The 111922-nt window shown below is 63.8% G+C and carries 111 protein-coding genes (2 of these 111 cut by a window edge); 62 read left to right on the plus strand and 49 right to left on the minus strand.

Going from position 1 to position 111922, the window contains the following annotated elements; genetic code table 11:
* From S58_RS11375 to S58_RS11385, 3 genes are all read left to right on the plus strand, one after another.
* On the plus strand, positions 1 to 645 hold the 3' portion of the coding sequence (locus S58_RS11375) for an FAD-dependent monooxygenase (RefSeq protein WP_015665447.1). Its footprint begins 663 nt before the window's first position; 645 of the gene's 1308 nt are visible here — the last part of the coding sequence; the start codon falls outside the window, past its left edge; it ends in the stop codon at positions 643 to 645.
* A 42-nt stretch (positions 646 to 687) separates the two neighbouring features.
* Positions 688 to 984 (plus strand): ferredoxin family protein, encoded by a 297-nt coding sequence (locus S58_RS11380; protein WP_015665448.1) that lies wholly within the window; start codon positions 688 to 690, stop codon positions 982 to 984.
* Between the two features lie 162 nt (positions 985 to 1146).
* Positions 1147 to 1353 (plus strand): TOBE domain-containing protein, encoded by a 207-nt coding sequence (locus S58_RS11385; RefSeq protein WP_015665449.1) that lies wholly within the window; start codon positions 1147 to 1149, stop codon positions 1351 to 1353.
* A 29-nt stretch (positions 1354 to 1382) separates the two neighbouring features.
* Here S58_RS11385 and S58_RS11390 read toward each other — a convergent pair whose 3' ends face one another.
* Positions 1383 to 1964, minus strand: a complete 582-nt coding sequence (locus S58_RS11390) for a DUF2478 domain-containing protein (protein WP_015665450.1) — start codon at positions 1962 to 1964, stop codon at positions 1383 to 1385.
* A gap of 101 nt (positions 1965 to 2065) precedes the next feature.
* Between S58_RS11390 and modD the strand changes: the two genes are divergently transcribed.
* Positions 2066 to 2932 carry a ModD protein gene (gene modD, locus S58_RS11395; protein ID WP_015665451.1) on the plus strand — a complete coding sequence of 289 codons (867 nt, stop codon included), beginning with the start codon at positions 2066 to 2068 and terminating at the stop codon, positions 2930 to 2932.
* Positions 2933 to 2946: 14 nt separating this feature from the next.
* Here the strand turns inward: modD and S58_RS11400 are convergent, their stop codons facing one another.
* From S58_RS11400 to S58_RS11415, 4 genes are all read right to left on the minus strand, one after another.
* Positions 2947 to 5295 (minus strand): ABC transporter substrate-binding protein, encoded by a 2349-nt coding sequence (locus S58_RS11400; RefSeq protein ID WP_052351207.1) that lies wholly within the window; start codon positions 5293 to 5295, stop codon positions 2947 to 2949.
* Positions 5296 to 5399: 104 nt separating this feature from the next.
* A complete protein-coding gene (locus S58_RS11405; RefSeq protein WP_015665453.1) occupies positions 5400 to 6323 on the minus strand; it encodes an SEL1-like repeat protein in 924 nt (307 codons plus the stop codon).
* Between the two features lie 502 nt (positions 6324 to 6825).
* The gene (locus S58_RS11410) at positions 6826 to 7371 is read right to left on the minus strand and encodes a carboxymuconolactone decarboxylase family protein (protein ID WP_015665454.1); all 546 of its coding nucleotides are present in this window, start codon (positions 7369 to 7371) and stop codon (positions 6826 to 6828) included.
* 2 nt (positions 7372 to 7373) lie between these two features.
* The gene (locus tag S58_RS11415) at positions 7374 to 7928 is read right to left on the minus strand and encodes a peroxiredoxin (RefSeq protein ID WP_015665455.1); all 555 of its coding nucleotides are present in this window, start codon (positions 7926 to 7928) and stop codon (positions 7374 to 7376) included.
* Between the two features lie 639 nt (positions 7929 to 8567).
* Between S58_RS11415 and S58_RS11420 the strand changes: the two genes are divergently transcribed.
* Entirely contained in the window at positions 8568 to 9323 is a 756-nt protein-coding gene (locus S58_RS11420) for an SDR family NAD(P)-dependent oxidoreductase (protein WP_015665456.1), read from the plus strand.
* Between the two features lie 32 nt (positions 9324 to 9355).
* Here the strand turns inward: S58_RS11420 and S58_RS11425 are convergent, their stop codons facing one another.
* From S58_RS11425 to S58_RS11435, 3 genes are read right to left on the minus strand one after another with little or no spacing between them, the layout of a single operon-like run.
* Positions 9356 to 10057, minus strand: a complete 702-nt coding sequence (locus S58_RS11425) for a DUF1045 domain-containing protein (RefSeq protein ID WP_015665457.1) — start codon at positions 10055 to 10057, stop codon at positions 9356 to 9358.
* 7 nt (positions 10058 to 10064) lie between these two features.
* On the minus strand, positions 10065 to 11249 hold the full coding sequence (locus S58_RS11430) for an alpha-D-ribose 1-methylphosphonate 5-triphosphate diphosphatase (protein WP_015665458.1): 1185 nt from the start codon (positions 11247 to 11249) through the stop codon (positions 10065 to 10067).
* Positions 11246 to 11908 (minus strand): LbetaH domain-containing protein, encoded by a 663-nt coding sequence (locus S58_RS11435; protein WP_042339236.1) that lies wholly within the window; start codon positions 11906 to 11908, stop codon positions 11246 to 11248. Before S58_RS11435 ends, S58_RS11430 begins: the two co-directional genes overlap by 4 nt.
* A gap of 173 nt (positions 11909 to 12081) precedes the next feature.
* On the opposite strand from S58_RS11435, the gene phnC reads away from it, so the two are divergent.
* The 9 genes from phnC to S58_RS11480 all read left to right on the plus strand — a co-directional run bounded on the left by phnC (position 12082) and on the right by S58_RS11480 (position 20452).
* On the plus strand, positions 12082 to 12891 hold the full coding sequence (gene phnC, locus S58_RS11440; protein ID WP_015665460.1) for a phosphonate ABC transporter ATP-binding protein: 810 nt from the start codon (positions 12082 to 12084) through the stop codon (positions 12889 to 12891).
* A 78-nt stretch (positions 12892 to 12969) separates the two neighbouring features.
* Positions 12970 to 13902: a phosphonate ABC transporter substrate-binding protein gene (gene phnD, locus S58_RS11445; protein WP_015665461.1), complete on the plus strand. Its 933-nt coding sequence runs from the start codon at positions 12970 to 12972 to the stop codon at positions 13900 to 13902.
* A gap of 91 nt (positions 13903 to 13993) precedes the next feature.
* A complete protein-coding gene (gene phnE, locus S58_RS11450; RefSeq protein WP_015665462.1) occupies positions 13994 to 14878 on the plus strand; it encodes a phosphonate ABC transporter, permease protein PhnE in 885 nt (294 codons plus the stop codon).
* Entirely contained in the window at positions 14875 to 15723 is an 849-nt protein-coding gene (gene phnE / locus S58_RS11455) for a phosphonate ABC transporter, permease protein PhnE (RefSeq protein WP_015665463.1), read from the plus strand. The genes phnE (S58_RS11450) and phnE (S58_RS11455) overlap by 4 nt, the downstream gene beginning before the upstream one ends.
* 158 nt (positions 15724 to 15881) lie before the next feature.
* The gene (locus S58_RS11460; protein ID WP_015665464.1) at positions 15882 to 16889 is read left to right on the plus strand and encodes an ABC transporter substrate-binding protein; all 1008 of its coding nucleotides are present in this window, start codon (positions 15882 to 15884) and stop codon (positions 16887 to 16889) included.
* A 49-nt stretch (positions 16890 to 16938) separates the two neighbouring features.
* Complete coding sequence (locus S58_RS11465) at positions 16939 to 17754, plus strand: ABC transporter permease (protein WP_015665465.1); 816 nt, start codon at positions 16939 to 16941, stop codon at positions 17752 to 17754.
* A 4-nt stretch (positions 17755 to 17758) separates the two neighbouring features.
* Complete coding sequence (locus S58_RS11470) at positions 17759 to 18544, plus strand: ABC transporter permease (RefSeq protein ID WP_015665466.1); 786 nt, start codon at positions 17759 to 17761, stop codon at positions 18542 to 18544.
* Between the two features lie 2 nt (positions 18545 to 18546).
* Positions 18547 to 19602 (plus strand): ABC transporter ATP-binding protein, encoded by a 1056-nt coding sequence (locus tag S58_RS11475; RefSeq protein WP_042340700.1) that lies wholly within the window; start codon positions 18547 to 18549, stop codon positions 19600 to 19602.
* A 7-nt stretch (positions 19603 to 19609) separates the two neighbouring features.
* Positions 19610 to 20452, plus strand: a complete 843-nt coding sequence (locus S58_RS11480; protein WP_015665468.1) for a phosphodiesterase — start codon at positions 19610 to 19612, stop codon at positions 20450 to 20452.
* A 41-nt stretch (positions 20453 to 20493) separates the two neighbouring features.
* On the opposite strand, the gene phnF is transcribed toward S58_RS11480, so the two are convergent.
* Entirely contained in the window at positions 20494 to 21219 is a 726-nt protein-coding gene (phnF, locus tag S58_RS11485; RefSeq protein WP_015665469.1) for a phosphonate metabolism transcriptional regulator PhnF, read from the minus strand.
* 120 nt (positions 21220 to 21339) lie between these two features.
* Between phnF and phnG the strand changes: the two genes are divergently transcribed.
* Genes phnG through S58_RS11530 form a run of 9 tightly spaced genes read left to right on the plus strand, consistent with a single transcriptional unit; the run spans position 21340 to position 28288 of the window.
* Entirely contained in the window at positions 21340 to 21795 is a 456-nt protein-coding gene (phnG, locus tag S58_RS11490; RefSeq protein WP_042340701.1) for a phosphonate C-P lyase system protein PhnG, read from the plus strand.
* On the plus strand, positions 21795 to 22406 hold the full coding sequence (gene phnH, locus S58_RS11495; RefSeq protein ID WP_015665471.1) for a phosphonate C-P lyase system protein PhnH: 612 nt from the start codon (positions 21795 to 21797) through the stop codon (positions 22404 to 22406). Before phnG ends, phnH begins: the two co-directional genes overlap by 1 nt.
* Before the next feature lie 3 nt (positions 22407 to 22409).
* Positions 22410 to 23513, plus strand: coding sequence for a carbon-phosphorus lyase complex subunit PhnI (locus tag S58_RS11500; RefSeq protein WP_015665472.1), 1104 nt, complete (start codon positions 22410 to 22412; stop codon positions 23511 to 23513).
* The gene (locus tag S58_RS11505) at positions 23510 to 24394 is read left to right on the plus strand and encodes an alpha-D-ribose 1-methylphosphonate 5-phosphate C-P-lyase PhnJ (RefSeq protein WP_015665473.1); all 885 of its coding nucleotides are present in this window, start codon (positions 23510 to 23512) and stop codon (positions 24392 to 24394) included. The genes S58_RS11500 and S58_RS11505 overlap by 4 nt, the downstream gene beginning before the upstream one ends.
* Positions 24387 to 25181 carry a phosphonate C-P lyase system protein PhnK gene (gene phnK / locus S58_RS11510; RefSeq protein WP_015665474.1) on the plus strand — a complete coding sequence of 265 codons (795 nt, stop codon included), beginning with the start codon at positions 24387 to 24389 and terminating at the stop codon, positions 25179 to 25181. Before S58_RS11505 ends, phnK begins: the two co-directional genes overlap by 8 nt.
* A gap of 10 nt (positions 25182 to 25191) precedes the next feature.
* Positions 25192 to 25890 carry a phosphonate C-P lyase system protein PhnL gene (phnL, locus tag S58_RS11515; protein ID WP_015665475.1) on the plus strand — a complete coding sequence of 233 codons (699 nt, stop codon included), beginning with the start codon at positions 25192 to 25194 and terminating at the stop codon, positions 25888 to 25890.
* Between the two features lie 16 nt (positions 25891 to 25906).
* A complete protein-coding gene (locus S58_RS11520; protein ID WP_042339243.1) occupies positions 25907 to 27064 on the plus strand; it encodes an alpha-D-ribose 1-methylphosphonate 5-triphosphate diphosphatase in 1158 nt (385 codons plus the stop codon).
* A complete protein-coding gene (gene phnN / locus S58_RS11525; RefSeq protein ID WP_015665477.1) occupies positions 27061 to 27699 on the plus strand; it encodes a phosphonate metabolism protein/1,5-bisphosphokinase (PRPP-forming) PhnN in 639 nt (212 codons plus the stop codon). The genes S58_RS11520 and phnN overlap by 4 nt, the downstream gene beginning before the upstream one ends.
* Entirely contained in the window at positions 27677 to 28288 is a 612-nt protein-coding gene (locus tag S58_RS11530) for a pyridoxamine 5'-phosphate oxidase family protein (RefSeq protein ID WP_015665478.1), read from the plus strand. The genes phnN and S58_RS11530 overlap by 23 nt, the downstream gene beginning before the upstream one ends.
* 43 nt (positions 28289 to 28331) lie before the next feature.
* On the opposite strand, the gene S58_RS11535 is transcribed toward S58_RS11530, so the two are convergent.
* The 3 genes from S58_RS11535 to S58_RS11550 all read right to left on the minus strand — a co-directional run bounded on the left by S58_RS11535 (position 28332) and on the right by S58_RS11550 (position 30666).
* Positions 28332 to 28553, minus strand: a complete 222-nt coding sequence (locus S58_RS11535) for a hypothetical protein (protein ID WP_042339245.1) — start codon at positions 28551 to 28553, stop codon at positions 28332 to 28334.
* A 1293-nt stretch (positions 28554 to 29846) separates the two neighbouring features.
* Positions 29847 to 30170 carry a DMT family transporter gene (locus tag S58_RS36350; RefSeq protein WP_173424455.1) on the minus strand — a complete coding sequence of 108 codons (324 nt, stop codon included), beginning with the start codon at positions 30168 to 30170 and terminating at the stop codon, positions 29847 to 29849.
* A 235-nt stretch (positions 30171 to 30405) separates the two neighbouring features.
* Positions 30406 to 30666 (minus strand): hypothetical protein, encoded by a 261-nt coding sequence (locus S58_RS11550; protein ID WP_015665482.1) that lies wholly within the window; start codon positions 30664 to 30666, stop codon positions 30406 to 30408.
* Between the two features lie 225 nt (positions 30667 to 30891).
* On the opposite strand from S58_RS11550, the gene S58_RS11555 reads away from it, so the two are divergent.
* Positions 30892 to 31866 (plus strand): quinone oxidoreductase family protein, encoded by a 975-nt coding sequence (locus S58_RS11555; RefSeq protein ID WP_015665483.1) that lies wholly within the window; start codon positions 30892 to 30894, stop codon positions 31864 to 31866.
* Positions 31867 to 31953: 87 nt separating this feature from the next.
* Here S58_RS11555 and S58_RS11560 read toward each other — a convergent pair whose 3' ends face one another.
* Complete coding sequence (locus tag S58_RS11560) at positions 31954 to 32229, minus strand: hypothetical protein (protein WP_015665484.1); 276 nt, start codon at positions 32227 to 32229, stop codon at positions 31954 to 31956.
* A 140-nt stretch (positions 32230 to 32369) separates the two neighbouring features.
* Positions 32370 to 32984: a LexA family transcriptional regulator gene (locus S58_RS11565; protein ID WP_015665485.1), complete on the minus strand. Its 615-nt coding sequence runs from the start codon at positions 32982 to 32984 to the stop codon at positions 32370 to 32372.
* Positions 32985 to 33135: 151 nt separating this feature from the next.
* Between S58_RS11565 and S58_RS11570 the strand changes: the two genes are divergently transcribed.
* Positions 33136 to 33672 (plus strand): GcrA family cell cycle regulator, encoded by a 537-nt coding sequence (locus S58_RS11570; protein ID WP_015665486.1) that lies wholly within the window; start codon positions 33136 to 33138, stop codon positions 33670 to 33672.
* 53 nt (positions 33673 to 33725) lie between these two features.
* Positions 33726 to 34325 (plus strand): DUF6456 domain-containing protein, encoded by a 600-nt coding sequence (locus tag S58_RS11575; protein ID WP_015665487.1) that lies wholly within the window; start codon positions 33726 to 33728, stop codon positions 34323 to 34325.
* A 65-nt stretch (positions 34326 to 34390) separates the two neighbouring features.
* Here the strand turns inward: S58_RS11575 and S58_RS11580 are convergent, their stop codons facing one another.
* Positions 34391 to 34747 carry a hypothetical protein gene (locus S58_RS11580; RefSeq protein ID WP_042339248.1) on the minus strand — a complete coding sequence of 119 codons (357 nt, stop codon included), beginning with the start codon at positions 34745 to 34747 and terminating at the stop codon, positions 34391 to 34393.
* Positions 34748 to 35013: 266 nt separating this feature from the next.
* Between S58_RS11580 and S58_RS11585 the strand changes: the two genes are divergently transcribed.
* A complete protein-coding gene (locus tag S58_RS11585; RefSeq protein ID WP_042339251.1) occupies positions 35014 to 35442 on the plus strand; it encodes a hypothetical protein in 429 nt (142 codons plus the stop codon).
* A 57-nt stretch (positions 35443 to 35499) separates the two neighbouring features.
* On the opposite strand, the gene bamA is transcribed toward S58_RS11585, so the two are convergent.
* Complete coding sequence (gene bamA / locus S58_RS11590; RefSeq protein ID WP_015665490.1) at positions 35500 to 37818, minus strand: outer membrane protein assembly factor BamA; 2319 nt, start codon at positions 37816 to 37818, stop codon at positions 35500 to 35502.
* Positions 37819 to 38054: 236 nt separating this feature from the next.
* On the opposite strand from bamA, the gene S58_RS11595 reads away from it, so the two are divergent.
* On the plus strand, positions 38055 to 39110 hold the full coding sequence (locus S58_RS11595) for a hypothetical protein (RefSeq protein ID WP_015665491.1): 1056 nt from the start codon (positions 38055 to 38057) through the stop codon (positions 39108 to 39110).
* Positions 39111 to 39434: 324 nt separating this feature from the next.
* On the opposite strand, the gene S58_RS11600 is transcribed toward S58_RS11595, so the two are convergent.
* On the minus strand, positions 39435 to 39668 hold the full coding sequence (locus S58_RS11600; protein ID WP_015665492.1) for a DUF6894 family protein: 234 nt from the start codon (positions 39666 to 39668) through the stop codon (positions 39435 to 39437).
* A 437-nt stretch (positions 39669 to 40105) separates the two neighbouring features.
* On the opposite strand from S58_RS11600, the gene S58_RS11605 reads away from it, so the two are divergent.
* Positions 40106 to 40294: a hypothetical protein gene (locus S58_RS11605; RefSeq protein WP_015665494.1), complete on the plus strand. Its 189-nt coding sequence runs from the start codon at positions 40106 to 40108 to the stop codon at positions 40292 to 40294.
* A 2-nt stretch (positions 40295 to 40296) separates the two neighbouring features.
* On the opposite strand, the gene S58_RS11610 is transcribed toward S58_RS11605, so the two are convergent.
* The 4 genes from S58_RS11610 to S58_RS11625 all read right to left on the minus strand — a co-directional run bounded on the left by S58_RS11610 (position 40297) and on the right by S58_RS11625 (position 43408).
* Entirely contained in the window at positions 40297 to 40623 is a 327-nt protein-coding gene (locus S58_RS11610; protein ID WP_015665495.1) for a cupin domain-containing protein, read from the minus strand.
* The gene (locus tag S58_RS11615; protein ID WP_244440744.1) at positions 40620 to 41282 is read right to left on the minus strand and encodes a YqcI/YcgG family protein; all 663 of its coding nucleotides are present in this window, start codon (positions 41280 to 41282) and stop codon (positions 40620 to 40622) included. Before S58_RS11615 ends, S58_RS11610 begins: the two co-directional genes overlap by 4 nt.
* A 117-nt stretch (positions 41283 to 41399) precedes the next feature.
* Positions 41400 to 42698, minus strand: a complete 1299-nt coding sequence (locus S58_RS11620; protein ID WP_015665497.1) for an MFS transporter — start codon at positions 42696 to 42698, stop codon at positions 41400 to 41402.
* Positions 42698 to 43408: a hypothetical protein gene (locus tag S58_RS11625; protein WP_015665498.1), complete on the minus strand. Its 711-nt coding sequence runs from the start codon at positions 43406 to 43408 to the stop codon at positions 42698 to 42700. Before S58_RS11625 ends, S58_RS11620 begins: the two co-directional genes overlap by 1 nt.
* Positions 43409 to 43473: 65 nt before the next feature.
* Between S58_RS11625 and S58_RS11630 the strand changes: the two genes are divergently transcribed.
* The 3 genes from S58_RS11630 to S58_RS11640 all read left to right on the plus strand — a co-directional run bounded on the left by S58_RS11630 (position 43474) and on the right by S58_RS11640 (position 45434).
* Positions 43474 to 44493, plus strand: a complete 1020-nt coding sequence (locus tag S58_RS11630) for a GlxA family transcriptional regulator (protein ID WP_083938568.1) — start codon at positions 43474 to 43476, stop codon at positions 44491 to 44493.
* 201 nt (positions 44494 to 44694) lie between these two features.
* On the plus strand, positions 44695 to 44991 hold the full coding sequence (locus tag S58_RS11635) for a hypothetical protein (protein WP_015665500.1): 297 nt from the start codon (positions 44695 to 44697) through the stop codon (positions 44989 to 44991).
* 89 nt (positions 44992 to 45080) lie between these two features.
* Positions 45081 to 45434, plus strand: coding sequence for a phasin (locus tag S58_RS11640; protein ID WP_015665501.1), 354 nt, complete (start codon positions 45081 to 45083; stop codon positions 45432 to 45434).
* A 58-nt stretch (positions 45435 to 45492) separates the two neighbouring features.
* Here the strand turns inward: S58_RS11640 and S58_RS11645 are convergent, their stop codons facing one another.
* On the minus strand, positions 45493 to 45807 hold the full coding sequence (locus S58_RS11645; protein ID WP_015665502.1) for a c-type cytochrome: 315 nt from the start codon (positions 45805 to 45807) through the stop codon (positions 45493 to 45495).
* A 582-nt stretch (positions 45808 to 46389) separates the two neighbouring features.
* A complete protein-coding gene (locus S58_RS11655) occupies positions 46390 to 46638 on the minus strand; it encodes a hypothetical protein (RefSeq protein WP_015665504.1) in 249 nt (82 codons plus the stop codon).
* A gap of 334 nt (positions 46639 to 46972) precedes the next feature.
* Between S58_RS11655 and S58_RS11660 the strand changes: the two genes are divergently transcribed.
* Entirely contained in the window at positions 46973 to 48130 is a 1158-nt protein-coding gene (locus S58_RS11660; RefSeq protein ID WP_015665505.1) for an OpgC domain-containing protein, read from the plus strand.
* A gap of 8 nt (positions 48131 to 48138) precedes the next feature.
* Here S58_RS11660 and S58_RS11665 read toward each other — a convergent pair whose 3' ends face one another.
* Positions 48139 to 48399 carry a hypothetical protein gene (locus S58_RS11665; RefSeq protein WP_015665506.1) on the minus strand — a complete coding sequence of 87 codons (261 nt, stop codon included), beginning with the start codon at positions 48397 to 48399 and terminating at the stop codon, positions 48139 to 48141.
* 209 nt (positions 48400 to 48608) lie between these two features.
* Here S58_RS11665 and rocF point away from each other — a divergent pair, with 209 nt between their 5' ends.
* Positions 48609 to 49583, plus strand: a complete 975-nt coding sequence (rocF, locus tag S58_RS11670) for an arginase (protein ID WP_015665507.1) — start codon at positions 48609 to 48611, stop codon at positions 49581 to 49583.
* A 70-nt stretch (positions 49584 to 49653) separates the two neighbouring features.
* Here rocF and S58_RS11675 read toward each other — a convergent pair whose 3' ends face one another.
* The 3 genes from S58_RS11675 to S58_RS38965 form a co-directional block, all read right to left on the minus strand.
* Positions 49654 to 51285, minus strand: coding sequence for an NAD-dependent malic enzyme (locus S58_RS11675; protein ID WP_042339256.1), 1632 nt, complete (start codon positions 51283 to 51285; stop codon positions 49654 to 49656).
* Between the two features lie 194 nt (positions 51286 to 51479).
* Positions 51480 to 52784 carry an NRAMP family divalent metal transporter gene (locus S58_RS11680; RefSeq protein WP_015665509.1) on the minus strand — a complete coding sequence of 435 codons (1305 nt, stop codon included), beginning with the start codon at positions 52782 to 52784 and terminating at the stop codon, positions 51480 to 51482.
* Positions 52785 to 52947: 163 nt separating this feature from the next.
* Entirely contained in the window at positions 52948 to 53094 is a 147-nt protein-coding gene (locus S58_RS38965; protein ID WP_244440745.1) for a hypothetical protein, read from the minus strand.
* On the opposite strand from S58_RS38965, the gene S58_RS11685 reads away from it, so the two are divergent.
* A complete protein-coding gene (locus S58_RS11685) occupies positions 53093 to 56818 on the plus strand; it encodes an ATP-binding protein (RefSeq protein ID WP_244440802.1) in 3726 nt (1241 codons plus the stop codon). The two genes, S58_RS38965 and S58_RS11685, sit on opposite strands and share 2 nt — an antisense overlap.
* Before the next feature lie 101 nt (positions 56819 to 56919).
* Positions 56920 to 57855 carry a hypothetical protein gene (locus S58_RS11690; RefSeq protein WP_015665511.1) on the plus strand — a complete coding sequence of 312 codons (936 nt, stop codon included), beginning with the start codon at positions 56920 to 56922 and terminating at the stop codon, positions 57853 to 57855.
* A gap of 26 nt (positions 57856 to 57881) precedes the next feature.
* Here S58_RS11690 and S58_RS11695 read toward each other — a convergent pair whose 3' ends face one another.
* Positions 57882 to 58067, minus strand: a complete 186-nt coding sequence (locus S58_RS11695; RefSeq protein WP_015665512.1) for a hypothetical protein — start codon at positions 58065 to 58067, stop codon at positions 57882 to 57884.
* 712 nt (positions 58068 to 58779) lie between these two features.
* Here S58_RS11695 and S58_RS11700 point away from each other — a divergent pair.
* The 6 genes from S58_RS11700 to S58_RS11725 all read left to right on the plus strand — a co-directional run bounded on the left by S58_RS11700 (position 58780) and on the right by S58_RS11725 (position 61958).
* Entirely contained in the window at positions 58780 to 59043 is a 264-nt protein-coding gene (locus S58_RS11700) for a hypothetical protein (protein ID WP_042339259.1), read from the plus strand.
* On the plus strand, positions 59036 to 59428 hold the full coding sequence (locus S58_RS11705) for a hypothetical protein (protein ID WP_015665515.1): 393 nt from the start codon (positions 59036 to 59038) through the stop codon (positions 59426 to 59428). Before S58_RS11700 ends, S58_RS11705 begins: the two co-directional genes overlap by 8 nt.
* A gap of 76 nt (positions 59429 to 59504) precedes the next feature.
* The gene (locus S58_RS11710; protein WP_015665516.1) at positions 59505 to 59741 is read left to right on the plus strand and encodes a hypothetical protein; all 237 of its coding nucleotides are present in this window, start codon (positions 59505 to 59507) and stop codon (positions 59739 to 59741) included.
* Entirely contained in the window at positions 59738 to 60037 is a 300-nt protein-coding gene (locus S58_RS11715; RefSeq protein ID WP_015665517.1) for a hypothetical protein, read from the plus strand. The genes S58_RS11710 and S58_RS11715 overlap by 4 nt, the downstream gene beginning before the upstream one ends.
* 4 nt (positions 60038 to 60041) lie before the next feature.
* Positions 60042 to 60503, plus strand: coding sequence for a GNAT family N-acetyltransferase (locus tag S58_RS11720; protein ID WP_015665518.1), 462 nt, complete (start codon positions 60042 to 60044; stop codon positions 60501 to 60503).
* A gap of 186 nt (positions 60504 to 60689) precedes the next feature.
* Positions 60690 to 61958 (plus strand): CaiB/BaiF CoA transferase family protein, encoded by a 1269-nt coding sequence (locus tag S58_RS11725; protein ID WP_015665519.1) that lies wholly within the window; start codon positions 60690 to 60692, stop codon positions 61956 to 61958.
* A gap of 31 nt (positions 61959 to 61989) precedes the next feature.
* Here S58_RS11725 and S58_RS11730 read toward each other — a convergent pair whose 3' ends face one another.
* Positions 61990 to 62718 (minus strand): CBS domain-containing protein, encoded by a 729-nt coding sequence (locus S58_RS11730; RefSeq protein WP_015665520.1) that lies wholly within the window; start codon positions 62716 to 62718, stop codon positions 61990 to 61992.
* 160 nt (positions 62719 to 62878) lie between these two features.
* On the opposite strand from S58_RS11730, the gene S58_RS11735 reads away from it, so the two are divergent.
* A complete protein-coding gene (locus S58_RS11735) occupies positions 62879 to 63241 on the plus strand; it encodes a hypothetical protein (protein ID WP_015665521.1) in 363 nt (120 codons plus the stop codon).
* A gap of 212 nt (positions 63242 to 63453) precedes the next feature.
* Positions 63454 to 65127, plus strand: coding sequence for a PHA/PHB synthase family protein (locus tag S58_RS11740; protein ID WP_015665522.1), 1674 nt, complete (start codon positions 63454 to 63456; stop codon positions 65125 to 65127).
* A gap of 45 nt (positions 65128 to 65172) precedes the next feature.
* On the opposite strand, the gene S58_RS11745 is transcribed toward S58_RS11740, so the two are convergent.
* Together S58_RS11745 and S58_RS11750 are read right to left on the minus strand one after the other, a co-directional pair.
* Complete coding sequence (locus S58_RS11745) at positions 65173 to 66717, minus strand: bifunctional aminoglycoside phosphotransferase/ATP-binding protein (protein WP_015665523.1); 1545 nt, start codon at positions 66715 to 66717, stop codon at positions 65173 to 65175.
* A 22-nt stretch (positions 66718 to 66739) separates the two neighbouring features.
* Complete coding sequence (locus tag S58_RS11750; protein WP_015665524.1) at positions 66740 to 67729, minus strand: zinc-dependent alcohol dehydrogenase family protein; 990 nt, start codon at positions 67727 to 67729, stop codon at positions 66740 to 66742.
* Between the two features lie 259 nt (positions 67730 to 67988).
* Here S58_RS11750 and S58_RS11755 point away from each other — a divergent pair, with 259 nt between their 5' ends.
* Complete coding sequence (locus tag S58_RS11755) at positions 67989 to 70682, plus strand: bifunctional acetate--CoA ligase family protein/GNAT family N-acetyltransferase (protein ID WP_015665525.1); 2694 nt, start codon at positions 67989 to 67991, stop codon at positions 70680 to 70682.
* Between the two features lie 32 nt (positions 70683 to 70714).
* On the opposite strand, the gene S58_RS11760 is transcribed toward S58_RS11755, so the two are convergent.
* Together S58_RS11760 and S58_RS11765 are read right to left on the minus strand one after the other, a co-directional pair.
* Positions 70715 to 71218, minus strand: a complete 504-nt coding sequence (locus S58_RS11760) for a phage holin family protein (protein ID WP_015665526.1) — start codon at positions 71216 to 71218, stop codon at positions 70715 to 70717.
* Complete coding sequence (locus S58_RS11765) at positions 71219 to 71488, minus strand: hypothetical protein (RefSeq protein ID WP_015665527.1); 270 nt, start codon at positions 71486 to 71488, stop codon at positions 71219 to 71221.
* A gap of 162 nt (positions 71489 to 71650) precedes the next feature.
* Here S58_RS11765 and S58_RS11770 point away from each other — a divergent pair, with 162 nt between their 5' ends.
* From S58_RS11770 to S58_RS11780, 3 genes are read left to right on the plus strand one after another with little or no spacing between them, the layout of a single operon-like run.
* Entirely contained in the window at positions 71651 to 72787 is a 1137-nt protein-coding gene (locus S58_RS11770; RefSeq protein WP_015665528.1) for an ABC transporter permease, read from the plus strand.
* 2 nt (positions 72788 to 72789) lie between these two features.
* Complete coding sequence (locus tag S58_RS11775; RefSeq protein WP_015665529.1) at positions 72790 to 73569, plus strand: ABC transporter ATP-binding protein; 780 nt, start codon at positions 72790 to 72792, stop codon at positions 73567 to 73569.
* Positions 73570 to 73571: 2 nt separating this feature from the next.
* The gene (locus tag S58_RS11780) at positions 73572 to 74675 is read left to right on the plus strand and encodes an ABC-type transport auxiliary lipoprotein family protein (RefSeq protein ID WP_015665530.1); all 1104 of its coding nucleotides are present in this window, start codon (positions 73572 to 73574) and stop codon (positions 74673 to 74675) included.
* A gap of 20 nt (positions 74676 to 74695) precedes the next feature.
* On the opposite strand, the gene S58_RS11785 is transcribed toward S58_RS11780, so the two are convergent.
* On the minus strand, positions 74696 to 75013 hold the full coding sequence (locus tag S58_RS11785) for a c-type cytochrome (protein ID WP_042339264.1): 318 nt from the start codon (positions 75011 to 75013) through the stop codon (positions 74696 to 74698).
* A 138-nt stretch (positions 75014 to 75151) separates the two neighbouring features.
* Here S58_RS11785 and S58_RS11790 point away from each other — a divergent pair, with 138 nt between their 5' ends.
* Positions 75152 to 75865, plus strand: coding sequence for a helix-turn-helix domain-containing protein (locus S58_RS11790; RefSeq protein WP_015665531.1), 714 nt, complete (start codon positions 75152 to 75154; stop codon positions 75863 to 75865).
* Between the two features lie 564 nt (positions 75866 to 76429).
* A complete protein-coding gene (locus tag S58_RS11795; RefSeq protein WP_015665532.1) occupies positions 76430 to 77161 on the plus strand; it encodes a Crp/Fnr family transcriptional regulator in 732 nt (243 codons plus the stop codon).
* A 76-nt stretch (positions 77162 to 77237) separates the two neighbouring features.
* On the opposite strand, the gene S58_RS11800 is transcribed toward S58_RS11795, so the two are convergent.
* The 4 genes from S58_RS11800 to S58_RS11815 all read right to left on the minus strand — a co-directional run bounded on the left by S58_RS11800 (position 77238) and on the right by S58_RS11815 (position 80849).
* Complete coding sequence (locus S58_RS11800; protein WP_015665533.1) at positions 77238 to 78527, minus strand: TRAP transporter large permease; 1290 nt, start codon at positions 78525 to 78527, stop codon at positions 77238 to 77240.
* A 22-nt stretch (positions 78528 to 78549) separates the two neighbouring features.
* Positions 78550 to 79062: a TRAP transporter small permease gene (locus tag S58_RS11805; protein ID WP_015665534.1), complete on the minus strand. Its 513-nt coding sequence runs from the start codon at positions 79060 to 79062 to the stop codon at positions 78550 to 78552.
* Positions 79063 to 79103: 41 nt separating this feature from the next.
* Positions 79104 to 80099, minus strand: coding sequence for a TRAP transporter substrate-binding protein (gene dctP, locus S58_RS11810; RefSeq protein ID WP_015665535.1), 996 nt, complete (start codon positions 80097 to 80099; stop codon positions 79104 to 79106).
* A 63-nt stretch (positions 80100 to 80162) separates the two neighbouring features.
* Positions 80163 to 80849, minus strand: coding sequence for a GntR family transcriptional regulator (locus S58_RS11815; protein ID WP_042340704.1), 687 nt, complete (start codon positions 80847 to 80849; stop codon positions 80163 to 80165).
* Between the two features lie 460 nt (positions 80850 to 81309).
* On the opposite strand from S58_RS11815, the gene S58_RS11820 reads away from it, so the two are divergent.
* From S58_RS11820 to S58_RS11835, 5 genes are all read left to right on the plus strand, one after another.
* Positions 81310 to 83397: a molybdopterin oxidoreductase family protein gene (locus tag S58_RS11820; protein ID WP_042340705.1), complete on the plus strand. Its 2088-nt coding sequence runs from the start codon at positions 81310 to 81312 to the stop codon at positions 83395 to 83397.
* A 187-nt stretch (positions 83398 to 83584) separates the two neighbouring features.
* Positions 83585 to 83851: a hypothetical protein gene (locus S58_RS37470; protein ID WP_144058297.1), complete on the plus strand. Its 267-nt coding sequence runs from the start codon at positions 83585 to 83587 to the stop codon at positions 83849 to 83851.
* A gap of 370 nt (positions 83852 to 84221) precedes the next feature.
* Positions 84222 to 87647, plus strand: coding sequence for an acyl-[ACP]--phospholipid O-acyltransferase (locus S58_RS11825; RefSeq protein WP_015665538.1), 3426 nt, complete (start codon positions 84222 to 84224; stop codon positions 87645 to 87647).
* Positions 87647 to 88384: an alpha/beta fold hydrolase gene (locus tag S58_RS11830; RefSeq protein WP_015665539.1), complete on the plus strand. Its 738-nt coding sequence runs from the start codon at positions 87647 to 87649 to the stop codon at positions 88382 to 88384. The genes S58_RS11825 and S58_RS11830 overlap by 1 nt, the downstream gene beginning before the upstream one ends.
* Positions 88385 to 88456: 72 nt before the next feature.
* Entirely contained in the window at positions 88457 to 89236 is a 780-nt protein-coding gene (locus S58_RS11835) for an enoyl-CoA hydratase/isomerase family protein (protein WP_015665540.1), read from the plus strand.
* An 88-nt stretch (positions 89237 to 89324) separates the two neighbouring features.
* Here S58_RS11835 and S58_RS11840 read toward each other — a convergent pair whose 3' ends face one another.
* Positions 89325 to 90425: a DUF418 domain-containing protein gene (locus S58_RS11840; RefSeq protein ID WP_244440746.1), complete on the minus strand. Its 1101-nt coding sequence runs from the start codon at positions 90423 to 90425 to the stop codon at positions 89325 to 89327.
* 253 nt (positions 90426 to 90678) lie between these two features.
* Between S58_RS11840 and S58_RS11845 the strand changes: the two genes are divergently transcribed.
* Entirely contained in the window at positions 90679 to 91551 is an 873-nt protein-coding gene (locus S58_RS11845; protein ID WP_015665542.1) for a GNAT family N-acetyltransferase, read from the plus strand.
* Here the strand turns inward: S58_RS11845 and S58_RS11850 are convergent.
* The 6 genes from S58_RS11850 to S58_RS11870 form a co-directional block, all read right to left on the minus strand.
* Positions 91548 to 91910 (minus strand): VOC family protein, encoded by a 363-nt coding sequence (locus tag S58_RS11850; protein ID WP_042340706.1) that lies wholly within the window; start codon positions 91908 to 91910, stop codon positions 91548 to 91550. The two genes, S58_RS11845 and S58_RS11850, sit on opposite strands and share 4 nt — an antisense overlap.
* A gap of 85 nt (positions 91911 to 91995) precedes the next feature.
* Positions 91996 to 93000 (minus strand): SDR family oxidoreductase, encoded by a 1005-nt coding sequence (locus S58_RS11855; RefSeq protein WP_015665544.1) that lies wholly within the window; start codon positions 92998 to 93000, stop codon positions 91996 to 91998.
* A 44-nt stretch (positions 93001 to 93044) separates the two neighbouring features.
* Positions 93045 to 93233: a hypothetical protein gene (locus S58_RS38970; protein WP_015665545.1), complete on the minus strand. Its 189-nt coding sequence runs from the start codon at positions 93231 to 93233 to the stop codon at positions 93045 to 93047.
* Positions 93234 to 93301: 68 nt separating this feature from the next.
* Positions 93302 to 93730 (minus strand): GlcG/HbpS family heme-binding protein, encoded by a 429-nt coding sequence (locus S58_RS11860; RefSeq protein WP_015665546.1) that lies wholly within the window; start codon positions 93728 to 93730, stop codon positions 93302 to 93304.
* Positions 93731 to 93890: 160 nt separating this feature from the next.
* Positions 93891 to 96845, minus strand: a complete 2955-nt coding sequence (locus tag S58_RS11865; RefSeq protein ID WP_015665547.1) for an FAD-binding and (Fe-S)-binding domain-containing protein — start codon at positions 96843 to 96845, stop codon at positions 93891 to 93893.
* Positions 96846 to 96961: 116 nt separating this feature from the next.
* Complete coding sequence (locus tag S58_RS11870) at positions 96962 to 97729, minus strand: GntR family transcriptional regulator (RefSeq protein ID WP_015665548.1); 768 nt, start codon at positions 97727 to 97729, stop codon at positions 96962 to 96964.
* A 127-nt stretch (positions 97730 to 97856) separates the two neighbouring features.
* Between S58_RS11870 and S58_RS11875 the strand changes: the two genes are divergently transcribed.
* The 6 genes from S58_RS11875 to S58_RS11900 all read left to right on the plus strand — a co-directional run bounded on the left by S58_RS11875 (position 97857) and on the right by S58_RS11900 (position 104598).
* Positions 97857 to 99062: a pyridoxal-phosphate-dependent aminotransferase family protein gene (locus S58_RS11875; protein WP_015665549.1), complete on the plus strand. Its 1206-nt coding sequence runs from the start codon at positions 97857 to 97859 to the stop codon at positions 99060 to 99062.
* Between the two features lie 208 nt (positions 99063 to 99270).
* Positions 99271 to 100464 (plus strand): pyridoxal-phosphate-dependent aminotransferase family protein, encoded by a 1194-nt coding sequence (locus S58_RS11880; protein WP_015665550.1) that lies wholly within the window; start codon positions 99271 to 99273, stop codon positions 100462 to 100464.
* Entirely contained in the window at positions 100464 to 101261 is a 798-nt protein-coding gene (locus tag S58_RS11885; protein ID WP_015665551.1) for an enoyl-CoA hydratase/isomerase family protein, read from the plus strand. The genes S58_RS11880 and S58_RS11885 overlap by 1 nt, the downstream gene beginning before the upstream one ends.
* Before the next feature lie 132 nt (positions 101262 to 101393).
* Complete coding sequence (locus tag S58_RS11890) at positions 101394 to 102380, plus strand: Bug family tripartite tricarboxylate transporter substrate binding protein (RefSeq protein WP_015665552.1); 987 nt, start codon at positions 101394 to 101396, stop codon at positions 102378 to 102380.
* Positions 102381 to 102415: 35 nt separating this feature from the next.
* Positions 102416 to 102958, plus strand: a complete 543-nt coding sequence (locus S58_RS11895) for a tripartite tricarboxylate transporter TctB family protein (RefSeq protein ID WP_015665553.1) — start codon at positions 102416 to 102418, stop codon at positions 102956 to 102958.
* 119 nt (positions 102959 to 103077) lie between these two features.
* Positions 103078 to 104598 (plus strand): tripartite tricarboxylate transporter permease, encoded by a 1521-nt coding sequence (locus S58_RS11900; protein ID WP_015665554.1) that lies wholly within the window; start codon positions 103078 to 103080, stop codon positions 104596 to 104598.
* 240 nt (positions 104599 to 104838) lie between these two features.
* Here the strand turns inward: S58_RS11900 and S58_RS11905 are convergent, their stop codons facing one another.
* From S58_RS11905 to S58_RS11915, 4 genes are all read right to left on the minus strand, one after another.
* Entirely contained in the window at positions 104839 to 108786 is a 3948-nt protein-coding gene (locus tag S58_RS11905; RefSeq protein WP_244440747.1) for an autotransporter domain-containing protein, read from the minus strand.
* 552 nt (positions 108787 to 109338) lie between these two features.
* The gene (locus S58_RS38395; protein ID WP_015665556.1) at positions 109339 to 109500 is read right to left on the minus strand and encodes a hypothetical protein; all 162 of its coding nucleotides are present in this window, start codon (positions 109498 to 109500) and stop codon (positions 109339 to 109341) included.
* A 168-nt stretch (positions 109501 to 109668) separates the two neighbouring features.
* A complete protein-coding gene (locus tag S58_RS11910) occupies positions 109669 to 110859 on the minus strand; it encodes a CaiB/BaiF CoA transferase family protein (RefSeq protein WP_015665557.1) in 1191 nt (396 codons plus the stop codon).
* Positions 110860 to 111006: 147 nt separating this feature from the next.
* Positions 111007 to 111922, minus strand: the 3' portion of a protein-coding gene (locus tag S58_RS11915; RefSeq protein ID WP_015665558.1) for a phenylacetate--CoA ligase family protein. 305 nt of this gene lie beyond the right edge of the window; only the last 916 of its 1221 coding nucleotides appear in the window; the start codon falls outside the window, past its right edge; the stop codon is at positions 111007 to 111009.

Genomic DNA, 111922 nt, shown 5'->3' on the forward strand with positions numbered 1-111922 from the left:
GGCATGACGGGGATGGGCTTCATCTACTCCAACAAGGAGTGCATCTCCCTCGGCATCGGCTGTCTCGTGTCCGACTTCCAGAAGACCGGCGAGACGCCGTACGGCCTGTTGGAGCGCTTCAAGCAGCATCCCTCGGTGGCGCCGCTGATCGAGGGCTCGGAGGTCAAGGAGTACTCGGCGCATCTCATTCCCGAGGGCGGCTACAACGCGATCCCGGAGCTCTGCGGTGACGGCTGGGTCGTGGTCGGCGACGCCGCCCAGCTCAACAATGCCGTTCACCGCGAAGGCTCCAATCTGGCGATGACCTCCGGCCGCATCGCGGCCGAGGCGATCTTCCAGGTGAAGTCGCGCCGCGACCCGATGACCAAAGCCAACCTCGCGCTCTACAAAAAGATGCTGGAGGATTCCTTCGTCATCAAGGACCTGAAGAAATACAAGGACATGCCGGCGCTGCTGCACAACCAGTCGCAGAACTTCTTCCTGACCTATCCGCAGCTCGTCTCGAAAGCGATGCAGAACTTCGTCCGTGTCGACGGCACGCCGAAGAAGGAGAAGGAAAGCAGCACGCTGCGCTCGTTCGTGAGCGCGAGGTCGTGGACGGGTCTGTTCGGCGATGCGTTCCGCTTTGCACGGGCGTGGCGCTGATCTGTCGACTGAACGAAACAACTGGGCCAAGGGAGATCAGACATGAGCACGGATGTCGCGGTACGCGTCGAGGACAAGCTGTTCTACAATCGCTATCAAGTCGATCCGGGCCGGGCCCACATCAAGGTCCGTCCGCACACGACGCCGACGCCGCAGCTCAAGGCGCTGCTGAATGCGTGCCCGGCGCGCTGCTACGAGCTCAACGACAAGGGGCAGGTCGAGATCACGGTCGACGGCTGCATCGAGTGCGGCACCTGCCGCGTCATCGGCGAGGCCAGCGGCGACATCGAGTGGAGCTATCCGCGCGGTGGTTACGGCGTGTTGTTCAAGTTCGGCTGAGGCGTGGGTTGAAAGGGCCGGGCAGGCGACGTGCCATCGTGTGTGTGCGCGCCGCCGCCGCGTGATGCTATATCAAAATTGATATAGGTCATTGAGTTCAGGCGATCTCTCTGCTTACATCGCTCCTGCAGCAACAAAGCTGCAGCAGATGAGGAGCAGCAGGTGAAGCTGAGCGCACGAAATGTTTTGCCGGGGAAAGTCATCTCTGTCGCCAAAGGCACGACCACGGCTCACGTCAAGGTCGAGCTCGCGCCAGGACTGACGGTGTTCTCGGCCATCACCAATGAGGCCGTCGATGAACTCGCGCTTCAGGTCGGAGACAGCGTGTCGGCGGTGATCAAGTCGTCAGACGTCATGATTGGCAAGTAGTGGTGACGCCAGGGGGGCCTTGACGGGGCTCAGCGGCCGCTTTCCGCGTGTGAGTTCAGCGTGAGCCACCAGGCATCCATCGCGGAACGCGACGGCTGCAGCAGGGTGCCGAGGTCGCCGGTAAACGTCCGCCAGTCCTCGATGCATTTCTGCGGGACGGCGGTCAGCACGGGGATGCCGGACGTGATCGCGTCGGCCAGCTCGCCGCGCAGTCCGCTTCCCGACGCCTCCTGCTTGGAGAATTTGTTGATCACGATGAGGTCGGCATGGGCAGCGATGGCGCGATGAACGGCCATGCCGGCTTCGGCGAGGCCGGCAGAATCGAGCTTGCAGGCCGTGGATCCGCTGCCGAGGTCCTGGCAGATCGAGATCGTATCGCCATTCGTGAGGTCGATGACGTCCATCCCGCTCTTCCTGCCGACCTCGTCTCTCGTATTGCGCTGAACGATGCCGCCGACGCGCACGCCGCCCTGCTGGAGCCCCTGGACAAAATCGTCCAGCAGGACATCGGCATCGTCGCCGGGTCCATACAGGATGGCGGCGAGGCGGAGCGGATTGAGCTCGGCAGGGTCGTGCAGCATCGTCGGTTGGGCCTCGGCTGGGGCCGTCATTCCGTTCGGCCGTCCAGGCTTGCTGGTCTGGCGATCGAAGGCCGGCGCCGGCGGCGACTATAGCGATGATGCGGCCTTGAGACAAAGAGGAGATGTCGCCCGTGCGGACCACTGCCACCCACCAGGAGCTCGAGTCCCTGCTTCGGGACGACGTTCCCCATGGCGATCTGACCACCGAGACGCTCGGGATCGGCGCCGTGCCTGGGGCGATGCAGTTCGCTGCACGCGACCGGATGGTGCTGGCGCTGGCTGAGGACGCGGCGGCGTTGATCGAGCTGGCCGGGTGCCAGGTCGAGCTGCTCGCGGCAAGCGGAACGGTGCTGGAGCAGGGTGCTCCAATCCTGCGGGCGCAGGGATCCGCCGCGGGTCTGTTGCGCGGCTGGAAGGTGGCGCAGACGCTGATCGAAATCTGGTCCGGCGTGGCGACGGAAGCCGAGGCGATCGTCCGCGCAGCGCGCGCGGTGAGGCCGGGCATTGCGATCGCCTGCACGCGCAAGAACGTCCCGGGCACGAAGCAGTTCGCGGTCGCCGCGGTGAAGGCAGGCGGTGCGGTGATGCACCGGCTCGGCCTGTCCGAGACGATCCTGGTCTTTCCCGAGCACCGGGCGTTTCTCGGTGACACGCCGCTTGCCGACGCCGCCGAGCGGCTGCGGCGCGCCGCGCCGGAGAAGCGGCTCGTCATCGAGGTCACGGGAATCGAGCAGGCTGTCGCGGCTGCCGTTGCCGGCTTCGACGTCATCCAGGCCGAGAAGTTTCCGCCTGGAGACATCGAGGCACTCGTGAGGCGGATCGACGCGATGGCGGCATTGCGGACACGGCCGATCATTGCCGCTGCGGGCGGCGTCAATGCGCACAACGCGGCCGCCTATGCGGCCGCCGGCGCCGACCTGCTGGTCACCTCGGCGCCATACCTTGCGCGTCCCTGCGACGTGCAGGTACGGATCGTCAGGGCGCCGGCCGCGGTTTGACGACGCCCTTCGGACTATTGCGGCTGGCGCACAGGCGCGCGCTTCTGGCGGTTGACCCGCCACTCCAGGAATTCGCGAAACAGACGGGCGTCGGTCGTCGGTGCACCGCTCGGCGGCAGCTCGCCGGCCTGCGCATTGGCGCCCAGGACTTGCGTGGCCGGCATGTTGCGGTCGAGCCATTCCTGCGCCGTCTTGAACCTCGTCCAGCCCGCGATCGGAGCGAGCGGCGCCACTTCCATCCATTTGGGATGAAACGGCGGCCGCTGCAGCGTCGGCAGGTTGTTGAACAATGCCTCGACCAGCAGGGAGAGGCGGCGGTGGCGATCGGTGCCGGGTTGCCAGTTGAACGACGCCAGCAAAGCCTCTGCGGCAATCGTATTCACCGGAGCCCCGGCACTGACGAGGTTGGGATAGTCTTCGGCAGACAGTTGCGCCGGCAGATAATCGTCATGCAGCGCCTTGTCGTACTCGACGGGCACGAGATGCAGATTGGGGTCGTTGACCTGATTCAGCCACTGCAACGGCTTGCCTTCGACCGCGATGATCGCATCGATGTCGCCCCGCCGCAGCATGTCCAGCGCCAGCCGCGGCTCGATGTAAAGAAGGTGAGGCCTGATCCCCAGGCGTTCGAACACGTTGATCGAGGTAACGAAGGTGCCGCCATCGGGCAGGTCGACCGCGATGGTCTTGCCGTCGAGTTCGCTGAGGCTGGTGATCGATTTCGGCGCCACGACGTGCATCTCTTCATTGAACAGCTTGGCGACATAGACCAGCTGCTCGTGCACATTGCTGGCGAAATCCTTGCGCTCGAGAAAGGCCAACGTGTCCTTGCGAATGATACCGGCATCGACGCCGCGCAGCAGCAGGATGTCGGCCACCGACTGGACCGAGCCGCGGCCGATCACGGGTAGCACGCGCAACTCGGTGCCTTTGTCGAGCACCGATGCGAGATCCGCGCCCATGTTCGCGTAGGTGCTGCCGAGCGATCCCGTCATCAGCGTCACGGTGTTGGCATTCAGCTGGTTCGCCAGGTCGCGCTTCGCGGTGCCGTAGCGGAAGATGGTCTTGAAGGAGTCGCTGACGCTGCCGGGATCGATGCCGCTGCGCACCGGCCCGAAGCGCTGCCACTTGCCGCCCGTGAACTGCATCATCTGCATCTGCTCGAGCGGCGCGTGGTCGTGTGAGCTGGTGTTGATGGTGATTCCCGGCGTCAGCATCGGCAATTTGAGGCCCTTCAAGGACGCCGCGTGCTTCATGATGTTGTCGCGCGACAGGTCGTCGCCGCAATTCCTCAACACCGCCACCATCGCATTTGCCGCGAGGTAGCCGAACGTCGCAAGGCCATTGCTGCGGGGAATGTCGGGCAGATAGCGGTCCATGAACGCAGACCATTCCCGGTAGGACGAATCGCCCGCAGCCGCGGCCTCGTCACCCTCGTAGTAGTAGCCCGCGGAAAGGATGCCTTCGGCATTCTGCAGACCCGCCGGCTGCATCACCGCCGAGACCGACTCCGACACCGTCGAAATGATGTGATCCGGATGCCAGCCGAGCTCGGCGGCGCGGCGGATCGCCATGACGGCAAATTTTGGCGTGGTCACATCGAAGAAGATGTCGGCGCCGGAGGCCTTCAACGTAGCGACCTGCTGATTGACGTTGGCGTCGGTCACCTTGTAGGTCGCCTCCGCCACGATCGGAAGCTTGCCGCCCAGGCCGTCCTTCAGTCCCTTGACGTAGTCCTTACCGAAATCATCGTCCTGGTAGAGAATGGCGATCTTGCCGCGGCTGTGGGTTTCCAGCAGGTACTGGGCATAGACGTGCGCCTCGGCCTGGTAGCTCGGCTGAAAGCCCATGGTCCACGGAAAGTCGTGCGGCTGGTCCCACTGCGATGAGCCGGAGGCGACGAACAATTGCGGGACTTTGTTGGCGTTGAGATACGGGCGGACCGCCAGGTTGGGAGCCGTGCCCAAGCTCGCGAACGTCAACAGCACCTTGTCCTCTTCGACGAGCCTGCGCGTCAGCTCCATGGTCTTCTGCGGAGCGTAGCCGTCGTCGTATGAGATGAAGTTGATGCGCCGGCCGTTGATGCCGCCCTCGGCATTGATCTTGTTGAAATAGGCGGCGATGGCCTTGCCGATGACGCCATAGGCGAGGGCAGGGCCGCTATAGGGCATCGTGTTGCCGATGCGGATTTCGCTGTCGGCCGCAACCGCCGCCTGATGGCCGGTCAGCGCGATCGGAGCGGACAGAGCCAAGGCGAGACATGCGGCTGCCCCGGCCCGGCTGTTGTTCGGCCGTCGTTCGAGGCGTCGGCTCCCTGTACTGGCTGAGCAGGCGCGAACTGCAGCGTCGATGCCCTGCATCATCAATCCTCCCATCGATATGTCGTTTTTCGGCGCACACAATCGCGGCCGCCCGTCTTGCCGAAAGCGGTGACGGATCGCGCGCGAGCGCTCCGGTTCTGAGCTTGTTAGCGTGCGGCCGAGATGCGGCGGTTGGCTTCCGGCGATCCTTGCTCTGCCGCCCTGAGATACCAGATGCGCGCCTTGGCGGCGTCGGGAACGGCCCCAAGGATCCGAGATTTCGTCAGCTCGGTGGGATCGTAGGTCCGCGCGAGCAGAAGCGAGGCCTCGGCGATCCCTGCGTCAGAGAGCCGTGTCAGGATCAGGCGCGCGCTTGCGACGTCGCCGGCAGCGAGCAGGTCGCGTCCGCGCTTCATGAGCATATCGACCTCGTCTCTCGGCAGAGGAACGGTTGGACGGGATGCGATCGGCGGGAGCGGGGGAGACGGGTTCGAGACCGCCGGTGCAGCCATGGCCGGCGGAGGCGAGGATGGAGATGAGGGCCAGCTCCGCGTCATCACGTCGGTATTGCTGGGGGCCATCAGCGAGGCGACCGTTTGCGGCGGATCCTCCTGGGCGACCTTGGCTTCTGCCGGGTCGATCTGCGCCAGGCTTTCCAGGACGGTCGATGGCATGATCTGGCTCTTGCCGCTCGGTGCCGTTCCGCCATTGCCATTGTCGAAGGAGACCATGTTCACGACGATCATCGCAACGGATGCGGCGATGCCGATGGCGGCGCCAATCTTGACGAGGCCGCCGAGACGGAACGACTTGTCCGGATCATCCGGCGGCAACGGCATCACGACGGGATCGAGCTTCGAATTCCAGGCGCGATGTTGTTCCTCGTCATCGAGGTCGACGGCGGCCGGCCGTGCCGGCAGCGAGTTGGGCCGTGCGATCAGATGATGCGGCAGGGGGACGTTATCTACCGGCGACTCATGCATCGTCGGACCGACGTCCGCCTGGCGACGGCGCGGCGCATATTTGCGAAGCTCCTCACTCGCCCAAGGCGGGGCCGGCTTCGCCGGATCGTTCTGAACTGGAGCACTCATCACTAGCCTCCTGTCTCCGACGACCGGGTCGTGGGAGAGAGCTTCAGGGCGTCAGGCACGCGCGGTCCAACCGAGGATCGCATGATGCGAGCTCGGAGGAAATGCACCAACGCTTCCGTCGAGACTGACAGGTCCGGTTTCCTTCCGACATGCGCGCCACTGTTTTCGCGCGTCCTGGTCACAATCGATGTTGCTTGGCCCTAAGCTGATCAATGTTCTTGGCGGGAAGCGTGAGTAGGTAAGGCTATTTGATGGAAATTTCCCGGCTTGCCGCATCCGTCGATACGCGCAATGCGCGAGCCGGGACGTAAGTCCAACCGGCCGCCGGAATAAGACTGGAGTATCTGAATGCCGCGGCTATTGCGACTTTGCCGTGAAGTCAGATGCTTAGCTGCCGGCCCGGTTGCGGGCGTTGCGCAATATTCTACAACCCAGACGTGAATGTCTGAAAAGCAAATGCGGCCGGACAATGCCGGCCGCATTCACATATCGGGTCGATTTTCTACTCGGCCGCGAGGGCGACGGCCACACCAGCGGCTTCGATCGCGACGGCGACCGACTGGATGATGGCAGCGAAGCGGACGGCCGTCTGGACCGTGGCGGCGTTCACACCCGCATCCTGCAGAACCTTTTCGTGCGCGTCGATGCAGGTGCCGCAGCCGTTGATGGCGGACACCGCCAGCGACCACAGCTCGAAATCGGCCTTGTCGACACCGGGATTGGCGATGACGTTCATCCGCAGCCGTGCCGGCATCGTTGCGTACTCCTTGTTCGAGGCAAGGTGCACGAATCGATAGTAGACGTTGTTCATGGCCATGATCGCGGCGGCTGATTTCGCCGCCGCCAAGGCGGCCGGCGACAGCTGCGCGGCTGCGACCGATTCGAGTGCCGTCGTCACCGTCGGATTGCGGGTCGCAATCGCGCAGGCGACGAACAGCCCATATTTGGCCTGCGGCGGTAGCGTCTCATCCGAAGCCATGGACGACAGATTGAGCCTGACGTCCTTGGCGAAGTCCGGGATCTGGGCCTTCAGCTGCTCGATCGACATGATCAAGCAACCTTCAGAGTCTCGCCGCCGACCTCGCGGTTGCAGGGGCAGAGTTCGTCGGTCTGCAGCGCGTCCAGCACGCGCAGCGTGTCCTTCGGTGCGCGACCGACGTTGAGGTTGGTCGCATAGACGTGCTGGATCGTGTTGTCGGGATCGACGATGAACGTATAGCGGTAGGCGACGCCGTCCGGCGAGCGGACGCCGAGACCGTCCACCAGCGCACCCTTGGTGTCGGCGAATTGCCAGATCGGCAGCTTGTGCAGATCCTTGTGGTCGCGACGCCAGGCCAGCTTGACGAATTCATTGTCGGTCGAGCCGCCGAGCACGACCGCGTCGCGGTCGGCGAAGTCGTTTGCGAGCCGAGCGAACTCGGCGATTTCCGTCGGGCAGACGAAAGTGAAGTCCTTCGGATAGAAGAAGATGATCTTCCATTTTCCGGGGAAGCTCGTCTCGGTCAAGGTCTCGAAGGCGCTCTCGCCCTTCTCCTCCTGAAAATGAAAACCGGGCTTCACGCCGACGATTTCGAACGAAGGCAGCTTACTTCCAATTCCGAGCATGTCGCACTCCAAGAAAATATTGCGCTGCAATAGCGAGGCCCGTTGTGCATTGCAAGCGATATGCCATTAGCTATCAACATCAATGCTTTGTCGTAAAGGCGACAGCGGGTTTGATGTTGCTGCGATTGCGAATGAGAGTGATGTTCGGGATCTGCCCAAGACACTGCCACGAGCTTGGGAGCGGAATACGCAGCGTCCGATTCGTGACATTCGGTCGAACGCGCGCGATGCATTCTGAGCGTGCGGCTCATGCCAGGCACAAAGACGAGTTGACGGCGCGGCATCGACCGATCGCCTCACGCCTGGACAATGGTCCTTCTCAGCTGCGGCGGCCCTGCAATTTCTTTGTGCGGTCGCAGTGGCAAAATCGACATCGTGACCGCGACTGCGATGCGGGTTTGACCAAAGCGACCCTGTAAGCGGCAGCAAGGTGACATTCGATCGGCAGCGCAATGCCATCGCCTCTGCTCCCACGTGTCGGGCTGCACGAGGTTGTCAGCTTTTCAGCAGATCGCGTCTGTTATTTCGCCTTGCTGCTGTACCGCGCGACCATAGTCTCCTCGCGGACTTGCAAAGGCCTGGGACGATTTCCCCAGCGTGAGCAGGCTGACGCCCACACAAAGACCAACGGAGACGATCATGGACCTGGGATTGGCCGGCAAGAGCGTGCTGGTGACAGGTGGCAGCAAAGGTATCGGACTTGCGATCGCGGAGTTGTTTGCCGCTGAGGGCGCAAACGTGGCGATCTGCGCGCGCGATGCGGAAGCGGTCGGCAAGGCGGTGACGAAGCTCACGGCAAAGGGTGTCAAGGCGTGGGGGCAGGTGATCGACGTTGCCGATGCCGCTGCGCTGAAGGGCTGGGTCGACGGCGCGGCGCAGGAGTTCGGCGGCGTCGATTGCGTGGTCTGCAATGTCAGCGCGCTCGCCGTCGGCGATTCGCCGGAGACATGGGAAAAATCCTTCCGGATCGACATGATGCATACGGTCAACTCGGTGGCGGCGGCCGTACCCTATCTCGAGCAGTCGACATCGGCTTCGATCAACATCATCTCCAGCGTGTCTGGATTTGAAGTCGACTTTGCCGCGGGATCCTATGGGGCGATCAAGGGCGCGCTGATCCATTACGCGAAGGGGCTCGCGCACCAGCTCGTGGCCAAGGGCATTCGCGTCAACGCCGTCTCGCCGGGCAACACGTATTTCGAAGGCGGCATCTGGCAGAACATCGAGAACGGCTCGCCTGACCTGTTCAAGACCGCGATGGGCTTGAATCCAACTGGCCGGATGGGAACCGCAGCGGAGGTGGCATACGGCGTGGTGATGCTGGCCAGTCCATTGGCCAGCCGGATCTCCGGAACCAACCTCGTCATTGACGGCGCTCTGACGAAGGCGGTGTAGGCCGGCTTCCCAACTTCGCTTGAACCACTCGGTTACTTGCCGGTGATTGGCCAGCTTCCGATGATGCTGAAGCGGCTGCTTGCGCCGAGCTGCCGGAACAGCGCAATGCGCTCGATCGCCAGCGTGGCGATCTCGAGGGCTGCGAAGCGGCGCTGGAGCATGGCCAGTATCGGCCGACGTCGTTCGTCGGACAACCGGCATGTCAGCGTCATGTGGAAGCGGAAGTCCTCCATCACGTATTGGTAGCCCCAGCGATCGAGGTGCTCGCGCTGGCGCGGCGTCATCAGTTCTGGCTTGCGCCTGGCGCGGTCATTGGGAGTCATCGGCGCACGAAACGGCTCGAACGCAAGGACACAGGCGGCCGCAAACTCCTGCAGCGCCGGCGACGCCTCACCAGGGATCACTGCGATGAAGCCGCTGATCGCCTCCACGACAGGCCGGATGAGCGGAATGGTCCGAGGTGTCGCGGCGAAGTCGGCGCAGGCCTCACATAGCTCGGCCTCGGTGCGCGCGTCGGCCAGCGCAAATGGCGCCTTCAGCGTGGCATGGAAGCCGTATTTGCGGGCGTCAGCGGTCAGCTCGGACCAATCTGGAACCGCGTCGGTGATCTCGCGCGGGAAGTCCAGCCCGCAGCCGACCCAGGCATCGTAACCAAGCAGACTGGCGCCGAATCTGGCGAGCGGCGCATCTGCCGCCGGTGCGTAGTAGATTGCGTAACGCGGGAAATCGGTCATGAGAACGTTACTCTGCCGCGGCCGCGCGCGGCGCCACGGCGGTGCTGAGGCGATTGGTCTCGGTGAGGTAGACCAAGCGGCCGGCTGCGATCACGGCAACGACGCGCGGGCGCATCGGCGCGCTGTCATCCACGAGGATGATATCCGCACGTTGCCCCGCGGCGAGAGCGCCGCGATCCGACAAGCCCGCGGCATGCGCCGGGCCAGCCGAGATCAGGCTCCACGCGCGAGGCAAAGAGAGAATGCGGTCGGCGACGAGGCGGTAGGCGGCCAGCAGCGGAGCTGGATAATAATAGTCGGACGCCAGCACCGAGCACAGGCCCTTGCTGATCATCTCGCTGGCCTTGGTCCAGCCGGTATGGCTGCCGCCGCGGACGACGTTGGGGGCGCCAAATACGATTGCATCGCCACCCGCAGCGGCCTCGCGCGCGGTCTCCTCGTTGACTGGAAACTCCGCGATGCCCACGCCTTGTCCGCGAAAGGCTCGGCGCATCTCGGGACTCTCGTCATCATGCGACAGCATCCGGATGCCGGCCTGGCGTGCGGCTTCGGCAAGGCGTGCGATGGATGCCGGCACGGCGTCGGCGCGCGCGGCAATGCGTTGGACGAGGCGATCGAAATCGTCGCCGGACAGGCCGGCGCGATCCACCATGCGCTGACGCTTGTGAGGCTTGTCCAGGCTCGCGACGGTGGAGTCCATGTGGTCGTTGAAGGCGAACAGGTCGATCCGCTGTGCGGCGAGCAGCCCGCGGATTTCGTTCTCGTCGTCGAGATTGTAGGTCTCGTGACGCAGGTGGAAGCGGGTGTCGGCGGCGAGCCGCGGCCGCAGCGCTTCGATCGATTCCAGCAGGTGACGCGCATTGGCGGCACTGCGCAGCCCGGGCTCCCATGACCAGGTGGCCGCATGGAAGACCGTGGTGATGCCATTGCTGACCGCCTGGCGATCGCTGTCGATCAGCGCGACGTCGATCGGAAAATCGACGCCTGCGCGGGGCATCATCTGCCGCTCGAAGGCGTCACCATGGATATCGACGATGCCGGGCAGCACCGCAAGTCCACCTGCGTCGAGGTCGAGACCGGCGTGGCCGGAGGCGTCGAGCCTGGAGATCAGGCCCTCGGAAATCGTCAATGATGTGTGGGTGAGATCAGGGCCGATCAGGCAGCGGCCACCGGAGATGAAAATATCAGTCATGGGGCGGCACTCTGCCGCACCCTGTGCGCTGCGTCGAGTGCTCCTTCATGCTTGTCCAGAAACTCGGTGATCCCGAGCCTGCGGAAATCCGGCAGCGCGGCGCGCAGTGCCTCGTGCTCCCAATCCCACCAGGCGAGATTGACGAGGCGCTGCTCGATCTCGAGCGGAAAGCGGCGCTTGATCGGTCGTGCGGGATTGCCGGCCACGATCGTGTAGGGCGGCACGCTCTTGGTCACGATGGCGCCAGCCGCCACGACCGCGCCGGTGCCGATGTTGCGGCCAGGCAATATGATCGCGCCATGGCCGATCCAGACATCGTGCCCAATGTCGACGTGATGTTCTCTGCGCCAGGCGAAGAACTCCGCATCGTCTGCTTCGCCAGGGAAATAGGAACTGGCGCGGTAGGTGAAGTGCGCCTGGGTCGCGCGGTGCATCGGGTGGTTGCCCGGATTGATCCGGGTCATCGCCGCGATCGAGCAGAACTTTCCGATCGTCGTGTAGGTGATCTGGGCGTCGTTGACCACGTAGGAGTAGTCGCCCATTGTCACCTCCTGAAGGATGGTGCGGGCGCCGACCTCGCAATAGATGCCGAGCCCTACATCCTGAAGTTTCGCCGAGGGATCAACGGTAGGAGTTATCGAAAGCGATTTGCCGGCCATCTCAAGTCCTGTCTTCACTCCGGGGAGTGTGTATGTCGTCCACTATGACGGATGCATGACGTCCGCATGACCGTGGCGGCATGTGCACGACTGTGGCGCTGCAGTGCCATTGTCACATAACTGTAGAATCCAGACGCTAGCGATACGGCAAAGCGAGGCGTCTGGAGAATTCAATGCTGGTGGTGGATGGCCTGACGTGCCGGTTCGGCACGAGAGCCGCGGTCGACAATGCATCGTTCTCTGTTGCACCCGGCAGCTTCGTCGGCGTGATCGGGCGTTCGGGCGCCGGCAAGTCGACCCTGCTGCGCTCCATCAATCGCCTGAGCCCGGTGACCGGCGGACGCATTCTCTTCAAGGATCTCGATGTGACCGCGCTGCGCGGCCGCGACCTGCGGCAATGGCGTGCGCGCTCGGCGATGATCTTCCAGCAGTTCAACCTGGTCGGCCGTCTCGACGTGCTGACGAACGTGCTGATGGGACGGCTGGCCGAGATTCCGTCGTGGCGCTCGCTGGCGCAGCTCTGGCCGGCTGAGGACGTCGCCGTGGCGATGTCGGCACTGGAGCAGTTCGACATGGCCTCGCTCGCCGCGCAACGCGCCGATCAGCTCTCGGGCGGCCAGCAGCAGCGCGTCGCGATCGCGCGCGCGCTGGTCCAGAACCCGGATATCATTCTCGCGGACGAGCCGATCGCCTCGCTCGATCCCCGCAACACCAAGATCGTGATGGACGCGCTGCTTCGCATCAACAAGCATTTCGGCATCACGGTGGTCTGCAACTTGCATTCGCTCGATCTCGCGCGCGGCTATTGCGATCGCCTGATCGGCATGGCGACCGGGCGGGTCGTGTTCGACGACGTGCCGGCGGCGCTGACGGCGCAGATTGCGCGCGAGCTCTACGATCTCGAAGCCGATGAGGTCATGGACAAGGTCCATCCCGCACCGGCGGCAACCGTTCCGGCCCTCGGCGAAGCCGCCGTGGCCTGACAAGCGGATTTCTGCAACCTCCGCTCCCGCATCGCGCTGGGGTGAGGCCTGTTACTTACTGCAACAAGAGGGCATGTTATGATCAATCGTCGCATCGTTCTGGCGGGCGTCGCCGCGCTGGCTTTCACCGCCTCGGCTGCGGCCGAGGACTGGAAGGCGAAATATCCCGAGCTGACCTTCGCGGTGGTCCCGGCGGAGAACGCCTCGGGTGTCACCGAGCGCTGGACGCCGTTCGTGAACTACCTGTCGAAGGAGCTCGGCGTGAAGGTGACGCTGCGCATCGCCAACGACTATGCTGCCGTCATCGAGGGCCAGCGCGCCGGCAACATCCACATCGCGAGCTATGGCTCGGCCTCGTTCGCCCGCGCCCGTCTGACCGGTGTCAAGACCGATGCCTTCGCCAACGACATCAATTCCGACGGCAGCACCGGTTATTACTCGGTGTTCTTCGTCAAGGCGAGCAGCCCGTATCAGAAGGTCGAAGATCTCAAGGGCAAGAATCTCGGCCTGGTCGATCCGAACTCGACGTCGGGCAACAACGTGCCGCGCTTCGAGCTCAACAAGATGGGCGTCACCGATGCCGAGACCTATTTCGGCAAGGTGGTGTTCACCGGCAGCCACGAAAACGCCGTGCTGGCCCTGTCCCAGGGGACCGTCGATATCGCGGCCAACCAGTGGACGAGCGACAATGACTCGACTCTGGCGCAGATGCTGACCAAGGGCATGCTGAAGAACGCCGACGGCTCGCCGATGAAGAAGGAGGACTTCCGCATCATCCACAAATCGGCCCCGATCATCAACGGCCCCTATGCCTATAATTCGGATCTGCCAGCTGAGCTGAAGTCGGCGATCGCGAAGGCCTTCTCCGAGGCGCCGACGAAGGACAAGGCGGCGTTCGACCGTCTCTCCGACGGCCAGAAGAAGGGCTTCCATCCCGCCACGACCAAGGATTGGGATGGCACGATCGACCTGATCAAGTTCGTTGACAGCCTGCGCAAGAAGGCGTCCTGACCGACAGCCCACCGAGACGAGTCGGGTCCCCGTGGCCCGGCTCGTCTCCTGCAAAGATCCGAAGCGCCTGAATCGAGAGCAGCACGACCCGATGGCGATTGCCGTTTCGATCCTTCCAAGCCAGCAGCTTGCGGCTCTAAACGAGGCCTATCGCCGGGCGATGTCGCAACGTCGGTTGCGTTTCGCGGTCTCGGCGGCGGTGTTCGTGGCCGTTCTCGCCGCCGCAGCCATTGGTGCGGAAGTCAATCTGCGCACGCTCTATACGTATTTCGGCAACTTCGTCAGCTATTTCGATCGCATCTTCACGCTTGACGACGGCCATCGCGTCTGGACCAACCTGCCGGAGTGGTTCTGGGGTTTCAAGAAGTGGATCAAGCTGCTCGGCGAGACGCTGCTGATCAGCTATGTCGGCACGATGGCAGGAATGCTCGTCGCTTTCTGCCTCAACTTCCTCGCAGCGGAGAATACCTCGCCGGGGCCATGGGTACGATTCATAGTCCGCCGGCTGCTCGAATTCGCCCGCACGGTCCCCGGCATCGTCTTCGCGCTGATCTTCGTCATCGCCTTTGGACTCGGCCCGGTTCCCGGCGTGCTCGCCATCGCCCTGCATTCGAGCGGAGCGCTGGGCAAGCTGTTCTCCGAAGTCGTGGAGAACGCCGATATGAAGCCGGTCGAGGGCGTCCGCGCCACCGGCGCCAGCTGGCTGTCCTGCATGCGCTTTGGCGTGTTGCCGCAGGTCATCGGAGGCTTCTCGAGCTATACGCTGCTGCGTTTTGAGATCAACGTGCGTGAGGCCTCGGTGATGGGCTTCGTCGGTGCGGGCGGCATCGGCCAGGAACTCGTGGTCGCAGTCCGCAAATTCTACTATTCCGACGTCAGCGCCATCCTGCTCATGATCGTGGCGACCGTGTTCCTGATCGATATCGGCACCGGCTGGTTACGCGGGCGGCTGTTCGGCGCGGAGGCGCGGACATGAACAGCGTCGAGACCCCGGATATCGAGCAGCTCAGGGCGCGCCATCCGCACATCTTCGACCGGCCGGTTTCGGCGCGCCTCGCCACCCCGGCCGTGCTGCTATTAGCGCTTGCGGTGTTCGTGTTCGGCGTCGTCGATCTGGATTTCTCGCCGTCGCGGATGCTGTCGGGCCTCAGCCAGCTTGGCTGGATCGCCCGCCTGATGTTGCCGCCCGATCCGGGCTCGTCGCTGCCGATCTATCTCAAGGCTCTCGGAGAGACCTTGTCGATCGCGGTGCTCGGCACCACCCTCGCTGCCTGTTTTGCATTTCCCGTCAGCCTGCTCGCGGCGCGCAATGTCATTCCGTCGGCAATCTTCCGGTTTCCGGTGCGCCGGCTGTTCGACACCATCCGCGGCGTCGACACGCTGATCTGGGCGCTGGTCTGGATCAATGTCGTCGGCCTCGGACCATTCGCCGGCGTGCTCGCGATCGCGGTCTCCGACTTCGGTGCGCTCGGCAAGCTGTTTTCCGAGGCGATGGAAGGCGCCGACCGCAAGCAGGTGGAAGGCGTGCGCGCCGCGGGAGGCAATGCGCTGCATGAGATTCGTTTCGGCCTGCTGCCGCAGGTCCTTCCGGTGATCGCCGGGCAGGTGCTCTACTTCATCGAATCCAACACGCGCTCGGCCACGATCATCGGCATCGTCGGCGCCGGCGGCATCGGACTGCAGCTGGCGGAGCAGATCCGCGTGCTGGAATGGCAGAAGGTGTCGTTCCTGATCCTGATGATCCTGGTGGCGGTGGCTGCGATCGACTGGATCTCGGGCAAGCTGCGTTTTGCCATCATCGGGCGCCGCGCCGTCGCGTGAACGGATCGGCATCTGCAGGTTGCGATCGTTCGTAGACAAACGATCAGGATGCCGTTCGTGCTGTGTGCACTGCACTCGCTGTCGCAAATCCTTCATGTGCCGGCTTTAGGGGAAGCTTCGGAACTGGCCGTTGTGCCAAGAATACGGAGTTAGTCTTCATGAAGGTCACCCGCCTCGTTCTCGCTTTGCTCGCGCTCTGTGTTGTAGCGCCGTGGCAGCCGGCCAAGGCTGCTGATGTTATCTGCTACAATTGTCCGCCGGAGTGGGCCGACTGGGCCTCGATGCTCAAGGCGATCAAGACCGATCTTGGCTACGACATTCCGCACGACAACAAGAACTCCGGCCAGGCGCTGGCACAGATCCTGGCCGAGAAGAGCAATCCTGTCGGCGACATCGGCTATTTCGGCGTGACTTTCGGCATGAAGGCGAAAGCGCAGGACGCGCTGGACGCCTACAAGCCGGCCAACTGGGATCAGGTCCCGGCCGGTCTGAAGGACGCGGACGGCTATTGGACGACGATCCATTCGGGCACGCTCGGCCTGTTCGTGAACAAGGATGCGCTCGGCGGCAAGCCTGTTCCGGCCTGCTGGAAGGATCTGCTCAAGCCCGACTACAAGGGGATGGTCGGCTATCTCGACCCGAGCTCGGCGGCGGTCGGCTATGTCGGCGCCGTTGCCGTCAATCTGGCGCTAGGCGGGTCGCAGAGCAATTTCGATCCGGCTCTCGCCTTCTTCAAGGACCTGCGCAAGAACGAACCGATCGTGCCGAAGCAGACGTCCTATGCGCGCGTGGTCTCGGGCGAGATTCCGATCCTGTTCGACTACGATTTCAACGCCTACCGCGCGAAGTACGCCGAGAAGGGCAATTTCGAGTTCGTCATTCCGTGTGAGGGCTCGGTGATCTTCCCCTACGTCGTCGGCCTCGTGAAGAACGCCCCCGACAAGGACAAGGCGAAGAAGGTCATCGACTATCTGCTGTCCGACAAGGGGCAGGCGATCTGGACCAATGCCTATCTGCGGCCGGCCCGTCCGATCGAGCTTCCTGACGCCGTGAAGAACAAGTTCCTGCCCGACAGCGACTACGCGCGCGCCAAGAGCGTGAACTGGGGCGACATGGAAACGGCCCAGAAGGCGTTCGTCGATCGCTATCTGTCCGAAGTTCGTTGAGAGCGCGACGCCCCGCCGGATGTGATCCGGCGGGGCGTGCCCTGATCCCATGTCGCACAAATCCTTCCTCTGGCTCTGCCTGCTGCCGCTGGCGGCGGTAACGTCAGCCTTCTTTCTCCTGCCGATGTCGCGGCTGCTCGTCACCGGCGCCGAGGGGCCGCGCGGGCTGGCGGAATATCTGGCGATCCTGCTCGAGTCCCGTTACCGCGCCACGCTCCTCAACACGGTCGTGCTGGCCGCGGCGACGACGATCGCGACGCTCGTCATTGCGACGATCGCCGGGCTATTCCTTCAGCGCCATCGGTTTCCGGGCCGGGCGCTTCTGGTCGCAATCCTGACCTTCCCGCTCGCTTTTCCCGGTGTCGTGATCGGCTTCATGATCATCCTGCTTGCGGGACGACAGGGGCTGATCGGCGAGGTCTCCTCGCGCCTCACCGGCGACAAGCTCGTTTTCGCCTATTCGATCTACGGGCTGTTCCTCGGCTATCTCTATTTCTCGATCCCGCGCGTGATCCTCACCATCATGGCGGCGGCGCAGAAGCTCGATCCTGGGCTGGAGGAGGCGGCGCGCTCGCTCGGCGCAGGGCCCTGGGCCGTGCTGCGCGACGTGATCCTGCCGGCGCTCGCGCCGGCCCTGGTCGCCTCTGGGGCCATCGCGTTCGCAACGGCGATGGGCGCATTCGGCACGGCGTTCACGCTGGCCACCAATATCGACGTGCTGCCGATGCTGATCTACACGGAGTTCACCTTGGCGGGCAATCTTGCGACCTCGGCGGCGCTGTCGGTCGGGCTCGGCGTGATGACGTGGCTGATCCTGGCCTTGTCGCGGTCCTTCACCGGCAACGCCGTCGCTGCGGCAGGGTAGGCACGTGCGAGATCGGGTCACATTCAGCCTGCAGTTCCTGTTCACGCTGCTCGTCGCGGCCTTTCTTGCTGTGCCTGCAGGTCTCTCGATCGCGGCCGGCGTCACGGTCAATTATTTCCGCGGCATTCAGTCCGGCGTCACCCTGCAATGGGTCGTCCAGGTCTGGGAGCTCTATGCCGACACGATCGTGGCTTCGATCCTGATTGCACTGGGCACGCTGGCGGTCACGCTGGTGGTCGGCGTTCCCGCCGCCTACGCGCTGTTCGTGCGCGGCGGGCGCCTGGCCCGTCTGGCCGAGGAGATCATCACGTTGCCGCTTGCAATCCCCGGGCTCGCGATCGCGCTGGCGCTGTTGCTGACCTATGGCGGCTTCGGCAGCTTTCGCCGCTCGTGGCTGTTCATTCTCGCGGGCCATGTGATCTTCACGATGCCGTTCATGGTCCGCTCGGTAATGGCCGTGTTCGCCACCATCGACGTCAGGTCGCTCGATGAGGGCGCCGCATCGGTCGGGGCCTCGCCGTGGCGCCGCTTCGTCGATGTCATCATTCCCAATGCGGCGCCGGGAATCCTGGCCGGCAGCCTGATGGTCGTCACGCTCTCACTCGGCGAATTCAATCTGACTTGGATGTTGCACACGCCATTGACCAAGACGTTGCCGGTCGGCCTTGCCGACAGCTATGCGTCGATGCGGCTCGAAGTGGCCTCGGCCTACACGCTGATCTTCTTCGTCATGATCATTCCGCTGCTGATGGCCATGCAATGGATCGGCGAGAAGGGGAGTTCGAGGTGACCATGATGACCCGGCACGGCGCCGCGCTGACGGTGGAGAATTGCGGCAAGACGTTTGCCGACGGGACCTGCGCGCTCGCCCGCGCCACGCTCGACATTGCCCAGAGCGAGACGCTCGTGCTGCTTGGCCCGTCCGGCTGCGGCAAGACCACGCTGCTGCGGATCGTGGCCGGTCTCGAGACACCGGATGCCGGCGGACGTGTCCTGTTCGATGGCGCCGATCTGACGCGCAAGCCGATCGAGAAGCGCAATGTCGGCATGGTGTTCCAATCCTATGCGCTGTTTCCGAACATGAGCGTGGCCGACAACATCGGCTATGGGCTGAAGATTCGCGGGGTCGCCAAGGCTGACCGCGCGGCCCGGGTGGCTGAGCTCGTCGCGCTGACCAATCTGGGCGGGCTGGAAGACCGGCGCATCGATCAGCTCTCCGGCGGCCAGCGCCAACGCGTCGCGCTCGCGCGCGCCGTCGCGATCCGGCCGAGTGTGCTGCTGCTCGACGAGCCGCTGACCGCGCTCGACGCTGCCTTGCGCGAACGGTTGCGCGGCGAGCTCAATGGGCTGCTGCGCAAGCTCGGCATCACCGCCATCTATGTGACCCATGATCAGGCCGAAGCGATGGAGCTCGGCGACCGCATCGTGGTGATGCGCAAGGGGGCGATCGCCCAGGTCGGAACGCCGCGGGAGATCTATTTCACTCCCGCCAATCGCTTCGTCGCTGAATTCGTCGGTGCCGCAAACATCCTCGAAGCTGCCATCGAAGGCGGCCATCTCATTCTTCCCGGCGGCCGGCAGTTGGTCGCCGCGCCGGATCAGCGCACCAAAGCTGTAGCGATGGTTCGTCCCGAAACGATCGCCATCGTGGATGCAGCGCAGGCTCAACTGACCGGCGTGGTCGACAGCGTTCGCTTTGCCGGTGATCGCCAGCGCATCATCGTCCGCGACGCTGCGGCCAGTCCGCTGACTGTGGATGCACCGAACACGATCAGGGTCAATGCCGACGATCGCGTCGGCCTCTCGATCGCGCCGGATGCCGTCCGGCTGCTCCCGCAAGAAGGCTGACGATCCCATGACGACGAGCCCGATCACCATCGCTCAGATATCGGACCTGCACATCAAGGTGCCCGGGCGTCTCGCCTATCGCCGGGTCGATACGGCGCAAGCCCTTGCCCGCTGCATCGCGGAGCTCAACAGCTTCTCGCCGACGATCGATCTCGTGGTGATCTCGGGCGACCTCGCCGACACGCCCACGGCCGCCGAATATGAGCATCTCAAGGCCGTGCTGGCCGAGCTCAGGCTTCCGTTCGTCGCCGTTCCCGGCAATCACGATTCACGCGAGCTGATGCGGACCGCATTCCCGGACCATCCTTATGCCGCGCCATCCGGTCCGCTGAACCGTCACGTGCAACTCGCCGGTCTCGATCTGCTGCTGCTGGATTCCAGCGTGCCCGGCCATCCCCATGGCGAGCTCGATGCGCAGAGCCTCGACTGGCTCGACGCCACGCTGTCCACTGCTGCGGATCGGCCAGCGCTGCTGTTCCTGCATCATCCGCCATTCGCCGCCGGCATCTGGCACATGGACCGGCAGAACCTGCGCAATGCCGATGATCTCGCGACCATCGTCGCGCGTCATCCGCGGGTCCAACTGATCGGATGCAGCCACGTGCACCGCGCCGCGCTGACCCGATTTGCCGGGGTACCGTGCACGATCTGTCCGGCGCCGAATCACGCCGTCGATCTCGATCTGGCGATGCTTCGGCCGCCATCCTTCAAGATCGAGCCGCCGGCCTTCCATCTCCATGCGTGGTTTCCAGGTTCCGGATTCGGAACGGTCGTCACCCATCAGGTGCCGATCGGCGCGTTCGAGGGACCGCATCCCTTCTTCAATCCCGACGGCACGCTCATCGACTGATCCTTCGTCCCGGTGAGCTGATTCCGGCAGCCGGACGCCGATCAACCCTCCACCTCGAAGGTGACGCGCTCTGCGGCGAAGCGCGAGCGCTTCGTGATCAGCGGCATGCCCTCGGCATCGATGTCGGTGCTGTCGACCACCAGCACCGGGCGGCCGAGCGAAAGCTCGAGCCGGGCGGCGTCGCTTGCATCGGCGATGGCCGCCGTGATCCGCGTCCCGCCGCGGCGATAGTCGCGAATGCCGTAATGCGCGAGCAGCGCCGTCATTGATCGGGCCGCGGCGAAGATGCGCCCTGCATCTGGAAACCGCTCGGCTGACAGCCAGGATGTGCTGACGCAGATCGGGGTCTTGTCGGCGAAGCGCAGCGCCTCGATTCGCGCCAGCGGCGCGCCCGTCTTCAATCCGAGCGCGCGCGCAAGCTCGCGCGTCGCGGGCTCCTCGGATGCGGCGATTAGCTGCCCACGAGGCTCGCGGCCGCCGGCGCCCACGATCTCGGAGAATCTCGTCCGCGATCGCAGCGGATAGGAAAGCCGCGGCGCTTCGACATAGGTGCCGCTGCCGCGCTCGGCACGCACGAGGCCGCGTTCGGCCAGCGTCGCCAGAGCGCGCCGCACGGTGTGGCGGTTGACCCGGTAGGTCTCCGCGATCTCGGTTTCGCCGGGCAGCCGCGTTCCGGCGGCGAAGCGGCCGTCGGCGATGTCGCGCTCGATGCCGTCGGCCACCCGCCGCCACAGCGCCACGCCCGAGCCGGCGTCCTGCATGCTCATCGCGGCACTCCGCGTCCGATTGTGAACATCACGTCCATGTCATCAAACAGTCATGGCGCTCTCTTATCAAGTTGTCTAGTATCATAGACAACTTGAGCCGGGCAAGATCGAGAGATGGCGATGAGCGGCGGAACGGGGTTGCAGGAGAAGCGGCGGGGCGCGATGCGGGTGTTGTCGCATGTTCCGGCCGCCGAGATTGGGGTGCTGATGGCCGAACTGTCGCTGCCGCCTCACCAGGATCTGCGTGCGCCCGAGAGCGGTCTCGTGATGGTGCGTGGCCGGATCGGTGGTGACGGTGCGCCGTTCAATCTCGGTGAGGCGACCGTGTCCCGCGCCGCGGTTCGTCTGCAGGGCGGTCAGGTCGGATTTGGCTATGTTCTCGGGCGGGACGGCGACAAGGCGCGCCTGGTCGCGCTGTGCGACGCCTTGCTGCAGTCGCCCGATCATGCCGCTGTCATCGAGACCAAGGTCGTTGCGCCGCTGCGGGCCCAGATGCAGGCCGACCATGATCGGAGCGCGGCGGAAGCTGCAGCCACGCGGGTCGATTTCTACACGATGGTGCGGGGAGAAGGCTGATGACGGTGGCAACGACCGAGCTGCAGCCTGGATTTGCCGACAAGGTCCTGTCGGCGCAGTCGACCTTCCGCACTGTGATGGAAGCGATGGCGCGGCCGGGGCAGGTGATGCCGGCCAATGATGAAGTTGGCCGGCCGCCGTCGATGATGGCGGGCGTCGCGGCGATCGCGCTGACCTTGTTGGACCAGGATACGCCGGTCTGGCTCGATCCGGCCTTTGTGGGTGTCCCTGAGGTCAGCGCGTGGCTGAAGTTTCACACCGGCGCGCCGGTCGTCATGCGGCCCGAGCTCGCGAGTTTTGCCCTGGTGGCTGCGCCGGCCATGCTGCCGGATCTGGCGTCGTTCGCGCTGGGGACGCCTGAATACCCCGACCGGTCGACGACGCTGATCCTGCAGGTGCCGAGCCTGTCCGAGGGGCAAACGTTTCGTCTGCGTGGTCCCGGGATCGATGGGACGACGTCGCTGACGGCCACGCTCGAGCCCAACGACCTGTTCGCGCGGCTGTCTATCAATGAAGCTCTGTTTCCGCGCGGCATCGATGTGATTCTGGTCGACGATCGTTCGCTGGTGGCGATCCCGCGCACGACGCGACTGGCATCCGCAGGAGTTTGACGCATGTACGTTGCCGTGAAGGGTGGCGAACGCGCCATCGAGAATGCACACCGGCTGCTTGCGCATGAGCGCCGCGGTGATCGGAAGGTTCCGGAGCTGTCGCTTTCACAGATCTCCGAGCAGCTCGGGCTCGCGGTCGATCGCGTCATGAGCGAGGGCTCGTTGTATGACCGCGAGCTTGCCGCGCTGGCGATCAAGCAGGCGCGCGGCGATCTCATCGAAGCGATCTTTCTGGTACGGGCCTTCCGTGCAACGCTGCCGCGCTTTGGAACAACCGAGCCGGTCGACACCGGTGAGATGCGCGTGCAGCGGCGCGTTTCGTCGACCTTCAAGGATATTCCGGGCGGACAGGTGCTGGGGCCGACCTTCGACTACACGCACCGGCTGCTCGATCCAGCGCTGGCGGAAGCAGCGGATCCCGCCGCTCCCGTGCTCGCGTCAGCGTCCGAAGTGCCGATGCCGCGCGTCACCGACATTCTCGGGCAGGATGGGCTGATCGAGCCATCTCCAGACGCCGCGGTCGGGGCGCCGGTCGGCGACCTCACGCGCGATCCGCTGAGCTTTCCTGCCGACCGTGATCTGCGGCTGCAGAATCTCGCGCGTGGTGATGAGGGCTTTCTGCTGGCGTTGGGTTATTCGACCCAGCGCGGCTACGGGCGAAACCACCCGTTCGCCGGCGAGATTCGCTTCGGTGAGGTCGAGGTCGAATTCTTCGCCGAAGAGATCGGGTTCGCTGTGCCGCTCGGATCGGTCGAGCTGACCGAGTGCCAGATGGTCAATCAGTTCAAGGGCTCGGCGACCGAGCCGCCATGCTTCACCCGCGGCTATGGTCTCGCCTTCGGACAGAGCGAGCGCAAGACGATGTCGATGGCGCTGGTCGATCGCGCCTTGCGCGCCCGCGAGCTCGGGGAGGACGTGATTGCGCCGGCGCAGGACGAGGAGTTCGTGATGTCGCACTCCGACAATGTGCAGGCGACCGGCTTCGTCGAGCATCTGAAGCTGCCTCACTATGTCGACTTCCAGTCCGAGCTCGGCCTGCTGCGCAAGCTGCGCCAGGAGTTCGCGGACGCAAATGCTGCTCCGGTGTTGAAGGAGGCCGCGGAATGAACGCGCCGACTTATAACTTCGCCTATCTCGACGAGCAGACCAAGCGGATGATCCGCCGCGCGATTCTCAAGGCGATCGCCATTCCCGGCTATCAGGTGCCGTTTGCGAGCCGCGAGATGCCGATGCCTTATGGCTGGGGCACCGGTGGTGTGCAGGTCACGGCGGCAATTCTCGGCCCGGACGACGTGCTCAAGGTGATCGACCAGGGCTCCGACGACACCACCAACGCGATCTCGATCCGCAAGTTTTTCGCCAAGACGGCCGGCGTCGCAACCACGACATCGACGGACGCGGCGAGCGTGATCCAGACCCGCCACCGCATTCCCGAGGCGGCGTTGCATGACGGGCAGGTGCTGGTCTATCAGGTGCCGATCCCGGAGCCGCTGCGATTTCTCGAGCCGCGCGAGACCGAGACGCGTCGCATGCATGCGCTGGCCGAATACGGGCTGATGCACGTCAAGCTATATGAGGACATCGCGCGCTTCGGTCATATCGCGACGTCCTACGCGTACCCCGTCAAGGTCAATGCGCGCTATGTGATGGATCCGTCGCCGACGCCGAAATTCGACAATCCGAAGATGGACAATTGTCCGGCGCTGCAGCTGTTCGGAGCAGGACGCGAGAAGCGGATCTATGCTATTCCGCCTTACACATCGGTGGTGTCGCTGGATTTCGAGGACCATCCGTTCACGCGCTACAAGTTCGATGCGCCCTGCGCGCTGTGTGGTGCGGAGCAGTCCTATCTCGACGAGATCGTGACCGACAACAAGGGCAGCCGCATGTTCGTCTGCTCGGATACGGATTACTGCGAGGGCCGCCAGGCGGCCGGGCATCGCGGCATAGAGAACGCCGCCCCGCACAAGGAGGGCGCTCATGGCTGAGGTCATCGGAGCATCCGATCAGCCGCTACTGGTCGCGGAGGGTCTCGCCAAGAGCTACGGCCAGCTCGCAGCCTGCCGCGACGTTTCCTTCGTGCTCTATCCGGGCGAGGTGCTCGCCATCGTCGGCGAATCGGGCTCTGGAAAATCCACGCTGCTGCAAATGCTCTCGGCGCAGCTTCCGCCGAGCGCGGGCCGCGTGTCCTACCGGATGCGTGACGGCGTGCTGCGCGATCTCGCTGCACTCGGCGAGGCCGAGCGGCGTTTCCTGTTCCGGACCGACTGGGGCTACGTGCATCAGGACCCGGCGCAAGGCCTGCGCATGGCGGTCTCCGCCGGTGCCAATGTCGGCGAGCGGCTGATGGCCGTCGGCTGGAATAATTACGGCCGCATCCGGCAGACTGCGTCGTCATGGCTCGAGCGGGTCGAGATCGACGTTGCCCGCATCGACGACGCGCCGCGCACTTATTCGGGCGGCATGCGGCAGCGGCTGCAGATCGCGCGCAATCTGGTGACGGAGCCGCGGCTGGTGTTCATGGACGAGCCGACCGGCGGCCTCGACGTCTCGGTGCAGGCGCGCCTGCTCGACCTGATGCGCAGCCTCGTCAACGAGCTCGGTCTCGCAGCGATCGTGGTCACGCACGATCTTGCGGTGGCGCGCCTGTTGTCTCATCGTGTGATGGTCATGAAGGAGGGGCGGGTGATCGAGACCGGCCTCACCGATCAGGTGCTCGACGATCCGCGCGAGCCCTACACACAGCTCCTCGTGTCCTCGATCCTGCCGCCATGAGCCCGATGCAATGACCGTGATGATCGATATCGAGAATGCAGAAAAAACCTTCACCATGCATCTGCAGGGCGGCATCTCGCTGCCGGTGGTGCGCGGCGTGTCGTTCCAGGTCAAGGCCGGCGAATGCGTCGTGCTGTCGGGGCCGTCTGGCGCAGGCAAGTCGTCGATCCTGAAAATGATCTTCGGAAACTATCGTTGTGACGGCGGCCGCATCAACGTCCGCCATCACGGCGAGATGATCAACCTCGCCGGCGCCGAGCCGCGTGCGGTCCTCACGGCGCGGCGGGAGACCATCGGTTATGTCAGCCAGTTCCTGCGTGCCGTGCCGCGCGTGGCTGCGCTCGATGTCGTTGCCGAGCCGCTGCTTGCAGCGGGCGTATCGCGCGAGGACGCCCGCGCGCGGGCCGGCGCGTTGCTCGGCCGCCTGAACATTCCGGAGCGGCTGTGGTCGCTGCCGCCATCGACCTTCTCCGGCGGCGAGCAGCAGCGGGTCAACATCGCGCGCGGCTTCATCTCGGACGTTCCGATCCTGCTGCTGGACGAGCCGACGGCCTCGCTGGACGCGGCGAACCGTGCCGTCGTGGTCGGGCTGATCGCAGCGAAGAAGAGGGACGGCGCAGCAATGCTGGCGATCGTACATGATGACGAGATCCGCGCGGAAATCGCCGATCGTACGGTCGACGTGACGACATTCGCAGCGGCGGCATAGAAGGCGAGAATTGCAGATGAGCGCGAACATGTCCGATACCGTGATAGGCAATGCCAGGCTCGTCCTCGCCGACCGCGTCATCGAGCAGGGCTGGGTGGCGATCGCGGGTGGCCGGATCATCGAACTGGGCGAGGGGGCAGCGCCGGCCGGCGGCCTGGACGCTGGCGGCGACCTGCTGATGCCTGGGCTCGTCGAGTTGCACACGGATCACCTCGAAGCCCATTTCGTGCCGCGTCCGAAGGTCTACTGGGATCCCGTCGCCGCCGTCATTTCCTATGACGGGCAGCTCGCGACCGCCGGCATCACCACCGTGCTGGATTCGCTGCGCGTGTGGAGCGAGGAGGGCGCCGAGGGCGTCGACGGCCAGGCCAATTTGCTCGCAGACGCGATCGCGACGGCACGCGACGGAGGGCTGCTGCGGTCCGATCACTTCCTGCATCTGCGATGCGAGGTGCCGATGCCGACGGTGGTCGAAGAGGCGCGGCAGCTGGCCGGCCGGCCGGATGTTCGGCTGATGTCGCTCATGGACCATACGCCGGGGCAGCGTCAGTTTCGCGACGAGGGCAAGCTCCGGGACTATTATCGCGGCAAGAGCGGCGGCAAGACCGATGCCGAGCTCGACGTCATGTTCGCGCGGCGCTTCGCTTATCAGCAGGCTCATGCGGCGCCGAACATGCGTGACATCGTTGCGCTGGCAAAGACCCATGACGTGCCGTTGGCCAGCCATGACGACACCACCGAGGAGAACGTCGCGGACGCGGTCAAGGACGGCATCGCGGTGGCGGAGTTTCCGACCACGATGGAAGCTGCGCGCGGCCTGCATCAGGCGGGCATCAGCATCCTGATGGGCGCTCCCAATGTCGTGCGCGGCGGCTCTCACTCCGGCAACATCGCCGCAGTGGACCTCGCGCGCGAGGGCCTGCTCGACATTCTATCGTCGGACTACGTGCCGTCGAGCCTGCTGATGGGCGCGTTGCAACTGCCGCAGCGGGTGCCTTCCATCGATCTTGCCGCGGCGGTGCGCACGGTCACGAAGGCCCCCGCCGACGCGGTCGGGCTCCATGATCGCGGCGAAATCGCCGTCGGCAAGCGCGCCGACCTGATACGCGTGCATGTCGTAGGCCAGCTGTCGGTTGTCCGCAGCGTCTGGCGGGAAGGATTGCGGGTGGCATGAGCGAGACGTCGGCAGCATCGGTGAGCGGCTCCGTGAAGCTCGGCCCGGGCCGTCTGGTCCTGGTGGTCGGGCCGAGCGGCGCCGGCAAGGACACCTTGCTCAATGTGGCGCGCCGTGATTGCGCCGACGATGATCGCGTCGTTTTCCCGCGGCGGGTCGTCACCCGCGAAGCTTCGGCCTTCGAAGACAATCTCGAGATGAGCACCGTCGGATTTCGAGAGGCGCTTGAGGCCGGTCAGTTCGCCCTGTATTGGGATGCTCACGGGCACGGCTACGGCGTGCCGCGGGCGATCAAGGATGACATCCTGGCCGGCCGCACCGTGGTCGTGAACGTCTCGCGCACGGTCATTCCAGCGGCGCGACGTGACTACGCCCACGTCATCGTCGTCGCCATCACCGCACCGGCGGACGTTCTCGCCGAGCGGCTCGGCAAACGGCACCGGCCGAGCGACGGCGACATCGGCGAGCGGCTGCATCGTGCAGTGAGCGAGGACGCTGTGGCGGCGGATGTCACGATCGTCAATGTCGGCGATCCCGAGCCGCACGGTCACAGGCTCGCGGATGTGATCAAGGGACCGGCCGACGCGGTACCGATCGAAACCGGAGGAAGCCATGTCGATCATCACCACGATTGAGCAGCTCGAATCGATCTATGGCCAGACGGGGATCACCTCGACGGCGAAAGTCGCGGATCGCGTGACGCCGCACTACCGGATCATGATCGAGAAGTCGCCCTTCGTGGCGCTTGCGACCTGTGGTCCCGAAGGTCTCGACTGCTCGCCGCGCGGCGATCTTCCGGGTTTTGTCCGAATTCATGACGAGAAGACACTGATGATGCCGGATCGCCGCGGCAACAATCGCGTCGATTCATTGCGCAACATTGTGCGCGATCCACGGATCGGTCTCCTGTTCCTGATTCCGGGATCAGGCAATACGTTGCGCGTGAACGGAATTGGTCATCTCTCCACGGCGCCCGATCTGCTGGAATCGTTCCGGATGGAAGGCAAGCTGCCGCGCTCGGTCCTGGTGATGACGGTACAGGAGATCTATTTCCAATGCGCGCGGGCCATCGTCCGTGCCGATCTCTGGAACGCCGACAAGCAGGTCGATCCGCGGCAGTTGCCGACGCCGGGACAGATCCTCGCGGCCATGACGGCCAACGACATCGATGGTGCAGAGTACGACCGCGAGTGGCCCGAGCGCGCGCGGAAATCGATGTGGTGAGGCCGGCCCTCGACTCGAGGTCGAGGACGTTCTTCCCTGATGATCAGGCCGCGACGTCGAGCAGGCGTGAGGATCCTCTGACCAGAACCTTGCGTCCCGCCGCGGTGATCTCTGCAGCTTCGTTGTTGATGACGGCGAGTCCAAGTGAAGCGAGCTGATCGACGATCACACCGTTCAGCCGGCGGCGTTCACGCGCGGGAATGCGGAGCGCCTTCAGCGTCTCCCATTGGTCCGGCGTGAGCTCGTGTTCGAATTCCGCGTTCATGCTGCCTCGAATGTTGACGTCCCGCATTCGTCTTAGGAAGTCCGCGTGACGAAGATGCGACCTTCATGCATCCGTAGTGATACGGCTCACTTTGATTACGCCCGAACCGGCCGGGGCTTAATTCAAATTTGAATGATCTCGTGTGCGCGCTGCAGCAATGCAGCCAGCTATGTGGGTTGCGGTGAACGGCCGTGTAACGTTAAGAAAATATTAAGGCAGACGGTCTGCGCAGGAACGGTAACGTCCCTGTCACATCGGTGTGTCACAGCGCGCCATCGTCCTGCTCGAATCGGCCGGGTGCGCATCACTGACTTGAAAACGCGTTGAATGGCTGACCTGAACGACGATCCGCCGCAGCAGTCGAACCGCAGAACCTGGCTGCGCGGCTTGGGCGGGTTGGCCTTGAGCATTTCGATTGCAGCTGTGGCGACGTATGTCCTCACCCGTGCGATCAAGAAGCTGGATTTTGGTCACGTCCTCGCGATCGTGCAATCCACCGACGCGCACTTGATCGTCGTCGCGATGGCGCTGGTCGCGCTCTCTTATGCGAGCCTGACGCTCTATGACCTCTTCGCACTACGGACGATGGGCCGTCTCGACATTCCCTATCGGGCGGCGGCGCTCGGCAGCTTCACGAGCTATCCCATCGCGCACGGCATCGGTGCCGTCGCGCTGATCTCACCGCTGGTCCGTTATCGAATGTATGCGCCTTACAGGCTGGGCGCGATGGATATTGCCAACATCAGCTTTCTCACCGGCCTGACGTTCTGGCTCGGCAATCTGACCGCGCTCGGCCTGAGCCTGATCATCGACCCCGATGCTTTCGGTTCGCTGGAATACTGGCCGCCGACGCTCAACCGCCTGATCGCCGCGACGCTGCTGTGCGGCGTGGTCGCCTTCGTCTTTTGGAGCTGGCCGGGGCGTCGCAGCCGGCGGTGGCCCGTTCGGCTGCCCTCCGGTCCGGCCGTGCTGCTGCAGATCGTGATCGGACTGTTCGAGCTCAGCGCGGCGGCGCTCGCGATGTATGTTCTGATCCCGGCAGAACTCGACATCGACCTCACGCGACTGATGGCGGTCTTCATTGCCGCGACGCTGCTCGGATTTGCCAGTCATGCTCCGGCTGGCATCGGACTGTTCGATGCGACGATCCTGCTCGGGCTCGGCGGCGATGATCAGGAGCCGCTGCTCGCGGCGCTGCTGATCTTCCGCGCCCTCTATCACCTGCTGCCTTTCGTGCTGGCGTTCGTGGTCTTCGGGACTGTCGAGCTGTCGCGGTCCAGGTCGTCGGTGACGTCACACCGGCGAGTTCAGCTTGAGCCCGATCATGCCGGCGACGATCAAGGTGAGGCAGAGCAACCGCATCGGGTCGGCCGGCTCGCTGTAGAGGATCATGCCGGCGACGATGCTCCCGGCGGCGCCGATCCCGGTCCATACCGCGTAGGCGGTGCCAAACGGCAATGAGCGCAACGCAAGCGACATCATCGCGAAGCTGAGCAGGATCGCAATCGCGGTTGCAACGCTGGGCCAGAAGCGCGTCAATCCATCAGAGTGCTTCAGACCCAGCGCCCAGATGATCTCGAGCAGACCGGCGGCCAACAAAGCGAGCCAGCCATTCATGATGGCGGCGTGCTCCGACGCGTGACACGGCACGGTCGCAAGTCCGCCTTCCGAAGCTGCGGGGCGGTCGTACGAAGCAGTCCGGCCATTCTGTCATCTCCGCGCCGGTCGAACCTGCCGTCCATCTGCATCTTTTGCGCGACGCGCATATGACAGGGACGGCGGTCCTCGGCAGCCGCTCTTGCGGAGCGCCTGACGTATCCGGCGGCGCGCGGAGCGCAACAGCCTACCTGAACTATCTCTCCTCCATCATCGTGAAGACAAAGCCGGTGAGCGTCGAGCCGACTGCAAAGGACAACGTCAACGTACCCACGAAGATCATGAATGTTATGTGGGGATCCGGGCTGTGGGCGATCAGGCGCGAGATACCGAACGCATCCAATTGTGTGAGAGCTAAGGCGAAGCCCAGCCCCAGGGCGGTGCCCATGCAGGTGTGACAGGCAAGCTCGATCAGGATCGCCGGCTTGATCAGCGCACTGCGTTTCTTGGGCGGCATGGGTTTGATCTCCGGTATCGCCCGAAAACGCTGGAACGGTGGCGTGGTTCCTGACGGCGGGTCCAAGCCTGGCATGCGGTGTCGAAGGCGATTGCCAAGCGGCGGCGAGAGCGGCTACCAAAAGATCCGGGTCTCAGTCGCCCCATGACAAAGCTGCGATGCAGGCAGAAATCCCAAGGCAGGGCGGTGCCGCCTTGGGCGTCCAACAGGGAGGACATACAAGCCATGACGAACGCCATTCGCTTTCACAAAACCGGCGGGCCCGACGTCCTCGTCTGGGAGGAGATCAATGTGGGCAAGCCCGGGCCGGGCGAGGCGCGCATCCGCCAAACGGCCGTTGGGCTCAACTTCCTCGACATCTACAATCGATCGGGCCTCTATCCGGTCCAGCTCCCAAGCGGATTGGGCAGCGAGGGCGCCGGCGTGATCGAGGAACTGGGCGAAGGGGTAACGGACCTGAAGGTCGGTGACCGCGTCGCCTACGGCTCGTCACCGCTCGGCGCCTATTCCGAGGCGCGGCTTATTCCCGCAGCGCAGCTGCTCAAGCTGCCGGATGAGATCGACGACAAGACGGCCGCGGCGATGATGCTCAAGGGCCTCACGGCGCAATACCTGATCCGGCAGACCTATCGCGTGAAAGCCGGCGAGACGATTCTGCTGCATGCAGCTGCCGGCGGTGTCGGCCTCATCCTCAGCCAGTGGGCCAAGCATCTCGGCGTCACCGTCATCGGCACGGTGTCCAGCGACGACAAGGCGCAACTGGCCAAGGCACATGGCTGCGCGCACAGTATTGTCTATACGCGTGAGGATTTCGTGGCTCGCGTCAGCGAGATCACCGGCGGCAAGAAGGTGCCTGTGGTCTATGATTCCGTCGGCAAGGACACGTTCCTCAAATCGCTCGATTGCCTGGCGCCGCTCGGCTACGCCGTGCTGTTCGGCCAGTCGTCCGGGAGCGTCGATCCGCTCAATCTCGGGCTGCTCGCGCAGAAAGGCTCGTTGTTCGTGACCCGCCCGACGCTGTTCACCTACGCGGCCAAACGCGAGAGTCTGGTCGCGATGGCCAATGAGCTGTTCGACGTCGTCAAGTCCGGCGCGGTGAAGATCGAGGTGAACCAGACCTATCCTCTCAAGGAGGCAGCCAGGGCTCACGCCGATCTCGCGGCGCGCAAGACGACGGGGTCCACCGTTCTTCTGGTCTGATCCGGTTTGGTCGCATCATGGCAGATTGGCCCGCAGTGCGTGCTGGCCGACCTGCGGCTCGTCGACGGCGGTTCGCGCTAGGTCCTGTCAAGCCGGCTCGTGCTTGCGCAGGTCGCGCAGGTGGTCGAACCCTGCGACCTGCAGGTCTGCATTCTGTCCGTCGATCTCGGGCAAGCTCGCCTCGGACATGATGGCAGCCGTGACGTCGGCGACGGACTGGTCGACGATCTCGTGAACGAAGCTGATGTTGGCATACTCGCCCGACGCGATGCGTGCGACGACATCGCGCCGGGTCATTTCGGGATCGACCACGGCCTCACGTCCGCGGCGGCCGTAGTCGATCATCACGACGAAGTATTGCATGCAGTGCCAGTTCGCCTCCGGCCGAATGTCATCGCCGGACAGTGTTCTGAAAAACAGAATTTGTCAAGGCGAAAGACATCGGCGCGCGGCGATCGGCGAGAAAGGGCACCGCGGCGCCCCCCGCTTCCTGCCAAAGCGTGTCACTTGGACGAGCGGGATCGCGACTTGGCCGCCGCCTTGGCCCGGATCCGCTGGATCTGCCCGCGCGGCAGCGTAACGAAGATCTCCCCGATCCATTCCAGCTTGACCCCGACGATCGGCTTGGCGTTGAAGCTCTTGAGATTGACCACGGACGGCGATTTGCCGCGCTCGATCGTCTTGAGGTAGCGCTCGCCGGTCTTGAGGCGCACGATGGCTTCCTCGCCGTAGAAGCTGGACAGCGGGTGGCGCTGCTCGCGGTAGACGACGATCACGTCGCCGTTCTCATATTTGGGCAGCATCGAATCACCGGAGACCTCGAAGGCGATCGTCTCCTCGGAGATCGGGAAGGGCAGGGCGACCTCGCCGAGGCCCTCGACCGGCACCTGCTCGTAATCCGGCTCGATCACCGAGCCGGCGCCGACCCGTCCCATCACGGGAACGGAATTCAGGTCCAGATACTCCGTAATGAGCGGAATCTCGGCGGCCTTGATCAGGCGCTGGCCTCCGAGGATCTCGGAGACGGCGCCGGGGCGCACGCCCATGGCGCGGGCGAGCCCCCCTTTTGTCTTTCCAGGCTTCTCGAGTGCACGCTCGATCATGGCGACGTCCAACATGGCTTTGACCTCTTTTGCGAATCTCGGAAGTCATTATATGTTTCGAATAATCAGAACTCAAGCTTGACTTTTCGTTCGGAATATCAGAAATTATGGACGTCGGACGGAACCGGCGCTTCCGGCGCCCTCCGACCAGCACGAAGAGGCGAGAATGCAATCCACCGATTGGCCCGAACACCATTCACAGATCCTGCGTGAGCTCCATGCTAAGGGGCTGTCCTATGCCGAGATCGCGCGCGCCCTCAATGCGCAATTCGGCACGGCCTATACCCGAAATGCGACGCTCGGCCGCGGCAAGCGGCTTGGGCTGGCGGCGTCCGCCGCGCCGAAAGCCGCCCGGTTCGAACCCCGGCCGATGTCTGCCGTGGCCGGAACGGGCCGGCGGCGCCGAGAGTCCGGCGCCGGGCAGGCTGCCATGCCGCCTCCGCCGAAGCCGGCGGCCCCGGTCAGGCTGCGGTCCGTCGGCATCAGCCCGCGGTTGCTGCCGCTCGACCGGCTCGAAGCCAATGATTGCCGCTACCCCTATGGCGGCGACCGTGACGACGATCCCATCACCTTTTGCGGCCATCCGCGCCAGCCCGGGTCCTGCTACTGCACGCCGCATTTTCACCTGACGCGGAATCCGCCCGAGGCGGCCGCCGATCGGCCGGCCGGGCCGCTGACCCTGCGACTCGTCGCCGCCGCCTGACGCGCAGCGCAGACGACCCAATCTGATCCCCATCCATTTTCCGGAGACGAGACATGGCGCGCCCCAGACGCAGCAAGCCCCATCGCATGCCCAAGAGCCACGACCGCCGCGCTCACGATCTGCCGAGGAACGCGGACGTCGTCCCGGTCGAGATCGACGATCCGCTGGCGCTCGAGCCGGGCGAGAAGATCATTGCGTTGCGATCCGTTCGCAGCGATCCGTTGGGACGGCTGCACGCGCACAAGCAGCTCGACGACGCGCAGTACCGGGCCGGACGCGCGTTCCAGAACGATTGGGAGCGGGCCGAGCGTGGCCCGCAGGCGATCGACCCCTCGCGCGAATACGTCGACGGCGCAAGAGGGCGGGAGCCGGTCACGGAAGGACAACGACAGGCGGTGCTGCGGCTCAACCGGGCTGAGCGTGAGCTCGGCGCCGACGGGGCGGCGATCACGCATGACGTGCTGGTGCACGGCCTGACGATGGAGCAGGTCGGTCACAAGCGCGGGCTGGCCAGCCAGCGCTGGAACGACTATTTCGCGCGACGTTTCAAGGAATGCCTGGATCGGCTGGCGGTGGTCTACGGCTTTTCCACCGATCGAACCGCAGGACAGTATCATTCTATTGTGCGATCGAGCGGGTCGGTCGAGACCTAGCGAGGGGCTGACCAGCGCTCGTGCCATCGTCGATGGGCGCGAGCGCCGGCCGGCCAACAGCCCGATCAGGGGTGTGGTGTGACGGTGTAGGTCGTGCCGTAGGGCTCGACCCGCAGCGAAGCGTGCGACAGCAGTCCGATCTTGGCCGTCGGCGCCATCTGCAGCTCGCCATTCGGTCCGCGGTGGACATTGTACTGCCAAACCGTGAGATCTCCCTTCTGCGCCAAAGCGTGCGCAACCGCGCTGGCATCGCTGCCGCCGATCGAGGCCAGCTCCGCACTGCTCAGGCCGATGACGATCTCGTCCTTGACGGTGATGACCTTGAACAGCGATGTCCTGCCGTCCTCGGCCGACGACATCGACGGCGACATCGCCAGCAATGCGAGCGTTGCGCAGATGGAGCGTGTTGGTCCTGAAGCCATGAAAGATCCTGTCCGACGTGGGCTATGATGGTGAGTGTGCTCGGGCGTGCAGGCATTGGTTTCCCGTAACGGTCAGCCGGTTCGGAAATAAAGTCGGCGCAATGCGGGTTGAACCCTGCTGCACGGGCCGACGTCTAAGAGGCCAGCGGGATGATGCGAGCTTCGGCAATGCCGCACTCGTCCGGCCGGACTGTATCGTTGACGCAGGTCAAGCGGGGTCGGCGCGGCCTGTTCTATTCAGGACGAAAGCAGCGATGGGGGATGGCATGTTCAGCGTTCAATATCTGTTCCGTTCAGCCGGCGGAAAAATCGCACTTGCTGCAGCCGCAGCAATGCTGGCCTCGGCAAGCGAGCCAGCGCCGGCTTTCGCACGGGCGGCAAGCCCGGCGAGCAAGCACGCGGTCGTGAAGGCGTCCAGCGATGTCAGCGATCTCAGCGCTCGCCGGCGCTATCGCCGCGTCTACAGGGGCAATCCGGCTGCCGGCCTTGCCATCATGGGCGCGATGATCGGGACGTTCGGTGCGATCGCCGCGCATCAGCATGACGACGACTACTATTATGGGCCCGGCTACTACCCCGGACCCGGCTATTACGGACCGCCGCGGGTCTATTATGCACCTCGGCCGTATTACGCTCATCCGTACTACGGGCACCCGTATTACGGACCCCGCGTCCACTACTACTATCCGTACTGAGACGGCGTGAGAGGGCGACGGTGACAGCCGCCGCCCTTATCGCGCTGGAGTGCGGGATTAGAAGCCGCCGGCGCTGAAGCGCAGCGGCTGCACGACGTCATAGGCCGCCTTGCTGATCGGCACCGCGTAGTCCACCGTGAGCGGCCCGAACGGCGAGGCCCAGGTCATGCCGACGCCGACCGAGGAGCGCAGGACGTTCTTGTTCGCGACCTGGACGTTCTGGGTCGGCCCCCGATAACCAAACACCGTGCCGGCGTCGACGAAGGCCGAAGCGCGCAAGCCGTATTCCTGCGGCAATCCTGGAATGTTGCTCTGCAACTCCGCGGTGGTGGCCCAATAGAAACTGCCGCCGACATTGTCCATCGTCGACCCCGGCGTGAGATCGCGCGGTCCAAAGCCGCCGGGTGCGAAGCCACGGACCATCGTCGGGCCGCCGAAAAAGCTGTTGAGCAGCGGCGCCTGCTGTCCGCCCCAGCCGGTGATGTAGCCGCCTTGGCCGCGGACCATGCCGGTGAGATCGCTGTTGATGGATCGGTAGTAGCGGACATCGGCAGTGGTTCGCAGGAAGCGGACGTCGCCGCCGAGGCCGGCGAGATCCTGGCTCAGCTGAGAGCGGATGCCGCTGGTCGGCATCTTGGTATTGTCGAGGGTGCTGTAAGTGACGGTATTGCCGATCTGGGACACCGTCTGCCGTCCTGCTGCAACCGCCTGCCGGACCGGGACGGACACCGCGGCCGGCGAGATCCCGGGCGCGAGCACGACCTTCTGGTCGTAGAGCGAATAGCGCCACAGCATGGCCGTCTGCTCGCTCACCGGCATGCCCAGGGTGAGCGCGCCGCCATAGGTGTTGCTGCCGAACGATTGGAACGTGCTGACCATGCTTTGCCGCGCGAACAGCTCGACTCCCGGCGTCGTCCTGCCGAGCGCGTAAGGCGAGGTGAAAGACAGCGTGGCGCCGCGCGCGAACTGGCCGGAGGTGAACGCGGCCTGCGCCGTGTTGCCGGTCCCGAGCACGTTGCGGTCGCCGATCTTGACCTCGGCGAGCAGGCCGTCCGTTGATGAATAGCCCCCCGAGACGTTGAAGTCGCCCGTGGCCTGATCGATAGCCTCGACGTCCAGCACCACGCGATCCCCGGCCGAGCCTGGACGTGTCGAGATCTTGACCGTCTTGAAGTAGTTGAGGTTGCGCAGCCGCCGTTCGGCGCGGTCGATCAGCGTCTTGTTGTAGGCATCGCCTTCGCCGACATCGAACTCCCGACGGATCACGTCGTCGCGCGTCCGCGTGTTGCCGTGGATCTCGATGCGCTCGACATAGCTGCGCCGTCCCTGCTCGATCTGGAAGGTGATTTCGGCCAGACGGGCCTGGGCGTTGCGATTGATCCGCGGCTCGACCTGCGCGAACGGAAAGCCGAGCTTGCCCAGCTCGGCCGTCAGCGCCTCCGAGGTCTTGCCGAGCTTGCTCTCGTCGAATGTGTCGCCCTGCTGCGCCAGCAGCAGCGTGCGCAGGCGATCGCAGGCGAGGCCCTGCACGTTGCAGGAGATGTCGATGGCGCCGAACCGGTAAAGCGCTCCTTCCTCGATCGTGAAGCTCACATTGAAGCCGTTGGTCGCGCGGTCGAAATCGACGCTGACATTGGTCACTTCGGCGTCGGCATAGCCGTGGTTGCGATAATACTGCCGCAGCTGCTCGCGGTCCTCATTGACCCGGTCGGCGTCATAGGCGTCGCCGCCCGTTACGAAGCTCAGCACGTTCGAAGCCGAGGTCTTGATCACGGCCCGCAATTGCCGCGCACCATAGGCGTTGTTGCCGACGAAGCTGATCGCTCTCACCGGCGTCTTCTTGCCTTCGGTGATGGTAAAGACCAGGTCGACGCGGTCGTTGCCGCGGTCGATAATTTCGGGGATGACGCGAACGTCGTCGCGTCCGACACGATGATAGGCCTGAAGGATGCGAGCCACGTCGCCTTGCACGGTGGCACGCTGCAGGCCCGCTCGCGGCTTGGACAGCACCGCGCTCGTGAGGTCGGCATCCTTCACCTTCTTGTTACCTTCGAATGCGACGCGGTCGAGCACCTTTGCTTCCGAAAGCCGCACCACGATCCGTCCGTCGCCGCGACTGATTTTCACGTCCTCGAAAAGTCCGGTCGCCACCAGGGCCTTCAGCCCGGTGTCGAGTGCGGCGGTGTCGTAACGGCCGTTGGCATCGGCGTGGAAATAGGACCGGACGGTCTCGGCATCGATCCGCCGATTGCCCTGTATTGCAAGGCTTTCCGTGGATGCCGCCATGGCCGGAGACGCCAGAACGCACAGCATCGCCACGTGCGTCGCAACCTGCGATCCGGAGAAGCAACGGTGACGCCAATTCCAGGCCGTCATGATGTGCGCTCCTGCCTGCTCGTCATCGCCGCGATGCAAGAGCGGGCGCGTGGCCAAATCATGTCGTGGCTGTGGAGACAGGCGGGCCCGCGATCACGCCTGCGAAGGCCGGCGCACCCGGGAACCGATGATGGCCGCAGAATCGACGCAGAGTCGATTCAGACGCTTGGTGGCGACCGTGTCATCCGACGCGCCAGCGGATGCTGACACGGCGAACGTTTTGTCGGGAGCAGATCATGCGCGCGATCGCCTTGGCCCTCATTGCCTGCACCTTCGTTCAATCAGCGCTTGCCGCCGCGGTCGGTCCCGAGATCGACCCGGGTGCGTCGCTCGGCGTCGTCCAGAATTGGATCTACAACTACCGCACCAAGCCCGACTACGCCCATGTGCCTGCCGCGGTGCGGGTGCTGTTCCACTCACAGACGTTCAAGGAGCCGGAGAATTCCGGCATCTATCTCGGTTTCATTGCGGGCGCGATCAGCTCCAATCCGGCCAAGGCGGAGCAGCTCGTCAACAGCTTCTTTCCCGTGCCTCCCGAGGAGGAGTGGGTGATCGTGCGGGCCATCGCCTATTCGGGCCTGCCGGACTGGCGCAACCTGATGCGCAAGGTGGCGCCGAAGATGCCGGGCCGCCGCGTGATGATCGATGGCTATCTCAGCGGTGCCCAGCCGACCTTGATGGACATTCCGCTCGAGGAAGCCAAGCCAGGCATGATGGACAAGCTGCGCGGCACGTTGACTCAGAACCCGTTCAAGAAGGAGGAGCGCAAGCTGGACACGCGGATCAGCTACGCGACCCATCAGGACCTGCTCGACATTCTCTGGGGCTATTACTTCGCGACCGGCTCGCGCGTGCCGATCCAGCGCATCGTGCAGATGCTCCCGTGGTCGAAGAGCCGCGACACGGTGGACAAGCTGACGATCGGCAGCATGGCGCGCTACACCCTCGCCAGCTACTCGGTGCGGGATGCCAGCCTGCGTGACTATCTGCGCGACGAACTGGCGCGGCAGTCGGGGCCGGTGAAGGAGCCGCTGAGGGAGGTGGTCGAGGCGGCCGACACGGTGCAGCTCGGCGCCGTGCGCAAGGATGCCGTCGCCGCGGTCGAGGAGTTGAAGACGAGAGGCTCCGATGCCCGGCGCAACATGGACTTCTGGGGCCAGCTCGGTGTGGGCGCCCTGGCCCTCGGTTGCGTCTCGGCCGCGGCGCTGGGTCAGGTCGCGGTTGGCATCCCCTGTGTGATTGGGGGCTCGGCGTCGCAGGGACTGCTCTCGTTCTGGGAAAAGCAGCAATAGTGCTGGTCGCCCGTGCTCGACGCGCGTGTCGTAGCGGAGGAGGCCGTCGTGTCAGGAGCTCACGGCTGTCGTGAGACGTCGGCTCGAGCCATCGCTTTCGCCGGGTCAACGAGACTGCAATTTACGATGCGACGGCCTGAGGCCTGGTTGTTTGACGTACGCGACTAGGCGCTGCGACCTTGGAGGCGAAGGTCGAGACCCGCCTCAAATTGTCCCGGAGGGGGGAATGTGGCACATGCAGAAATTGCGATGCTTTTCGTTTCTTCTACGAAAAGTAGAAAAGATGGTCAGCAGCCAGTCCTTGCCGGCGCGCCTATGAAAAAATCAGGACAGGCTAGCCTTCACCGCAACCGGGTAAACTGGTTCGCGGTGAATCTCCGCGCCGGATTCGTCGACAACGACGATGGAGAGCCTTCGGTCGGTAATGCGGGGATCATGCCTGAGCCGCCGGGCCAGATCCCGGCTGTGCTCGATCGCCCCTGCACACGTCGCAAACTCCAGTCCGGTTCGGTCCCTGGTCGGAATGCCATCCTTCATATCGAAATAATAAGTGCGCATGGTCTTCCTGCAACCGCTGTGTCGCGGGAGTGGGACACGGAGCCGAAACGGCATCCGCAACCCCCGTAGTCCTCCCGCTGAAACTATAGAAGACCTCTAATATGGAGGACAAGCTTACCTCTGCCGTAATTCCCCTGTCTCGTTCGGTAAACGACCATTTTCACTGGTATCGTCAGCCAGAAACTGCCAGAAAGCTCAAATTATGCCGGCGAAATCGACCGATTGGTCAGTTTGGCTTGCTGCAGGAGTTGTTCGCTGGCATACTTTCAACCTCATCGGGTTCCGCGCGGTCGATTTCCAGGCGGGCCATCCTGAGGATCAGGGTCGCAGTCGTCAGACCAAGACTTTCAGCCTCAATTGCTGCAGTATCTACCTTGCGTGCAAGGCCTTCACGTTTGCTAAGGACTGGCATTACTGTTTCCTGCCAAAGGTGCGAGATGAAGAATCCCACATTCATCGCGGAGCTGCACACGAAGCTCGGAGCCCCATCGAGCGAAGCCGTGGAAAGCCTTCGGCTACTGAAGGCGTTCCTGCAGCTGGCCCCGGGCCAGCGCATCGAAGTGATCGAGATGGTTGAACGGTTGACCTCGGAGTCCCATCCGGAAACCGATCGCCCCCTGTCCTGACGTCATTCCCCCTGATTGCATGCAATGGTTGCGGGCGGTCGCGTCGCGATCGCGTAAATTGCATCGTCCAGTGCTTCCGACTCGTGCAGCGTCCCAGCCGGCAACAGGATCTTGTCGCCTGCGGTGCAGACGCGCTCGCCGCCTTCCCATCGGAACGTCAGCCGCCCCCTGATCACGACGAGGATTTCGTCGACCGGGTGCGTGTGGAAGTGGTGAACCTTGCCGGCGGCATCGTGCTGCAATTCGATGCAGCCCTGGGTCGGCAGCAGCGCGAGGATATCGGGATCGATCGCAAAGTCGGTCTTCGTTCCAGCGATGATCTGGGTCATGCGGCTTGCTCCTTATCTCCGATGGACGATGGCTTGGCCTGGGCGAGCTGGTGGAACGGGCAGGCCGGCGGCGGCTGGTTGTCGTCGTAGAGGAAGTACTGCTTGAACTCCCGACCCTCCGGATTGCCGTAGCGTCCGAGCATGGGGGAGGGCTCCGTTGTGTCGAACGGGAGCAGCCGCTTGCGCACCTCGCCGAAAGCCTTCGCGGCCGCCTCGTCGGTGCCGAGCATCCGTTCGAATACCCAGCGCGGCTGGAAGGTGAGCATGAACGCGCTCGAGCGCCGGCTCTGCCGCATCACATGGGCAGGCGTACTGCAGACGACGAAGATCGGTTCGCCGGCAAATGAGAACTCCCACATCGGATGATCGACGGTCTCCGGAATTTCGGCAGGCCATGGCTGCTTGTCGATGCGCGCCAGCTGATCGAGGATCCGCCAGAACTTCTTGTAGTAGGCGTCGAGCGTCTGAACCGGCCGCGGGCGCGTGAACAGGACGAGCGAGGTGTTGGGTCCGTGCGAGCGGCTCTCCGAGACGAACAAAGCAAGCTGCTTGCCCAGGACGTCGATGTCGATGGGATCGAGAAACAAGTAACGGAGTTGATCGTGGCGATAGCCTGAAACGCCGAACACGCACGGAAAGGGTCTTGCTTCGCTGCTCATCTGAGCTTCGAATTCCGAAAACAGGACGCTCTGCCAGCTTCCGACCTGATGACCGGATCGGACTTCGTCCTTTCTCAAATACAAACGCGACATACTGACCCTCTCTGTTTCTTATGTTTAAGTACGAAGTATCAATTTGCGCCTCATCATCAGCGGCCCAAGCAGTCCAGGAAGCGACATCAGGAGAAGAATTTCGATCAGGGCTGCGTAGCCGGAGTCGTTCGCAACGATGTGCAGGTTCGATCCCGCATCGGTGCCGAGGCCGCTTGCGGCCATCATGGCAAAGGCAATCACCGGCTGGGACAGTCCGGCAAATACGCCGGCCGACGTCGTGTTGATCGACGCGCCCACGCCGATGCGCTCGGCCGTGTAGAGATGCTTGGTGCATTTCAGGACCAGAGGCACGGTGCCGCCGGCCACCAGACCGAGCACGGCAAACACGGCGCCGACATAGAACAGTCCGAAAGTGTGCGCGAGCGCCGGCCACAGCATCGCAACGAGCAGCATGCGCAGCAGCGTGATGCGGATCAGGGCCGTATCCAGCGACCGGGTCCGATCGGCTATATGGCCGAGGAAGATCGATCCGATCGCGTTTCCGACCATGAAGGCGAGCAATGGCCCACCGGCGGCCGACGGCGAGATGCCGAAATAATGCGCGACCATCGGAATGCCCCACACGCCCGCGAGCGTGGTCACGACGGCGAAATGCGCGGCGAAGCTCATCGCGCAACCCCAGTTTGCAGCCGATGCGAGCGCGTGCCAGCACGCCAGCAGCACGCTCTTGAGCGTCTTGCCCGCGTAGTTCGCAGGCGCCGGCTTCAAGGCAACGGATGCGCAGGCAAGGTTGGCGATGCCGACACAGGCGATGACAAGGAAACAGGCGCGCCAGCCGAAGCCGCTCACGGCCGCCGCAAGCGGCGTCGTGGCAATGACGCCGCCGGCATAGCCCGACACCTGGGAGATACCCGACATGAGGCCGAAACGTTCGTCGGAAAAGTTCTGAGCCACGAGCTTCAACAGCGCCGTGAAGACCAGCGCGTCGCCGCAGGCCACGATCACGCGCGCGATGAAGACGTCGAGCAGGCTCGGCGACAGCGCGAAGGCGGCGCTGCCGAGCACCGAGGCCGTCATGCTGCCGAGCACGACACGCTTGACGCCGTAGCGGTCGACCAGCACGCCCGCCGGGATCTGCATCAGGGTGTAGCCCCAGAAGTAGCTGGAGGCGAGCATCGCGACACCCGAGGCGTCGGTGCCGAAGTCATGGGCGAAGCTGAGGCCGACGGTCTGCGGCGACATCCGCTGCAGAAAGGCGATGGCGTAGGCGAACGCGACCGTTCCCCACGCGACATAGGCGCGGTCGGCGAACCTCAGTACAGAGGAAGAGGAAGCGACGGCTTGTTGTCCGAGCACGGCCATCACACCCTCGCATAGCCGACGGAGAACAGCGCGTCGGCCGAGTCCGGGATGATCTGCGACATCGCCGTCTCCACCAAGGAGGCGGCGCCGTGATAGTCCTGCCGGATGTGCTCGATGTGTCCGTAGGCGCCGCGCATGATCATGCGGGGCACCTCCAGCGGCTTGTCGGGATAGATCGTCGCGCACATCTCGACGCAGGCGGCCTGCAGTTCGGCATCCGCGGTCTCACCAAGCAGCGACGGCGCGACCCGCTCGCAGATCTTGGCGTTGGCAGCCCATACGATCGGATTGCGCGTTCGCCATCCGTACAGAACTCCCTCGCTGCGTGTAGTTGTGGAGGAATGCTTGAGGATCTGCGACGTGAAGAACCCATACAGGCCACGCCCCTGATGCGCGGGCAGCACTTCGGTGCCGCTGCGGTAGATCGCGAGCCGCTGCGCAATGGTCATCACGCGATAGACGGAGAAGGCTGCCAGTCCGATGTGATCGTAGACCAGAATGAGGCTGTATTTGCTGTCGAACGGCGACGCCGCCGCAGTCCAGTGCGGTTCGATTGCCTTCCAGTTAATGGCAATGATCGAATTCATCGCATCCATGACCGGCTGCCGGTCTGGCGCTGCAATCTGCGATGCGTCGGGAAAGCTGTAGACGGTGTAGTCGTCCCAGGGCGACACGATGGTCTTGTATCGGCCGTCCAGGTTGCGCGACATCGCATGAACTCCAGCACTTCGAGGTCGAGCTATACAGGCCGCCATCCGATGGCTTAAAGGACAATATGCCCTCGAATTCTGCCAACTCCCCCCGGCGCTCTGCAGTGCACCGAGACAGTGCCGAAAGGCGGCTGGCGATCTTCGCCTTCCCGGGGGTGACGCTGCTCGACGTGTCCGGACCTGCCCAGGTGTTTGCCGAGCTCGGCGAGATCGAGCTGCCGGGGCCGGGCTACGCGCTGAGCTACGTGTCCAGGGAGGGCGGGCTGGTGCCGACCGATGTCGGGCTGATGATCGACACCGCGCCGCTCTCGGCCATGAACCCGCAGGACGTCGATACGCTGCTGATCCCCGGGGGGCCGGGCATCTGGAAGCTGCGTCAGGATGACGCGGCGATGCAGTGGATCGGTGAGGTGCTGCCCGGCGCGCGGCGCATCGCATCCGTTTGCCTCGGCGCATTTGCATTGGCCTGGGTCGGTGCGCTCGAGGGCAAGCGGGCGGCGACCCATTGGCGCTACTGCCCGCGTCTGCAGGACAGCTTCCCGAACGTGAAGGTCGAGCCGGATGCCATCTTCGTGCAGGACGGACGGGTCTGGTCGTCCGCGGGCGTCAGCGCGGGCATCGACCTGGCGCTGGCGATGATCGAAGAGGATTTCGGCCACACCATCGCGCTCGACGTCGCGCGCCGGCTGGTCGTCTTCCTCAAGCGTCCCGGCGGCCAAAGTCAGTTTTCAACCGTGCTGGCGGCGCAGGCCTCCGACGTCGAGGGCCGGTTCAGCGCGCTGCATGCCTGGATCATCGAGAACATCGCAAGCGATCTCAGGGTGGAGACGCTGGCCGAGCGGGCCGGCATGACGCCGCGGACTTTCGCGCGCAGCTATGTCAACCGCACCGGAATGACGCCCGCGCAAGGCGTCGAGGCGCTCAGGGTCGAGACGGCGCGTCTGCTGCTCGAAAGCCGCCAGGTCGACAGCGTGGTCGAAGTCGCCAAGCGGGCCGGCTTCGGCGATGACGAGCGCATGCGGCGCGCGTTCCTGCGCCATCTCGGTGTGTCGCCGTCGGAATATCGTCGCCGCTTTTCGGGCTGAAGCGGCCGGCTTGCATCGCGCCAAGCCTCGCTGCCGGATTTCGGCGGCGCCCGTTTGCTTTCAGGTTAATTCTGCTGCTCACGTTGGGGCCGCACTCGGCCATGCCGTCGGGAACCGGTCTAAGGCTTCAGTAAAATGCCGCGTGTATAGAGGCGAAAACTTGATTCAGATCCGCCTCTGCGAAAGCAGCGGGAGAAGCCAATGTCCAACATCATTCCGTTCCGCTCGCGGACGGTCCCGGCTCAAGCCGCGTTCACAACGGCGCACGCGGAAACCGCGGTTGCCGGCGTCGGTCGACTCGGCGCCGCTCGACCGGAAGCGCCGGCCGTCCGGGAGGATGTCAGGAAGACCGTCCTGCTGCTCGATCTTGCCCTGCAGCATGCCCGAGAGCTTTCAGATTTCGTCGCAGATGCGCGAGCGCGACGAACCTATGATCGTCATCTCGCCTCGATCGAATATTCGCTTCAGATCGCGCGTGACCGCATGGCCGCACTCTGAGATGCCGCCCTCCGCGGCGGGGGCATGCATTTGCCCGGGGACGCAGCGAGCCGGATGTGGTAGTTGGGTCTGTCGTGGAGGACGCAACAATGACCCAAACCAAACTGGAAGTGCCCGCCGAACTGCGCGACCTCGCGGAAAAGACCATTGCGCAGGCGGAAAGGGCCTTCGAGATGTTCTTCGACGCGGCTGGCAAATCGATCTCTACGGTTCCCGGGCCTGCCGCCGACATGTCCAAGCAGGCGCTCACCCTCACCGAACAGAACATCAAGACGGCCTTCGAGCATGCTCGAAAGCTCGTCCATGCCACCGAGCTGGAAGAGGCGATGCGGATCCAGTCGGAATTCCTGCGCAGTCAGTTCACGAACGCCGGCGAGCATATGAAGACGATCACGTCCGTCATCATGTCCGCCGCCACCAAGGCGACTGAAAACAAGTCCTGAGACGCTGCGGCACGCATGAAGCGAGACCGGCGGCCGATCGGCCGCCGCAAGGCCATCGCTACTTGCGCAGCGAGCCGATATAGGCGGCGATATCGGCCGCCTCCAGCCGGTTCAGAGGGAAACTCGGCATCTTCGGGTGCGGGTCGAGCAGGAAGAACGCGACCTTCTCAGGAGTGAAATCCGCCTTCTGGGCGATCTGCGAAAAGGACGGAACATCCGCGCTGGCCTGCTTCTGCGTTCCTTCCACCAGATGACACGACGCGCACCAACGCCGGGCGAGGTCGGCGCCATGGTCGGCATCGGCGGCCCACACCGATGTCGATGCCGCAGTGGCAGCCGCAACCGCCAGAACTCTGATTACCAAGCCACGCATCCAGGAACTCCCGATCTTATGTCCGTTGAATTCGAGCGTGACGTCCGCCGTTGAAGCAAATGACGGCAGCTCGCGAGGGGGTCTTCGTCGCAGGAACGATCGTGTCGCTCCTTCCGGCGTGCAGGTGCGTCGCTCGACGCAACCGGATCCGAGTGGTCAATTACAGCATGACCTGGGGAAATGGGACAGGTCGATCCGGCTGATGATCGACTTCAAGAGGTTGCTGAGGCGGCGCAGCAATGTGGGGCTTGGTGAAGACGCGTCCGTCAGCTCTTCTGCAACGTAGGACATCTCGGGCCCTCCCTGTCGCTCAGCATCTTTCCGGTGCGCTTGTTGACGAGGTGCATGCGCCCGCATGCCAGACACGCGACCGCTTCGTAGGCGTCGGCGGGCTCGGCGAAAGCCGGCACGGCCAAGCCGATCTGCACGTTCGATCCCGTCTGGGAGCAGCGAAAAACGAGAGTTTCCATTACCTGATCATGACGAATCCCGGCACGAATGCCTTGATCTGTCTCAACAGGCGGCGCTCGGACAGAGCCCTGTCCGACGCGTCAACCGACGGCCATGCGAAGACGACGAGCGTCAGGTCAGCCCGTGCGACGTGGCCTTCGCCAAGTCGATCCGCTCAACGACATTGGCGGCGGACACCGAGCCGGTCTGGGCTGTGCGAAGGGCGGCATCGATCTTCGACTTCACGCGCCGTGCGGCGAGGGCGGCCAGCCTGGTCTGGGTTCGTCCGGTCTTGACCTGATCACCGAACTCGTATCGCCATTCCCAAATGTCCGGTTCGGCAGTCGCCACGACGGTATATTGGACACCTCGGTGGATCACGGAACCCCCCTTTAACACTTCCACTGCAAGTCAACGTCTAAACAACCTACAATCAATCCGGGCAAATACGGGACTGGAACAATTGCCAGATGTGTGACGGTAAGGTGGTTAACACCACCATGCCGGTAATGTTCCTTTGCGCGCGCGGTTCCCGTGCACACTTTTTACGTGCGCCCCTCCAACGTGGCCGAGACAGACAGGACGGGTGGAATCTGCAACAACGCGGGAGCATCCCATGGACGACATCGAGTCCGAGCCGCTTGGTAGCGCGCCGTTTCAGACCCGGCGCCGTCCCGAGCGACTACCAGTCGCGCCACCTACGACGAGGCTCATCTTGATTGCCGACAATCGAGAGCTGGCGAACCACGATGTCGCCGCGGCCGGAACCAGCAATGGGCGTCGGGACCTCAGGCTCGATGCATGCCGCGGTCTGGCGCTGTGGTTCATCTTCGTCGATCACGTCCCGGATAATTCGCTGTCCTGGCTGACGTTGCGGAACTACGGCTTCAGCGACACCTCTGAAGTGTTCGTGTTCATCTCGGGCTACACCTGCATGCTGGCTTATGGCGGTTCGCTGGGAAAGCACGGCTGGACGACCACGGTGGTCCGCGCACTGCGGCGGGCATGGGAGATCTATGCCGCCTTTCTGGTGCTGTTGCTGGCCTATGCGGCGCTGGTATGGGCGGTCGGCGGCGGCACGCGCTTTGTCGACGAGACCAACACCGGGTTTTTCTTTCGCGAGCCCGGTCCGACGCTGTTGCATGTGGCGCTGTTGCAGTTCGCCCCCGTCAACACCGACATCCTGCTGACATTCGCGGTGCTGCACATCTGCTTCCCCGTCATCCTGTGGCTGATGATGACGAGCGCGACGTTGACGCTGGGGCTCTCGTTCCTCGTCTACATGATGGTTCAGCTGTTCAGCTGGCACGTGCCGGCGTGGCCGAGTGGCGAGCTCTATTTCAATCCGTTCGCCTGGCAGTTCCTGTTCGTGATCGGCGGCTGGTACGCCTATGTCGGCACCGCAAGCCTGCGTCCGATCCTGAATTCGCGCACGCTGCTGATCATGGCGCTCGCTTATCTCGCCTTCAGCCTGCTCATGGCCCTGAGCTGGGAGTTCAAGAGCCTGGAAGGCCTGATCCCACCCGCCATCTCCGGCCTGATCTATCCGATCTACAAGAGCCATCTCGCCCCGGTCCGGCTGCTGCACTTCCTGTCGCTCGCCTTCGTGGTGTCGCGGTTGGCACCGCCGCAATGGCACGGCCCGATACGTCCGCTGATGACGGCGATGATCAGGTGCGGCGAGAATTCGCTCTCGATCTACTGTATCGGCGTGCTGCTGGCGTTCATCGGCCAGGTCATGCTGACCGACATATCGAGCGGCTTTGCGATGCAGCTCCTGATCAGCGTCGGCGGCATTGCCTTGATGATCATCGCGGCCACGCTGCTGACATGGGATCAGCAGCTCGACCGGCGCGGACCCCGGCTGTTCTGATCGCGCCTTCAGCGCCGACGTGCGACGGCCACGCCAAACAGGAACGCCACGGAGAGGCTGGCGAGCGGAGCCTCGCGCGTGATTGCGCTCAGGGTCGACAGCGCCGTTCCCGGCCGCCGCGCATCCTTCGCGGCTTCGTTCAGGCGGTCGACGGCGGCGCTCAGAGTCCCGGCCATCTCGCCCAGGGACCGGGACATGTCCGTCGCGGCATCGAGCGCGCGTTCGGCGACGCCCGGCTGTGGAGGTGTTTCGAACGTTTCGCTGCTCACTATCGTTGCCTTCTCGACGTTCATCGGCCGGATCGGGACTTCAGGTTCGGCTCGACCGAGGATCATGTGACGCTCCGGAAAATGCGGTCTGACGCGATTGGTTCCCGCTGGCCCGGAGAGGCCTGCGAAACCGGTGGATCGGCCCGCACCAGCGCTCCATTCAAATCCCCTGGGCCGCTATGGTCGGCCGCCTGTGAAAGGACCTCATCGTGGCTTCATCGGACCCGACACCGCCGCACCGCATCGCCGTCCTCGGCGCGCCGATCGACCTCGGCGCCTCCGTGCGCGGCACGCTGATGGGTCCCGCGGCGCTGCGCACCGCGGGACTGATCACCGTGCTCGAAAGCCTCGGGCTTGACGTGACCGACTATGGCGATGTCGGCTTTGCCGATATCGCCGAGCTCGGCGATGAGCCTCCCGCCAATGCCAAGCACTATCGCCAGATCCAGCGCTGGTCCCGGGTGCTCGCGCGTCGCAGCCATGAACTGGCGCAGACCGGAGCGATCCCGGTGTTCCTGGGCGGCGACCATTCGCTGTCGATGGGATCGGTAAATGGGATTGCGCGCCATTGCCGTGAGATCGGACGGGACTTGTTCGTGCTCTGGCTTGATGCGCATGCCGACTACAACACGCCGGAGACGACGATCACCGCCAACATGCACGGCATGTCGGCTGCCTTCCTGTGCGGCGAGCCGGGCCTCGATGGCCTGCTTGGCGACGAACGGCGCGCCTCCATCCCGCCGGTGCAATTGGAGCTGTTCGGGATCCGGTCGATCGACAAGGCCGAGAAGGAGCTGTTGCGCCGGCGAAGCGTCAGCATTGCCGACATGCGTGCGATCGACGAGTTCGGCGTCGGCGTCTTGATGCGCCGGGTTCTCGACAAGGTCCGCGCGCGAAATGGCGTGCTGCATGTCAGCTTCGACGTCGACTTCCTCGATCCCGAGGTGGCGCCGGGCGTCGGCACCACCGTTCCAGGCGGCGCGACCTATCGCGAGGCACATCTCATCATGGAGATGCTGCACGATTCCGGTCTGGTGCGGTCGGTCGATATCGTGGAGCTCAATCCCTTCCTCGACGAGCGCGGCAAGACGGCGCGCGTCGCGGTCGAACTCATCGCCAGCCTGTTCGGCCAGCAGATCACCGATCGGCCGACGCCGACCAATGCGATCGTCCCGGATCAATAGCAGGGGATCGGCTGCTCGGGACCCTCGTCGGAAAAACGGATGCCCCGGTCCGGGGCACCCGCATTGTCGATCAATAGCGTGCGTCGTACATCTTGGATTCGACGAAGCCGAGCAGATCGTTCGGCGCCGGTCCAGCGGCGAGCCCGTTCTGATAGGCAACGCCGGCGACAGCAGCGCCGATAAGGGCCGAGACCTCGCGGATGCGCGGCAGGGCCGGGTACAGACTGCCCTGTTCGAGATCGGCACCGGTGACGCAGTTCGCGAGCGTGTGTGCGGCGGCCATGAACATCTCGTCCGTCACCAAGCGTGCGCCGGTCGCGATTGCGCCGAGACCGACGCCGGGGAAGATATAGGAGTTGTTGCCCTGGCGTGGCACGAAGGTCTTGCCATCGAGCCTGACCGGATCGTAGGGGCTGCCGCAGGCGAACAGCGCGCGTCCCTTCGTGTAGCGATAGGCGGCCTCCGCCGAGCACTCAGCCTTCGAGGTCGGGTTCGACAGCGCAAAGACGATCGGACGCTCGTTCAGCTCGGCCATGGTCTGCAGCACTTCCGGAGTGAAGGCGCCACCGACCGCGGCGACGCCGATGATCGCGGTCGGCTTCAGCGTCTTGATGGCGGTCAGGAAGTCTCCAATCGGCGCCTGCTCATGCGCGTAGCGCAGCTTGTGGCCGTGCAGGTTCTCGCGCCCCTTGATGACGAGGCCTCGCGAGTCCGTCAGCCAATTGCGCCGCAACGCCTCGGCTTCCGACAGGCCTTCGGCCATCATTGCCGAGACGACGAGATCGGCGATGCCGGTCGCGGCTTCGCCGGCGCCGAGGAACAGCACGGTCTGATCGCGCAGCTTGCCGCCGTTGATTCGCAGCGCGGAGAACAGGCCGGCCAGCGCGACGGCGGCGGTGCCCTGGATGTCGTCGTTGAAGACGCAGGCGTCGTCGCGATATTTGTGCAGCAGCTTGAACGCCGCATGGTTCGCGAAATCCTCGAACTGGATCAGCACGCCAGGGAAGGCCGCGCGAGCCGCCGTCATGAACTCGTCGACGAATGCGTCATAGGCGGCGCCGGTGATGCGCTTCTGCCGCAGGCCGATGTAATAGGCGTCGTTCAACAATTCTTCATTGTTGGTGCCGACGTCGAGCATCACCGGCAGGCACTCTTCGGGATGAATGCCGGCGCAGGCGGAGTACAGTGAGAGCTTGCCGACGGGAATGCCCATGCCGTTGGCGCCGAGATCGCCGAGGCCGAGGATGCGCTCGCCGTCGGTGACGACGATGAGCTTGGCGCGATAGGGCCAGTTGGCGAGGATCTCAGCGATCCGGCCCCGATCATTGGCGGAGATGAACAGTCCGCGCGGCCGCTGGAAGATCAGCCCGTATTTCTGGCAGGCGAGACCGACGGTCGGCGTGTAGATCAGCGGCTGGATCTCATCGATGTTGTCGCAGACCACCCGGAAGAACAGCGCTTCGTTGCGGTCGTGCAGCGCATTGAGCGCGACGTACTTCTCAAGGTCGCTCGGCAGGCTGCGCAGGTTGACGAGGATTCGCTCGGCTTGCGCCTGCATCGACATCACGCCGGCGGGCAGGAAGCCGCGCAGCCCGAGCGCATCGCGCTCCTGCTCGGTGAAGCCGGTCCCCTTATTCAGCAGCGGATCACGGAGCAGCGCAAGCCCGCGCGGCGAATAGGTGGGTAGCGTTGGTGCGCTCATACGTTGCGGTTGGGTCAAGGCAATCTCCGAGGTCCTTTGTTCGAGCCTCGCCGTACCGGAGCGCGCCTGCGTTGATCGGCATCAATCCCGGCACGATGGCGGGATCGGTCTGTTATCACACTTTCCGTGCCGCGTTGCACCAATGACGTTGTGCGGCTGCGTTGACCGCCACGCAGAGGAGACGGTCGTCCGGTCTAGGCGTGTCCCGTGACGAATGACCACAGCAGCGCCAGAACGGCGATCGCCATGATTGCCGTTCCGACCCAGCCCAGGGCGATCAGCCAGGACCGGGCGCGGAAGTGTCCCATCACGGTCGTATTGGAGACGATCACCATCATCATCGCCATGATCGGCACGGCAGCGATGCCGTTGAGCACGGCGCTCCACACCAGCATGTGGATCGAATCGATGCCGGTGAAGCCGAGGCCGAATCCGATGATGGTCGCGGCGGCGATGATGCTGTAGAACCCCGCGGCCTCGTCCGGCTTGGCTTCGAGGGTCGCGTGCCAGCCGAAGACCTCGGCGACACCGTAAGCGGCCGATCCCGCCAGCACCGGGATCGCCAGCATGCCGGTGCCGATGATCCCCAGGGCGAACAGAAGGAAGGTGAAGTCGCCGGCAAGGGGACGCAGAGCCTCGGCCGCCTGGGTCGCCGATTCGATCTTGGTGACCCCATGGGCGTGCAGCACCGTCGCGGTCGTCAGGATGATGAAGAAGGCAATGGCGTTCGAGAAGATCATGCCGATCGTGGTGTCGATCCTCATTCGTCGCAGTTCGGGATGATCCTTCTTCTTGAGCTCGCGCAAGGGACGATCGACCTTGCCCTGGTTCATCTCCTCGACCTCCTGTGAGGCCTGCCAGAAGAACAGATAGGGGCTGATCGTGGTGCCGAGCACGGCGACGACGGTCAGCAGGTAGTCGGCATCCGTCGACAGGCTCGGCCACACCGCCGCGAGCAGGGCGGTGCTCCAGGGCACTTTCACCATCAGCGCCGTGGCCACGTAGGCGAAGAGACTGAGGGTCAGCACCTTGATCACCGGCGCGTAGCGACGGTAGGGCAGAAACACCTGCAGCAAGGTCGATGCTGCGGCAAAGATCAATGCATGCTCGTGGTTGAGGCCGCCGATCACCAGTGACAACGCTTCCGCCATCGCGGCAATGTCGGCAGCGATGTTGAAGGTGTTGGCGCCGACCAGCAGCGCGACGAGTCCGAACACGATCGACCGGGGCGCGAGCGCGGTGATGTTGGCCGCGAGGCCTTTGCCGGTCACGCGGCCGATACGCGCGCTGACCAGTTGGATCGCGATCATGAACGGCGTGGTGAGGAAGACGGTCCACAGCAGCCCATAGCCGAATTGGGCGCCCGCTTGGGAATAGGTGGCAATTCCCGAGGGATCATCGTCTGCCGCGCCCGTGACGAGGCCTGGACCCAGCAGTCGGAATACGCTCCAGCCCGACCTCCTCGGCTTGTTCGGCTCGGATGCGACGATCATGGCCACGGCAGCGATCCCCCTTAGATGCGCGACGGCGTATGTCTCTCGAAGTCGTTCGGCCCCTTTTTGTTCCGGTCGCTGGAACCGCAGAGAGATGCCAGCGTTGCTGATCGAGGCGAACTACGGATCAGGGGGAACGTTTGCCGGACCGGCGGCAACCAGAGCATGATCAGGCACTCGGCGTCGCCGAGCGCGTGCGGCTTTTCGCCGGGGGCAGCGAGCTCGCGGGGCTGATGTTGCAGTTCGATTGGGAGAGAACGCCGATCGGACCGCCCGAGCACTGGCCGCAGAGCTTGAAGACGGCCGTGAGGATCATGCTCACCTCCCAGCAGCCGATATGGATCGGCTGGGGAAGGGAGCTGATCTATCTCTACAACGATGCCTACAAGTCCATCATTGGCGGCAAGCATCCATGGGCGCTCGGCCGTCCGACGTCCGTCGTGTGGCACGAGATATGGGAAGACATCGGGCCGCTGCTGGCGAAGGCGAGTGGTGGCGACCAGGGCACCTATGTCGAGGCGCAGCTCCTGATCATGGAGCGCAACGGCTTTGCCGAAGAGACCTACTACACGTTCTCCTACAGCCCCATTCCCGATGACGACGGCTCGCCCGGCGGAATCTTCTGTGCCAACACCGACGATACCCAGCGGGTGATCAGCGAGCGCCAGTTGTCGCTGCTGCGCGAGCTCGCGAACGCTGGAGCGGAGGCTCGTAGCATCGATCAGGCCTGTGCGAGCTGCGCGCGCGCCCTGGCGCAGGAGCCGCGCGATCTTCCCTTCGTCATGATCTATATGACCGAACCGGACGGCACATCAGCCCGGCTCGAGGCCTTGACCGGCATCGACCACGATCATCGCGCGGTTCAGGCAATGATGCCGATGCAACCGGAGGGAATGTGGCCTCTGGCCGAAGCACAAAGACTGCAGGCGGCAGTTCTGGTCGACGATCTTCGCTCGCGGTTCGGCGTTGCCTTTCCAAGCGGCGGATGGCGCCAGCCGCCGAAGCAGGCCGTGGTGATTCCGCTTCCCCCGTCCGGAGAAGCGGGCCGGGGCGGCTTCGTCATCGCAGGGCTCAATCCGTTTCGTCTCTATGACGAAAGCTACGCCCGTTTTCTGAACCTCGTCGCGGGCCAGATTGCCGCCGCCGTCGGTAACGGCGGTGCCTACGAGGCCGAACGGCGCCGCGCCGAAGCGCTGGCCGAGGTCGACCGCGCCAAGACGACGTTCTTCTCCAATATCAGCCATGAGTTTCGCACCCCGCTGACGCTGATGCTCAGTCCGCTCGAGGACATGCTCGGCGGTGACGGCGCCGAGCTCGGTTCTGAAGAACGGTCCGTCCTCAACCTGATTCACCGCAACGGCATTCGTCTCCTGAAGCTGGTGAACACGCTGCTGGATTTCTCGCGAATCGAAGCCGGCCGCATGACGGCGAGCTTCGAGCCGGTGGATCTCGTCGCCTTCACCTCCGAGCTCGTCTCCAACTTCCGCTCGGCGACGGATCGGGCGGGTCTGCGTCTCGTCATCGATGGCGCTGCTCTTTCGGAGCCGGTCTTCGTCGACCGCGACATGTGGGAGAAGATCGTCCTCAACCTGCTCTCCAATGCGTTCAAGTTCACGTTCGAGGGCGAGATCGCGGTGTCGATCGGCCTGTCTGCCGATCGCCGTCACGCCGAACTGAGAGTTCGCGACACCGGCACCGGGATTGCGCCGGAAGAGCTGCCGCATCTGTTCGAGCGGTTTCGTCGCATCGAGGGCGCGCGCGGCCGGTCCTTCGAGGGCAGCGGCATCGGTCTCGCTCTGGTGCAGGAGCTGGTGAAGCTTCACGGCGGCGACATCGCGGCGGAGAGCGAGCTCGGCCGTGGATCCGCTTTTGTCGTGCGCATTCCGCTCGGCGCGCTGCATCTGCCGGCCGACCAGCTCGGAACGTCGCGGTCGCAGGCCGTCACCAACAGGCGTGCGCAGGCCTATATCGACGAGGCGCTGGGCTGGCTGAACGGCAGTGGATCGATCGATCTTCCCCCTGCCTCCTCACCCGACGATCTCGGTGTGCGCACCGCGGCCGCGTCCGGGCGGGACCGCGTGGTGCTCGCCGACGACAATCCCGACATGCGCGACTATGTGCGCCGCCTGCTCGGCGAGGACTACGAGATCGAGGCCGTCAGCGACGGCGACGCCGCGCTCGAAGCGGTTCGCCGGCGCCGGCCCGATCTGGTCTTGACCGATGTCATGATGCCCGGGCTCGACGGCTTCGGACTCCTGAAGGCTCTGCGCGGCGACGCGCGACTGCGCGACATTCCCGTGGTCATCCTGTCGGCGCGCGCCGGAGAGGAGGCGAAGGTCGAGGGACTCGATGCCGGCGCCAGCGACTATCTCAGCAAGCCCTTCAGCGCGCGCGAGCTGCTGGCCCGGGTGCGCGCCAATATCGATCTCGCACGTGTCAGGCGCGAAGCCGAGACCACGCTGCGCGAGCTGAACGACAGGCTGGAGGCGCAGGTCTCGGAGCGGACCGCCGAGCTGCAGGCCAAGGAGGCGCGGCTCCGCACGATCTTCGAGGCGAGCTACACCTTCCAGGCTCTGCTCTCGGGCGACGGCACGCTGCTGGACGCCAACGCCACCCTGCTCGAGGCGATCGCCGCGCCGTTGAAGGAGGTCGCCGGGCAGCCGTTCTGGGAGACACCGTGGTTTGCGAGCACCCCAGGCATGCCCGAGGTGATCAAATCGCTGGTCGACGCCGTCGCCCGCGGCGACGAGGCCCGACAGGAGCTGCAGCTCGATCTCCCGGTCGGCGGCTGGCGCTGGTTCGACTTTCAGATGCGGCCGGTTCGCGACGAATCCGGACAGGTCGTCGCCATCGTGCCCGAGGCCGTGGAGCTGACCGAGCGGCGCAAGGCGGAGGAGGCGTTTCGCCAGGCGCAGAAGATGGAGGCCATCGGCCAACTCACCGGCGGCGTCGCGCACGACTTCAACAACCTTCTGACCGTGATCAGATCATCGGCCGACCTGCTGCGCCGCCGTCAGTTGTCGCCGGAGCGGATGCGCCGCTACGTCGATGCGATCTCGGATACGGCGGACCGTGCGGCCAAGCTCACCGGACAGCTGCTCGCCTTTGCGCGCCGTACCCCGATGGAGCGCCACGTTTTCGATGCCGCGGGGCACATCGAACGGATCGAGGACATGCTGCAGACGGTGCTCGGTGCACCGGCTGAGATCGAGCTCGACCTGCGATCGCGGCCGCTTCCGGTCGACGTCGATGTCAATCAGTTCGAGACGGCGCTCGTGAACCTCGTCGCCAATGCACGCGACGCGATGAACGGCCGGGGCGTCCTCACCATCCGCTGCGACCGTGCTCAGATTGACGGAACCGGCGGACAGCAGCAGTTCGTGTCGATCGCCATCAGCGACACCGGATGCGGCATTGCTGCCGATCAGATTGATCGCATCTTCGAGCCGTTCTTCACGACCAAGGGTGTCGGGCGCGGCACGGGTCTCGGCCTCTCCCAGGTCTACGGATTCGTTCATCAGTCCGGAGGCCGGGTGTTGGCCGACAGCGAGCTCGGCAAGGGCACGACGCTGACCCTCCTGCTTCCGCTCACGCAAAAGCCGCTCGGACCGCGCGAGCGGAGTGAGTCCAGCCCCGAGGTGCTCGCTGCGCGCTGGAACGTGCTGGTGGTCGAGGACAACCCGGAGATCGGCGAATTCTCGACGCAGCTGCTCGAGGATCTCGGCTACAGAACGATTTTGGCGCGCAGCGGCACCGATGCGCTGCGGATGATCGACGACAATCCCGGCGGCTTCGATCTCGTGCTCAGCGACGTCGTGATGCCGGGAATGGACGGAGTCACCCTTGGCCAGGAAATCCGGCGACGGCTCCCGATGATTCCCATCGTGCTCAACAGTGGATACAGCGACGTCCTGGCTGATGGCGACCGCCACGGCTTCAGCCTGATCCACAAGCCCTATTCAGTCGACGAGCTGTCGCGCGTGCTGCGCCAGGTGATGGCCGCGCGCGGGAGCGCCGCCAAGGCGATGCCCTCCGAGTGAAGCCGCCGGGTCACTATCCCCCGCCGTTCGATGGCGCCTCGTCAGCCCGCGCTTGAAGCGGGACTTTCTCCCGGGGTAGTTTCGGCCCTGGGGAGCGTCATATGGCAGGACATGGTTGGTCGTCGGACGGCCGCAGGGGGCTGCTGCTGTTGGGTCTGGTGCTGGGCGCGGCGCTGGCGGGCAGCGGCAACGCCGTGGCAAAGGACGACGAGGAGCAATCATCCTCATCGGACAGCGTCAACGTCTACATCGATTTTCGCACGAACTATGCCTATGTGCCCGGCGGAGCGTTGTCGACCGGCCTTGGTGAGACATCGCTGTTCGGGACCTTGTCGCAGATCGCGACCTTGCGAAAGCTTCTCGACCGCCCGGCTTTGCCCGGACGGCCGCAACTGTCGGCACCGACCAGCCAAGGCATTGGCGTGGATGTACCGCTGACGTTCGATCTTGGCGAAGCGCTCTCGCTTTATGGCGGTTTCACCGGTAGCACGTCCTATAACGGCCTGTCCGGCTGGTCAGACGTCGCGGTGACCAGCTGGTTCCTGGGCTTCCAGGCTGACATTTATCGGCAGAACGGCGGCGCATTTCCGACATTGACGCTGCAGTCGACGCTGACGCGATCGGTGCCGGACGCGCCATTGGCCACCACCTCGTTCAATACCGTGGTCGAGGCCAAATACGCGCTCGACCCGGAGGAGATGCGAGGCTGGCTCGCCGGCGTCCAGTACACCCACGTCGAGGTCGACTCGTCACTCGCGCGGATCGGCGACACGACGGCCGGCTATGTCGGCGGCTTCTATCAGTGGGACAGCAACTGGAAGGTCTCCGCGCGCGTCGGCATTCAATCGTTCGGCGGTGCGCAGCTGCTCGCCGTCATGCCGATCGCGTCGTACACGCAGCCGCTGCTCAGGCTCGATCTCGACCGCATGGACGATGACGACAACCGCCTGTTCGGAATCACGGCGCAGATCGCGTGGGCGCCGAAGCCGGTCTATCAGCTGACGGTGAGAACGCCGCTCTACGCGATCAAGAACTGACGAGCTGATGGAAGGCCGTCGCTTTGTCAGCGCATGCTGACGAATTTTCCCCAGAGGCCGGCGAGTAACGCGCCTGTCATCATGTAGTGCGGCTTGTCGCAGAACAGACTGCCATATTGGCAGACATCGGCACCGACCGATCCGAGCTGATGCTGGCCGGCGACATAGAACAACGCGGATGCGACGGCCATCACGAGCGCAACGACGTACATCAGAAAACCTCCCTCTCCAGCTCAGCCTGACGGGCTCTCGAGACGCGCTGACGATCACCTCAGGTCATCGCTGGTGTTCGTGCTTGACACGTCGGGCAAATCAGGCGCATTTTGCCATCGTCGAAGAAATCATAGAGCCCGCGCCGAGAACTCGGCAGCGGGCGTTTTGTTTGGCCGAAGGGGATTTCGCCGGGCGGTTATCAAAGTCGCATAGCTTGATCGCCACTTTTGATTCAAGTTTGACATGTCGGGCAAATCACCGGCATCATGCCATCGTCGGTTTTTCAGAAATTTTGGATTAGAGGGGCCGGCGGCGCATCGGCTGCGGGCTTTTGTCTGGTGACGTGGCCGGCGCCGAACGGTCGCGCCGGATCGCGCACCATGTGACGCCATCGAACGGGCGCCTGCGTGAAAGGCAGGCGTTCACCTTCCTGTTTGTCCGGATATTGGCTGTTCCCGCGCGAACGGGGCGGCCTGCGGACGTAGCGACCGTCGCTGCGTCTGCTGCGGTTCCTCGAACGAGGGATAGGGTTCGCGCCCGAAGCGATCGCGTTGGCCGCGATCCGCCGCGACTTTCTTGATCAATCAGGAGAAGCCGATGACCGCCTATCTGATCTCGCTGGCCCTGTTGGGTCTCGTCGTGATCGCAGCCGCCGATGCGCCGTCCTGACGGTGCCACCTGAATTCACATTCCATCAATCCGGAAGCGACGATGTCAAAGACAATCACCGAAATTCGCTCGATGGCGCGGAGCCACACGAAGACGGCGATCAATACGCTGGTCGGCGTGATGCGCTCGACGAAGGCGACACATGCGGCGCGGGTGTCGGCTGCCAACGCCATCCTCGACCGCGGCTGGGGCAAGCCGCCACAGGCGCTCGAGAACGGCGAAGACGGCGCGCTGGAACTGATCCATCGCATCGAACGCGTGATCGTGCATCCAGATGGAGCGGATGAAGAGAAAGACGATGAGTGATGTCGGTCGTCGCGAGTTCGGTCGCAGACCTCATACTGAGCAGCCGCGCCGGGGCGACCCTGCATCGTTTCAGGCCTGCGCGGCATTGGCGGAGATCAATCGCATCCGATCCGAAGGCAACAACTACAACGTCTTCAACAAGAATGTCTGCACTGCGCTCGTAAATCGAATCTTGGAAGCGGCTCATGTCGGATCCGATGTGCTCTATACGGTTCCGGCACGCAGCGAGCAGTATCTCTCGGAAATCGGAAGTCCGGACGTGCAGCCTGCCCCAGGCGGGTTGGTCTCCCCGCATCAGCAGATGTGGCCGCAACCCGAAGATGGGGACGCGTCGCCGGCTGATTTCAGCGACTGGTATACCCGATGGGTCAAACCGCTCCGTTAGCCCCAGATGATGGCGGCTCGACCGAGAATTGCGTCGTGGATGCGCGAAGTGAACGGCCGGCAGGAGCAGGTGATCCTTGTCCACCCTCAAGATCCCCACCGCAAAAGTGTTCGAGCCGCTGCTCGCGCCCGCGCGCTACAAGGGTGCGTTCGGCGGCCGCGGCTCGGGCAAGCTGCTGGTGTGGGACAAGGTCCTGGGGCTCGGCTCCACCGATCCATTGGCCGGGTTCGCGTCGACGACGGCGAATCTCGTCATCTCCTTCTACTTCGCCAAGCGGGGCTTCGAAAACGTCGCGAGGATCATTCGGCGATGAACATCACCCATGACGAGATCAAGGCCGTGGTCGCCGAGACGCTAGCGAAGCAGAGCCAGCTTCAGCGCGACGAGATCGACGCGGTCGTGATGCGAGCGATCGTGACCATTCTCACGTCGTTCGGCATCGAGGAGGAGGACCGCAGGGAGCTGAAGGCTGACTTTCAGCACTTGCGGCGGTGGCGCAAGAGCGTGGAGCAGGCTCAGAGCTATACATTCAAGGCGGTCATCACCGTTATCGCGACCGGCCTCGTCGGCGCGATCTGGCTCGGTATCAAAGTGGCCCTCGGAAGGTGATGTCGTGCCAAGCCAGATTCGGCGTCGAGAGCGCAGCTTTCGCATCGGCGAGGTCGACGCGTGCGAGCCAGACGTCCTCGATACTTTGAAGGATCTTCACGCGCGCACCTTCCTCGATCAGGCACCTCTGCCCGACTTCGAGATCGGCCATTGGTGGATCACGACCGAGGGGGAGCAACCCGTCGCCTTCGCCGGAATGATTCCGTCTGCCATGGGCATCGGGATCGGCTATCTCTCGAGGGTCGGTGTTGTCCGAGAGCTCTGTGGACACGGCCTCCAACGGCGAATGATGCGTGCGATCGAGCAGCGCGCGCGGCGCTCGGGTCTGTATTGCATCGTGTCGGACACGACGAGCAACATCGTCTCTGCGAACAATTTCATTCGCTGCGGATATGTGTTGTTTCAACCGTCGCGGCCGTGGGCGTGGGGGAACTCGCTTTATTGGCGCAAGATGATCGGGGGCTGAGTTGTCGACCGTCACCGCGTGCGGGGACATTGCGCCGCAACAGAGATAGGTCTGCGGGACAGCGTTGGCGTGCGGGCTTTTTTTACTGCCGCAGTTGAGCTAACCATGCAGTGTCTGGACGCGGAAGACGGCGCCGGCTCGTGACGCAACGATCGCGTGAGACGATTGACGCAAGGGGGATTTGAGATGCCGGCTGAAGTTGTCCTGCCGGAGCGCACGCCACGGCCGCCTGATGCACCGGCGGCGCTGGCGGGTCTGCTCGTGATCGACTTCACGCGCGTCGTTGCAGGACCGGCGTGCACGCAGACCCTGGGTGATTTCGGTGCCGAGGTCATCAAGATCGAGCAGCCGTTGAAGGGAGACGATACGCGCGCGTATGAGCATGCCGAGCTCGGCGGCGAGAGCGCCGCATTTCTCAGTCTCAATCGGAACAAGCGGGGCATGGTGCTGGATCTCACCGTCCCGCAAGCCAGGGGCGTGGCGCGCGCGCTGATCGCCAAGGCCGACGTGCTTGTGGAAAACTTCTCGTCGTCCGTCATGGAGAAGTTCGGTCTGGACTATGCGACCGTTGCCAGCACGAATCCCCAGCTGATCTATTGCTCGATCTCGGCCTATGGACGCGCCGGCCCGTTCGCGTGGCGATCGGGATTCGATCCCATCACTCAGGCCGAAAGCGGCTTCATGTCGCTCAACGGCTTCGCCGATGGTCCGCCGGTGCGGACCGGTCCTCCGATCATCGACTTGGCCACCGGCATGTCGGCCTGCAATGCCATCCTGTTGGCGCTCGTAGCGCGGCAACGGCTCGGTCGTGGGCAGCATGTCGAGGTGGCTCTGTTCGACATCGCGTTGGCGATGACGGGCTTCTCCGGAATGGCCTACCTGATGAATGGCCTGAATCCGACGCGGACAGGCAATTCGCCGAATGATTCTCCGACCGTCGGTGTCTATGAAGCGTCGGATGGTCCGCTTTATGTCGCCTGCGCCAATGATCGGCTCTACCGCCGGCTGGTGACCGCGGTCTTTGGTCGTCCGGATCTCCTGAGCGATTCTCGGTTTGCCACCCGAAAAGCAAGGTGGACCAATCGGGCCCAACTGCGCGGCACTATCGCCGAGATCCTGGCCTCGGATCGGATCGACGTCTGGATTGCTCGGATGAACCAGGCCGGCGTGCCTGTTGGCCGCGTTCGAACGATCGAGCAGGCCTTCAGCGCGCCAGAGGTCAAGGCGCGAGACCGCATCTGTCGCATTCCGCACCCGACGGCAAGTTCGATACCGAATATCGAACCGGCCATCACAATGCAGCTGACGCCGACCGTCGAGCCCAGGGCAGCGCCGTGCCTCGGCGAGCATACACTTGCGATCCTGCGCGACAGGCTGGGGCACACCGAGCAGGAGATCGAAGCTCTGCAGCAAGCGGGCGCCTTTGGGCAGAGCGGGTCAGCCGTCCAACCTTAGAGTCGCGATCGCGAGGCGTCGCCAAGCATCATCAGCCGGCTTTGGCTATTTCTTCGTCCTCCGGCGAGTTCAGGTACATGCCGGACATGGTGTCGACCCAGCACAGATGATCGTGAACCTTCTTGACGCCTGAGATGTTTTCCGTCGCGACGATCGCCGCCTGCCGCGAACGTTCCTCGGTAATGACGCCGCTCAAATGAACGATGCCGTCCTTGGCGATGACCGACAGACCGAACGGGCACCAATCGTTCTTCTCGAGCGTGTCGATCACGCGGTTGCGGATGTGGTCATCGTCGGCCGTCGGGTCAGGCACCTGCCGCCCGAGTGTCGCAACCGCCTGCAACAGATTCGCCCGCGACACGATGCCGACCACCTGGTCACCCTTGACCACCGGCAGCCGCTTGACATGATTCTTCTCCATCAATTCCACGATTTCCGCCAGCGCGGCGTCTTCCGTGATCGTCAGCGGAGACTTGGTCATGACTTCCGAAACCTTTCGTCCATGTTCGTGGACGAAGTCGGCCGCCGACTTGCCGGGCCCGAGAATGAAGCGCAGCCAACGGCCGCGCTTACGCCCGGTGCCGATTTCGGTTCGGCGGATGAAGTCTCCTTCCGAGACGACGCCCACGAGCTTACCGGCGGCATCGACCACTGGCAGGCCGCTGACGTGCCGTTGAAGCATGATGTTGGCCGCATCCACAATCGAGGTATCCGGAGTAACGGTGATGACTGGACGGGTCATGATTTGATGGGCGCGCATGGCGAACTCCAATATCGAACGGTTCATGAAAGGTAATCGACCCGAAGAGACATGGATTGACGCAGGTCAAAGGGAGGGGCTGCGTCATTGATGCAGCTCAAGGTCTCTGCAGGGGCAGAAGCTATATTGGGACATCGATCCAGCAGGAGGAGAGGTGCCCATGTCCCAGCTCTCCGGGGCGAATGCCATGGCCGACGAAACGGCCGAATTGTCCGAACGTGTTGCTCTGTCGAACAAGCACGCGCTTGAGGTGCTCATCGGGTCCCAGCAAATTGTCCTGGAGGAGATTCTCTTCGCCAGCAACGAGGCATTGGATCGCGCACGAACGGAAACGCACCTGCTGGCTGAGTTCGTGTCGAAGCTGGCCAGCGTGCATTCGGTCAGGGGGATCCAGGCGATGGTCCAGGAATGTGGACAGCATCAGATCGACTTCATCAGGCGGGATTGCGACCGGCTCTTCAAGCACGGGCAGCGCCTCATTGATGCCAGTCTGAACCTTGCGGGGCAACGGTGGCGAAGCTGAAGAGTGCAGGTGCATCGCGTTCCGATCGGCGGAAACGCGAAGAGAGTACCAATGACGACAGGGCCGGCGCCGTTATCGCCGCAGAGAATGCTTCATCGAATTCGGCCAGCACGCTCGCTGAATCTGACGGAAAGTCGCTCCCTCAGGAAGCCGACGCGGTTTGTGAAGGGTTTGGGCGCGAGGATCATGAGCTGGACAAGGCGTTCAGCGCGATGCTGGCGCGTGTGACTGGCGGGATCTCGCCGGCTGCGCTATCCATGGCGTATCTGGACTGGGCGTGCCATCTGGCGGCAGCGCCCCAGCGCCAGCTTCAGATTGCCCGCGATGCCTGGCACGGCGCGAGGCAGGTCGCCCAGCAGTCATTGCATCTTGCGGACCCGAACCGCAGCCCTTGGGAATTGATCAAGCCGCAAGCCAACGATCATCGATTCTCGAAGCCGCAATGGGCGACGCAGCCGTTCAACCTGTTCGCCCAGGCGTTCCTGCTTGGGGAGGATTGGTGGCACAAGGCGACGACCGGCATTCGCGGTGTCAATCCCGCCAACGAAGCCGTCGTCGATTTCTCGCTTCGTCAGCTGCTCGATATGTTCGCACCATCGAACTTTGCAGCGACCAACCCCGAAGTTTTGGAAAAGACATTTCAAAGCGGCGGCGAGAACCTTGTCTTCGGCTGGCAGAACTGGCTCGCAGATCTCATGCAGGTGCTGCAGCCGGGGAAGACGGCAAGCGCCGCCGAATTCGTGGTCGGCAGGACAGTGGCGACTGCACCGGGAAAGGTCGTGCTTCGCAATCGGCTGATCGAGCTGATCCAATACGCGCCGACAACCGAGCAGGTGCGGCCCGAACCGATCCTGATCGTGCCGGCCTGGATCATGAAGTACTACATCCTGGATCTTTCTCCGCACAATTCTCTGGTCAGATATCTCACGGACCAGGGCTTCACCGTCTTCATGATCTCCTGGCGGAATCCGGGAGCGGCCGACCGCGACCTTGCCTTCGACGACTATCGCTCGCTCGGCGTGATGGCGGCCCTGGAAACGATCGGAGACATCATTCCGAACACACGGGTTCATGCCACAGGCTATTGCCTCGGGGGAACGCTTCTCTCGATTACGGCGGCCGCCATGGCACGGGACGGCGACGATCGTTTCAAGACGATCACGCTGTTTGCAGCCCAGACCGATTTCACGGAAGCGGGCGAGTTGACGCTTTTCATCAACGAAAGCCAGGTTGCCTTCCTCGAAGATATGATGTGGGAGCGTGGATATCTGGACACGACCCAGATGGCCGGCGCATTCCAGTTGCTACGGTCCAATGATCTGATCTGGTCGCGGGTCTCGCGCGACTACCTGCTGGGCGAGCGGGCGAACCCAAGCGACCTGATGGCATGGAACGCAGACGCGACGCGGCTGCCATACCGGATGCACTCTGAGTATCTACGCAAGCTGTTTCTGAACAACGATCTTGCCGAGGGGCGCTATCGGGTCGAGGGGAAACCGGTCTCCCTCTCCGATATTCACACGCCAATGTTCGTCGTCGGGACTCTGCGTGATCACGTCGCGCCGTGGAAGTCGACCTACAAGATCCACTACGAGGTCGATGCCGACGTCACCTTCGTGCTTGCGAGCGGGGGCCACAACGCGGGCATCGTAGCACCCCCAGGTGAGCAGGGGCATTCGCATCAGGTCCGCACCAAGGCGGCCGACGCGCCCTATCTCGGCCCGGACGAGTGGCAGAGCGTCTCGCCGCGCATCGAGGGATCGTGGTGGCCGATTTGGACCGCGTGGCTCGGACAACAGTCGGGAGGGCCGGGTGAGCCGCCGCAGCTCGGAACGAATGGCTCGAGGGATCTTGGAAGCGCGCCAGGCGAGTATGTGCATAGCTGACCGAGGCGCGTAGCGCGCTCACGGGAAAGCTCGGCCCTGTAGGGCTTAGTCGCTAATGTCCAGCAAGGACATGCTGTGATTCAAGGTCGCGTCGAGCGTTCCTGACGCGTCAACCTTCAGCCAGTTCACAGCGCCGAGTTGATAGCGTTCCTGTTCCTCGGCAACCGCGACCGTCGCGTCGGACGCATCGTTGACCCGATGATGAATCCGATCCTGCCGGACGCGCAAATCTGCGACCAGAAAGAGTCCGGCAAAAGGCACGTTCAGTCGCTTCGCCAGACCATGGATCTCCTCCCGTTCATCGGGACGTGCAAACACGGCGTCGACGATCACTGTGAAGCCTTGCGTCAGCACGCGATCGGCCTGCGTCATCAGCGCCTGATAAACCCTCGCGCTCGATTCAGGCGTATAGGCGTTCGCCGGCAGCCGATCGGTCTCCTTCTTGGCAAAGAGCTGCTTGCGCACCACGTCGCTGCGCAGAACGATGGCTCCTGGCGGTGGGACCAACAGTGGGGCGAGCGCTTGCGCGAGCGCAGACTTGCCCGTTCCTGAAAGGCCGCCCACGGCGATCATCCTCGGAACGGTTGGCTGAATCAGCTTGCAGGCCAGTTCCAGATAACTCTTGGCAACCTCGAATGTTGCAGGGCCGTCGAGGTCGGGGTGGTCAGCACGGTCACGATCAAGTTTCGCAAGATAGACTTGCGCGCGGATGGCTGCCCGGATCGTCAGGAAAAGGGGCAATGCCGCCAATCCGCCCTTCTGGTCGGGTGCTGCGATCAAGAGATATCGGTTCAGGAGATGGTTGGCTGCGATCCGCTGCTCGAAGTGCAGCAGATCCATCAAAGGAAAAGCGAGATCGTAGAGGACGTCGATCGTGGCGATTCGGTCATCGAACTCGATGGCATCGAACAGCACCGGCTTGCCGTCGATCACGACGATGTTGGCCAGATGGAGATCACCATGACAGCGCCGAACGTAGCCTTCAGCACTGCGACGCTCGAGTAGCGGCTGGAGACGGGAGAACGCGGACTGGCAGAGCAAGGCAAGCTTGCCGATCTCCGGTTCGGGAAACCGTCGGCTGGTTCGAAAGCTGGTGACGAAGGCCTCGATCCAACGCGGGAGCGAATTGCCCCATTCGCCGGAATAGACTTGGGCAGCGGCCTGATGCGACGCTGCGATGGTCTCTGCCAGTTGCCGAGCGAGATCGGCCCCCAGCTGACATCGAGCGGCAAGATGATCGAGCGTCCGGCTATCATCGAAGCGGCGCATCTCGATGGCATATTCGAGCGGTGTGCCAGATCCATCGATGTCGAGGGAACCGTCTGGCGCCTTCGTGATTGCGATAACGCGCAGGTAGACGTCCGGGGCAAACGGACGATTGATCTCCAATTCCTTTGCGCACGCGGCCTTGCGCTGGGCAAGCGTCGAATAATCGAGAAATGGCAATCGAACCGCGCGTTTGATCTTCAGGGCGCGATCGCCGAACAGGAACACGGACGCGGCGTGCGTGTCGATCCGCCGGACATCCGGGTGACGGCTGGTGTCGCCCAAGAACGCGAAGACGAGATCCTGGTCGGAGGGTGACTTCATTGGTCGCTGCCGTGATCGATCTTCAGGAGCCAGGGACGAGGACAGCCGCGCCGAGAACGTCACCCCGCCTCAAGCGGGCGAGAACGGCGTTTGCGTCTGATAGCGGGTAGGGTGTCGTATAGGTCCGGATCTGAGCCTTCTGGGCGACTTGCAGGAAATCGAGGCCATCTTGCCGAGTCAGGTTGGCGACGGACATCACGTGACGTTCTCCCCAAAGAAGGTGATAGGGGAAGCTCGGAATGTCGCTCATGTGGATGCCCGCACAGACGACCCGACCGCCTTTTCGAACCGCCCGAAGAGCAGCCGGAACGAGCTCGCCGGCGGGGGCATAGATGATAGCCGCATCCAGAGCAGCATCGGGACGCCGGTTCGAACCGCCAACCCATGTCGCGCCGAGTTCGCGAGCGAGATCTTGCGCAGCTTGGTCATGCTCGCGGGTGAAGGCGTAGATCTGACGTCCCTGCCAGCGGGCGACCTGGGCAATGATGTGACCTGCAGCTCCGAATCCATAGATGCCGAGCCGTTGCGCGTCACCAGCCATCATCAGTGACCGCCAGCCGATCAGGCCCGCGCATAGCAGCGGCGCGGTGGCGACGTCGTCGTTCAGACCTTCGAGCGGGAAGGCATAGTTTGCGTCTACGACGGCATGGGTCGCGTAGCCGCCGTTGCGCGTGTATCCGGTAAAGGCAGGCTGATCGCAGAGATTTTCCATCCCGCGGGTACAGAACGCGCAATGGCCGCAGGTATGTCCCAGCCAAGGGATGCCGACCCGCGTGCCGAGCCGAGGGGTTACGACACCTGGGCCGAGCCGGTCGACGTGGCCGACGATCTCATGTCCAGGAATGATCGGATAGGGAATGTCTGGAAGTTCCCCATCGCAGAGGTGCAGATCGGTGCGGCAGACGCCGCATGCTCTGACACTGACGCGGATCTCTCCGGGCCCTGGCTCAGGATCTGCGAGCGTCTCGAACTGGAGTGGTGCTCCAGGGGTTTTCAACACCATCGCCTGCATCGAGAGCCTCCAGGACCACGTTGCGCTTGGCGGCATAGGTCATTGTGGGCCACACCCGTTTGATATCCGTCAAGGTCTCTGGCGAGCTGAAGAGTCTATCAAACGCGGCGGCGCCGAGCGAGGGCGGTATCCGCAACCTGAGCAGTGTCACATTCGTCCTCTTGATGGGATGATAAGTCACGCTAGGACCGGTGGCGGATTGAAACTAAGATGCTCGCTCAGGAAACCGTCGCCTGCCGCGCCAAGATCGGATGTCGAAATGTCAACCTACCGCTTGCGCAATTTGTTGTTGCCACGCTCCATCGCCCTGGTCGGAGGAAGTCCGCGGCCGAACTCGGTCGGACGGGCTATTCTCGACAATATCGTCAAGGCGCGATTCGAGGGCAAGCTTGGTCTGGTCAATTCTCGCTATCCGGAGATATCCAACATCGCTGCCGTTGGAAGTCTCGCCGAGCTGCCATTCGTGCCGGAACTGGTAGTGATCACGACGCCTCCTCCTTCGATTCCAGATCTGATCGATCGGGCAGGCGCCCTTGGAACCGCCGGTGCCCTGATCATCACGTCCGGCCTCGGGCATGGGGCAGGGTCGCTTGCCGACCAGGCCGAAAAGGCGGCGCAAAAATACGGCATGCGTCTGATCGGACCGAACTGCCTGGGCATCATGATGCCAACCATCAAGCTCAATGCGAGCTTTTCGGCGCATATGCCATGTGCGGGCAGCTTGGCGCTCATTTCGCAGTCCGGGGCGATCGCTGCCGGGATGGTGGATTGGGCGGCCCAGCGCGGCGTCGGCTTCTCCGGGATCGTCTCGATCGGCGACCAGTTGGACGTCGATCTCGCAGATCTCCTGGATCATTTCGCGCTGGACGGCGGGACCCGTGCGATTCTGCTCTACATCGAAGCCGTCAAGGACGCGCGAAAGTTCATGTCGGCGGCGCGCGCGGCGGCCAGGGTCAAGCCCGTCGTCGTGGTGAAGTCGGGCCGCGGTGCTGTCGGGGCAAAGGCCGCGGCGACGCACACGGGTGCGCTGGCCGGAGCAGATGCGGTTTACGAAGCGGCCTTTCGCCGTGCTGGCGTTCTGCGGGTGTCGGATCTGCGTGAGCTGTTCGACTGCGCCGAGACGTTGGGGCGCGTGGAGTCGCCGACGGGCAAGAGGCTCGCCATTCTGACCAATGGGGGCGGGATTGGCGTCCTCGCCGTGGATCGCCTGGTCGAGCTCGGAGGAGTGCCGGCGACGCTCTCTCCAGCCGTTCACGACCAGCTCGACGCTGTGCTGCCGCCAACCTGGTCCGGCTCCAACCCAGTCGATATCGTCGGCGATGCAGATGCCGCACGCTATACGGCCTCGCTCGAGGCGTTGCTCAGCGACCAGGCCAATGACGCAATTCTCGTGATGAATGTTCAGACCGCGATCGCATCCGCCAGCGACATTGCGACGGCCGTCACCCAGTTCGTCAGCGCCTACCGGAAGCAGCACCGACGCTGGGCCAAGCCGGTGTTGGCGGCATGGGTGGGCGCGGAGCAGCCCGTCATCGAAACGTTGAGTGGCGCCGGGATTCCCAACTATCCGACCGAGGACGACGCCGTTCGCGGCTTCATGCATCTGGTGCGACATCGAGAAGTCGTTGAGTCGCTTGCCGCAGTCCCGCCGGCCATGCCGAGCTCCTTTGCACCCAACCTCGAGTCGGCCCGCAAAATCGTCGGCGCAGCGCTTGCCGACGGGCGGACCTGGCTTGATCCGGTCGAAATCAGCCGATTGCTCGAGGCCTACGACATCGCGATGGTACCGACCTTCGCTGCATCTACGATCGACGAGGCGGTCGGCTATGCGAACCAGTTGTTTGCTCAGGGCGCAACCGTCGTGCTCAAGATTCTGTCGCGTGACATCGTCCACAAGTCCGACGTCGGCGGTGTCGTTCTCAACCTGACGACGGCGGACGCAGTCCGTAACGCGGCGAACGAGATCATGGCCCGCGCAAAAGCCGTTCGGCCCGACGCACGGATTTCCGGAGTGATCGTGCAAGCCATGGTCGTGCGCGCCAAGGCACGCGAATTGATCATGGGCATTGCCGACGATCCGACGTTCGGGACCGTCGTCGTTTTTGGCCGTGGCGGCACCGCCGTCGAGATCATCAACGACAAGGCGCTCGGTCTGCCGCCGCTCGATCTGCATCTGGCGCGCAACCTCATCGAGCGCACGCGTGTCTCGCGATTGCTACGGGCTTATCGTGATGTGCCGGCGGTCAAGCCGGACGCGGTCGCAATGGTTCTGGTCAAGCTTGCGCAACTCGCAGCAGACGTTCCCGAGATTCGCGAGCTCGACATCAATCCCTTGCTTGCGGATGAGAGCGGTGTCTTGGCCGTCGATGCGCGCGTCGCCGTCGGCAAGGTCCCGCCGAAATTCAAGGGCTCCGGGCCGGCGAATTTTGCCGTTCGACCGTATCCGAGCCAGTGGGAGCGGCATCTCCAGGTCAAGGACGGCTGGCGCATCTTTGCGCGGCCGATCCGGCCCGAGGACGAGCCGATCATTCATGAGCTCCTCAAGCATGTCACTGCTGAAGACCTCCGCCTGCGATTCTTTGCACCAATGAAGGAGTTCACGCACGAGTTCATCGCGCGCCTGACGCAGCTCGACTATGCGCGTGCGATGGCTTTTGTCGCCATCGACGAAGCGACGAACGAACTGGTCGGCGTCGTGAGAATTCACTCCGATTCAATCTATGAGAGCGGAGAATACGCGATTCTGTTGCGGTCGGATCTCAAGGGAAGAGGTCTCGGCTGGGCCTTGATGCAACTGATCATCGAATATGCCAAGGCCGAAGGGCTGAAGATGATCTCCGGCGATGTCCTGCAGGAAAATATCGTGATGCTGGAAATGTGCAGGAACCTCGGATTCGAGGTCAAGACCGATCCGACCGAGCGCGATCTCTGCAATGTCAAGCTGAGGCTTTAGATTCCGGTCTCACGATTCCGGCGAGATCATGATCAAGTCGCAGGAGCATCGTTGGGCGGCGGATTCGCCGTCTCGCTTTCGGACGAGCCGTGCGAGCGGAGCGCTCTGATAATCATCGTCGCAATGGGAATGATCAGCAGCGGGATGAGGCTGTTGAGAGGATGGTTGACGACACTCGATATCCTCGACTGCAGGGATCGAGCTTCCAACTGTAACGCATCCATTGATGAGGAATGGATCTCGTTGGCCAGCTCGAGTTCACGGCCGGAGGGAGCGCGGGCCGCGATCATCAGCAGGATCGCCGCTATAACGAAATTGCAGGCGCCGAGCGCTGCGGCCGCCACCACCGCGGACGTGATCTGGACCAGCGCGAGATAAGCCGCCAGCTCGAGCATCAGCAGGCCAAACACGGCAATCAGCGCGGCGAAAGCGCGCAGGCCGAGCCCGACGAGCAGATGCCGTAGCCTGATGTCGGCGATGACCCGGTCGGTGCGCCAGAGGAGGCGTAAATGTTTAACGACATTCTCGGTATCCACTTAAGTTCTCCGCAGAAGGAGGCCGACGGCCATGCCAAGCGCAAACGCCGAAGCCGTCGCCATGAGCGGACGGGCCCTGATCAACCGCTCTACCTCAAAGTCGGCATCGTTGAGACCGGTGCCCAGAGCTTTGATGGCTGCAGCGACCGTCACGGCGATCGGTGGTGCGGTGGAGGCGCCGTGACGTGCGCCAGCGGTGCGCAACAGCTGGCTAAGCTCGTGCGTGAGAGCGTCCAACTCATTTCTGAGTATCGTAGGGTCGATGGCCATGTTTTGTCCTGCCGTCCAATTCATTGTAGAACCGACGGCGGTGCAAGGCTTGATTTCCCTCAACCGGTCGCATCTATGGACTTGATGCATGTCAAGCGAGGCAGATCGGCGGGATTTTAGGAACGGGTATGCCTCGGCGTGCCGAGTGAAGGAGACAGCGAATTGCGTGTTCATCCAGGATTGACCGCAGAGGCGACGGACGAGGTGCTGGAGCTCCGTCCCAGTGGATCCTGGGTGTCGCTCAATGTGGCAGAGCTCGAGAGCTTGACCAGCTCCGCCGGCATCAAGGTAGGCAGTGCCAAGGCTGTCAAGCTGGATCTCGGCGCGGTCAACGAGATCGATACCGTGGGCGCTTGGTTGCTCGAGAAACTCAGTCGACGCGCTGCTGCCGACGGCCGACGTGTCGAGATGACCGGGGTCGCCGCGAATTACATCGGACTGGTCGAGGAGGTTCGTCAGGTCAATCGACGCGAGATCGAGCCGGTGCCGAGGCAGAATCCGGTCGTTGCCAAGCTCACTGATCTCGGCCGCTCGACATTGGGCGCGGCCCGGGACGTCACGGTGTTCCTTGACATGCTGGCTGCACTCTCGTTTGCGTTGCTGCGGGCGCTGCGGCGGCCGCGCTCGCTGCGCGTGACCTCGCTCGTCTATCAGATGTACAGGATCGGATGGCAGGCCATCCCGATCGTGGTCCTGATCACGTTCCTGATCGGTGCCATCATTGCCCAGCAGGGGATCTTCCATTTCCGACGCTTCGGTGCTGAATCCTATGTCGTCGACATGGTGGGAATCCTTGTCCTGCGCGAGCTCGGCGTCCTGATTGTCGCGATCATGGTCGCAGGGCGATCAGGAAGCGCCTACACCGCAGAAATCGGATCGATGAAGATGCGGGAGGAGATCGATGCCCTGGTGACGATGGGGCTCGACCCGGTCGAGGTCCTGATCCTGCCGCGGATCGTCGCGTTGGTCTTGACCTTGCCAATTCTGGCTTTCATAGGATCCATGGCTGCGCTCTATGGAGGAGGACTTGTCGCCCAGCTTTACGGCGGCATGGGGCCTGCGATCTTCATCGCGCGACTGCGTGAGGCGATCTCGGTCACGCATTTCGAAGTGGGAATGTTGAAGGCGCCTTTCATGGCTTTGGTGATCGGCATCGTCGCCTGCAGCGAAGGCCTTCGGGTCAAAGGCAGCGCCGAATCATTGGGACAACAGACGACGACGTCTGTGGTGAAATCCATCTTTCTGGTCATTGTGCTCGATGGTCTGTTCGCAGTGTTCTTTGCGTCCATTGGAATGTAGCGATGGATGATTTCGGAGTGTCCAGCGCCATTCGCGTGACCAATCTCGTCGTAGGGTTCGGCCGCCAGGTCGTTCTGAACGAACTGTCCTTGGACGTTCGTCGCGGCGAGATTCTTGGGCTGGTCGGGGCGTCTGGCGGCGGAAAATCGGTCCTGATGCGGACCATCATCGGATTGATTCCACGGCGCAGCGGGACCATCGAGGTCATGGGGGTCCCTCTTGGCGGCGCAGAGGAGCGTGCCACGCAAGATGCGGCGACCCGCTGGGGCATCCTGTTCCAGCAGGGCGCGCTGTTTTCGTCTCTGACCGTCAAGCAGAACGTTCAGTTTCCACTGCGCGAAAATCTGCAGATGTCGCAGAACCTGATGGATGAGATCGCGATCGCGAAGCTCGAAATGGTCGGGCTTCGGGCCGAGGATGGCGACAAGTTTCCGGCCGAGCTGTCCGGCGGAATGACCAAGCGCGCTGCGCTGGCGCGCGCCCTTGCTCTCGATCCGGCGATCGTGTTTCTCGACGAGCCGACATCCGGCCTCGATCCGATCTCCGCCGGAGATTTCGATGCCTTGATCAAGACGCTTCAGCAGACGCTGGGACTGACCGTGTTCATGGTGACGCATGATCTGGCCAGCCTGAATACGGTCTGCGATCGCGTCGCGGCCTTGGCCGACGGCAAGATCGTCGCGATCGGTCCGATGAGCGATCTGCTTCGATCAGAACATCCCTGGGTCAAGGCCTACTTCCACGGCAAGCGATCCCAGATGCTGCAACCGAAAGAGAGTTAGAGATGGAAACGCGTGCGCCATTCGCTGTCATCGGCGGCTTCGTGCTGGCGGCCATCGTCGCGATCTTTGGTTTTGTGTACTGGCTCAACAACACGGGCGGGCTTGGGCCACGCACGACCTACCACGTGCAATTCGAAGGATCCGTACCGGGCTTGCTGGTCGGTGCTGCCGTTCTGTTCAACGGAATCCGGGTTGGCGAGGTCACCGATCTCGGCCTGGCGCCCGATAATCCGCGCCAGGTCAATGCAACGATTTCCGTGGCCTCGACTACACCGGTGCGAGCAGACACCAAGGTGGGTCTGGAATTCCAAGGGCTGACGGGGGTGCCCGTGATCGCGCTGGAAGGCGGCTCGTCAACTGCCGCCTCGGGGCCGGTATCGACCTTGATCGCAGAGCAGGGGGCCGGACAGAGCATGACGCAGGCGGCACGTGACGCCTTGCGGCGCGTCGACGCGGTTCTCGCGGAAAACGCCGGGCCGCTGAAGGATACGATCGCCAATCTCAAGACGTTCTCGGACGGACTGGCGCGGAACGCCGGAAAGCTGGATGGAATTGTCTCCGGCCTCGAGAAGATGACCGGCGGCGGCGCTCCGGCGCAGAAGGTGACCTATGATCTGACCGCGCCACGAGATCTGGGCCCCAGCAACAAGACCATCCAGGGCCAGCTCGCTATCCCGGAGCCCACGGCCGTGGCAATGCTGCAGACCCAGCGCATATTGTTTTCGCCGGCCAAGGATTATCCTGGCTTCGGCGATATCCTGTGGGCCGACAGCATCCCGAAGCTGGTGCAGGCCCGCCTGATCGACACGTTCGAGAACTATGACGTTGCGCATGCCCCGCTGCGGGCATCGGATCTGGGCCAGCCCGACGCTCAGTTGCTGATCGACGTCCGCCGTTTCCGGATCAACACCGACCCGTCAACCGTGGTGGAGATCGGGCTGTCCGCTCGTCTCGTCGACAAGAGCGGCAAAGTCGTTGCGTCGCGGCTGTTTGACGAGAACCAGCCGCTTGGCAGGCTCGATCCTGCCGATGCAGTGGCCGCCTTCGACCAAGCCTTCGGCCGGGTCGCCAAGTCGATCCTGACGTGGACCGTCCAGGCGCTCTAGACCCGAGAGAGCTGACCAGTCTATTCCAGACTCTTCAGATACGACAGCAGGTCGTTGATCTGCGGCGGTGCAAGCTCGAATTGTGGCATTGCCGGATGGCCGGTAACGATTCCTTCGGCAAGCGCCTCGCCCAAGGTTTCGATGGGATAATGCAGGTGAAGCGTTCGAAACGGAGGCGCCGGTTTGAATGGACTTTCACCGGTCCGGCCGATGGCGTGGCATCGCGCGCAATGTGTCTTCGCGTAGACTCGGCCCCGCTGTTCCGGCGTCGATGCGGCATATGAGGGGATGATCAACGGGAGGGTAAAAAGAAGCGCGCAGACAGCAGACCGGTGCATGAATTATGTCCAGGGCACGGATATTTGCCGCCACGATACGGCCCGGATGCTTGGTTCATTTGATTTGAGTCAATTGGAACTTCGAGCATGCGTTAGAATGCAGTTATCCTCCTTGCGCTTGGCCTAGCGGAGCCCGGTATGAAGACGTCTCTGGTTGCAGTCGATTTTCACGGGGACGGCTGCGCCGATTGTGCAGTGCGAGGATTCAGCGTATGCGCATCGCTGGACCAGATTGAGATGCGCGAGTTCGAGCAGCTCAGCCGCCGCGTCAGTTTCGAGACCTGCGCGACTGTCTTCGCGCAAGAGGATACGTCGTCCTGCTTCTACAATCTGCTCGACGGGGTCATGAGGCTTTATAAGCTGCTGCCCGATGGTCGCAGACAGATCGTCGGATTTGTGCTGCCAGGCGATTTCGTAGGTATGACGACCGAGCAGCGGCATGGGTTTTCGGCTGATGCGATCGGTCCCATCACGGTCTGTCAGTTCGCAAAGGTACCTTTTAGCCGCTTTGCCGAGGACAAGCCGAACCTTCTACGGCGGATGAACGAACTGGCCGTGCAAGAGCTAAATCACGCGCGGGATCACATGGTGCTCCTCGGACGGCGATCGGCCGAGGAAAAAGTGGCGACGTTCCTCGTGAGCTGGAGGGATCGGCTGGTCGAGCTTCGAGGGCCCTCCAACATTGTACCGCTACCCATGAGCCGGCAGGACATTGCCGACTATCTCGGTCTGACCATCGAGACGGTCAGCCGGACGTTCACGAAGCTCGAGCGGGAAGGAATCATCGCCATACTTCCCGGAGGCGTTTCACTGCGGGATTCGGCGCGTGCCGAAGCTTTGGCGGCGGCCTGACTATCCGCGAAAAGCGGTTGTCCTTGGTTTGCATTGATCTGGGTCAAAGACCGGCGCTTAGCCGTTAAGGAACAATGTCTCGAACTCAAAGAGGGGGGAGAGACATGCCGTTCGACGCCATGGTGGTGAGCTTTGCGATTGTAGGGGTTTTCGCCGCGTTCGCCGGAGTTCTACTTTGGGCTGATTCGCAAACCAGATCCCGGACCTGACGCCAGGATATTCCTGCAGAAGCATTCGGCCTGCCAAAAATCACTCCTCGGGAGCCGGTTGTCGGCACCCGGGAGGGACGAGACACACCATCTGCACCGCGGAATTATGTTTCGTTAGCCCTCGGAGGGCTCGGCACTCCTCTGTCCCATTTGATCTTCGCTGCATTTTCCTGGACAAACTGCTGATCTGCCGTATTCCGAAGCGGAGCGGAAACCGAAGGGATGGGCGGTCACGAGGTCGAGGGAGCGTCTTTGCTGTTGGCTGTAGGCGGGTCCTTTGACGTCAGCAGGACCCGACCACCGGCTTTCGACATCTCCTTTGCTCGGCGGGATAAGGACGCCTGGGAGATGCGGTGTGACTGAGGAGAAGAAGGCGAGCGCCCGATCATCGAGCAGCGGCAAGCTATCGGTACTGCGGCAGCATCCGATCTTTCGTGAGCTCGAGTCCGATGCGCTGGATCAACTTGGCCGCTACGCGAAACCAACCTCGCTCAAGCGGGGCGCAACGATCTTCTCAAAAGGAGATCCAGGCTCGAGCCTGTACGCCGTGATCAGCGGGACCGTCAAAATCAGCGTGTCGTCCCCTGACGGTCGCAATGCGATCCTGAATCTGATCAGTGCGGGTGAAATCTTCGGCGAAGTCGCCGTGCTCGACGGAAGAGAACGAACCGCTGACGCAACGGCCAACACCAACTGCGAGATCCTGGTCATCGACCGGCGCGAGTTTCTTCCTTTCGTCAAGAGCCAGCCTGTGCTCGCAATGAAGTTCATCGAGCTGCTTTGCGATCGGCTGCGCTGGACCAGCGATCAGGTCGAGCAGGTCATCCTGCAGGATCTTCCCAGACGGCTCGCCAGCGCCCTGCTTGGCCTGACCGAGAAGCGGAAGTTGGACCCCTCCAGCCGCACCATCGCGATCACTCAGCAAGAGATTAGCGAGATGGTGGGCATGACGCGCGAGAGCATCAACAAGCAGCTGCGTGCCTGGGCCGCGCGGGATTGGGTTCGACTCGAGCACGGCGCCATCGTGCTGCTGAATCCGGAGCCGCTGCGGGGATTGGCTGAGGCCAGCGAAGACGAAGACGAGTAGGGCCGTCGGGCGGCATCTCAGATGGGCTTCGTCGCTGCCAACGGCGATTTTCGTTTTCCGGACGATCGCAGGCAAATCAGCGCAAGATCTGACGCGGCAGCCAGAGCGAGATTTCCGGAATGTAGGTCACCGCCATGAGGACGGCGAACATCACCGCATAAAACGGCCAGATCTTGCGCATCACCTGCTCGATCGAGACCTTGCCGACGGCGCAGCCGACGAACAGGATGGCGCCGACCGGTGGATGGCAGAGGCCGATGCCGAGGTTGAGCAGCATGATCATGCCGAAATGAATCGGATCGACGCCGAAATTCTGCATGACGGGAAGCAGGATGGGCGTAGCGATCAGGATCGACGGCGCCATGTCGACCAGCGTCCCGAGCAACAGCAGCAGCACGTTGATGAGGAGCAGGATGACGTATTTGTTGCTCGAGATCGACAGGAAGAACTGCGTCATCTTCGCAGGCATCTGCGTGAGCGCCATGATGTAGCCCACCGCGGAGGCGCAGGCGATTAAGGTCATGACCATCGCGACCGTGCGGAGCGTCCGGTGCAGCAGCAGCGGCAGGTCGCGCCAGCGATAGTCACGATAGATGAACATCGTCACGAAGAACGCCCAGACGCAGGCGACCGCGCCGGCTTCGATGGCCGTAAAAATGCCTCCGAGGATGCCGCCGAGAATGATGACCAGCGTGACCAGGCCCCAGGCGGCGTCGATCGTGATCTTGACCGCATCCTTGGCCGGAACCCTCTGGCCGTGCGGATGGCCTTCGCGATAGGCGATCACGATGCACAGCAGGATCAGCGAAAAGCCGAGCAGCAGGCCTGGGAACACACCTGCCATGAACAGGGCGCTGATGGAAATCGTGCCGCCTGTCGCAAGCGAGTACAGAACGGCATTGTGACTGGGCGGAACGAGCAGCGCCTGGACTGATGAGCTGATCGTGAGGTTGGTCGCGAACACGCGTGGATAGCCGTTGCGCTCCATCTGCGGGATCATCACCGATCCGATCGCGGACGTGTCGGCGACGGCCGAACCGGAGATGCCGCTCAGGAAGGTCGTTGCCAGCACGTTCACGATCGAGAGGCCGCCGCGCAGGCGGGTCAGGCCGACCAGCACATCGGCGAAGGCCACGAGCCGCTTGGCCATGCCGCCTTCTGCCATGATAGCTCCGGCAAGCACGAAGAACGGGATCGTCAGCATCGCAACTTTGCTGACGCCATCCGAAATCTTCAGCATCACGGCTTCGAGTGGAATGCCGACGGAGAGGGCGCCCGCGATTGCTGCAAGCGCCAGGGAATAGGCAATGGGCATCCCGATCAGGAAGCACACCAGCATTGTGGCAAGCAGGATAAAGATGTCCATCGGAATGACTCGGCTGGCTGACTTACTCGAACGACTCTGTGTCGTGGTGAGGAATGGGGTCTGGTGGCGCGCCGAGGAACAGCCGCTCGATGATGAACAGCAGCAGGCATAAGCCGCCGACGGGGATGGGCAAGTAGGTGACCCCGACCGAGAGGAAGGGGAAATCTCCGATCGTATTGTTCCAGGTGACCTCGACCAGTTTCTCGCCCCAGACGACCATGAAGACGGCGATGAGTGCCATCAGCAGTTGCACGAGGATATCGAGAGCTCGTCTCACGGAGGGCGGCGTCTGGTTGGCAAAGTAAGCCAGGTTCATGTGTAGATTGAGCCGGTAGCCAGCAGCCGCCCCGATGAAGGTGAGGAGGATGGTCAGCAGAACGGCCATTGGTTCGGGCCAGGAGGCCGCGCTGTTCAGCACGTAGCGGGTGAAGACCGCATAGGGAATGACGGCCGAGATCAGCACCAGTGCTGTCACGCCAACGATGACGCAGGCGAGATAAAGCGCGTCCATTGCCCGGCGATAGAGTCCGGCCATGGTAAACCTCCTGATTTATCTGAGCCGAGCGCGCCGCGCCTTTACGCGATCTCTTGAATGCGCTTGATCATCTCTTGGTACTTCGGGCCGTATTTGTCCCAGACCGGCTTGACGGCTTTCTGGAACGGCGTCTTGTCGGCGATCTCGATGATCTCGCTGCCGGCCGCCTTGGCCTTCTCCATGGCCTCGCGCTCATAGGCCTTCCAAAGCTCCCGCTCTTCCATTTGAGCTTCGCGCGCGAACTTCTTGATCAGCGTCTGGTCGTCGGTCGAGAGATTTGCCCAGGCTCGCTTCGAGAACACGAGAACTTCGGGAATGACCAGATGCTGGGTCAGCGAGTAGTACTTTGCGGCCGTATAGTGGTTACTGAACACGTAGCTCGGAGGATTGTTCTCGGCCCCGTCGATCACGCCGGTCTGCAGCGCGCTGAAGACCTGATCGTAGCCCATCGCGACACCATTGCCGCCGAGTGCATTCATCATGTCGATGAAGATCGGATTTCCGATCACGCGGATCTTCAGGCCCTTGACGTCCTCGACTGTCCTGATCGGCTTCTTGGTGTTGTAGATGCTCCGCGCGCCGGAGTTCATCCAGCAGAGTGCAACGAGATTGGCGCTCGGATTGGCGCTGATCCGGTCGAGCAGATCCTGCCCGATCGGCCCATCCATCATCTTCTCGGAATGCTCGATGTTCTTGAACAGGAACGGCATGTTGACGACGTTCACGTCGTCGACGATCGGGCCCAGTGCGCCGGCGCTGACTCGCAGCATCTGGATCGCCCCGATTTGCGTCTGTTCGATGGTTTCCTTCTCACCGCCGAGTTGCGCGGAAGGATACATCTGGATCGTCAGTCGGCCATTGGTTGCGGCTGCGAGCTTCTTGCCGAGGCTTTCAGTCGCCGCGACCGTCGGATAGCCGGGCGGCTGCACGTCGGAGGCCTTGAACACCGCCTTCGATTGTGCGAGCGCCGCCGAGACGGGCGGCAGCGTCGCGCCGGCCAGACCTGCAGTCAATTTAATGAAATCGCGTCTCTTCATGGCGTCCCTCCCACGGACTTTGCCTGATCGTCGAAACCGCCGTCTGGTGCTGCGGGCCTATTGCTAGGCTGGTTGGTCGAAATATTCGGGATTGAGGGTCTGAATTTCAGAGATGTCGTCGAGCAGTCTTTCCAGATGGCTTGCCATGGCGGTGCGGGCTCGCTCCGGATCGTGCCGTTCGATTGCCGCCAGGATCGGCTCATGCTCGGCAATCACTTCCGACATGCGACCAATCTGAGGAAGGGTGAGGCGTCGATAGCGGTCGACGTGAACCTTCACTTGCAAGATCAGCTTCCATATTCCAGGATAGCCGGCCACCTCAGCGATACCAGCATGAAACATCTCGTCGGCCTGGTGAAAGGCTTCGCGATCCCTCGCAGCGCACGCCTCGCGCTGACGCTCGAGCGTCGCGTGCAAGTTCAGGAGCTGACTGGACGTCGCTTGCTCTGCCGCCATTCGCGCGGTGGTCTCCTCGAGAGACTTGCGGATGATGATCGTCTCGGGAAGCGCTGCGACCGGAATGCGGGATACGAATATGCCGGACTGAGGGAAGATCTCGACCAGTCCTTCATCCGAAAGCTTCAGGATGGCTTCGCGAACCGGCGTCCGGCTGACGCCGTAGGCCGTTGCGATCTGCGCCTCCGAAATCGGTTCGCCTGGCCGACGAACGAGCGACACGAGCTCGGTCCTGAGATCGGCATAGATGCGCGAAGCTGCTGTCGCCCCGCGCGGCCGACCGTTGCGGCGTATGCGGGCGACGACAGGACGCGGCGCGGGGGCCAATTTCCTTGGAGCACGACTGGACATCTGTGTTTCCTCAACTGATATATTAATATACGAATTTGCTTTGGCAACAGAAAATGCCGGTTACCCGAAGCTTCGGCATGGTGCGCCGCGAATTCTGATGCCGAGCGCCAGCGCGGTCCTGCAACTTCGAAGCGGGTGATCAAGAACGGCGTGTGAGCCGCGTAAGTGCTCGCCAACCTCGCTTCCCGTGGGACATCTCGCACAAGTCGCCCTTATGGGGGCGGCCCTCGAGAGGAGGCTTCTGGCGCCGGGGCGCAGTCCTGGCGGCTTACGTCGACCGACCGGAGGATCTCATGGGGACGGTTCCATCTGGGGCGGGAATGGGGACATGGCGATCCCCGCTGTTGAGAATGCCTCGCGAATGCTCTCGGCTGCCGCCGCCTTTGGTGCTACCTATCGAGCCATGAACCAGCAGACTCGCACCGACATCCGCCACTCGACCTGTCCGCACGATTGCCCCTCCGCCTGTGCGCTCGACGTCGAGGTGCTCGATCAGAAGACGATCGGTCGCGTTCGCGGCTCGAAGCGGCAGACCTATACGGCCGGTGTTGTGTGCGCCAAGGTTGCGCGATATGCGGAGCGCATTCATCATCCGGAACGCCTGACGCATCCAATGCGTCGTGTCGGGCCAAAAGGCTCTGGCGAATTCGCGCGCATTTCCTGGGACGAGGCGCTCGACGAGATCGCCGAGCGGTTTCTGCTGGCCGAGCGTGATTTCGGCGCCCAGTCGGTCTGGCCATATTACTACGCCGGCACGATGGGCCTCGTCATGCGCGACGGCCTCAACCGTCTCACCCACGTAAAGAAGTATTCGCGCTTCTACTCGACGATCTGCGCGAATGTGGCGCGCGTCGGGTTTGCGATTGGGACCGGGAAAATTGCCGGCGTAGATCCACGCGAGATGGCGCTCTCAGACCTCGTCGTGATCTGGGGGACGAACCCGGTGAACACGCAGGTCAATGTCATGACCCATGCCGCCCGCGCCCGAAAAGAGCGTGGGGCCAAGATCGCTGCAGTCGACGTCTACGACAACGAGACGATGAAGCAGGCCGACATCAAGATCATCCTGCGGCCCGGCACCGACGGCGCGTTCGCCTGCGGCATGATGCACGTGCTGTTTCGCGATGGTTACGCCGATCGCGGCTACATGGCCAAGTACACGGACAGCCCCGACGAACTCGAGGCACATCTGAAGACACGGACGCCAGAATGGGCTTCGCAGATATCGGGTGTGCCGGTTGCCGAGATCGAGGCCTTTGCGAAACTGGTCGGAGAGACCAAGCGAACCTTCTTCCGTCTCGGCTATGGCTTCACGCGCAGCCGGAATGGTGCGACCCAGATGCACGCAGCGTCCTGCATTCCGGCTGTGACCGGTGCCTGGCAGTATGAAGGAGGAGGGGCCTTCTTCAACAATGCCGCGTTGTGGCATTTCGACGAGTCCATCATTGAAGGACACGACGCCATCGATCACTCCACCCGCTTTCTCGATCAATCCCAGATTGGACGTATCCTGACTGGGGATCGCGAAGCGCTGTGCGGTGGTCCGCCGGTCAAGGCCATGCTGATCCAGAACACCAATCCGATGACGGTGGCGCCGGAACAGGAACTCGTCCGCCAGGGCTTTGCGCGCGAGGACCTGTTCGTTGCGGTCCACGAGCAGTTCATGACCGAGACTGCGAAGATCGCGGATATCGTGCTGCCTGCCACGATGTTCATGGAGCACGATGACCTCTATTACGGCGGTGGTCATCAGCACATTTCGGTCGGGCCGAAGCTGATCGACCCACCGGGCGAGTGCCGCTCAAATCACGAGGTGCTGCAGAGCTTGGCGCGCCGGCTTCGGGCCGTGCATCCCGGCTTTGAGATGACGCCACGTGAGCTGATCGATGCCACGCTGAAGAAGAGCGGGCATGGCGACATCGCGGCTCTCGAGGCTGATGTCTGGCGCGACCTGCAGCCGGATTTCCGCACCTCGCATTATCTCGACGGCTTCGCGCACAAGGATGGAAAATTCCACTTCAAGGCCGACTGGGCTCATCCGCCGTTCGGGCGGGTGATGGGCAACCCGGAGCGCATGCCGTCATTGCCGGACCATTGGGCGGTCACCGAGGAGATCGACCAGCAGCATCCGTTCCGGCTTGCGACCAGCCCTGCGCGCTCGTTCCTCAACACCTCTTTTAACGAGACGCCATCATCGCAGGCGCGGGAAGGGGCGCCCTCGGTGATGATCCATCCGCTCGATGCGGCATCTTTGGGTATCGCGGATGGAGAGGTCGTCATGCTCGGGAATGAGCGCGGCCGGACGTCGCTGACAGCCCGGCTGTTCGACGGAGTCAGGCGTGGCGTGCTGATTGCCGAATCGATCCATCCCAATGCCGCCCATATCGGCGGCCGTGGCATCAACTCTCTGACGGCTGCAGATACCGTCGCGCCGATTGGGGGCGCTGCCTTTCACGACAACAAGGTCTGGCTGCGGAAAGCGGCGGGGTGACCCCGCTCGACGGTGATCTAAAAATAACGCTTGAAATCAATTGGTTAGAGGCTTGTCCATGCGTGCCGCCGCGATGGCTGGTGCGTCTGGTTGACCAGTCGATCGTTGCGATCAAGAATTTTCTTGAGCGTTGCTCATTTTTGCGGTACATGATTTGAGCGATGCTCAAAAATGGAAGGATTGACCTATGCAGGCTCTCAGTTTTCGCGGTCCGCAACTTTTTGCTGCCGATGCCCATGCATTGCTGAACGGTTTGGCGCTTGCAGCGTCTCATCTTGTGACGGCGCGCGTTGAGCGCATCGCCAATGCCTGTGACGTTGCTGGTCTTCTGGCTGCTCGGCGAACACGACGACTCTCCGGAGAAAAGCTCTTTCGCGCCGCCGGTCGCGAAGGACGCCGCCTCCGGGGCCGCGGTTTGTTCGGCTGCTTTCACTACTTGAGGGACCTGACCTGATCACAGTTCAAATCCCCAGTTCATGCGCAACAAAGCGGTCACCATGTCCTCACGTCCCATGCGTTCAGTGCCGCTGCCTTGGCGCGCGATAATCTTTTTGCACATGACCTCTGCGGTACTCTTCGCGCTGGTTGGCGGCGGAATGGTTGCGCGGGGGGACCTTCAGCAGGGCTCGTTGCGCTGGCGTTGTCGTCCTTCACACAGGCCGACATGATGACGCCGATCTCGCGAAATTGTCCGCGGGGCGGCCACCGACAGACCAGTTAGTTGCTGCTCACAACAGGGGTCTCCCGCCCGGCATAGGCTCCATTTCAGCACCAAGCTTCAAGATCCGCGCGGCAAGGCCGCCGCAGCACACCAGGAAACGACCATGATCAAGCAGTTGATGTCGTCGCGCCGCTTTGCTCCGCTGTTCTGGGCGCAATTCTCGTCCGCGCTGAACGACAACGTCCTGAAGAATGCACTCGTCATCATGCTGCTCTACGGCGCCGTTGCGGCGCATGGTGACGCGCTGGTGACCGTGGCCGGTGCGGTGTTCATTTTTCCCTTCTTCATCCTCTCCGGGCTTGGCGGCGAGCTTGCCGACAGATACGTCAAGGGAGTCGTCGCACGCCGATTGAAATTCGCAGAGATCTTCGCCGCGAGCTTCGCAGCGCTGGGCTTCTTCCTGCATTCGGTCCCGCTGCTGTTCGTCGCCTTGGGCATGTTCGGGATCATTGCTGCGCTGTTCGGCCCGGTGAAATACGCCATGCTGCCGGACCAGTTGACGGTCGGCGAGCTAGCCACCGGCAACGCACTGGTGGAAGGCGCGACCTTCATGGCCATCCTGATCGGCACTATCGCCGGTGGCCAGCTGGTGTCGGGCTCCACCCACATGGGCTGGGTCGCGCTCGCGGTCATTGGACTCGCGTTGATCTCGTGGGCTTCGGCTGCGCGCATTCCGCACACGGCGCCGTCCGCGCCGGATCTCCGGATCACAGCCAATCCCTGGACGTCTACGTCGCATCTGCTGAAGTCGCTCTATGCTGCACCCCGGCTGTGGGATGGCATGGTGATCGTGTCGTGGTTCTGGCTGGTCGGCGCCGTCGTGCTGTCGCTGCTGCCGGCGCTGGTCAAGGAGGTCGTCGGCGGCACTGAGGGCGTCGTCACCCTGTGTCTGGCGACGTTCGCGATCGGCATTGCGATCGGCTCGCTGTTCGCAGCGCATCTGAGCCACGTTCGTCCGAATCTGGCGTTGGTGCCGATCGGCGCCATCATGATGGGCCTGCTGGGCCTCGACCTCTCCTGGGCGATCGGCACGACCGAAGCCGCGAAGGAGATCACGCCAATGGCCTTCGTCGGATCGTGGGCGGGCGCACGCATGCTGATCGATTTCGCCTTGTTCGCCTTCGGCGGCGGCCTGTTTGTGGTCCCCGCTTTCGCGGCCGTGCAAGCCTGGTCGGAGCCGACCGAGCGTGCCCGGGTCATTGCCGCCGGCAACGTGCTGCAGGCCGCCTTCATGGTGGTCGGCTCGTTGGGTGTGGCGGGCCTGCAGGCCGCGGGCGTTTCGATTGCCTGGATATTTTTCGGCCTCGCGCTGGCGAGCTTCGGCGCGGTCTGGTTCGTCCTCAACAAATGGGGCAAGGAGGGCGTGCGCGACTTCGGCGCGATGCTGTTCCGGGCGCTGTTCCGCACCGAGGTGCGCGGGCTGGAAAACCTGCCGCCGGTCGGCACGCGCATGCTGATCGCGCCGAACCATGTGAGCCTGATCGACGGCCCGTTGCTGCATGCGGTGCTGCCGATCGACGCGACCTTTGCGGTCGATACCGGCATCTCACAGGCGTGGTGGGCGAAGATCTTCCTCAAATTGGTGCGCCACATCACGATCGACCCGACCAAGCCGCTCGGCGCGCGCGACCTGATCAAGCTGGTCGCCGCCCAGGAGCCCGTGGTGATCTTCCCCGAAGGCCGCATCACGGTCTCGGGATCGCTCATGAAGGTCTATGACGGCACCGCCATGATCGCCGACAAGGCCGATGCGGTTGTCGTGCCTGTACGCATCGAGGGCGCGCAGCGTTCGCATCTTAGCTATCTCAAGGACGGCCAGATCAAGCGCTCATGGTTTCCCAAAGTGACCGTGACGATCCTGCCGCCGGTGAAGCTCACCATCGATGCGGTGCTGAAGGGCAAGACGCGCCGCAACGCGGCAGGAGCTGCGCTGCAGGACGTCATGATCGATGCCATGGTCAAGAACGCCATGCTCGATCGCACGCTGTTCGAAGCTTTGGCGCATGCCCATCGCGACCACGACACCGGCAAGGTGATGATCGAGGATCCGCTCGGCACCAAGCTGACCTATCGCAAGCTGCTGCTCGGCTCCCAGGTGCTCAGCCGCAAGCTCGAGCTCGGCACCATCGTCGGCGAGAATATCGGCGTGTTGCTGCCGAACTCGGCCGGCGTTGCCGTCGTCTTCATGGCGCTGCAATCGATCGGGCGGGTGCCGGCGATGCTGAACTTCTCTGCTGGCCCGGTGAACGTGCTGGCGGCGATGAAGGCCGCGCAGGTCACGACGGTCCTCACCTCGCGCGCCTTCATCGAGAAGGGCAAGCTCGACAAGCTGATTGCGGCGATCGAGGGGCAGGCCCGTCTGGTCTACCTCGAGGACGTCAAGGCCTCGATCCGCTTCGCCGACAAGATCAAGGGACTTCTCGACGGCACCAAGCCGCGCGTGGCCCGCAATGCGGACCATCCGGCCGTGATCCTGTTCACCTCCGGCTCGGAAGGCACGCCCAAGGGCGTCGTGCTGTCTCACCGCAATATCCTGGCCAATGCCGCCCAGGCGCTGGCGCGGGTCGATGCCAATGCCAACGATCTCGTGTTCAACGTTCTGCCCGTGTTCCACTCCTTCGGCCTCACCGGCGGCATGATGATGCCCATGTTGGCGGGTATTCCCATCTACATGTATCCGTCGCCGCTGCATTACCGGATCGTGCCTGAATTGATCTACCAGACCGGCGCCACCATTCTGTTCGGCACCGACACCTTCCTGACCGGCTATGCGCGCTCGGCCCATGCATATGATTTCCGCACCCTGCGGCTGGTCATCGCCGGCGCCGAGCCGGTCAAGGATCGCACCCGGCAGATCTACATGGAGCGCTATGGCATCCGCGTGCTCGAAGGCTATGGTGTCACCGAGACCGCGCCGGTGCTGGCGATGAACACGCCGATGGCCAACCGTGTCGGCACCGTCGGCCGCCTGTCGCCGCTGATGGAGTACCGGCTCGACAAGGTGCCGGGTATCGAGGAGGGCGGCCGGCTTTCGGTGCGGGGTCCCAACGTCATGCTCGGCTATGTCAGAGCCGAAAACCCGGGCGTGCTGGAAGCGCTGCCCGACGGCTGGCACGACACCGGCGACATCGTCACCATCGATGCGCAAGGCTTCATCACGATCAAAGGGCGCGCCAAGCGCTTTGCCAAGATCGCCGGCGAGATGGTGTCGCTCACGGTGGTCGAGCAGATCGCTGCCGTGCTGTGGCCGCAAGCCGGCTCGGTCGCGGTGTCGATCCCGGATCAGCGCAAGGGCGAGCGGATCGTTCTGATCACGACACAGAAGGATGCCGAACGTTCGGCGATGCAGCGCCAGGCCAAGGCGCAGGGCGCGCCCGAACTCGCGGTGCCGGCCGTCGTGATGGTGGTCGACAAGATCCCGCTGCTCGGCTCCGGCAAGACCGACTATGTCGGCGCCAAGACGCTTGCAGAGGAGACCGCTGCTGCGCCCGGCTCGGAGAGCGAACCGGAGAACCGAGAGGTCGCTTGATGGCATCACCGCGCCGGCGTCATCTGCAGAGCGGCCCCTGCGAAGCGGGGGTCGTGCTGCTGCATGGCATCGCCGGCAGGTCGTTGATGCTGCGCCCGTTGGAAAAGAAGCTGCAGCGCGCGGGCTTTGCCACGCTCAATCTTCAGTATGAAAGCCGCAAGAAGCCGCTCGAGCGTCTGGCGGAGGATATCCGGCCTGTCATCTCCGACTTCACGGCGCGGCTCGATGGTCCTGTCCACTTCGTGACCCATTCGATGGGCGGACTGCTGGCGCAGGTCTACATTGCCCGGCATCGTCCGGCGCGGCTCGGCCGCGTCGTCATGCTCGGCACGCCCAATGGCGGCAGCGAACTCGCCGACCGCTTGCAGAACGTCGGGCTCTACCGCGCCTATTTCGGCCCCGCCGGCCTGCAACTGATGACGACCAAGGATGCCACACTCGCATCCCTGCCATCGGCTGACTACGAGATCGGAGTCATTGCCGGGAACCGTTTCCTGGATCCGATCGCCGCGCTGTTCGTGCTGCCTTGGCCGAACGACGGCCGGGTGTCGGTCGAGAGCTGCAAGCTTGCCGAGATGACGGACTACACGACGGTCAAAGCCTCTCATATGGGCCTGCTGGTGCATCCGACATCGTTCCGGCAGACGGTCGCGTTCCTGCGCAACGGCCAGTTTGAGCCCGCTCGCCCGCTGCTGCGCGGCGTCATTGCCGAGATCGGCCGCCGGGTGGCCAGCTGACGCAAGTTTTCCTTGCTTGCTGCGGCTATGCCGCCACAATCTCGTATCTGATCCCAAGAGACAGGCAAGGCGATGACCGACGACAGCGTGATCCTCGACAAGCGCGGGCAAGCCCTCTGGATCACCATCAACCGTCCCGAGAAGCGCAATGCCCTGAATGGTGACGTGATAGCCGGGATCGTGCGCGGCTATCGTCAGGCGCATGACGATCCTGAGGTGCGCGTGATCGTGCTGACGGGAGCAGGAGACAAGGCGTTCTGCGCCGGGGCCGATCTGCAGAACTCCGGTGCCGCCTTCGCGATGGATTTCTCGCGTCCCAATGTCGACTATGCCGATCTGCTCAGGCTGTCGCAGAATGCCACCAAGCCCGCCATCGCGCGGGTCGGCGGCGTCTGCATGGCCGGCGGCATGGGGCTTCTCTGCATGACCGACACGGCGGTGGCGGCCGATCACGTTGTCTTCGGCCTGCCGGAGGTGAAGGTCGGCGTGTTCCCGATGCAGGTGCTGAGCCTGCTGCAGAACATCGCGCCGCCACGGCTCGTCAACGAATGGGCACTGACGGGGGAGCCGTTCGATGCCAAGGCGGCGCAGGCCGCTGGCCTGCTCAACTACATCGTGCCTGCGGCCGAGCTCGACGCCAAGATCGATTGGCTGATCGGCCGTCTCGTCGACAAGTCGCCGACCGCGATCCGCCGCGGCAAATATGCCATGCGCGCGATTGCCGCGATGTCGTTCGACGAGGCCATCGCCTATCTCGAAAGCCAGATCGCGCTGCTGGCAATGACGGAGGATGCCAAGGAAGGGCTCAAGGCGTTCGCCGAGAAGCGCAAGCCGGTGTGGACTGGGAAGTAGAGAACTGGTCATTGCGGGCCAATCGTTCGCGAGAATGCGCGCCCAGATGACTGCATTCGAGGCAAGCATGGCTCCCAAACTTGGATCGCTAAGCAATTCGCATCGGCTGGCGTTTGCCATACATCAGGCTGCGCCATAGCCATTCGACCGGACCGAAGCGAAAATACGCCAGCCACCACCGGCTCGTGATCGCCTGCAGAACGTAGGCAATGATGCCGAGGCCAAGCGCGAGCGAGACGCTGACGCGGCCGAACAGGCCGAAGCCGTAGCCGTAGAACACGAAGCTGAAGATCACGGACTGCATGAGGTAGTTGGTGAAGGCCATGCGGCCAAGCGGGGCGGCCCAACCGAGGAGGCGGAGGCCCCATGCGGTGCTAGCAGCTACCAGGATCAGGGCGCCGTAAGCGAGCGCCAGACTGACGGTCACGACCGATGGCCCGGCGTCGATGGTGACAGCAAGTCCGGCCAGCGCAGTCAGCAGGAGCGGCTCGCGGTGATGGCGCACATCGCGCAATACTCCGCAGCGCCAGATCACGATACCGGCGAGAAAAAGACCGATCGTGCGTGGAAAGACCCACAGGTGCAGCGGGGCGATGGTGCTGATCTCGGACAGCCGGAAAGCGAGCACCTGCGAGAAGCTGCCCAGCGCGTAGACACGACCGGCATCGGTCGCATGCTGCATCATCCAGGCAGAGCTCGGCAGGGGCATCAGCCGGACCAGCCAGCCGGAGAAATAGAGGCCGAGCAGCGCGAGGCTGCTCGCGGTCACCAGCCAGCGAGGTGCGTACAGGAATGGCAGCACAATCAGGCCGGCGAGCGCATATTCGGTCAGGATATCGCCGTTCCACAGCAGCGTCAGGTGCAGCAGGCCGATGGCGAGCAGGACCAGCAACCGCCGGAGCAGCAGGGTGAAACGTCGCTGCGGGGCGATCCGGTCGAACTGCATCGCCATCCCGATGCCGAACAACAGCGAGAACAGGGCGAAGGCCTTCATGGAGACGCCGCGCTCGAGGACATCTTCAACAGCGCGATTGAAGGGCGAGTCGCCCATGACTACCCACAACAGCGCAACGATGTCCGGCGACAGCGATCCGGCGAAGAAGGTCGTTCCGGCCTCGTGCATTCTCAGCGCCGGCAGGAACTGCCGGAAGATCGACACCCGGAATTCAAACACGACGTTGACGGCCATGACGCCGAACAGGGCGAGGCCACGGAGGATGTCGAGGCTGATGAGACGGTCTGCGGCGGCGATCGGGAGCGGCAGGCTTGGCGTGCTGTCGTGATCTACGGGAGCTATCAAATCGACCTCGGCGGGTACGATGCCTTGCCGGCGCGCGAGAGAAGCAGATCGGAGCCGGTCTGCGGATGTGGAGCAGTGGGACACCTTGGGTCAAGGTGTTGTTGATGATGGACACCGGCGCTGATGAACTTAGGATAGGGCCATGACGTCATCCGGCACCGCTGCAACCGACGATCTTATCATCCGGGCAATGCGTCCCGAGGAGATTCCGCTCGTCCTCGATTGGGCGGCGGCAGAGGGCTGGAATCCCGGTCTGTCCGATGCGGTGTGCTTTGCGGTGGTCGATCCCGAAGGCTTTCTCGTGGCCGAGCGCGACGGCGTGACGGTGGCGACGGTCTCTTGCGTAAACTATGACGACCGTTTCGCTTTCCTCGGCTGCTACATCGTGCGTCCTGACATGCGCGGGCGCGGCTACGGCCTGCGGCTCTGGCACGCCGCCATCGCGCATGCGGGATCGCGTATCATCGGGCTCGACGGCGTGGTCGCGCAGCAGGACAACTACCGCAGATCTGGCTTCAGATATGCCTATGCCAATGTCCGTTACGGAGGGAAGGTGGCGGCACCGCTGCCGGCGGCAGCGCGATCGGACATCGTTCCCCTGAGAGAGGTGTCGCTGGCGGACATCGAGGCGTCCGACGCGGCTGTCTTTCCGGCACCGCGCCGCGCGTTCCTGCAGGCCTGGATTGGGGTCCCTGCGCATGTTGGCCGCGCGCTGATCCGCGACGGTGGGCTTGCCGCCTGGGGCGTGATCCGGCCGTGCCGCACAGGCTACAAGATCGGTCCGCTGGTCGCGCAGAGGCGCGCTGATGCCGAAGCCATCGCCTCGGCTCTGCTGAGCGTGGCGGGCGACTCCGAGGTCTTCCTCGACGTTCCTGCGATCAATCCGGAGGCGGTGGCGCTTGTCGAGAATCTTGGCCTCAAACCCGTGTTCGAAACCGCGCGCATGTACACCGGTCCGATCCTGCCGCTGCGGATCGATCAGGTGTTCGGTGTCACTACCTTCGAGCTCGGTTAGCTCCTTACGGGCCGCGCAAAGCTCAGCTCGTGACCGTCGGGATCGGTGAGGTGAAAATAGCGCTCGCCCCATTCGGCATCGCGTGGCGTTGTCGACGGCGAGAAGCCGGCCGCCACCGCCCTGGCGTGGACGGTATCGACATCGGTAACGTGGAAGATGATGCGGCCCCACCAGCTCCATTGCTTGTCCTTGGGCATGACGATCAGGTTGAGAAAACCAGACCCGACCCGAAAGCTCGTGAAGGCCGTGTCACCGCCGCCGTGGGCGATGTCGTCGAAGCCGAGTGCGCAATAGAAGGCGACCGCGCGGGCCATGTCGTGGGTTGCGATCGTGATCGCGCTGATGCTCTCGATGGTCATGAACAACTCCGAGCCCGAGGGAAACCGCGACACAGAGAAGCGCCGCTCATGCTCGTTGCGCAAGAGCTTCGACCCGGTGATCTATTCAACGCCAGCGCCGCCTGCTTGCCGCTGCTCCCAGCGCAAAGAACAATGCTGCGCCGAGCGCGACCGTCGCGGCGCGTGCGACATCGCCCGGCACCAGCAGGGCGTGCTGCGCCGCGCCCCGGCTGAAAGAGCCGCGGGTCCGGTGCAGGCGCGTCACCGGATGGTGGAGATTGTCAGTGCGGTCTGGCACCAGCGGCACGTCGGTCTGCTGCCCGGCGATGGCCTTGGCCGCGAGGTAACGATCGAGCAGAGCGGGCGCGACCGTGTTGCCAAGGATCGTGAGCAGCGTCGGCCAGCCGATCCAGTATTCGCGAAAGCCGCCATTGGCGACGCGATAGATGGCATCTGCGATCACCTCCGGCTCGACAGGCCGGCCCATCGGCCGCGGCGCATGCGCAAGGTGGGCGCGGGCCCAATCGAATTGCGGCGTGTTTACCGCCGGCAGATCGACGATGCTGAGCGTGATACCCGATCGCTCGTGCATCAGCTCGGCGCGCAGCGAGTCGGTGAAGCCGCGGATCGCATGCTTGGCGCCGCAATAGGCCGCCTGCAGCGGAATGCCTCGATAGGCGAGTGCCGAGCCGATCTGGATGATGCGGCCCTCGCCGCGCCGGCGCATCGAGCGCAGCGCCGCCATCGTGCCGTACACGAAGCCGAGATAGGTGACCTCGGTCACCCTGCGGAATTCATCCGGCGTGATGTCGGCCACGGTCGAGAACACGGTTTCCATCGCATCGTTGATCCAGATGTCGACGGGGCCGAGCCGCTGCTCCAGCCGCTCGGATGCCGAGAACAGCGCCTGTGCATCGGCGACATCCACAGCCTCGTATTCGGCGTGCGCAAAGCGCGCCTGCAATTCGCGCTGAACATCACGCAATGCCTCTTCGTCTCGCGCGATCAGTCCGATGCGATCGCCTGCGTCGCCGAAGCGCCTGGCGATGGCGCGGCCCACGCCGGCGGAGGCGCCGGTGATGATGATGGTGCGAGCTGGTTTCCGAGGCATGTCCGATTCTCCATGCGCCCCGCCGTACAAACGTGCAGCGGCCGTCAATGTTTCGGGCGCCCACGATCGCGCCGATGAACCCCCGGTAAGCTGCTGTCAGGCCCGGGCTGGGCTGTCGCGCCTGTCTTTTGGAACCGCGTATTGAGCGCGATCTCGCGGACACCATCGTCGCGCTTGGCGTCGGCCTCATGGTTCTCGGCCAGCGCCGGTGCCGGCGCCGGAATCTGGGTCATGCGGCTTCCTCGGTTCGGTGACGAGGGAAGCAGCGAGTTGTCGAAAGGTTGCTAAGGCGCGACCGAGCTCAGCCCGGATTGGCCTTGAGGCCGGCGGCCTCGATGCCGGCGATGGCGCAGATCTCGTCATTGTCGGAGGTATCGCCGGAGACGCCGACCGCGCCGAGCAGGTTCGCGCCGTCCAGGATCAGAACGCCGCCAGGCACCGGCACCATGCGGCCCTGCGCCAGCGTGTTCACGGCATCGATGAAATAAGCCTGCTCCTGCGCACGCTGGAACAGAGCGCGGGAGCCGAGGCCGAGGGCCAGCGCGCCATAGGCCTTGCCATGCGCGACCTCGGCCCGCATCAGGCTGGTGCCGTCCTGCGCCGCGGCGGCCTTCAGGCAGCCCCGTGCATCCAGCACCATGACGGCGAGCGGCTTGAGCTTCTTCTCGACGCCCTTGGCGAGCGTGGCATCGAGGATCTTGCGGGCGGTGTCGAGCGTGAGGTCGGTCATGGCGTGTCCTTTGTGTTCAAGAATAATGAGGTGGCTCTGGCCGTCATTGCGAGCGAAGCGAAGCAATCCAGGGCCGAAGAAAAGGTCTGGATTGCTTCGTCGCTTCGCTCCTCGCAACGACGAACATTGAGATCGCGCTCCGCGGCTGCAAGCGCACGAACTACGCGCGCGGCTGCGCCCGCTCCAGGCTCATCGCCAGGAGTCGTGCGGCGTGGATAGCGCCGCGGTCGGCGCCGTCCTGGATCTGGTGACGGCAGGAGGTGCCATCGGCGACGATGAAGGTCGCGCTGTCTGCTTTGCGCACGGCCGGCAGCAGCGAGGCTTCCGCCATTTGCATCGAGACCTCGTAGGTGTCGGCGCCGTAGCCGAAGGCACCGGCCATGCCGCAGCAAGAGGACTCGATCGTCTCGACCTCGAGCTCGGGAATGAGCCGTAGCACCTGCTCGACCGGCTTGAAGGCGGCAAAGGATTTCTGGTGACAATGGCCATGAAGGAGCGCCTTGCCGGGCAGGGGACCGAGGGGCAGCGAGAGGCGGCCAGTCTCCGCCTCGCGCGCCAGGAATTCCTCCAGCAGCAGCGCGTGCGCGCTGATTGTCTTCGCGGTGGTGTCGTTGCGCAACGACAGCAGCTCATCGCGCAGGGTCAGCAGGCAGCTCGGCTCCAGCCCAATGATCGGGACGCCGCGCGCCGCGAACGGAGCATAGGTCTCGACCAGGCGCTGCAGCTCCGATTTCGCATCGTCGACCAGGCCAGCGGAAAGAAACGTGCGGCCGCAGCATGGCGGGCGGCCGCCGTCCTTCGGCTTCGGCACATGGACGCGATATCCGCCTTCGACCAGGACTCTCAGCGCAGCGTCGAGATTCTCACGCTCATACACGCGATTGAACGTGTCGCCGAACAGCACGATCTCGCGGCCATCAGCGGGCCCGAACGCCTCGGTGTCGACGCGGAAGATGTCGCTGCGGAATGCCGGCAGCTTGCGCCGGGCGCTGATGCCGGCGACCCGCTCCATCAGCGCGCGCAACACGGCGCTGCGGTTGCGCAGGTTCACCAGCGGCGCGAAGCGAGCGGCAAGATCAGCATAGCGCGGCAGATACGCGACGAGCCGGTCTCGCAGCGTAAGCCCATGGCTCCTCGCTCTCGCCGCCAGCACCTCGATCTTCATCTTGGCCATGTCGACGCCGGTCGGGCACTCGCGGCGGCAGGCCTTGCAGGAGACGCACAGCTTCAACGTCTCAATCATCTCGTCGGATGACAGCGCGCCCGGGCCGAGCTGGCCGGAGATCGCGAGCCGCAGCGTGTTGGCACGGCCTCGCGTGACGTCCTTCTCGTCTCGCGTCGCACGATAGGACGGGCACATTACGCCGCCGTCGAGCTTGCGGCAGGCGCCGTTGTTGTTGCACATCTCGACCGCGCCCTGGAAGCCGCCGGCAGCGCCGGGATAGGCCGACCAGTCGAGCACCGTCTTGAGATCGTCGACGCGATAGTCCGGCGGATAACGGAACAGCGAGCGATCGTCCATGGCCGGCGGGTCGACGATGCGGCCTGGATTGAGGACGTTGCCAGGATCGAAGCGCTGCTTGATTTCCTTGAAGTCGGAGACGATGCGCGCGCCGAACATCTGCGCGTGGAATTCCGAGCGCACGATGCCGTCGCCGTGCTCGCCGGAATGCGAGCCTTTGTATTCGCGCACCATGGCGAAGGCTTCCTCGGCGATGGCACGCATCGCCCTGACGTCCTTCTCGAGCTTCAAGTTCAGGACGGGCCGTACATGCAGGCAGCCTTCGGAGGCATGCGCATACATCGTGCCGCGCGTGCCGTGTTTGGCGAAGACCTCGTTGAGCCGCGCGGTGTAATCGGCGAGATGCGGCAGTGGCACCGCGCAATCCTCGACGAACGACACCGGCTTGCCGGCCTCCTTCATCGACATCATCACGTTGAGGCCGGCGGCGCGGAATTCGGCGACGCTGCTCTGCAGGGCAGGGTCCGTGATCTCGACCACGCCGCCCCATTTGCGCGGTTCGTTGGTCCAGGTGAAGCCGAGGTCGCCCATCAGTTCGGAGAGCTGCTTCAGCTTGGCGAGGTTCTCGTCCTTCGTCTCCTCGGCGAATTCCACCACCAGGATCGCATCGGGATCGCCGCGCACGGCGGCCGCGATGACCGGCTGGAACATGGCGATGTCGCGTCCCAGCCCGATCATGGTGCGGTCGACGAGTTCGACGGCGATCGGCTTCAGCCTCACGAGGTGCTGGGCCGCATCCATCGCCGCGTAGAAGCTGCCGAAATGGCAGACGCCGAGCACCTTGGTCCCGATCAAGGGCCACAGCTTCAGCTCGATCCGGGTGGAGAAGGCGAGGGTGCCTTCGGAGCCGACCAGCAGGTGGGCGAGGTTGTTGGCCGTGTTGCGCGGTGTCAGCGCATCGAGATTGTAGCCGCCGACCCGGCGCTGCACCTTGGGAAACTTGTCGGCGATCTCCGCGGCCTCGCGCTCACCGAGGGCCAGCATGTCGCGGAACAGCGCACGGGCGCTGCCCGGCGCATCGATCTGGCTGACATCGCGCGGCACCTCGCCGAAATGCGCCAGCGTGCCGTCAGCGAGGGCGGCGTCGATCGCGATCGTATTGTCGCGCATGGTGCCGTAGCGCAGCGAGCGGCCGCCGCAGGAATTGTTGCCGGCCATGCCGCCGATCGTGGCGCGCGAGGCCGTGGAAACGTCGACCGGGAACCATAGGCCGTGCTTTTTGAGCTGGCGGTTGAGGTCGTCGAGCACGATACCCGGCTCGACCACGCAGGTCCTGGCCTCGACGTCGAGCGAGATGATCCGGTTCAGGTGCTTGGAGAAGTCGACGACGAGACCTTCGTTGACGGTTTGGCCGCATTGCGAGGTACCGCCGCCGCGCGGAGTGACGATGCGGCCGTCGTCGCGGGCGATGGCCAGCGTCCGCAACGCCTCGTCCATCGTGCGCGGCACGACGATTCCGGCCGGCATGATCTGGTAGAACGAGGCGTCGGTCGCGTAGCGGCCGCGGTTGAAACGGTCGAAGAAGACGTCGCCTTTAATTTCGGCGCGGAGCTTCTGTTCGAGCCTGGACGGACCGGCTTTGGCGTTCGGCATGATGATCCCTGGTCGGCCCGGCTAAGGTCTGGCGGGGCCGCTCCTCAGCCTCGTGTCATTCATTCAGAGCGAAGCGTCAATCCGATTGTATGCAAATTCGAGCGAGGTGGGTGGCGTCATTCCACCTTGGCAGCTTTGCTTCCAGTCGGCGATGCGAGCGCTGGCTGTGTCTCGGCAAAGTAGGCGATCGCGGCCGCACCCTTGTTGCGCAGGTGTTGGAAGAGGATGTCGGACAGTTCGCTGCCGGCGCGCCGGCGCAGCGCATCCAGGATCAGCTCGTGCTCACGCATGGCCTCGCTCCAGCGCTCGCGCTTGCGAGCGAAATTGGCCGAGAAGCGCACCCGGCGGATACGCCCTGCGAGGCTCTCATAGGTTGCGTGAAGAGTGGCATTGGCGGCGGCGTCGACGATGGCGCGATGGATGAGCTGGTTCATGCGGAAATAGCCCTGCATGTCCTGCCGCATGTAGAATCCGTACATATCGTGATGAAATTGCTCGATTTCTGCGATCGCTTCATTCGAAATCTTCTCGCAGGCGAGCCGCCCGGCGAGGCCTTCCAGGCCGCCCATCAGGTCGAACAATTCATGAATGTCGGCTTCGCTCAGGGGGCGGACGCGGGCGCCGCGGTTCGGGAGCAACTCGACCAGGCCTTCGGCCGCGAGCACCTTGAGAGCTTCGCGCAAAGGAGTGCGGGAGACCCCCAGCATTTCGCACAGCTGCCGCTCGGACAGGCGGCCGCCGTCGGCGACGTGGCCCGCGACGATGTAGTCGCGCAGCCGCGCCAGGATCTCGTCATGCAGCGAGGTCTCGTCACGCGCGGGGCCGGGGCGGCTGCTCGACTCGGCCAAGGGCGCAGCCTCTATATCGGGAATCGTGGAACTCATGCCGAGCCATTGTAGCGGTAGTTACAAATGTGGTCGACCTCATATATGAATGCGTTTGGTGCTTGTGAATATGATATTTGCATGCAATCATTGGTGCCAGAATGCCGCTATCGCTTGGAGTTACCCTGTGACCCGTCACCAAGGCCGTCATTTCCTGCATATTCCGGGCCCGAGTCCGGTGCCCGAGCGGGTGTTGCGGGCGATGGACATGCCGGTCATCGACCATCGCAGCGCCGAGTTCGCCGAGCTTGGCAAGACCGTGCTCCAGGGCGCCAAGGCGATCTTCAAGACGGCGAATCCGGTGATCATCTATCCTTCGTCGGGCACCGGCGCCTGGGAGGCTGCGATCGTCAATACGCTGTCGCCGGGTGACAAGGTGCTGATGGTGGAGACCGGGCACTTCGCCACGCTGTGGCAGCAGATGGCCGCGCGCTGGGGCATCGAGGTCGATTTCATTCCGGGTGATTGGCGTCGCGGTGTCGATCCGGCCGTTATCGAGGAGAAACTCACGGCCGACACTGCGCATCAGCTCAAGGCGGTCATGGTCGTGCACAACGAGACCTCGACCGGCGCCACCAGCCGCATCGGGGAGGTGCGTGCGGCCATGGATCGCGTGGGTCATCCGGCGCTGCTGATGGTCGACACCATCTCGGGGCTTGCCTCGGCCGACTTCCGTTTCGACGAGTGGAAGGTCGACGTCGCGGTCTCCTGTTCCCAGAAGGGCTTCATGCTGCCGCCGGGGCTCGGCTTCAATGCCATTTCGGACAAGGCACGCGCGGTCGCCAAGACCAACAAGATGCCGCGCTCGTTCTGGGACTGGGAGGACATGCTGAAGCTGAACGCGAACGGCTTCTTTCCCTACACCCCCGCCACCAACCTGCTTTACGGCCTGCGTGAAGCGATCGCGATGCTGCTCGAGGAAGGCCTCGACGACGTGTTCGCGCGTCATCAGCGGCTTGCAGCCGCGACCCGCGCTGCGGTCGATCATTGGGGCCTCGAGGTGCTGTGCCAGGAGCCGAAGGACTTTTCGCCGGTGCTGACCGCGGTGCTGATGCCGCCGGGCCATGACGCCGATCAGTTCCGCCAAATCGTTCTCGACAACTTCAACATGTCGCTTGGCTCAGGCCTCTCCAAGGTCGCGGGCAAGGTGTTCCGCATCGGCCATCTCGGCGAGTGCAACGAGTTGACCCTGATGGCGGCGCTGAGTGGTGTCGAGATGGGGCTGCGCGTGGCCGGTGTGCCGCATCGTGCTGGCGGCGTCGATGCTGCGATGACGCTGCTGGAGCAGCCGTTGCCCGGCAACGCGCCGCGGCATCTTGCGGTGGTGAAATAAGGCTAAACCGCGTGCGGCAGCCGGGTCGATCCGGTTATGCGGCGCTGCACAGAAGAAGGGGGATCGTGTGCACCTGAGAGATGTCAGCCCGAAGCAATCGGCGGCTGCGTCTTGGCCATTGACGCCAGCGGTCTGGCGGGAGAAAAGCGCGGCGAGCGCGTGGCATGCCACGTCCGCGCACCAACCAAACGACCGGGGATGGACGCCAATGACTGTGCACACAGGACGGCATTTTCTTCAGATTCCGGGGCCGACCAATGTGCCCGACCGCGTCTTGCGCGCGATGGACATGCCGACGCTGGACCATCGCGGTCCTGAGTTCGCCGAACTCGGCTTCGCCGTGCTGGCCGCCAGCCAGCGCATCTTCCGCACCAAGCAGCCGGTGATCATCTATCCGTCGTCCGGCACCGGCGCGTGGGAAGCTGCGATCGTCAACACGCTCGCGCCCGGCGACAAGGTGCTGATGGCTGAGACCGGCCAGTTCGCGGTGCTGTGGCGAGGCATTGCCGACAAGTTCAAGCTCGACGTCGACTTCATCCCCGGCGACTGGCGCCATGGTGCCGACATCGCGGCGATCGAGCAGCGGCTCGTGGACGACAAGGCGCACAAGATCAAGGCCGTCTGCGTCGTGCACAACGAGACCTCGACCGGCTGCCTGACGCCGCCGCTGGAGGTGCGCAAGGCGCTCGATCGCGCCGGCCATCCGGCGCTGCTGATGGTCGACACCATCTCCGGCCTCGGCTCGATGGAATATGAGCATGACGCCTGGGGCGTCGACGTCTCCGTCGCCGGCTCGCAGAAGGGCCTGATGCTGCCGCCGGGTCTCGGCTTCAACGCCGTTTCGGAGAAGGCGCTCGCCGTCGCCAAGGCCAATCCCGGCATGCGCTCGTATTGGGACTGGCAGGAGATCATCACCTTCAACAAGCTCGGCACCTTCCCGTATACGCCAGCCTGCAATCTGCTGATGGGCCTCAACGAAGCGCTGAAGATGCTGGAGGAGGAGGGGCACGAGAACGTGTTCGCGCGCCATCGGCGCCACAGCCGGGCCACGCGCGCCGCAGTCAAGGCCTGGGGGCTCGACACGCAATGTGCCGATGCGCAGGCGCATTCGCCGGCGCTCACCGGCGTCGTCCTGCCCGAGGGGCATGATGCCGATCAGTTCCGCAAGACAGTGCTGGAAAACTTCGACATGTCGCTCGGCACCGGCCTCAACAAGATCAAGGGCAAGGTGTTTCGCATCGGCCATATCGGTCACTTCAATGACCTGATGCTGATGGGGACGCTCGCCGGCGTCGAGATGGGCCTTGCGCTCGCCAATGTGCCGCATCGCGCGGGTGGCGTGCTTGCAGCGATGGATGTCCTCAAGGCGCGTGAGGCTGCGCCGATTACGAAGGTGGCCTGATGAACGCCCCTGTGACCGGCTCCGACGATCTCATCTATGCCGTCGACGACGGCATCGCCAAGATCACCTTCAACCGGCCGCAGGCGCGCAACGCGATGACCTTCGCGATGTACGACCAGATGGCCTCGATCTGCGAGGCCATCAATGCCGACCGGTCGATCAAGGCGCTGATCCTGACCGGGGCCGGCGACAAGGCGTTCGCCTCCGGCACCGACATCTCCCAGTTCCGTGCTTTCAAGACCGCCCAGGATGCGCTCGACTACGAGGCGCGCATCGATCGCGTGCTCGGCACGTTGGAGCTATGCCGCGTGCCGGTGATTGCAGCCATCGCGGGCGCCTGCACCGGGGGCGGCGCCGGTATCGCGGCCTGCTGTGATATCCGCATCGGCACCGAATCCACGCGGATCGGCTTCCCGATCGCGCGCACGCTCGGCAACTGCCTGTCGATGTCGAACATCTCGCGTGTCGTCTCCCTGATCGGGCCGGCTCGCACCAAGGATCTGATCTTCAAGGCCAGGCTCGTCGAGGCGCCCGAGGCACTCGCGCTGGGCCTGCTCAACGAGATCGTGCCCGACGTCGAAACCTTGCAGACCCGCGCGCTGGAGACGGCGAAGCTGGTAGCGGGTCATGCGCCGATCACGCTCGAAGTGACCAAGGAGGCGGTGCGCCGCATCCGCCGGACGCTGTCGCGCGACGAGGGCGAGGACCTGATCCTGCGGGCCTATATGAGCGAGGATTTCCGCGAAGGCATGGACGCGTTTCTCAACAAGCGGACGCCGAACTGGAAGGGCAAGTAGTCCGATGCTGTGCTTGCGACCTTATGCCGACGTCACGAGGCCGCATCTTGCTTGTGTTCTTGAACTGACCACAATAAGCCAGCAGTATCCTGGTAGGATACAAGCTGGCGCTTTGAACGGGGATGAAAACACGTGCGTAACCTGATCAAGATCGCGGCCGCGACGGCGGCTATTTTCGCAAGTGCGCCGGCCTTTGCCGGCTGGGAGCCGACCAAGCCGGTCGAGATCGTCGTGGCTGCAGGCGCCGGTGGCGCCTCCGACCAGATGGCGCGGATGATGCAGGCCGCAATCCAGAAGAACAATCTTCTGAAGCAGCCGGTCGTGGTGTCGCTGAAGGGCGGTGCGTCCGGCGCCGAAGCGCTGATGTACATGAAGTCGAGCGACGGCGATCCGAACAAGGTCCTCATCGCCTATTCGCTGATCTACATGCTGCCGCTGTCGGCCAAGCTGCCGTTCGACTGGCACGAACTGTCGCCGGTCGCCGTGATCGCGCTCGATCAGTTCGTGCTGTGGGACAACGTCAACGGTCCGAAGACGGTGAAGGAGTTCATCGACGCCGCCAAGGCCTCGGGCTCGCCGTTCAAGATGGGTGGCACCGGGTCCAAGCGCGAGGACCACGTGCTGACCGTGTTCATGGAGAAGAAGACCGGCGCCAAGTTCTCCTATCTGCCTTACAAGTCAGGCGGCGAGGCCGCGACCCAGCTGGTCGGTGGTCACACCGAGTCCAACGTCAACAATCCCTCTGAGAATCTCGAAGTCTGGCGCGCCGGCCAGGTGCGTCCGCTTTGCGTGTTCGACAAGGAGCGCATCTCCTACACCACCAAGGTGACGGAGACGCAGTCCTGGAACGACATCCCGACCTGCAAGGAGCAGGGGCTCGACGTGCAGTACCTGATGCTGCGCGGCATGTTCCTGCCGGGCAAGGTGACCCAGGAACAGCAGGAGTTCTACGTCGATCTGTTCAGCAAGCTGGTGCAGACGGCGGAATACAAGGACTACATGGAAAAGCAGGCGCTGAAGCCGATCTTCCTCACCGGCAAGGACATGCTGCAGTTCCTCGAAGAGGACGGCTCGCTCAACAAGCAGCTGATGACGGAAGCCGGCTTCGTCGCCAAGTAAGTTCGACAAAGTGAGGCGGGGCTCACGGAGGATCGATGTCCAATACTGAGCTCGAAATCGCCGTCGACGATCCGACCGCGCCGGAGGAGAATTCTCCGGCGGTCACTTCCAACCGCAACGTCGACGTCGCCGTGTCGCTGCTGCTGCTCGTGCTCGCCATCGTGCTCGCCTGGGACAATTGGCGGACCGGCGCGTCCTGGGACTCGACCGGTCCCGAGCCCGGCTATTTTCCGTTCTACCTCTCGGTGATCCTCGGCGGCGCCAGCCTGTACGGGATCGGTGCGGCCTTCCTGTCCAGCAAGGAGGCGCTCGAGACCTTCGTGACGCGGGCGCAACTGCGCCGCGTGATGGCGGTGTTCGTGCCGACGCTGCTGTTTTGCATCGCCATGCAGTTTCTCGGCATCTACGTCGCAAGCTTCCTGCTGATCGCCGGATTCATGCGTGTCGTCGGCAAGATCGCATGGTGGAAATCGCTGCTCACGGCGTTCCTGTTCAGCGCCGTGATGTTCGTGACTTTCGATATCGTGTTCGACGTGCTCATGCCCAAGGGTCCGCTCGAAGCGGCGTTCGGGTACTGACACTGGTCTCTCCCCCGTCATTGCGAGGAGCAACGCGACGAAGCAATCCAGGGCTGCGCACTCGACTCTGGATTGCTTCGCTGCGCTCGCAATGACGAGGAAACAGTTGGAATGAAATCATGGAAGCCTTGGGTCTGCTGCTGCACGGGTTCGCGGTCCTCCTGACCTGGAAGACGCTGCTCTTGATGATGGTCGGGCTGGTGCTCGGCGTCTTCGTCGGCGTGCTGCCGGGGCTGGGCGGTCCCAACGGCGTCGCGATCCTGCTGCCACTGACCTTCTCGATGGACCCGACCTCGGCCATCGTGATGCTGTCCTGCATCTATTGGGGCGCGCTGTTCGGCGGCGCCATCACCTCGATCCTGTTCAACATCCCCGGCGAGGCCTGGTCGGTCGCGACCACCTTCGACGGCTACCCGATGGCGCAGCAGGGCAAGGCGGCCGAGGCGCTGACGGCGGCGTTCACGTCGTCGTTCATCGGCTCGCTGGTCGCGGTGTTGCTGATCACATTTCTCGCGCCATGGATCTCGTCCTTCGCGCTGAAATTCGGCCCGCCCGAGTTCTTTGCGGTCTACCTGCTCACCTTCTGCTCGTTCGTCGGGCTTGGACGTGAGGACAAGCACAAGACCGTCATTGCGATGTCGCTCGGTCTGCTGCTCGCCGGTGTCGGCATGGACACCGTGTCCGGTCAGCTGCGCATGACCTTCGGCTCGACCGACCTGCTGCGCGGCATCAACTTCCTGGTGGCCGTGATCGGGCTGTTCGGCATCAGCGAGATCCTGCTGACGATGGAAGAGCGCCTGGCGCTGCGTGGCCACGCCGCCTCGATCTCGCTGCGCACGGTGCTCGCCGTGTGGAAGGACCTGCCGAAATATTGGATGACGCTGCTGCGCTCCTCCGTGATCGGCTGCTGGCTCGGCATCACGCCGGGCGGCGCGATCGCGGCCTCGTTCATGGGCTACAACCTCGCCAAGCGCTTCTCCAAGGACCCGGACAGTTTCGGCAAGGGCCGCATCGAAGGCGTGTTCGCGCCGGAGACGGCGGCGCATGCGTCGGGCACCGCGGCGCTGTTGCCGATGCTCGCGCTCGGCATTCCCGGCTCGGGCACCGCGGCGATCCTGCTTGGCGGCCTGATGGTGTGGGGACTTAACCCCGGCCCGCTGCTGTTCGTCGAGCACAAGGATTTCGTCTGGGGCCTGATCGCCTCGATGTATCTCGGCAACGTCGTCGGCCTCGTGCTGGTGCTTTCCACGGTGCCGATCTTCGCCTCGATCCTGCGCGTGCCGTTCGCGGCGGTCGCTCCGATGATCGTCGTCTCCTGCGCGATCGGCGCCTATGCGATCCAGAACGCGATGTTCGATGTCTGGCTCATGCTCGGCTTCGGTGTCGTCGGCTACGTGTTCAAGAAGATCAAGATTCCGCTGGCGCCGTTCACCTTGGCGCTCGTGCTCGGCAGCCGCGCCGAGGACGCGTTCCGGCAGTCGATGATCATCTCCGGCGGCAACATGAAGGTGTTCTGGGCGAACGGCCTCGTCGGCACCATCACGACGCTGGCGATCCTGCTGCTGTTCTGGCCGCTGATCGATCGCCTGATCGCGAGCATCAGCAAGCCGGGCGCGCCGGCGGCGAAGGCCGAGGCGTAGGGACAGGCCACGGGCAGGGGTATCGCATATGAAGAGGCGGGGTCTCGCGACGACAGCCGCGCCGAGTTAGTTACTCCGTCATGCCCGGGCTTGTCCCGGGCATCCACGTCGTCCTCAGCGTGCCGAAAGACGTGGATGGCCGGGACAAGCCCGGCCATGACGACCTGGAGAGAAGCGAGCGCAAAAATTCCGTCAAATACGATCGCCTTGTCTCGAGGAAGGTGAGCGCCGGGTTGGCTCTCACCACGCGTAACGCACGGTCCCCTTGCCGCTGTAAGATCGCGTCACGTTCGAGACTTCGCTCTCGAACGTCGCCATGGCGCTCCAGCCGTTCAGCCAGCTCATCTCAATCGATGTCGTCGTCAGCGCCGAATCGCGGGCCTGCGCTGCGCCGTTCACGACGAAGCTCGCGCCCGGCAGCGTCTGGAACGTGGCCGCCACCGATCGCTCGGGATTGAAATCGTGCGCCCAGGCGAGGCGGCCGCGCAGTGTGAGAGCGCCGTCTGCCAGGGCGTAGGACTTGTCGTTGCGCAGACCAAGCTCAGTGCGCGTCGCGGTGACGGTCTTGCCGGCGTAGCTCAACGCGAAGGTGGAGGCGCCCGCTGCGGCCTGCTCGACGTAAGCGGGCAGGCGCAGGCTGGTGACTTGCGCGGCCGCATACGGCGTGATGCCGATTCCGCCGAGTGGCGCGACGACACGCGTACCGCCCTCGATTCGGCCGGTCCAGGCATTGGCCTGATAGCTCGCGCGCAGCCGGTCAGTGCCCGAGATAGTCACGGTGCGGTCCGTGGTGACGTCCTGCCAGCCATAGGCCAGCGCCGCTCTCAGATAGCTCGGGCCGACGTGGTGGTGCAGATAGGCGCCGGCCTGGAATAGGTCGGACCGGCCGGAGCCGAGGCCGTTGACGCTGAAGCTGGTGCCGCCTCCGGCGAGCGCAAAGCCCGCGATGGTTTGCGGCGCGATCCGATAGTCGGCGCCGACGGCGGTGCCGGCGATGCGGCTGGTGGTGTCGTTGGAGCCAGCGCTCGCATTGCCGCTGGTCGATTGCGATCCGCCGAAGCCGGACGCCCAGACATTCCAGCGCTGCGCGAAATCCGCCGGCCTGTCGTCGGACAGCATCGCGAAAGCATCGGTGCGCTTGCGGTTCGTCTCGGCATAGCCGTTCGCGCTGCCGCCACTGCCTTGGCGTTGTGCGAAGGGATCGGTGAGCAGGCCGGCGAACTGGCTCATAGCGTCGAAGGTGGTCTGCTGGACTCCCGTGGCGCTCTCGCCGGAGGCCTGCGTCAGGCCGGCCTGGTTCAACCGGCCGAACACGAGCGGAATGTCGCCGGTGCGATCGAAGAAGGCCGACAGCGTATTGCCGACGGCCTTCTGATTGCCGTTGAGTCCGCCGGGCAGGGCAAAGGCGAGGATCAAATCGAGATAGACGTTGGTGGCGTCGTAGCTCAGGCTGGTCTTGAAGCCGGAGGGAAGGTTGGTCTTCACCACCGCGCCGAAATTGCCGGATACGCCCCCGGCTGCGGTCAGGATCGTGTAGCGCTTGTCGACATAGCCGCCGGTGCCGAACACGGCATTCACGGTGGCGCCGCCGAGTGTGGCCGAGCCGGTGACGCTCGCGAACGAGGCTGTCGTCGGATCGAGCTGCACCAGATAGTACGCGCCTGACTGGAAGGCGAGATTGCCGACGATGGTCATCGAGGAGCCGGCGGTGCCGTTGCCCGGCGCCAGCGTGCCGCCGGCATTGATGCTCACCGTCATCGGCGGATCGACAAGGCCTGCGCCCATCAGCGTGCCGCCGGCGTTCACCAAGACTCCGGAGGTGTTGGTGATCGCACCTTCGATGTCGAGCACGCCGCCATTGATGATCGTCGCGCCAGCGTAGCTGCTGGTGCCGGTGAGCGTCATCCGGCCGGTGCCGGTCTTGGTGAAGCCGCCGCTGCCGGAGATCGTGCCGGCGAAGGTCGTGCTGCCGTTGTTGCCGCCCGCCGTCAGCGTTCCAGCGCCGAGCAGCACGCTGCCGCTGCCGGCGAGGGAGCCGATGGTCTGGTCGAAGCCGTTGAGGTCGAGCGTGGCGCCGCTCGCGATCATGAACGCGCTGGCTGAGGCGAGCACGTTCGATGCTCCGGCTTGCAGGGTGCCGGCGTTGATCATGGTCGCGCCAGAATAGGTGGTGCTGCCGGCAAGATTCATTGTGCCGATGCCGACCTTGGTGAAGCCGCCGCTGCCGGAGATCGTGCCGGAGAATGTCGTGCCGGTGTTGTCGCCGCCTGTCGTCAGCGTGGCCGCGCCGAGCAGGACGGCGCCGTCGCCGGTGAGCGAACCGATGGTCTGGTTGAAGCCGTTGAGATCGAGAGTGCCGGCATTGACCTGGACCGAGCTCAGGGGCGCGAACGCGCCGGCGGCGCCGGCCCGCAGTGTGCCGCCCTCGAGGGTGGTCGGCCCGGTATAGGTGTTCGTGCCGCTGAGGGTGAGGTCTGCGCTTATGATCAAGGTGCCGCTGCCCGAGATCGTGCCCGAGAAGATGGTGCTTCTGCCATTGTGGCCGGTCTCGAGCGATCCCGTTCCGAGCAGCACGTTGCCGCTGCCTGCGAGCGAGCCGATCATGCTGCTGAAGCCATTGAGATCGAGCGTGGCGCCGCTCGCGACCATGTAGGCGCTGGCGAATGACAACACGCCTGGCGCGCCCGCCCGCAAGGTGCCGGCATTGATGAAGGTGTCGCCGGAGTAGGAGACGTTGGAGGTGTTGGTCAGAGTGAGGGTGCCGGCGCCGAGCTTGGTGAAGCTGCCGGTGCCGCTGATGGCGCCGCCGAGCGTGGCGTTGTTGCCATTGGTGTCGAAGCTGCCGCCGCCGGCATTGAGCGTCACGTCCCGGTTGGAGCTGAAGCCTGAGAGATAGCGCAGCGTGCCGCCACCGAATGTGAGGGCGCCGGAGCTGTCGCCCAGACTGGCATCCGACGAAACCGCCAGCGTGCCCTGGTTGATCGCCCAGGGCGTCACGGCAGTGGTGGTGCCGGTCAGGGTCCAGGTGCCGGCGCCGGTCTTCTCGAAAGCCGAGAAGCCCCGATATTGCGCGGACGCACCAACGCTGGACACGTCGAAGCTGCCGTTCGCCGCGCCGCCGAGCCGGAACGTGTCAGTGCCGGTGCCGACGACGTTGCCGTTGATGATCGAACTCGCCCAGATCTCCAGCACATTGCTGCCGCCGGTGAAGGTGATGGCGTTGGCGTCGACCACCCAGGCGCTGCCCAGGTTCAATCCCGCCGAGATCGCGCCGCTGTTGATGATGGTGAGATTGGCCCCGCGCACGCCGTCTCCGGCTGACCCGAAGACGCCATCAGGCGAACTGCCCCCGACCTGGCCGACGCCGCGGACGCCTGTCGCGCCTCCGGCGATCGTGCCGGAATTGATCAGCGTTCCGCCGGTCGCGAAGACGACGCCCGCGCCACCATTGCCGCCGTCGCCGCCGGCGTGGCTCTGGTTGCTGTTGAGAGCATTGCCGCCATCGCCGCCGTTGCCGCCGGTGATCGAGCCGGAATTGGTGAGAATGCTCGGGCCGGTCAGATAGGCTCCGTAGCCACCGTCTCCGCCGCTGCCGCCATGCCCGTTGTTGTTGGCCGTCCCGCCGGCACCGCCGCTGCCACCGCCGATCGCGCCGGTGTTCGTGTAGTTGAGGCCGCTGCCATCGATGACGAGGCCGTAGCCGCCGGCGCCACCGCCGCCGCCTCCCCAGCTCAGGCTGGCGGAGCCGCCGCGGCCGCCATAGCCGCCGGTGATCGTCGTCGCGTTGCTGCCGTCGGTGGTCGCGACGGCGCCATGGGCGCCGCCACCACCACCGCCGCCGCTCGAGCTTCCGCCGCCGTCCTGGCCGCTATGCCCGCGTTCGCCAGGAGCCGCGCCGCCCTGGCCGCCGACGAATTGGCCGGAGTAGTCGCCCCCACCGTCACCGCCAACCGCGCCCGCGCCACCGCCGCCGCCGCCGCGCGTGATGTTGTTTCCCGCGCCACCGTTAGCTCCGGTGCCGGTGGCCGAGCTGGTGCCGCCGTTGCCGCTGATATTGCCGCCGGAGCCGCCATTCGTTGCCTGCGCAAATGAGTGGCTTGTCAATGCGAGCGTCAGCAGCGCCGTCGTGGCTGTCAGCCAGCCCAGTCGCGCGTGGCGGATCGGGTCGGCCGGACAATCGGTCCTCACTCTGTGTGGAATCAGCACGTCAGCCCTTTGCGCAACTCGGGTGTCCAAGCCGGCGCCGGTCGGAAGCGCGGGCTGTCACGAAGAGCACGTAAAAGTGCGGCGACGGGAATTGTGACTTTTTGGGTCGATTGGAACGACGCGCCAATCGGCGGCTTACTGTGGCACCGTTACCACGCTGCCGGAGACGAGTTGCGAGCCGATCGGACCGTTGTTCGAAGAGCCGCGGCGCTTCTCCAGAGGTTGTGTCTTTGCGATGACAGCTTTTTAGGCAGAGCGGTGGTAGGCTTCATTCATGGGCAGTTCTTGTGCTGCTCACGCGTGGTGCCTGATCTCTGGTCATCACGCCCTGATGTTTCCTCCCGAGACGATCACCTTGCCCGGCGCTTGCGTCGGGCTTTTTTTCGTTCGGCGCGGGCGGATCGGATGTGCGCCAGTTCGCGTCTTGATTCATCCTGTGGCCCGAAAAGCAAAAGCCTCCGTCCGGCTTGTCGGAACGAAGGCTTCGAGCAGAGGTGATACTAGAAGAACGCGTGAACCGGCGGCAGCTCGGTCTCAGTTGGCCTTCTCCGCGACCGGCATGTGGTACCAGTCGGAGTCGTTGTCGAGCATCGCTTCATCGAACGGCAGAGCGCTGGTGTGGTCGAGTGCCGCCGCATTGACGTCGCGCACCATATCCATCGCCGTCAGAAACTCGTTCAATTCCGTCGCGCTCATGGAAGCCTACTCCTCACACGCGCGGGCCTAAGGGGGTCCGCGATCAACCGATGGGAAGAGATTAACGCGGTCTTGCCTTGGCCTCAATCCGGCCAAGTCTGAAGTTCCAAAGTGGTGACATCTTGGCCACAGCGGCGGGATGCCGCAGCTTGGTCATATTGCACCTGCTCACACGACGCGATGCAGCCTGAGATCGGCGATCTCGCCGTCGGTGAAGCCGAACTCGGACAGGATCTCCTCGGTCTGCTCACCGAACTCCGGTGGCCGCGCCGCCATCCGGCTCGGTGTGCGCGACAGAGTGAAGGGCTGGCTGACCAGCGTGATGTCGCGGCCGTCTTCGCTTGGCACCGGCTGCGCCATGCCGAGATGTTTGACCTGCGGGTCTTCGAACATCTGATCGATGGCGTAGATCGGACCGCAAGGCACGCCCGCGGCATTCAGCTCAGTGACCCATTGCTCGCTCGTCTTGGCGAGCGTGCGCTTGTCGATCTCGGCGTTCAGCGCGTCGCGATTCTTCGAGCGCGCCGGCGCGGTCGCGTAGTCCGGATTGTCGATCCATTCCGGGGCGCCCAGCGTCTGGCACAGCCTCTCCCAGATGCGGCCGCCGGTCGCGGCGATGTTGATGTAGCCGTCGGAGGTCTTGAACACACCGGTCGGGATGCTGGTCGGATGGTTGTTGCCGGCCTGTGGCGCGACGTCCTTCTCCATCAGCCAGCGTGCGGCCTGGAAGTCGAGCATGAAGATCTGCGCCTGCAACAGCGAGGTCTGCACCCACTGGCCCTCGCCGGAGACCTCGCGTTCGAGCAGCGCCGTGAGAATGCCCATCGCGCAGGAGAGGCCAGCGGAGAGGTCGGCGATCGGAATGCCCGCGCGCATCGGTCCTTCGCCGGGCGCGCCGGTGATCGACATCAGCCCGCCCATGCCTTGCGCGATCTGATCGAAGCCGGGCCGCTTGGCATAGGGGCCGTCCTGACCGAAGCCGGAGATGCTGCCATAGACGATGCGCGGATTGACCTTGCGCACCGCCTCATAGTCGATGCCGAGCTTGGTCTTCACGTCCGGGCGATAGTTCTCGATCACCACGTCGGCCTGCTTGGCGAGCCGCATGAAGACCTCCACTCCCCGTGGATCCTTCAGGTTCAAGGTCATCGCGCGCTTGTTGCGATGCAGGTTCTGGAAATCGCCACCGCGGCGCGGCCCGCCCAGAGCCTCGCCGCCGTCCTCCATCATGGCATCGATCTTGACGACGTTGGCGCCCCAGTCGGCGAACTGTCGCGCACAGGTCGGGCCGGCGCGTACCCGCGTCAAATCGAGCACGGTGAAGCGGGACAGGGCTTTGGACGCGCGCGGAAATGCCATGCGGACGAACTCCGGAAGTCGTGACATGGCTGTATAGGAGACGCGGCGCGACGGGACAATTGCGTGCGGGCGGTGTGCGTCACGCAGCTCATGCCGCCAGTGCAGGGCTTCCTCTCACGAGGGCTCTCACGGGAACATTGCGCGGGCTCATCGCTCGTCGGCGATCACCTTGCCGTCGTTGGGCAGTGTGCCCGGCGCGACCAGCTCGATCGTGCCGCCGAGCTTGGTGACGTTGCGCAGGCTGGCGGCGAGGGCCTCCTGCAGGCCGTCGGTCGCATCGACACATTCCGCCTTCAACGTCATCGCATCGGTCTCGCCGGCGCGGCTGACGACCAGGCGAAGACGGCCGAGCTCCGGATGGCGCTTGCCGATCTCTGCAACCTGCTCTGGGCGGACAAACATCCCCTTGACCTTGGTGGTCTGGTCGGCGCGCCCCATCCAGCCCTTGATGCGCATGTTGGTGCGGCCGCAGGCGCTGATGCCGGGCAGGGCGGCGGTGAGGTCGCCGAGCGCGAGCCGGATCCAGGCATGGTCAGGATCGAGTGATGTGACGACGATCTCGCCGACGTCGCCTGCCGCGACCGGATCGCCGGTGCCGGGGCGGACGATCTCGAAGATCAGGTCCTCGTTGACCACCATGCCCTCACGTGCGCCCGTCTCGTAGGCGATGATTCCGAGATCGGCGGTGCCGAATGCCTGGTAGGCGTCGATGCCGCGGGCCTTGATCTCGGCCTGCAGCGATGGCGGGAACGCCGCGCCCGACACCAGCGCGCGCTTGAGCGAGGAGACGTCGCGGCCGGCGCTGGCGGCGCCGTCGAGCAGGATCTTGAGGAAGTCGGGCGTGCCGCTGTAGCCGATCGGCCGGTAGGCCTCGATCAGCTCGAACTGCGCCTCGGTATTCCCAGGTCCCGCGGGGATCACCGCGCAGCCGAGCGCGCGCGCCGAGGCGTCGAAGATGAAGCCACCCGGCGTCAGATGATAACTGAAGGTGTTGAGCACGACATCGCGGGGGCGGAAGCCCGACGCGAACAGCGCGCGGGCACCGCGCCACGGATCGTTGTGC

The sequence above is a fragment of the Bradyrhizobium oligotrophicum S58 genome, assembly GCF_000344805.1.
Classification (GTDB): Bacteria; Pseudomonadota; Alphaproteobacteria; order Rhizobiales; family Xanthobacteraceae; genus Bradyrhizobium; species Bradyrhizobium oligotrophicum.

What these genes read in the sequence shown, in the direction of transcription:
- phnK (WP_015665474.1), top strand. Translation starts at nt 24,387, where the DNA reads ATGGCTGAGGTCATCGGAGCATCCGATCAGCCGCTACTGGTCGCGGAG.
- S58_RS11420 (WP_015665456.1), top strand. Translation starts at nt 8,568, where the DNA reads ATGGACCTGGGATTGGCCGGCAAGAGCGTGCTGGTGACAGGTGGCAGC.
- S58_RS11600 (WP_015665492.1), bottom strand. Translation starts at nt 39,668, where the DNA reads ATGCGCACTTATTATTTCGATATGAAGGATGGCATTCCGACCAGGGAC.
- phnE (WP_015665463.1), top strand. Translation starts at nt 14,875, where the DNA reads ATGAACAGCGTCGAGACCCCGGATATCGAGCAGCTCAGGGCGCGCCAT.
- S58_RS11400 (WP_052351207.1), bottom strand. Translation starts at nt 5,295, where the DNA reads ATGATGCAGGGCATCGACGCTGCAGTTCGCGCCTGCTCAGCCAGTACA.
- S58_RS11560 (WP_015665484.1), bottom strand. Translation starts at nt 32,229, where the DNA reads ATGCAATACTTCGTCGTGATGATCGACTACGGCCGCCGCGGACGTGAG.
- S58_RS11415 (WP_015665455.1), bottom strand. Translation starts at nt 7,928, where the DNA reads ATGCTCGGAATTGGAAGTAAGCTGCCTTCGTTCGAAATCGTCGGCGTG.
- S58_RS11800 (WP_015665533.1), bottom strand. Translation starts at nt 78,527, where the DNA reads ATGGACATCTTTATCCTGCTTGCCACAATGCTGGTGTGCTTCCTGATC.
- S58_RS11755 (WP_015665525.1), top strand. Translation starts at nt 67,989, where the DNA reads ATGTCAACCTACCGCTTGCGCAATTTGTTGTTGCCACGCTCCATCGCC.
- S58_RS11840 (WP_244440746.1), bottom strand. Translation starts at nt 90,425, where the DNA reads ATGGCCGTCAACGTCGTGTTTGAATTCCGGGTGTCGATCTTCCGGCAG.
- S58_RS11605 (WP_015665494.1), top strand. Translation starts at nt 40,106, where the DNA reads ATGAAGAATCCCACATTCATCGCGGAGCTGCACACGAAGCTCGGAGCC.
- S58_RS11390 (WP_015665450.1), bottom strand. Translation starts at nt 1,964, where the DNA reads ATGACGGCCCCAGCCGAGGCCCAACCGACGATGCTGCACGACCCTGCC.
- S58_RS11750 (WP_015665524.1), bottom strand. Translation starts at nt 67,729, where the DNA reads ATGCAGGCGATGGTGTTGAAAACCCCTGGAGCACCACTCCAGTTCGAG.
- S58_RS11520 (WP_042339243.1), top strand. Translation starts at nt 25,907, where the DNA reads ATGAGCGCGAACATGTCCGATACCGTGATAGGCAATGCCAGGCTCGTC.
- S58_RS11725 (WP_015665519.1), top strand. Translation starts at nt 60,690, where the DNA reads ATGCCGGCTGAAGTTGTCCTGCCGGAGCGCACGCCACGGCCGCCTGAT.
- S58_RS11865 (WP_015665547.1), bottom strand. Translation starts at nt 96,845, where the DNA reads ATGCCGAACGCCAAAGCCGGTCCGTCCAGGCTCGAACAGAAGCTCCGC.
- S58_RS11460 (WP_015665464.1), top strand. Translation starts at nt 15,882, where the DNA reads ATGAAGGTCACCCGCCTCGTTCTCGCTTTGCTCGCGCTCTGTGTTGTA.
- S58_RS11585 (WP_042339251.1), top strand. Translation starts at nt 35,014, where the DNA reads ATGTTCAGCGTTCAATATCTGTTCCGTTCAGCCGGCGGAAAAATCGCA.
- S58_RS11505 (WP_015665473.1), top strand. Translation starts at nt 23,510, where the DNA reads ATGAACGCGCCGACTTATAACTTCGCCTATCTCGACGAGCAGACCAAG.
- phnN (WP_015665477.1), top strand. Translation starts at nt 27,061, where the DNA reads ATGAGCGAGACGTCGGCAGCATCGGTGAGCGGCTCCGTGAAGCTCGGC.
- S58_RS11830 (WP_015665539.1), top strand. Translation starts at nt 87,647, where the DNA reads ATGGCATCACCGCGCCGGCGTCATCTGCAGAGCGGCCCCTGCGAAGCG.
- S58_RS11870 (WP_015665548.1), bottom strand. Translation starts at nt 97,729, where the DNA reads ATGAGTTCCACGATTCCCGATATAGAGGCTGCGCCCTTGGCCGAGTCG.
- S58_RS11850 (WP_042340706.1), bottom strand. Translation starts at nt 91,910, where the DNA reads ATGACCATCGAGAGCATCAGCGCGATCACGATCGCAACCCACGACATG.
- S58_RS11900 (WP_015665554.1), top strand. Translation starts at nt 103,078, where the DNA reads ATGGAAGCCTTGGGTCTGCTGCTGCACGGGTTCGCGGTCCTCCTGACC.
- S58_RS11475 (WP_042340700.1), top strand. Translation starts at nt 18,547, where the DNA reads ATGATGACCCGGCACGGCGCCGCGCTGACGGTGGAGAATTGCGGCAAG.
- S58_RS11380 (WP_015665448.1), top strand. Translation starts at nt 688, where the DNA reads ATGAGCACGGATGTCGCGGTACGCGTCGAGGACAAGCTGTTCTACAAT.
- S58_RS38970 (WP_015665545.1), bottom strand. Translation starts at nt 93,233, where the DNA reads ATGACCCAGATTCCGGCGCCGGCACCGGCGCTGGCCGAGAACCATGAG.
- S58_RS11765 (WP_015665527.1), bottom strand. Translation starts at nt 71,488, where the DNA reads ATGGCCATCGACCCTACGATACTCAGAAATGAGTTGGACGCTCTCACG.
- S58_RS11625 (WP_015665498.1), bottom strand. Translation starts at nt 43,408, where the DNA reads ATGTCGCGCAACCTGGACGGCCGATACAAGACCATCGTGTCGCCCTGG.
- S58_RS11480 (WP_015665468.1), top strand. Translation starts at nt 19,610, where the DNA reads ATGACGACGAGCCCGATCACCATCGCTCAGATATCGGACCTGCACATC.
- S58_RS11425 (WP_015665457.1), bottom strand. Translation starts at nt 10,057, where the DNA reads ATGACCGATTTCCCGCGTTACGCAATCTACTACGCACCGGCGGCAGAT.
- S58_RS38395 (WP_015665556.1), bottom strand. Translation starts at nt 109,500, where the DNA reads ATGAGCGCGACGGAATTGAACGAGTTTCTGACGGCGATGGATATGGTG.
- phnL (WP_015665475.1), top strand. Translation starts at nt 25,192, where the DNA reads ATGACCGTGATGATCGATATCGAGAATGCAGAAAAAACCTTCACCATG.
- S58_RS11555 (WP_015665483.1), top strand. Translation starts at nt 30,892, where the DNA reads ATGACGAACGCCATTCGCTTTCACAAAACCGGCGGGCCCGACGTCCTC.
- S58_RS11790 (WP_015665531.1), top strand. Translation starts at nt 75,152, where the DNA reads ATGAAGACGTCTCTGGTTGCAGTCGATTTTCACGGGGACGGCTGCGCC.
- S58_RS11775 (WP_015665529.1), top strand. Translation starts at nt 72,790, where the DNA reads ATGGATGATTTCGGAGTGTCCAGCGCCATTCGCGTGACCAATCTCGTC.
- phnG (WP_042340701.1), top strand. Translation starts at nt 21,340, where the DNA reads ATGAGCGGCGGAACGGGGTTGCAGGAGAAGCGGCGGGGCGCGATGCGG.
- S58_RS11700 (WP_042339259.1), top strand. Translation starts at nt 58,780, where the DNA reads ATGTCAAAGACAATCACCGAAATTCGCTCGATGGCGCGGAGCCACACG.
- S58_RS11885 (WP_015665551.1), top strand. Translation starts at nt 100,464, where the DNA reads ATGAACGCCCCTGTGACCGGCTCCGACGATCTCATCTATGCCGTCGAC.
- S58_RS11740 (WP_015665522.1), top strand. Translation starts at nt 63,454, where the DNA reads ATGCTGGCGCGTGTGACTGGCGGGATCTCGCCGGCTGCGCTATCCATG.
- S58_RS11645 (WP_015665502.1), bottom strand. Translation starts at nt 45,807, where the DNA reads ATGCGTGGCTTGGTAATCAGAGTTCTGGCGGTTGCGGCTGCCACTGCG.
- S58_RS11860 (WP_015665546.1), bottom strand. Translation starts at nt 93,730, where the DNA reads ATGACCGACCTCACGCTCGACACCGCCCGCAAGATCCTCGATGCCACG.
- S58_RS11715 (WP_015665517.1), top strand. Translation starts at nt 59,738, where the DNA reads ATGAACATCACCCATGACGAGATCAAGGCCGTGGTCGCCGAGACGCTA.
- S58_RS11695 (WP_015665512.1), bottom strand. Translation starts at nt 58,067, where the DNA reads ATGTACGTCGTTGCGCTCGTGATGGCCGTCGCATCCGCGTTGTTCTAT.
- dctP (WP_015665535.1), bottom strand. Translation starts at nt 80,099, where the DNA reads ATGAAGAGACGCGATTTCATTAAATTGACTGCAGGTCTGGCCGGCGCG.
- S58_RS11535 (WP_042339245.1), bottom strand. Translation starts at nt 28,553, where the DNA reads ATGAACGCGGAATTCGAACACGAGCTCACGCCGGACCAATGGGAGACG.
- S58_RS11705 (WP_015665515.1), top strand. Translation starts at nt 59,036, where the DNA reads ATGAGTGATGTCGGTCGTCGCGAGTTCGGTCGCAGACCTCATACTGAG.
- S58_RS11820 (WP_042340705.1), top strand. Translation starts at nt 81,310, where the DNA reads ATGAACCAGCAGACTCGCACCGACATCCGCCACTCGACCTGTCCGCAC.
- S58_RS11785 (WP_042339264.1), bottom strand. Translation starts at nt 75,013, where the DNA reads ATGCACCGGTCTGCTGTCTGCGCGCTTCTTTTTACCCTCCCGTTGATC.
- S58_RS11805 (WP_015665534.1), bottom strand. Translation starts at nt 79,062, where the DNA reads ATGGCCGGACTCTATCGCCGGGCAATGGACGCGCTTTATCTCGCCTGC.
- S58_RS11635 (WP_015665500.1), top strand. Translation starts at nt 44,695, where the DNA reads ATGTCCAACATCATTCCGTTCCGCTCGCGGACGGTCCCGGCTCAAGCC.
- S58_RS11855 (WP_015665544.1), bottom strand. Translation starts at nt 93,000, where the DNA reads ATGCCTCGGAAACCAGCTCGCACCATCATCATCACCGGCGCCTCCGCC.
- S58_RS11735 (WP_015665521.1), top strand. Translation starts at nt 62,879, where the DNA reads ATGTCCCAGCTCTCCGGGGCGAATGCCATGGCCGACGAAACGGCCGAA.
- S58_RS38965 (WP_244440745.1), bottom strand. Translation starts at nt 53,094, where the DNA reads ATGATCCTCACGGCCGTCTTCAAGCTCTGCGGCCAGTGCTCGGGCGGT.
- S58_RS11620 (WP_015665497.1), bottom strand. Translation starts at nt 42,698, where the DNA reads ATGGCCGTGCTCGGACAACAAGCCGTCGCTTCCTCTTCCTCTGTACTG.
- bamA (WP_015665490.1), bottom strand. Translation starts at nt 37,818, where the DNA reads ATGACGGCCTGGAATTGGCGTCACCGTTGCTTCTCCGGATCGCAGGTT.
- S58_RS11610 (WP_015665495.1), bottom strand. Translation starts at nt 40,623, where the DNA reads ATGACCCAGATCATCGCTGGAACGAAGACCGACTTTGCGATCGATCCC.
- S58_RS11465 (WP_015665465.1), top strand. Translation starts at nt 16,939, where the DNA reads ATGTCGCACAAATCCTTCCTCTGGCTCTGCCTGCTGCCGCTGGCGGCG.
- S58_RS11630 (WP_083938568.1), top strand. Translation starts at nt 43,474, where the DNA reads ATGCCCTCGAATTCTGCCAACTCCCCCCGGCGCTCTGCAGTGCACCGA.
- phnE (WP_015665462.1), top strand. Translation starts at nt 13,994, where the DNA reads ATGGCGATTGCCGTTTCGATCCTTCCAAGCCAGCAGCTTGCGGCTCTA.
- S58_RS11745 (WP_015665523.1), bottom strand. Translation starts at nt 66,717, where the DNA reads ATGAAGTCACCCTCCGACCAGGATCTCGTCTTCGCGTTCTTGGGCGAC.
- S58_RS11825 (WP_015665538.1), top strand. Translation starts at nt 84,222, where the DNA reads ATGATCAAGCAGTTGATGTCGTCGCGCCGCTTTGCTCCGCTGTTCTGG.
- S58_RS11580 (WP_042339248.1), bottom strand. Translation starts at nt 34,747, where the DNA reads ATGGCTTCAGGACCAACACGCTCCATCTGCGCAACGCTCGCATTGCTG.
- phnH (WP_015665471.1), top strand. Translation starts at nt 21,795, where the DNA reads ATGACGGTGGCAACGACCGAGCTGCAGCCTGGATTTGCCGACAAGGTC.
- phnC (WP_015665460.1), top strand. Translation starts at nt 12,082, where the DNA reads ATGCTGGTGGTGGATGGCCTGACGTGCCGGTTCGGCACGAGAGCCGCG.
- phnD (WP_015665461.1), top strand. Translation starts at nt 12,970, where the DNA reads ATGATCAATCGTCGCATCGTTCTGGCGGGCGTCGCCGCGCTGGCTTTC.
- S58_RS11595 (WP_015665491.1), top strand. Translation starts at nt 38,055, where the DNA reads ATGCGCGCGATCGCCTTGGCCCTCATTGCCTGCACCTTCGTTCAATCA.
- S58_RS11575 (WP_015665487.1), top strand. Translation starts at nt 33,726, where the DNA reads ATGGCGCGCCCCAGACGCAGCAAGCCCCATCGCATGCCCAAGAGCCAC.
- S58_RS11690 (WP_015665511.1), top strand. Translation starts at nt 56,920, where the DNA reads ATGGCAGGACATGGTTGGTCGTCGGACGGCCGCAGGGGGCTGCTGCTG.
- S58_RS11675 (WP_042339256.1), bottom strand. Translation starts at nt 51,285, where the DNA reads ATGAGCGCACCAACGCTACCCACCTATTCGCCGCGCGGGCTTGCGCTG.
- S58_RS11430 (WP_015665458.1), bottom strand. Translation starts at nt 11,249, where the DNA reads ATGACTGATATTTTCATCTCCGGTGGCCGCTGCCTGATCGGCCCTGAT.
- S58_RS11405 (WP_015665453.1), bottom strand. Translation starts at nt 6,323, where the DNA reads ATGAGTGCTCCAGTTCAGAACGATCCGGCGAAGCCGGCCCCGCCTTGG.
- S58_RS11615 (WP_244440744.1), bottom strand. Translation starts at nt 41,282, where the DNA reads ATGAGCAGCGAAGCAAGACCCTTTCCGTGCGTGTTCGGCGTTTCAGGC.
- S58_RS11530 (WP_015665478.1), top strand. Translation starts at nt 27,677, where the DNA reads ATGTCGATCATCACCACGATTGAGCAGCTCGAATCGATCTATGGCCAG.
- S58_RS11895 (WP_015665553.1), top strand. Translation starts at nt 102,416, where the DNA reads ATGTCCAATACTGAGCTCGAAATCGCCGTCGACGATCCGACCGCGCCG.
- S58_RS11570 (WP_015665486.1), top strand. Translation starts at nt 33,136, where the DNA reads ATGCAATCCACCGATTGGCCCGAACACCATTCACAGATCCTGCGTGAG.
- S58_RS11640 (WP_015665501.1), top strand. Translation starts at nt 45,081, where the DNA reads ATGACCCAAACCAAACTGGAAGTGCCCGCCGAACTGCGCGACCTCGCG.
- S58_RS11550 (WP_015665482.1), bottom strand. Translation starts at nt 30,666, where the DNA reads ATGCCGCCCAAGAAACGCAGTGCGCTGATCAAGCCGGCGATCCTGATC.
- S58_RS11685 (WP_244440802.1), top strand. Translation starts at nt 53,093, where the DNA reads ATGCTCACCTCCCAGCAGCCGATATGGATCGGCTGGGGAAGGGAGCTG.
- S58_RS11730 (WP_015665520.1), bottom strand. Translation starts at nt 62,718, where the DNA reads ATGCGCGCCCATCAAATCATGACCCGTCCAGTCATCACCGTTACTCCG.
- S58_RS11500 (WP_015665472.1), top strand. Translation starts at nt 22,410, where the DNA reads ATGTACGTTGCCGTGAAGGGTGGCGAACGCGCCATCGAGAATGCACAC.
- S58_RS11910 (WP_015665557.1), bottom strand. Translation starts at nt 110,859, where the DNA reads ATGGCATTTCCGCGCGCGTCCAAAGCCCTGTCCCGCTTCACCGTGCTC.
- S58_RS11880 (WP_015665550.1), top strand. Translation starts at nt 99,271, where the DNA reads ATGACTGTGCACACAGGACGGCATTTTCTTCAGATTCCGGGGCCGACC.
- S58_RS11565 (WP_015665485.1), bottom strand. Translation starts at nt 32,984, where the DNA reads ATGTTGGACGTCGCCATGATCGAGCGTGCACTCGAGAAGCCTGGAAAG.
- S58_RS11845 (WP_015665542.1), top strand. Translation starts at nt 90,679, where the DNA reads ATGACGTCATCCGGCACCGCTGCAACCGACGATCTTATCATCCGGGCA.
- phnF (WP_015665469.1), bottom strand. Translation starts at nt 21,219, where the DNA reads ATGAGCATGCAGGACGCCGGCTCGGGCGTGGCGCTGTGGCGGCGGGTG.
- S58_RS11410 (WP_015665454.1), bottom strand. Translation starts at nt 7,371, where the DNA reads ATGTCGATCGAGCAGCTGAAGGCCCAGATCCCGGACTTCGCCAAGGAC.
- S58_RS11780 (WP_015665530.1), top strand. Translation starts at nt 73,572, where the DNA reads ATGGAAACGCGTGCGCCATTCGCTGTCATCGGCGGCTTCGTGCTGGCG.
- S58_RS36350 (WP_173424455.1), bottom strand. Translation starts at nt 30,170, where the DNA reads ATGAATGGCTGGCTCGCTTTGTTGGCCGCCGGTCTGCTCGAGATCATC.
- S58_RS11835 (WP_015665540.1), top strand. Translation starts at nt 88,457, where the DNA reads ATGACCGACGACAGCGTGATCCTCGACAAGCGCGGGCAAGCCCTCTGG.
- S58_RS11435 (WP_042339236.1), bottom strand. Translation starts at nt 11,908, where the DNA reads ATGGCCGGCAAATCGCTTTCGATAACTCCTACCGTTGATCCCTCGGCG.
- S58_RS37470 (WP_144058297.1), top strand. Translation starts at nt 83,585, where the DNA reads ATGCAGGCTCTCAGTTTTCGCGGTCCGCAACTTTTTGCTGCCGATGCC.